Consider the following 88,433-nt stretch of genomic DNA (forward strand, 5'->3'; position numbering starts at 1 on the left):
AACGCTCTTTGATTTTTGGTTCTCTTCCCATCTTTTTATGTTTTAAAAACTGTACAGTTTTTTTAGGACGGGTCAACTGATAGGATACTGAAGTGGACTTAGTAGAAAATAGAGGGGTACAGAAGATTGTACTTTCTGACTATATAAACAGATGTTTTACTTAGTAATAAAGGATTTCAGTAAAGAAATCTATTTATAGGATAAAGATACAGTATCTTATGTTGTAATAAGAGGTGATGCAGCTAAATATTTGATTTATTGATGTATTAGTTGTTTTTGCTTTGAATAGTGAATGGTTTTATTGGATATTGTAATTTAAATTTGCTTGAGAGGTTACAATTATAGTTCACAAGTTATTTAAAGTTTTTAAAGAAGAATTGTCTTAGTTAATAGGACAATTCTTTTTTTATGTAGAGGTGGGATATTTTACTAACTGTAAAATCTAGATTATCTTTGACATTTAAAATGGATACTGCACATGCTTGATAATAAATATACTTCCTTATACTTTACCTCATTAGTAGATATTATCAATAATACTGACTTGACTACTCGTGCTAAGTATCGCTTGCTTAGAAATCTACTGGAGAAAATATGTAAGTATGTAGTGAAGGATGAGGTGATCAGTCTTTCTAATCTATTCTCTCGTCTATCCTTTATATGTAATAAGTATAATGCGAGCCGTGTCATTCACAGTTTTAGGATGATTAGTAATGACTTGACTAAGTATGATTCGGCAGAGTTAGAGCTATATCTAGCGACCTACTGGATGGATGTAAATGATTTTATCTCCTATGTATTTCAGGTGCCTGTACCTGATGTGAATAGGTCATACTACCCATTTCCTATTCAGAGATTAGCCTTGAAGCATAATGAGTTTGAGCAGATCATTGATAAGTTGAGGGTTAATGTCTTGAGTATAAAGGATAATTTACTCTTATGTGATGTAGAGAGTGCTGAAGATGGACTGCCTATACGAGTACAGATTAATGAAGAAGGAGTGAATGCTACGTTTAGCTCAATAGAGAAAATATGGAAGGGAGCTACTCTACATTTGATTAATGTAGGGGTAGATGATCAGCAGATATATCATCCGAAGATATTTATTCTAGAGCCAGATTATCTAATAGATGTGTCTGCTATAGCAGAGTGTTTTCAAGACTATGGGACTTCTTCATTGAGCTTTATAAAATCGAAGTTCGATGAGATACCTAATAATAAGTATCTACTCATCGGTAACTTTGCTAATGCTGTCATGGATGAATTAGTAGGAGCAGAGGATGCACATACAGTAGACTTTGATACAGTCTTTGTTCATCACTTTGAGAATTATCCTTTTGAGCATACGGCTTGTTCAGATATCTTAGATATAGAACAGTTTAAGCAATATCGATATGACTGTGAAACTCATTTTAATACGATCAAGAGAGTATATCTAGAAGAGTTCGTACACTATGGTATTACGAATGAGGGAGACATTAATTTAGAGCCAAGTTTTCTATGTAATATTTATGGGGTACAAGGGCGTTTAGACCTTCTTCACAGTATAAAGAAAGATAATCTAAAGACAACTATCGTAGAGCTGAAGTCTGGTGGGACGGTCTATCCTGATGATGGGGTAGGGGTGAAACCTAATCACACTGTACAGCTATATTTATATCACCTCATGCTATCTGTGGTATATGATATACCCTATCGAGAGATAGGAAACGAGAAGTATCTGAGTGGCTTTATTTTTTATAGCAAACCAAGAACTAATAATCTTCGTAAAGATCAGATCAACCTTCGTCGAGTGCAGGCGATATGTGAATTGAGAAATAGAATAGTACTGAATGAACATATCTTAAAGTCAGATGATCTCGATAAAGTAGCGCTGTTACTCCACTATGTAAAAGGGGAGAATATAGTGCGTAACCCTAATCTGAATAACAAGTTTAAGGACATGCTCCATAAGCAGATAGATGTGTTTACGTCTGTGCTAGAGAAGTGTTCAGAGTTAGAGCGTACTTATTTCTATTCTTTTGTCAGCTTTATCGCAAGAGAACAATACATTAGTAAGTTAGGAGCCAGTGACTATGAAGGGAGTCATGGGTTGGCAAGCTTATGGATAGACAGTGCTGAGGTCAAAAAAGATAAGTATAGTATCTTATATGATCTAGAGATTATAGAGAATAAAATCTTCGAAGAAGAGAAGCAGATTACCTTTAGGCGTACATTAGTAGATGACTTTGTCAACTTTAGAAAGGGAGATGTCTGTGTGTTATATCCTCGAGATCATGATACTGATACAGCTGTGAAGCATCAGATATTTAAATGTACGATACAGAGCATTACCAAAGAAGCGGTGACAGTAGTGTTTCGACATAAGCAGAGAGGGATTAACTATTTTAGTCAATATCGCTTATGGGCGCTAGAACGCGACTCTATGGATTCTTCTTTTACAAGTATGTATAAGAGTCTATTTGCGTTTATGAACGCACCTAAGAATAAGAGAGAAGTAATCCTCAATGTGCTACCTCCTAGACAAGGGATAAATTACGGATACTATAAGCCTACTCTTTCTGTAGAACAGAATAGGATATTAAACAATGCGTTGTCAGTAGAAGATTACTTTGTACTAAATGGACCTCCTGGTACCGGTAAGACTTCTCATATTATTAAGGAGCTTGTAGAAGAATTATATACCAATACCAATCAAAATATACTACTTCTAGCCTATACTAATAAGGCTGTGGATGAGCTATGTGGTGCGGTGACGGATGCGCTGGAGCATGTATCTGCCATAGATAAGTTTGTGCGTATAGGTAGCCCGTTATCTAGTAGTCAGAAATATGCTGATCATCTAGTCAGCACGATTATTAAACGTGAGAGTGAGGCGTTAGAGAAATCGGGTAGGCGATTTACTAGAAATGTTCTGTCTAATATTATACGTAATAATAGAGTGTTTCTGTCTACAGTAGCTACTATGTCTAGTAAGAATGATGTGTTCAAGTTAAAGAAATTCGATACAGTTATCATAGATGAGGCTTCTCAGATATTAGAACCTCAGATTATAGGGTTATTGCCTAAGTGTAAAAGGTTTATTATGATCGGTGATCACAAACAGCTTCCGGCGATAGTGGTACAGAGTGATACATTGTCTAAGACTAATAATCCTCTGCTAGAACAGATCGGGTTAGCAGATAGGCGCAATTCATTATTCGAACGGTTATATAACTTCTGTGAGCTGAATAAATTAGATTATGCACATGATACATTGACATATCAAGGGCGTATGCATAGAGAGATAGCAGCATTTCCTAATATAGCATTCTATGAAGGCAAACTAAAAGAGGCTTATACATTAGAGAACTTAACTACAGTAGCTAAAAGTAATCTAGAGAGACAAGTAGCTCCGTTAGACTTAAAGCCTGTAGCTAGTGATCCACTAAGTGCAATATTGGCACAGAGGAGAGTGATCTTTGTCAATGTGGAAGAACACCATGCAGGACAACAGAAGAAAACGAGTGAGAAAGAAGCTGATTTTGTTGTCTGTCTATTACAGAAGATTGAGCAACTTAATCTACTAAACGGTGATAGTACAGACTTGACAAAACGCGTGGGAATTATAGCTCCGTTTAAGAATCAGATAGCACTGATTAAAAATAAGCTAGAAGGAAGTGATATACTAAATGCAGGAGATATAGTAGTAGATACGGTAGAGCGCTTTCAGGGAGGGCAGAGAGATATTATTATTTATTCGTTTACGATTAATGAAGTACTTCAGTTAGACGGGGTAGTGAGTCTTAATGATGATCAGTCAGTAGACCGTAAGTTAAATGTGGCTCTGACTCGTGCAAAAGAGCAAATGATTATTTTAGGCAATGCTGAGGTGCTTAGTTATAATAGTATATATAAAGAGCTGATCACTCATATTAAAGAACAAGGCGGTTACTTCGAATACGATAGTTTATAGTTAACAACATTGTTAGTAACTATGTTGATAACCCTGTTAATAAGAGTTGTTTAGTTATTGAAAATGTTGATAACTATAGAAGATGATTATTCTTTATAATTACTATTTGTTTTATAACTTATTGTATTAGTGCGGTTTGTTTGTTTTTTAAAGTTAAGATTATCACTGTATATAATGTGGATAAGATGAATTATAGTTATTAACAATATTGTTGATAACTATAGAAGTACGACATAGTAACTTGGGTCAAAAAGGACATAGTAGAGCATAAAAAAACGCCATCGTAATGATGGCGTTTTCTGTATAGATAAATCAGTTAAGATTAGTTCTCCATATAAACTTCGATAGGAGCACAAGAACAAATTAAGTTTCTGTCACCGTAAGCATCGTCAATACGACGTACAGTAGGCCATAATTTGTTTTCAGCTACATAAGGAAGTGGGTAAGCCGCTTTCTGTCTTGAGTATGGAAGATCCCAGTTATCAGCAGTTAATAATGCTAATGTGTGAGGAGCATTCTTAAGCTCGTTCACAGGATTTTCGATAGTTGCATTCTCAATTTCTTGACGGATAGAAGCCATAGCATCACAGAATCTATCAAGTTCTTCTTTGCTCTCACTTTCTGTTGGTTCGATCATTAATGTACCAGCTACTGGGAAAGAAACTGTAGGAGCGTGGAAACCGTAGTCGATAAGACGTTTAGCGATATCTGTTACCTCGATACCTTTTTCTTTAAACTCACGTACGTCTACGATCATCTCGTGTGCAGCACGTCCTTTCTCACCTGTATAAAGGATAGCGTAGTGCTCCTCTAAACGAGATTTCATGTAGTTAGCATTTAAGATCGCTTGTTGTGTTACTTTCTTAAGACCCTCAGTTCCTAACATAGCGATGTAACCGTAAGAGATTAGACATACTAATGCAGACCCGTAAGGAGCAGCAGAGATAGCAGTGATTCCTTTCTCTCCACCTACCTTAACGATAGGGTTAGTAGGTAAGAATGGTACTAAGTGCTCAGCCACACAGATAGGTCCTACACCAGGCCCACCACCTCCGTGAGGAATAGCGAAAGTCTTGTGTAAGTTTAAGTGACATACATCAGCCCCGATATTAGCAGGGTTAGTGATAGCTACCTGTGCATTCATATTAGCACCATCCATATATACTTGTCCTCCGTTATCGTGGATGATTTGAGTAATCTCCATGATAGCAGACTCATATACACCATGTGTAGATGGGTAAGTCACCATAAGACAAGATAAGTTATCTTTATATTGTTCAGCTTTAGCTTTTAAGTCAGCCACGTCGATATTCCCTTCAGGTGTAGTTTTAGTTACGACTACTTTCATACCAGCCATAGCAGCAGAAGCAGGGTTAGTACCGTGTGCAGAAGCAGGAATAAGTGCGATATCACGTTGGAAGTCACCTCTAGAGTGGTGGTATGCACGGATAGCCATAAGACCAGCGTACTCTCCTTGAGCTCCAGAGTTTGGTTGTAATGTAGTACCAGCAAAACCAGTAATCACATTTAACTTCTCTTCTAATCCGTGTAGCATCTCTAAGTATCCTTGTGCTTGATCAGCAGGTACGAATGGGTGAACGTTGTTCCACTGTGCATTACTCAATGGTAACATCTCAGCAGCAGCATTCAATTTCATTGTACAAGACCCCAAAGAGATCATAGAGTGGTTAAGAGCTAAGTCTTTACGCTCTAATTTTTTGATATAACGCATTAATTCAGTCTCAGAGTGGTAGCTGTTAAATGCAGCGTGCTCTAAGAACTTAGAAGTACGTTTTAGTTTATCTTGGTATTTAATTTCAGTGCTTAATGCAGTTACTTCTGTAGCTGTCTTACCAGTAGCTTGAGCGAATACATTAACAATAGCATTGATGTCAGCTAATTCTACAGTCTCGTTTAATGAAATAGAGATAGTGTTAGCATCGATATAGTTAAAGTTAATAGAATTAGCTTCAGCGATAGGTTTCACTTTAGCAGCATCCGCTTTCACTAAGATTGTATCAAAGAAGTTAGCATTAAGTTGTTCAATACCTAATTTACCTAATTCAGTAGCTACAGTTACTGCTTTTGCATGGATTAAAGAAGCGATGTTAGTCAATCCTTTAGGTCCGTGGTAAACAGCGTAGAAACTAGCCATAACAGCTAATAATACTTGAGCAGTACAGATATTAGAAGTAGCCTTCTCACGTTTGATGTGTTGCTCACGAGTTTGTAGAGCCATACGTAGAGCGAAGTTACCATCAGCATCTTTAGATACTCCGATGATACGACCTGGCATACTACGCTTATATTCTTCTTTAGTAGCGAAGAAGGCAGCGTGAGGACCTCCGAATCCTAATGGAATACCAAAACGTTGAGTAGTACCTACTACTACGTCAGCACCCATTTCTCCTGGAGGTGTTAATAATACTAGAGACATGATATCAGCAGCTACAGCTACTTTAATGTCTTTTGCTTTTGCTTGGTTGATAAAGTCAGCATAGTCAGCTACGATACCGTGTTTACCAGGGTATTGTAAGATAGCACCGAAGAATTCTTCTGAGAAGTCAAAATCTTCGTGGTTACCTACTACTAACTCTACACCAAATGGAGTAGCACGAGTCTGTAATACTGATAAAGTCTGTGGTAAGATTTCTTCAGAAACGAAGAATTTTACTACGTTATTTTTCTTTTGATCTCTTGTTCTTACGTCGAATAATAAGATCATAGCTTCAGCAGCTGCAGTTGATTCATCTAATAGAGAAGCATTTGCAATCTCCATACCAGAAAGCTCGATAACAGTAGTTTGGAAGTTTAATAAAGCTTCTAAACGACCTTGAGCTACTTCAGCTTGGTAAGGAGTATAAGCTGTATACCATCCTGGGTTTTCAAATACGTTACGGATAATAGCAGCAGGAACTACTGCCTCATTATATCCTAAACCAATGAAAGAACGGAATATTTTATTTTTGTTTCCTAATGCTTGAATGTGAGATAAGTACTCATACTCAGTCATTGCAGGAGCAAGGTTTAAGTCTTCTTTAAGACGGATTGCGTCTGGAAAAGTTTCGTTGATTAATTGTTCAATGCTATCAGCTTTCACTGTTTTAAGCATCTCTGCCATATCCTCAGGACGAGGACCAATGTGTCTTAATGCAAATGCGTTTGTTTTCATTTGGACAATAAATAAAAGTTGTGTTTAATCACACAAAAATAACCATTAATCTGACAATTGTATCTTTATATCGATTAATTTTGAAAAGTGATTACGCATTGCGCTTGTTAGATTGATAATTAATATGGATTTGTTAAAAAACAGAATAGTTGCTCTTTATTTAAACGGAAGTGTTCACGTTTCCTTAGCAGTATTTGCTTTGGTACAAATGACATTTTATTTCTGTCACCTTCCATTTGATGCAGCTGTGTCTGTTTTGGCTTTTACAGGAACACTTTTTTCTTATAATTTCATTAAGTATGCAGAGGTAGTCTATAGACATAAAACTCCATTTACGCTTCGGTTAAAGGTCATTATAGGGATAAGTATTATCGCGTTGCTTATAGGTACTATGGCTTTCTTTATGTTGAATTGGAAGGCACAGTTGGTCACTTTGAGCTTATTGGTGTTGTCAGTTTTATACGCCATACCTATTAGTAGCAATAGAAGTAATCTGCGCAACCTGGCAGGGCTTAAAGTGTATATTGTCTGTCTGTGTTGGGCTACTGTAACGCTTATAGTACCGGTGATGAATGCTGATATACCAGTCAGTTGGGATATTGTAATCAAGTTTATACAGCGTTTTATTTTAGTGTTTATTCTAATCGGGATATTCGAAGTTGTTGATTTACAATACGACGACAAGTATTTAAAGACCTTACCTCAAATGCTTGGAATAGCTAATACCAAGTGGTTGTTGGGATTGTTACTAATTCCTTTTTATGTAATCGAATTTTTTAAGGTGGGCTATCAGCCTATACAAGCGTGGAATAACTTATTGATCGTTCTTCTTACGCTGTTCTTTATTTATTATGCATCTCCTAAACGCACCAAATTCTTTACGCTATTTTGGGTAGAGAGTGTGCCTATTGTTTGGTGGTTAATTGTTGTGGTTCAGGGAAATGCTAGTTTATAAGAATAAAAAAGACCAAGCAGTGCTCAGTCTTCATTTACATATTCTAGTATATCAGCTGGTTGACAATCTAACTCTTTACAGATTGCCTCCAATGTACTAAAGCGTATGGCTTTCGCCTTATTGGTCTTGAGTATGGATAGATTACTCACAGTGATACCTACACGCTCAGCCAACTCATTAAGCGATATCTTTCGCTTAGCCATCATGACATCAAGGTTTACTATTATTGGCATATCGTGGGGTTATATGGTTAGATCTGCATCTTCTTTTAGACGCAAATGTTGTTTCAATACTTCTACAATCATCAGCAAAATTAAGGGAATAAAGAATAAGGAAAAATTATATTCTTGCTTACTAAGTGTAAGATTATAGTATGCAGCAATTTTCTGATCGTATAGATTACTACACCATATAAGAATATTTTCGATTATTGCATAAGCTAGATGCGCATAACCTAAAAAGCGCAAACGCTTTATTTGATTGTTGTTTACTATACTCCCTTTGTATAAATCCTTAAAGAACTTATACAGAATAATAAACATTATAGGTATTAGTAATGTGAATACAAACATTAGAATGCCTATAGGAATACTTAAATAATTGGGGTGTTTATCTGTGGTTTCTATCTTTACTTTTTCAGTAGATTCTCCTTTTGTAATAAAGGTATTGGCATTAGGTTTTATTACAACCTCACCTTCTTTATTCGGTATCTCTACTTTAAGACTATATATTTTAGTTCCATGTAAAGCAGAGTTATTTCCATCTTTAAAGCCTTCATTAAAGTCCTTTATATGGGAAGTAAATGATAGGGCATAAATAATTAGAAATAGAATAGTTAATAACCTTAGTTTCATAATCTAGGTTTAGAATAATACATTTATTAATCGTTCGCATAACGCTACTAAAAGCATAGCCCAATGGATTAGTAATTTTATCATCGTTAGTAATTTAGTTGGTTAATAGTGATTCAAAAGTATATTTTATTTTTTATAAAACAAAGAATATTTGTTGTTATTCGATAAATACTTGTCTCAAAACGTCAAAAATATCTTTTTTGGATACATGGAGATTATAGCAGAGTTTTAAGAAAAGCTCTTTTTTAGTTGTGTCTAAAAATGTTATATTTGCAGTAATATAAAAAGACAAAGATGATACAACTAGTAAATAACATGAAAGAAAACGGGAACGTTGTTTTCGTTTTAAGTAGTGAGAACAAAGGAATTATTGAGGTTCCTGCATTCTTAAATGATTTCGTAAAAGCATTTGAAGAAGGAAAAAAAGAAGAGGACTTTGCTAAAGTAGGAAGTCAGTATTTCTTTTTCGTAAAAGAGAATGAGAACTTAGAAAAAATGCGTTTGGCAGGTAATAGCGTTCGCAAACAATTAGATAAAAAAGCTGACAACCTTACTATCGTTGGTAATGGTGCTTCTACATTAGCTTTAGTAGAAGGATTTATGTTGTCAAATTACCAATTCTTAAAGTACTTCAAAGAAGCAGAAGAAATGAAGTACGCTTTAGTAGGTGTTGAGGTAAAAGGAGATTTCACAGCTAAACAAATCAGTGATTTAAACAACACTGTAAAAGCTGTGTATTGGGCTCGTACAATGGTAAACGAACCTGTAAACTTCTTAAATGCTACTCAACTAGCAAATGAAATAGAAGCTTTAGGTAAAGAGGCTAACTTCTCAGTGAAAGTATTAGGTCGCAAAGAGATTGAAGACTTAAAGATGGGTGGTTTATTAGCTGTTAATAAAGGATCTATCGATCAACCTACTTTTACTATTATGGAGTACAAACCAGCTAATCCAATCAATAAAAAGCCTATCGTATTAGTAGGTAAAGGAGTAGTGTATGATACAGGAGGTTTAAGCTTAAAACCAACTGCAGGTTCTATGGACTCTATGAAGAGTGATATGGGAGGTGCAGCATGTATGGCAGGTACTATTTATGCCGCAGCTTTAAATGAAGTGAATGTTCACGTTATCGGATTAGTTCCTGCTACAGATAACCGTCCTGGAGGAAATGCTTATGCTCCTGGTGATGTGATCACTATGTATGATGGTACGACTATCGAGGTGCTAAACACAGATGCTGAAGGACGTATGATCTTAGCAGATGCTATTGCTTATGCTACTCAGTATGACCCAGAGGTTATTATTGATGCAGCTACACTTACAGGTGCAGCTTTAGTAGTAGCTGGAGATATGGCATCTTGTATTATGGGGAATGATGAGCAGACTATCGATGCTATCATCAAATCAGGATACAACGTACACGAGCGTTTAGCTAAGTTACCTTTCTGGGATGACTATAAAGACTTGTTGAAATCTAACGTAGCAGATATGAAGAATATCGGAGGGCGTTTTGCAGGTACTATCACAGCAGGTAAGTTCTTAGAGCACTTCGCTAAAGCACCTTATGTACACATGGATATCGCAGGTCCAGCTTGGATGGATGCTCCTAGAGATTATAAAGGGAATGGTGGTACAGGAAGTGGAGTACGTACTTTAGTTGACTTCTTGACTAACTACAAAGGATAATATCTAATCAGGATATAAAGTAAAAGGCGTTCGAAAGAACGCCTTTTACTTTATAACTTAAATCACAGTATTATTTTAATCGTTGATATGTTTCAAATGCATTAACATGCATCTTTGTATCAACAACGTATAAGATAAGGGTGTTCTCGGAAAACTCTTTAATTTTAACTGTTCTGTTTGGATGGTAATGCTGTGATCCACTTCCATCATATGTTATTTTGATATATCCTCCAGAATTCACTAAATACTTTCCTCTATAAGTTTCATATGTACATTTATTTACTTCATCGTCATTTGAATTTTGTTTATTCTGTTCTAGACAATAAATGTATACTTGTTTATCGTATTGCAATTGAAAAACAAGAAGACTTGAACCTGTAAAATGAAGAGTAGAATAGAACTCTTCTGATTCATTAACATAAGGCGTTTCTGTGTCAGTAAGTGTAATATTTTCTCCTGTTTCGACATCAGTAAGTTTTATGAGTTCCCATTTTCCAGTTATCTTTTTATGTATTTTATCTGGAGACATTAGTGATATTTCTTCTTCAGTTATTGTTTTATTTGTAATTGAATTGTCATCAGAGGAACAGCTTACTGCAAACATACCTACTAAGCATAGTGCTATTATTCTTAAATTATTTTTCATAGTTAAGTTTTTTTAACAAAATTACTTAAAATATTGTTATTGTCAAGTGATTGATAATTATTGTATGGAAAGCTTGAATTCAGTGCATTTATCATATTTTTGTTGCCTTATAAAAAATTATAACAATGAATAACTTAGCAGAAACAACCACTTTTATACCAGTAGATAAAAGTAATATACACTTAATTCTTCCTTTGGCAGAGAAGATATGGGAGGATACTTATCTTCATATTATCGGACAAGAACAGATAGACTATATGCTACCAATGATGTATAGTGATGAGCGTATATTAGGTGAACTAAAAGATGGGTATCAATGGGAACTGTTAATGCAAGGAGATGAACTGTTAGGATATACAGATTATAAACTAATGCCTGATAATAGAGTATTCCTTTCTAAACTATATTCTAATGTATATAAGCAGGTAAAGGGATTAGGGGTATTTATGTTTGAGCATGTAGTAGAGTATGCTAAACGAGAGGGAGCTACTGCGGTATATCTTACTGTGAATAAAAATAACCAACGTGCTATAGACTTCTATATCCGCAATAATATGAAGTGTATAGAGTCTAAGACTTTTGATATCGGACAGGGATATGTAATGGATGATTATATCTATCAGTTAGATTTATAATAACAAAAAAGGTTAGCCATTGGCTAACCTTTTTTGTTATAACATCAGTTCTATTACTCTATAAGTGAATTCATATTCATAAATACTAGGTTGCTCGTTAGGCATAGACTTGACTACTGTTTTTACCTTAGCAGTCAGTGGTAGGTCTTGAGCATTATAAGTGTACTCTATCGTAGTTAGAAGATCGCTATTCTCTATTTTAACGACATTGTTTTGTTGGCTATAATTAGTATACATCAGTTCATTAGCACTAAGGTAGTTTGACACATTATAAGCATAAGGCAAATAAGCAAATGGGTAGTTTTTTTGGTCATAAGTATAGATTGTCTTATAGCTATCTAGGTTGATTAACTTTAGATTGTTATTAGGATCATAGATAAAGTCGGTTACTTCAGGATCAGAATACTGTGGCTTAGAAGATATCTCTATAGAACCAGGCAAGTCTAGTCTATTATAGACTATCTTACTTACTCTAGACTCGTCATAGTATAAATCCTTAAACTCTGTGTACTGCAGTATCTTGTTGTCATATACTAGGTCTAAGCTCATTTTATTCTCTCCATAGATGACCTTGCGCAGTAGATTATTCTCATCTAACTCCATTGTAGCATTGAAGGAACTAGTAGGTGCTCCATTCTCTACTAAGTAAGATTCTACGGAAGTCAGTTGACCTAAATCATTATAATTAAAGTCATATTTAGTGATAGATACCTCTGTACTAGAAGTTATTCCATCTACTACATTCACATTATCGATAAGGGTTGAGCTATCTACTGGGACATAGTTCTTCTCAACAACTTGGCTCACTACAGTCAGCTTCTTTATTTGTGCGTTTGGACTTACCTTTTCTGTAGAGTAACTATTCATACTTCCAAGAAGGAATAATAATGACATTAATAGTAGATTTCTTCTCATTTCTTTTCAGGGTTATTAATTACTGAGATATAGGGTTTAAGTATACTCTTCTAGAAGAACCCAAAATCAAAAAGCCAAGCACTATCGTATAAACCTCTTTATAGTACTAATCGTTTTGGACTAGTAGAGGCCACTCTTTTTGGTTGAGTATATCTATCTATACTTTTAGATAAAGTTAATGTTTTAACATATAACTACATCAATTTTCTAATTCTAATTTTAGTATAGCTAGTTTTATCGCGTTATAATATGGTTAGATAGCTAGTATTAATAAGCTATTAGTCTATTTTCTTTTCTTGTTTTTTAGACGGGTTACCTCTAGTTCTTTATAATAAAATTCATACTCACATGTCACTCTACTATCTTGAGCATTTGTTTTGGATGTTTTTTTAACTCTAGCTGTGATCGGTAGGTTCTCTGTGTTATACGTATAATCTATCGTAGTGATGTGTTCATCATCTTCGAACTCCACAATGTTGTTTTTAGGAGCATATGTAGTAAAGGTCAGCCAGTCTATAGACATATAGTAGAATGGATTATAGTAATATGGTTGCCCTTCTAGCATATATCGCTTATCATCATACCTAAAAGAGAATACTTCTAGAGGATTCTTATAGGTACGCACATTTTGATTAAGGTCATACGTGAAGTCAAGATTGATGACTTCATTAGGTTTGCTTTCATTACCTAATCGAGCATGTACAGGCAACTGATGCTTATCATATGTAAATGTATTAACGACTAGCTCTTTAAACTCTGGTTCATAATGTGTGATTTGATGAAGGATATTGTCTTTATAAACAGTTTTTAACTTATCAGTATCTTCATCTAGTGATATGGTTGTCAATTGTTTTTTATCATTTAGTACTACTCCTAAGTTAGAGGGGTTAGTCGTTTTTCCATTGATGATATTACTAGAATACGTATTGACTAGTTGACCATATTCATCATAGGTAAATAAGAAGTTGCGTACTTCTGTCTCTGTATTCTCTTTATCTTTATTTAAGGTATTTGATTTTCCATCTGCATAAGTTTCTGTGATTAGTAAGTAACTTTTTTCTACAGCATGGTCTAATACTGTTGTTTTAAATGTTTTCCCTTTTCGCTTTGTAGTAGAATTAAAACTACCACAATTCATTAATAGTAATAATAGTGGTGCTATTAAAAGTGTTCTTTTCATTGTTGTCTTGACTAGGCGATAAAAATACAATTATTTTTATACACACGCTTCTATGGGATTTATTTAAACCTAGTACGGATAGTTGGTGTATTTATTTGTGTCTTTATGGTATAATGTTGTTAAAGCTACTTTCTTATTCTTATTTAGTTTAAATAATTTATTATCTTCGCTTCATTAAAATTTATAAGAGATGAGTACAGATACAATAAACCCAAATTTCGATCAGCATAAAGTAAAGCCTAAAGCTCCTAAAATCGAAGAATTAATCAATGAGTGTAAGTCAGTAATGATGGCTACTATCAGCGAGGACGGAACACCATTAGTAAGTACAGCTCCTTATTCTAGAGTAGGAAATGAGTTTCAGATATTAGTTTCTTTTATGGCAAAACATACAAAGAACTTACGTGACCGCAAGCAAGTATCATTCATGTTTGTAGAAGATGAGAGCGTATCTAAACAATTATATGCTAGACACCGTTTAACTTTAGATACTCAAGCAGAGTTAATCGAGAAAGAAAATCCATTATACGAGAAAGCAATCGCTGACTTAAGAGAAAGACATGGTAAGGTAGTAGAAGTATTAGATAACTTAGAAGACTTCATCATGTTTAACTTTAAGCCAGTTAAAGGTTCTTATGTGAACGGATTCGGTAGTGCATACTTCGTAGATGAGAATCTAGAAGTGATGGAACACAGAAGAGGTGCTCATGGACAACATAACGTAGATCAAAAGTAATAACTATATTTTTATTAACGGAAGAAGCCTTTATTTCCTTATTGGAGTAAAGGCTTTTTTTATTGTACTATAAAATAGTAGTTTTGAAGACAGAAGATTATTTTGATTTATGACTAAAGGACAAGTACATATTCGCTGTTCTAAATGCGGAACATTTAATGTAGATACAGATAACTGTATATCATGTGGACATGCATTGAATATGGTACAGCAACGTGAAGAAGAACGCAAGCACCTAGAACGCGAACGCATCGCTAAGGCATTAGCCGAAGAGCCTTCTGCTATAGAGAAGTTTTTACTCCGTATGACGAAGCATCCGTGGCTGCTAGTACGTTTGTTTTTTAAGCTAGTCTATGGCGTTTGGTTTACTGTGATGGCAGTGACTATGTTTATAGCTTGGCTAATCGGGATGATAGTAGCATGAGTGTATTGAAGCATTGGACTTTTATCACTATGCTAGTAGTGGGGGGAGCTATCTATACAGCACAGCGGCTGGAGGTAGCGTTACCATCCTTTATTAATAATTATGTCAACGATATCCTATCTATTCCGCTTACGATGGCAGTAATATTAATTATTCTACGCCTGTGGAAAGGGTGTACCTATCAGTTATCTCCTCTGATGATCGCTAGTGTAGTTTTGTATTATGCTTTTTACTTTGAATATTACCTTCCTCAGCACACCTCTCGTTATACAGCAGATCTATATGATATAGGCTGTTATATCATAGGAGGTATCCTCTTTTATCTCTTACAACAGTATGTGTGGAGCGCGCATAACTCCCTTAAGAAGAAAGTATCAGGTAAATAAATAGCTGTACTTTTTTTGTTTTTATCTATTTAAGAGCTGTTTTTTCTCTCTTTTTAGCAGTTTTGAACTGGTTTTTTTTAAGCACATCCCTTTTTTTGACGTTTTTAGGTAGTTAATAGAAAAAAGCTGTATATATTTTTTGATTAGTGTTTTTTTGTTAATAGATTGATATTTAGCTATTTATTTGTTTTAAGTATGAGTTTGCTATTGTTCTATATCTAGCTTAAAGCCAGTATTCATGGAGTTTTATCGCAAATTGTTCGACAATAGTGGGACAATACACCGAGAATGGTGGAGCTAAGAGATTGTTTGTCGAAGGAATATCCTTTTATACTCCACGTATTCTTCATGTATTGGCTCTTTACACGGTGATGAGTTATTTTGAAGATTTGAGTTTTAATTACAGAGAAGATTCAGGAGGATAAGGCAAAAAATGAAAAAAACGATACCTTTGTACTTCCACTGAGATAGCGTTGTCTAGAAGGTGTTATAACAATTAAAGCGCAGTATGATTACAGTATTTTATACAGATTATTATGAGAATCTATCTGAAGAGAATCTAGAGCTAACACTAGAAGAATGTATCGAGATATTCTCAGAGACGATAGATTTAGTGGATAACTTCGTCGGTATTACAGTAGGTGCACACACGATGCAGTTTCACTGTGATGAAGACCGTATCTTAGTAGAGGTGTTAAATCCTCCTACATTAGTCAATCCGCAGATGTATGCTGATAAAGCACAATGCTTAGCCATCATTAAAGATATTTATGCAAAACAGCAACTGTTCGTCTATCCGCAGATGAAGCTAGTAGATGTACGCAAAGAGAGTCTTGATGATGTATTAGAAAGAGAAGCTTAATAGACAAGAATAGAAAAGCCTGCTAGACAACCTAGCAGGCTTTTTTTGTGAAATCTTTTTTTGTGAAGGTGTGAAATTGTTTAGTTTATTATATCAATACATAGTTTGTCACATCATCTAAGTACCTTATGCCCATAGGGCAAGACTGTTAACCGTTAACTGATAACTGTAAACCAATTACTATTTCTTCTGATTAGCGATAATAACTAAGGTTACAGCACCCAATACGAATAGTAGACCTATAGCAGACATCCAATCGAAGTGCTCTGCAAAGAATAAGGTACCTACTAGTACTGCTACTACTGGCTCCATAGACCCTAAGATAGAGGTGACAGTACTACCTGCGTGCTTCACTGCTAGTACTAGACATAGGTCAGAAATGAAGGTAGCGAATACTCCCAATAATATAAGATTAATCCAGTCACTCGTAAGGGTTACCGTCTGTATTCCTGTGGTGAAAAGACAGTAGAATAAGAAGATTAAACACCCCATTAATAATACATAGAAGGTCAATGAATCAAAGTTCATCTCTGATATTCTAGATTTATTTAAGCCTACGATATACAGTCCATAGGTGAATATCGTCAGAGCAGAGAGTACTAATCCTGTGATCAGTGAAGGTGAAGCCTCACCGTGTATACACATCATACCCACTCCCACTAGTGATAGTATAGACGCTACTAAGAGTGCGATAGACTTCTTCTCTTTATAGAACATAATCATGACGATACTGACGAATATAGGGTATAAGAAGTGTACAGTAGTGGCTAGACCACTATCTATATACTCATACGCATCGACTAAGAATTTGGCTGTTGCGGCATACAATAACGCCAAGAAAAAGACGACTGCTAGATCTTTAATAGAAATTTTTAAGCTTGTTTTTTTGTACAAACATACTGCGCCCATAGTCACAGATGAAAATAAGAATCGATAAAATAGAATGGTCGGTATGCCTATAGCAGCCACTCCTTCTGGTCGCAAGTTCGGCAGTATCAATGGTAAGGAGAACAAAGGCACCAAACCAAATGTACCCGAAGAAATCAATGCGAATAGAATTCCTTTAAGGTTTTTCATTGTTTTAAAAATTTTTTAATTAAAAATCTGCGCAAAGGTACATTTTCAAGATGGGGTATAGAAGTAGGAGGTATATTATTGTTAATCTCTTGTTTTACCTAGGTTAGGACTGCTTATTTTGATAAGAGATTTGGTAGAGAAAAATTAAGATGATAACGTTTTTCGTAATAATTTTAGAATAAGATAATGAAGGAATAGCGTATCTTTAACATAAAATTCGATATGAAAAGATGTGTGCTATTGATTTTGATACTATTGTTTTTACAGGCGTGTGATAAGGGGGTGGACGTTACCCCACCTACGGATTGGCGATTAGAGAATCTAAATGGACAAGTTAAATCTCGTACTATTTCGAGGTATAAACTAGGCTCTGATGAGGTAGAGGTAACAGTAATTACTTATAGTAAGGAAGGGTATTGTTTAGAGAGTGTGAATCGTACTTTTACTTCTAATGATAATAAAGTTAATTCTATATCAACTCAAGAGAATATAATAGTATATAAGGAATATATAGGAAATAAAAGAGAAGTTAATAAGCTTAATAAAGATCGTAAGTACATCTTTAAAGGTAGTATAACATGGGAGGCAGAAGATAGGTATATACATGAACGAACTTATCTTGGATACACCCCTATCTATGGAACACTAATAGTTAAACTTAATAAGGAAGGCAAAGTAGAATCTTTAAAATATAAGAGTCATAAGGAAGGTGAGTTTAGTCCTCATAGTAACTATAATGTAGTGTATAGCTATGGTGATAAGAATGAGCCTATTAGTTATGTGTTTAATGATATTGCCAATTCAGAAAAAAAAGAATTTTATTTAGTAGAAACAGGTTATGATGACAAAGGGAATATCTTAAAGTTAGAGTGTATTGACCGATCTGGGGAGTTAAATAATTATAAGGTCTATACGTATGAATATTACGATTAATAAAAAATAGCGAAAGGAAAAAGAAATGATGAAGCAGTTAATGTTGGTGCTAGCAGTGATGCTAGTAGGGTGTAAGTCAGAGGGGAGTACTACACCATATAGTGATGCCAAGTTAGAGGGAATTAGAGGAAGGGTAAAGACTGTAACAGAGGTCATACGTCTGTCTGATTCTAATGTTGTGTCACAGAGAATAAGTCTGTATGATGAGAACGGATATAAGATATCGATGGAGTCTCTAGACAATGAGTTAGATACTGAGTTGTTAGAATTTAGTAGTAATGGTATCCTTAAATACGAACCATATAATGGACAACAGCGCGTATTAAAAGGATATGACTACGAAGGAGCTGTGATAAGTGAAGCGATACAGAAGTGGTCTTCTCCTGCAGCCTATACCGTAGTTACATCTTATACTAATACTCCTTCTATGAGTAATACTATAAAAGGGGCAGTAGATAAAGAAGGAAAGGTAAGCTCTATGCAGATGATAGCAAAGAATGGAGAAAGTGTACAGATAAACTCATTGACAAAGTTTATGTATGATAATAGTGGATATCAGAATGGGTATATACAGAAAGACGTATTAACCTCTACGGATGCTAAATATATTGTAATGAATAAGGGATACGATAGTTATGGGAATATTACGAAGCAGGAAGTGTATGTAGAACGGGATGCGCTAGTAAGTGAGAAGGAGATTACGTATGAATATTATGATTAGCGTAGCTCTAATTATGTAAAGAAAAGTGATTAAAATTATGTGATGAGTATTTATAGAAACTAATTATTGTGAATTTTATTGTATAATCTAGTGTTTATGGTGAAATAGGCGATTATTAGTCTTAGAAGTATGGTTAAAATGTGTAATTTGCCCATCTTAAACTAAACACTAACCAATATGAAAATCACAAACGTAATCAGTAAGACGATTGCACATAGTGTACTAGGGGTGACCTTACTGTCTAGTGCGCTAGTATTAGCACAAAAACAAGATCCTATAGTAGAGGCTATCGTAAAAGAAGGAACTACTAATTCTCAGTTAAAGAAGTATGCATTTGAACTAATGGATGTCATCGGACCTCGCTTAGTAGGGACACCACAGATGATGCAAGCACATAATTGGGTGAAGGATCAGTACACTTCTATGGGCTTTGAGGCGCGTAATGAAGAGTATGGAACATGGAAGGCATGGGAGCGTGGTACTACACAGATCACGATGACTTCACCTCGTACTAAGTCATTAGAGGGAATGCAACTGGCATGGAGTCCTGCTTCTAAAAAAGGAGGAGTAGACGGAGAAGTAGTGATATTAGCTGATGTGGCTTCTCAGGCTGACTTTAATGCATGGTTACCTTCTGTAAAAGGGAAGTATGTCATGATCTCTATGCACCAACCTACAGGAAGACCAGACTACCAATGGCAAACTTTTGCTACTGAAGAGTCTTATACTAAAATGAAAGAAGAGAAAGCTGCAGCTGAGAAAGCGTGGGCTACTCGTATCAAAAATACAGGATATACAGCTAAGGAATTGCCTAAAGTATTAGAAGATGCAGGAGCTGCTGGTGTGCTAATGTCATACTGGACAGGTATTATGGGGTCTAATAGAATCTTTGGGGCAGAGACTAAAAAAGTACCTACTATAGATATCGCATTAGAAGATTATGGTATGCTATATCGATTAGCAGAGAATGGTAAGAAACCTCATATCCATGTGAATGCACAGTCAAAAGACCTTGGTACTACGAAGACATATAACACAATAGCTGAGCTTAAAGGTGGAGAGAAAGGAGATGAGTATGTAATCTTATCTGCACACTTAGATAGCTGGGATGGTGGTACAGGTGCTACGGATAACGGTACAGGTATCATCACGATGATGGAGGCTGCTCGTATCTTAAAAGCGGTATTGCCTAATCCTAAACGTACTATCCTAATCGGTAACTGGGGAAGTGAAGAGCAAGGATTAAATGGGTCTCGTGCTTTCGTAGCAGATCACCCAGAACTACACAATAAGATACAAGTAGTATTCAACCAAGATAACGGTACAGGACGTGTAGCTAATATCTCTGGACAAGGGTTCTTAAACTCTTATCAATATATTACAGACTGGTTATACGCAGTGCCTGAGAAATATAAGAAAGAGATTAAGACTCACTTCCCTGGATCGCCTTCAGGAGGTGGTTCAGATCACGTTTCATTTGTAAGTAAAGATATACCTGGATTTATGATGAGCTCATTGAGCTGGGGATATGGTAACTATACTTGGCATACAAACAGAGATACAGCTGACAAGATCGTTTATGACGATGTACAGAACAACGCTATTCTGATCGCTATCATGGCTTATAAAGCAAGTGAGGAGAAAGAGTTGGTATCTAGAGAAAAGATTGTTCTTCCATTAGACAGTAAAGGAGAACGTCAAGAGTGGCCAGAGTCAAAAGGACCTAAACGCACAAGTAACTAGATGATATAAAAAAAGAGCATTGCTGAGGTAATGCTCTTTTTTTGTTGTTAAAAGTTGCATAGAGTTGTTTAATTTTGGAGATATAAATATATAGATATGATCAAGTTGTTTTACTATGACGCTCTTACTGATCAAGGTCAAGAAGGAGAAGAGTCTAAGGTGGCTACAGAGCTAGAGGTAATCACGTGTTTTAAAAAGTTGTCGACAGAAGAAGGTACTTTTATTGGAATATTTAAGGGAGAGGACGATACTTTACAGTTCGGTTGGTTACGAGATGATATATGGATTATAGATATTCCGATAGTGAGTAAACAGGGATCTTATCAGAAGGAAGGGACTAGAGAAGAGTGTATAGAATTAATCAAGGAGCAATATAAGAACTTTGATTTGAGCTTCAGTCATAGTTATACATTTGAAGAATGGTAGTGAGTTTTATAGTAGTGTAAACTAGTTTTTATATTTAGTTTCTTGTATTGGTATCTGCTTTTTAATGACTATTTTAATAAACTATATTTTTTAATCTTAATTTTAGTGTTTTCTGTTTTGTATTTACGTTAAATAATATTTTTTTGATATAAACTTTTGTTGTTTTTATTTTACTTTGACGCCCTAAAATAATAATAACATGAAAAATATAAGTTTGGTTATCATGATGTTAGTCATGGTTTTTGTTACTGGATGTTCAAAAGAAGATTTAGAAGTAAACAATAAAGATGTCAGTATTCAATACAAGGGGACATCTATAGAAACTAGGAAAGCCAAGCAGTACACTAACTTTTACTTTACTATTAGGTCTACAGTGCGTACACCTATGCAAGGGTATGTAGAAGTAGTTACTATAAATAATGAGAAGATAAAGTCGGATAGATTTTCTCTTAATATGGGAGAACACAGAGAAGTTCTAGTGAAGAAAGAAGGAGTAGTAGTTGAAAGAGATTATGTAAAGGGCTATAAAGTGTATGCTACCCCAATCAACTTTGATGCATTTCCAAATCGCGGGATGCCTACAAGAGATTTCTTAACCCCACCGATGTATAAATTTCCAAAGGCAGGATAGATTGTCTCCATACTCTATACTGATGTGATACTTTTTGGGTTAATTATGTTAAAAATAGATTATTATATTTATTTTTTCATATAATATGTTTTTACTTTGCAGTAAAAATTATGGTTATGAGAAGTATAGGTTTGTTTTTAACATTGGCAATGTCTGTGTTTTTATTTAGTTGTTCATCAAGTGATGATGGTATGAAAAGCAACGAAAGAGATGTAATAGTAGAACTTGTAAATACGAATGTAGTTGTCAGGTCTTCAGTAGAATATACTAGCTTTAATTATAATGTTAAGTCTAGTGCAAATATTCCATTAGATGGACGAGTAGAAGTGACAACTATAAAAGATGAAAAGTATCAATCGGATTATTTTACTATATCTCCTAATGGTACTGTAAAAACTTCTGTATTAGTAAAAGGGAAAGTAGAGGTTAATTATGTGAAATCACATAAAGCATATACTAGAACTGCTAAAGGCAATGTGAATCCTGCATTTTAAAAATTATAGATTACAAATGTAAAAGAGGGGTGTCTTCATGAAGATACCCCTCTTTATGTGTTAAGTCACATGTTTTATTTAAATATGTCTTTTATCACTTTACCTTTACTGTAGTCTAATTTTATTCCTAGTAGTTCAGCCATTGTATTTGCTACATCTATTTGTTCATAACTACCTGTGCTTATTGTTGTATTTTGTTTGAAGTCTGGTCCCATAGCGAAGAATTCGATATGACGACATCCTAGACAATTATCTCCATGGTTGACAAAAGAATCTTTGACTCCATCTAAGTGACGTCCATGGTCATTTGATACCATTAGGGTTGTTTTGTCTTTATAATCTGGTTGAGATTGTAAGAAGTCCCAAATATCTTTAATGCTTTGATCAGTTGTTTTGATAGCTTGGATGTATTCATTCCATTTGTTAGCATGTCCATAGCTATCTACATCTTTTAAGTTAATAACAACTACATTAGGTTTGTCAGTTGTGATTACTTTTTTAAAGTTTTCGATAGTTACTTTATCTGCTCTATACCCTGTCCCATTACCAGCTACTCCTGCATCTGCTTTAGGCATATACTTATTATTCCAATCAGGGTTTTTAGTGTTATTTAGTACTTCTAATTTATCTTTAGATACTACCACCCAAGCTTTGCTGTTATCTTTCTTCGTTTGTTTTAACCACTGTTGTAATACAGAAGGATTAGTAGGAAGTTCTTTACCGTTATTCTTAATGCTGTCATATACACCTGTGATAAGGGCAGTGTGTCCTGCATTTGTATTGGTTAGTCCATTGTTTCTAAAATTGCTGATAAAAACTCCTTCTTTTAATAGAGCGATGCGGTTAGGGATATGTGCTTGTGTAGTCTCTTGCCAAGTCTCTGTCATTCTAGGTCCGTCGATAACTAGTAAAACGACATTTTCTGTTTGATACTTTTTGCTTTCTGGTTGTGCTGCTTTATTGTCATCACTAGAACATGATACTAGTGACACACATAAGATAAGGCTTAGAATAATTCTTTTCATAATGATGTTTTTGTATGTTACAAAGTAACTTCGATTAAGCTGTATTATACAAGTTATTCGCATTATGCATTTGTGAAGTATAAGTTACATAAACGTTCATGAAAAGGTGAACTCTAGGTGTTATTTAATGAAAGGATAATGACTATTTTACATCATTTACTGTACAAGTTTTTAGAAGTAATTTATAAAAACTCTATCTTTAAGGATTCAATTATAAAACTATGAAGAAGTTAGGTTTGTATCTTATGATTCTTGCTCCGATAATCGGCTTTGGACAAAGTTCGAATGGGAGAATACAGGAGTTGTGGAACATTATTCAGAAACAAGAAGAGAATGCTGAGGTAAAGAGCATGTTGCCCAATATACAAGAAGTAAAGAAGTTGTCTAAAAGGCATAATGATTATCCTAGTATGATAAAAGCGATGTTCTATGAGGCAAGAGTAAACATCTTAGTAAGTGAAGATGATAAGTATGATATCAATATCATTATTAAGCAATTCGCTGAAGAAAGAAGAAATGCTAAAGGTGCTACAAAGGCTATTATAGATACCTATATAGCTGAGATATTTAAGCTGTATTACTCTGCTAATAGATATAAACTTAGGAATAGAACAACATTAGAACAAAGTACTGCTTCTGGTATAGCCTACTGGACAGCTGATGAGTTTAAAAAAGAAATAGAAAAGTATTATCAAAGTGGTCTTTCTCTAGCTGCTAAAGAGCAAGGAGAGTCTATCGATAACTGGGGAGATATGTTTAGCTCTAATGCTTCTAAGTTAGGTGCTAGTAGAGCTAAACTTACAGTTTATGATGCATTGCGTTTAAATTACTTAGATAATCTACAGTATAATTCATTTGATTTGTCAGATGAAGAACGTAGAGCGTTAGAACAAAAAAAGCAAGAGTTAAAAGCAGCTATCCTAAAAGATATAAAAGCTAAGAATGATGCTACGCTCTATGTGTATATAGAGATGTATCTAGCGGCTACTATAGAATCTAGTGAGCATCGCAAAGAGAAGTTTGAAAACCTATTAGCAGCGTATCCTAATGAGCCTCTTGTGTATGAGGGGTATGCTAATTATCTAAATGGAGTAGAACTAGTAGCTCTAATAGATAAGGCTTTAAAGTTATTTCCTAATACAAAGACGGCAGAGAACCTAAGTGCACTGAAGAAGTATACAGAACGCAAACAATACACTTATAATATCAATAAGTATGTATTAGATAATCAGGCTATACCTCTGAGTATAGGTCATCAGAATGGCGACAAGATCTATGTACGTGTGTATAAGAACAATAGTTCTAAGAGAAGTAACAATATACCTTTCCACAATGGAGTAGAAGGATACAATAGATTAAATAAAGAATATACTGCTATAGATACTTATACAGTTCAGTTGAGCACATTTAATGATTATGAAATGCACAAAACTGTGGTAGCGTTAAATGCGTTAGATACAGGTAGGTATTTTATAGCATTCTCTAATGTTCCTTTTGATGAGATTAAAGAAGGGGAGTCTGATGTACAAGTAACCCTTGTCAATGTGACTCCTAATATTATAGAAATTAACGAAGGAAAATTACGCGCTTATAATAGAAGAACAGGTAAGCCATTAAGCAATATCAGTATTCACATCGCTAATGAAGATGAGAAGAGAGTAAATAGTAATTATTGGGAAACGGTGATAACGACAGACTCTAATGGAGAGGCTAATCTTGATTTTGCTAAATCTGATAGATATCTCTATGCTAATATAAAGGGAGAAGAGGTATATTATTCTTCTTATGTGTATAGTCGTTATAAACAAGAAGAAAAAGAAGATAATGTACAGTATAAAGCGACTGTACTAACAGATAGAGGTATCTATAGACCAGGACAAGTCCTGTATTTTAAATCTATAGTTTCTAAAAAGAGTAAGCTGAGTGAACAGGTAGTTGCTAAGGCACAAGTATCTATAAAGCTATATGACCCTAATGGGAAGGAATTGACCACACAACAATTAGTTACAAATGAGTTTGGTTCTGTCAATGGACAGTTTGTATTACCATCATTAGGTAGATTAGGTAACTATAGTGTGGAGGTTATACTAGGAGAGGAGACTGTAGGATGGAGTCATCTGTCAGTAGAAGAGTATAAACGTCCGAAATTTGAAGTAGAGTTCGAAAAACCTAAAGAGATCTATAAACTAAATGAGAATGTAACTGTAGAAGGAAGTGCAAAGGCTTTCTTAGGAGCTAATATAGATAAGGCAAAAGTAGTTTATAGAGTAGAGAGACAAGAGATATGGCCTTATTGGATATGTGGGCCTTATTATCCAAGTAGATATCTGAATCCTGAGACAATGATTCAGGGAGAGACAATAACGGATGAGAAAGGAAAGTTTACTATCAGCTTTAAGGCGTTGCCTAAAGAAGAAAAAGAAAGTACCCTGCCTCGTACATTTACTTATTATATCTATGCGGATGTAATAGACCAGAATGGAGAAACACATAGCAGTAGTGTAGATGTAGTAGTAGGAGAGAAGAATATAGAGCTAGCTGTTAATCTTCCTTTTATTTCTACAGTAAAGGATTTGAGTAAGTTTACGATTAGTACGAAGAACCTAAATGGGATAGACTATGCTTCTCAAGGAGAGTTAAGCATATTCCCTCTATTAGCTCCTAATCCTGAGCGTATTTCTGATAATTTTGGTTTAGATAAAGGAGATTATAAGTTGTATGATTACAATGAGTTTATCTCTCTATTCCCTCATTTAGATTACGGAGATGAGAAAGATACAGCGCAGTGGGGAATAGGTAATTCTGTGTTTAGTACATCATTTAATACAGCAGATACAAAAGAGGTAGTATTTAAGGGGGCTAAACAATTATCTTCAGGTACTTATATTGTCAAAGGATATGTATATGAGAATGGTGAGAAGAATGAGATAGAGAAACGCTTTACATTAAGAAATGAGGAGTCAAAAGAGTATTCAAAGGTCTTAGTAGAATTAAAAGCAGAGGACAAAGTATACAGAGTAGGAGAGAAAGCTAGTGTAGAGATACGCAGTGCTGAGAATAATACGTATGCATTCGTAGAAGTAAAAGCAAATGGTAAACAGGTTTATCAAAAAGTGATGAAGATCAATAAGAGAGGTTCGTCAATAGATATTCCTATTAAACAGGATTATAAGGTAGTAGATGTTTATGCATTAGCATTAAAGCATAATATAGCAGCACAAGACGCGGCTAGCATTACTCTAAAAGGAGAAGAGAGTAAGCTGTCTTTAGTTATAGAGTCTTTTAGAGACAAGGTAGAGCCTGGGGCTAAAGAAAAATGGTCTTTAAAAGTAAAAGGGAAAGAGAAGGAGCAAGTGGTATCTGAAATATTAGCTACTATGTATGATGCTTCTTTAGATCAGTTCGTATCACATAGTCTAAATACGACTCTTAAAGTTCCTGTACATTATTACAACAGACCTTCGTTTAGTATGTATGATTTTAGTAATATCAAGGGAATAAGTTACTTTAATTCATTAGCAAGTGAGACAGTAGATTATACTGATTTTATAATAGATAGACCAATCGTATTTAATACTTACGGATTAAACTTCCAACCTAAAGTAAGAATTGGTTCTGGGACGATGCGAGTGAGAGGGATGAGTATGGTGAGTGCTACGAGTGGAGATGCAATGGCTAAAAATATAGTAGCTCCTACTGTTGCATTTAAGGAAGAGTTAAAAGAAAATGCTATTATAAATGAGTATAAGGATGTAAGTACTGGTGGAAGCAGTGTAGAAAAAACAGATGCTCCTGCACCGACTATTCGTAAAAACTTACAAGAGACAGCTTTCTTTTACCCTACGCTAAAGACAGATGAGAATGGTGATGTGAAGTTCGAGTTCACAATGCCTGAAGCTTTGACTAAATGGAAGTTTATGGCTTTTGCTCATACTAAGGATTTGCGTAGTGACTATGCAGAAAAAGAAGTAGTAACTCAAAAAGAGTTAATGGTAGTTCCTAACTTACCTCGTTTCTTACGACAAGGAGATAAATTAACTTTATCTACAAAAGTAGTTAATCTATCTGATGCTAATAGAAAAGGTAAAGCTACTCTTCAACTGTTTAATGCTTATACGAATGAGTTGTTAGTAGAGAAAACAGGAGAGTTCTCTGTCAATAAAGAAGAGTCAAGTGCTGTAAGTTGGGATATAGAAGTTCCGAATAGCGTAGATGTAGTCTCTTGTAGAATAATAGCTGTGTCAGATAATTATAGTGATGGAGAAGAGTCTGTGCTACCGGTATTGACTAATAGAATGCTAGTAACAGAGACGATGCCTATCTATATCAAAGAAGGACAGAATAAGATATTCAAGTTTAAGGAGTATGAAGCGAATAGAAGTAATACTCTACAGAATCATAAATTGACATTAGAGTTAACGACTAATCCAATTTGGAATGCTGTGTTTGCTTTACCATATTTACAAGAATATCCTTATGATAGTTCTGAGCAAGTGTTTAGTAAAGTGTTTGCTAATGCTGTTGCAACGAAAATATTAAATGACAATCCTAAGATTAAGACTGTTTTTGATCAATGGAATGTAAAAGGAGAAATGTCTTCTAAGTTAGAACAGAATCAAGAGCTGAAGAGCGTGCTGTTAGCTGAGTCGCCATGGGTGAGAGAAGCAACAAGTGAGGCTGAGCAAATGAAGCGTATGGCAGTCTTGTTTGATTTGAATAAAATGCAATATGACCTTCAGTCGGATATCGATAAGTTAATCGAGCAACAAAACGAGGATGGAGGATTCTCTTGGTTTAAAGGAGGGAAATCAGATAACTATATTACACAAACTATTGTAGAAGGTTTTGGTAATCTGAAACGCATAGGTGCAATGAATGCTCCTTGGGCAAGTGATGTGAATTATATTTCGATGCTAAAGAGAGCAATAGAGTATATGGATCAAGCGCAATATAGAGAGTATGAAGAGCAAGTGAAGTTTGGTGTAAAAGGTAAAGTACCAAGTTTAGGTACGCACTATTTATACGCACGTAGTTATTTTATAGGGGATTTCGGTATCAATGAGAAATACTCTCCTATGATAACTGCTATTCGTCAAAGTATCGAGAGTGAGAAACCTGCTAATAATCTTTATCAAGAGGCTATACGAGCTGTGATAGCAAAGAGATTTGGTTCTGATAAAAAGGCAGAGAGTATTGTTAAGGGGATTATGGAGACAGCAGTAGAGTCTGATGAGATGGGAATGTATTGGAAGAATAATATTGCAGGATGGTTATGGTATCAGGCTCCTATCGAAACTCAAGTGGCAATTTTAGAAGCTACCAACGAGGTAAATAAAGAGAAATACGCTAATGCAATAGAACAGATGAAAGTTTGGTTACTAAAGAATAAACAAACTACTGGATGGAGATCTACTAAAGCAACTACAAAGGCTGTATATGCCTTATTAAATACGGGTAGGTCTTGGCTAGATGCAGAGCAAGGTATTGAAGTAAAAGTAGGAGGATATCCTATAGACACAGAAGCAAATGCTCAGGCGGGTAGTGGTTATATCAAACAGAGTTGGTCTAAAGCAGAGTTGACAGCTAAAAAAGGTATTGTAGAAGTAAGTAAGACCTCTCCTGGTATTGCTTATGGTGCGATGTACTGGCAGTACTTCGAAGATTTAGATGCTATTAATACAGCAGAGACAGGTATTAAGCTAACTAAAAAGCTTTATATAAAAGCGAATACAGAGCAAGGTCAAGTACTGCGTGAGATCACTAAAGAGTCTCCGATTAAAGTAGGTGATGTAGTGACAGTACGTTTAGAGATAAGTGCAGATAGGGATATGGATTATGTTCACTTAAAAGATATGCGTGCTAGTGGCTTTGAACCTACGAATGTTCTATCAGGGTATAGATGGAAAGGAGAGTTCGGATATTATGAAGAGACAAGAGATGCTTCTACGAACTTCTTTATATCGAGATTGAGAAAAGGAAGCTATGTATTCGAGTATGAGTTAAGAGCTAATGTAAGTGGTCAATTCTCTAATGGTATTACAACTATGCAGAGTATGTACGCACCAGAAATGAGTGCTCATAGCGAAGGCATCAGAGTAGAGATTAAGAACTAGTGTAACTAGATAAATAAACAGAAGGAGGTTTGCTGAGGTAAACCTCCTTTTTTATGAGGTATACTTCTTGTTGTAGGTTAAGTGTTTAAAGGTTGATGAGGTTGTAAATTTGTAATACAAAAAACAAAGAGATATGAAAACAAGAAATATTAAACAAGTAGTAAAACCACAACCAGCACACTTTGTAGGAGATGGTTTTAGAGTGCACAACTTTATTCCAAGTATGCCTAATATGAATATGCAACAGATGGATCCGTTTATCATGTTTGACTATAATTCTAAATACACATTTGGGCCTTCAGAAATCCCAAGAGGTGTAGGAGTACACCCACATAAAGGATTTGAGACTGTTACGATAGCATATAAAGGACGTGTAGAGCATGGAGATAGCAGTGGTGGTGGAGGTATCATAGGAGAAGGTGATGTACAATGGATGACTGCAGCGTCAGGAGTTTTACACAAAGAGTTTCATGAAACAGAATGGAGTAAAACAGGAGGTGAGTTTCAAATGGTACAGTTATGGGTAAACTTAAAGAGAGAGGATAAAAAAGGGCCTGCTAAATATCAAGCAATAGAACATGATAAAATGGCCAAATATACATTGCCTAATGGAGAAGGAGTAATTGAAGTAATAGCAGGAGACTATAATGGAACTAAAGGAACAGCTTCTACATTCTCACCAATTCACATGTACAATTTAAAAGCTAAAGCAGGTACAAATACTAGCTTTAGTTTTCCTTCAGGGTATACTACTTTATTGTTAGTATTAGAGGGTGAAGTAAAAGTAAATGGAACAGTAGTAGCTACAGATCATGTGGCTCATATGGAGAGAGAAGGAGAAGAGTTTACAGTAGAAGTTACTAAAGATGCTGTAGCCTTAGTAATCTCTGGAGAGCCTTTAAATGAACCAATAGCACATTATGGACCATTCGTAATGAATACAACAGATGAGTTAGTACAAGCAGTAGATGACTTTAACTCTGGGAAGTTTGGAGATCTAGTATAATAATAAATTTCATAATAAGTAAGGAGACTATATTTTTATAGTGGTTTTGTTTTGGTGAAAGGAGAGGTATTGATTATCTCTCCTTTCTTTTTTGGAGTGTAAAATAGCTGTTTATAGCTATTGCATATTTACTAGGTATATTTTTACATTTGTCGTATTAATCGGTAGGTATGAAAAAAGTAGGAATTACATTATTTGCACTAACACTTTTAACAGTTAGTTGCAAGGATAAAGAGGGGCAAACAGAAGTAGTAGAAGAGACTCAAATCGTGATTCCTCAAGTACAGCCAGAGACAGCTGACTTAAAGTTAGCCGCAGACAATATGGATGTCTATATGGAGTCAGAAGATAAGATGATGGTAACTTTAGGAGATGCAGATCAATTGCGTCTTCAAAAAGCAATACAAATCATCGGAAATATGAATGTCATTTATACTGATGATGATGGAATAGATCATGATAAGACTGATGCAGCTTTCTTAAAAAAGGTAGGGGGTAAAACTTTTAAAGAAGTATGTAAAGTAGCAGAAGGATATCTTAAAGCTGATCAACAACGCGAGTTAGACCGTATCAATAGAATATTAGGGAGTATAAAGGATCCTAAAGCAGATGCTGATGTAGAGCGTTATAATGAGGCACAACACGATCTTAAAGAAGCTAATAAAATACCTATTACACTAGATGCTTATACCTATAGCGAAGAGTGTTTTTTGTAGAGACGGCAATAAATTGCGTCTACCACATACTAACCACAATATTGATAATCTTCTATATTAAACAACTAAGCCCATTGCATTGCAATGGGCTTAGTTGTTTAATGGTCTACAGCTGTTAACTGTAAACCGTTGACCATTAACCTATAACAATCCCGCTCTTTTTAATAAAGCATCAGGAGTAGGTTCTTGACCTCTGAATTTTTTGTACAATGTCATTGGGTGATCAGTTCCCCCTTGAGATAAAACATAATCTTTAAACTTAGTAGCTACTTCTTTATTGAAGATGCCATTAGCCTTAAAGTATGCGAATGCGTCAGCATCCAATACCTCCGCCCATTTATAGCTGTAGTATCCAGATGAGTAACCACCTTGGAAGATATGAGAGAATGAAGTACTCATTGCATTCTCTTTTACATCAGGATATTGTTGTGTAGAAGCAAATTGTTTTGTTTCGAAGTCTTTTAGACTTGTGATAGCCGTAGGGTCTTGACCATGCCATCCCATATCTAATAGACCGAAGCTCAACTGACGTACTGTAGCTATCCCCTCTAAGAAGCTCGCACTCTCTTTGATCTTTGCTACTAATTCCATAGGGATAGTCTCTCCTGTTTGGTAATGTTTAGCGAATAGCTCTAAAGCTTCTTTTTCGTAACACCAGTTCTCCATCACTTGACTTGGCAACTCTACGAAGTCCCAATATACATTAGTTCCAGATAACGATGGGTAAGTCGTGTTTGCTAACATACCGTGTAATGCATGCCCAAACTCGTGGAATAGCGTTGTTACTTCGTTAAATGTAAGCAATGAAGGCTTAGTAGCAGTTGGCTTAGTGAAGTTACACACGATAGAGATATGCGGTCTTTCATTGATACCGTCTTTGATATATTGGTTTTTGAATGAAGTCATCCAAGCGCCGTTTCTCTTTCCTTTGCGTGGGAAGAAGTCTGTGTAGAATACAGCTATGAAATCTCCTTGCTCATTCGTTACCTCGAATGTACGCACATCTGCGTGGTACTTCTCTATAGTCTGTACTTCTGTAAACACTAATCCGTATAACTTATTGGCTACTTGGTAAGCACCGTCTAATACATTCTCTAATTGGAAGTATGGTTTAAGTAATTCGTCATCTAAGCTAAAGCGCTCTTGTTTTAACTTCTCAGAGTAGTATGAACCATCCCATTTTTGCAATACATCAATGTTGTCTATCTTCTTTGCAAAAGCAGTTAATTCTGCAAACTCTTTATCAGCAGCAGGCTTAGCCTTTGCTAATAACTCTTCTAAGAAAGCATTTACCTTATCAGGGCTCTGTGCCATACGCTCTTCTAATACGAAGTGAGCATGTGTAGCATATCCCAGTAGATTAGCTCTCTCATGACGTAGGTTTACAATCTTTAAGACATTAGCTTCATTGTTATGCTCATTATCTTGAAAGGCTTTTTTACCTGAAGCGATAGCCATCTCTTTACGCAACTCACGATTATCAGCATAGGTCATAAAAGGGATATAACTAGGATAATCTAATGTGAATACCCATCCTTCTTTACCTTCTTGTTCAGCTAAAGCTCTTGCTTCTTCTACAGCACCTTCAGGAAGACCAGCTAAGTCTTTTTCCTCTGTGATGTGCAGTTGGAATTTATGTGTTTCTGCTAATACGTTTTCTCCAAACTTCAACGCAGTTGTAGATAACTCTGCATCTATTGCTCTTAATCTTTCTTTTTTATCTTCTGATAACAATGCACCATTGCGGACAAAGCTTTTATAATTCTTTGTCAATAAGGTTTCTTGTTCTATAGTAAGGTTCAGTGTCTCTTTTTGTTCATAAACTGCTTTTACGCGTTTAAATAACTCTTCGTTTAAGGAGATGTCATTGCTTAGTGCTGATAGCATTGGAGCTACCTCTTGTGCTATTTTCTGCATCTCATCATTTGTCTCAGCTGAGTTCAGGTTAAAGAAGATATTAGACAATACATCTAATTCCATCCCTGAGTAAGCTAATGCTTCTAGTGTATTCTCAAAGGTAGGTGTTGTAGCGTTAGCAGTAATAGCGTCTATCTCTGCTTTTGTATCTTGTATTGCTTTTTGGAAAGCAGGTATATAGTCTTCCGTTTTAATTTGAGTAAATGGTGCTGTACCATGTACGGTGTTAAATGGATTGTTCAATGCCGACATATTTTCTAATTTATTTTTATACTATAAAAGTAAGTTTTTTTTTAAATAATGGCTTGTTAATAATATTGGAATGTTTTTTGCACTAGGTGTGAATAATCACATATTAATCAATTTTTAAATTAATATGTTTGTTGTAATAGATAATTAATCAATATGTTATGATGGAAATATCAGCAAAGGATTTAGATATTCTTAGAAGTGAAGTAAATGAAGCTATTAGATTAGGTACATTAACGGATAAGCAATTAAAAGTTATCTATGATAATAAGTTGTTTAATATGTTTGTGCCTGCATATTTAGGTGGGTTAGGAGTAAGTCTGATTGAAGCTTTGCAAGTAGAGGAGCAGTTGGCTAGAATAGATGGAAGTCTCGGATGGACTGTGACGATGTGCGCTGGAGCCAATATGTTTGTTGGTTATTTAGAGGGCTTTCTTGCTAAAATGATTTTCCAAGATCCAAAAGTATGTTTTGGAGGCAGTGGGCAGATAGATGGTGTTGCTAGGGTATATAGAGATGGTTACATCGTAAATGGAACGTGGGATTATATCGTAGGATTACCTCACTGTACTGTATTAACCTTGAACTGTCATATAGAAGAAAAGGGAGAATTGCTTTATAAGGAAGATGGGTCACCTTATTTTAAAACGTTTTTCTTCTTCCCGAAAGAGGTGACTATTATTGAAGATTGGCAGTCTATTGGACTTAAGGCTACTGCTAGTCATAGTGTTAGTATTAAGGAGTTTAGGGTGAATGTAAATAGAGCCTTTGAGATAGATAGTAATCATCCTATAATTAATGAACAGACCTATCACTATCCTTTTATGTCCTTTGCATTGTTAACTTTGACAGCAAATCATTTGGGAATGCAAGAGCATTTTATGGATGAATTAAAGAAGTATTTTACAGGAGAATTGTATAATAAATATTTCGAGTTTAAAGATGAATTGTTCTATCAGTATGAAGAGAAATTCCTTGAGAGAAGAGCAGCCTTTTATCGCTTAGCTAAGTTATCTAGTGACGAAATAGCACTAAATGGCAAGTTAACAGAGCAGACTACTACTGATATTGAGAAAATGTGTAAAGGTCTTGTCTATAAAGGACGTAATGCTGTTTTGAAGGTTGTACCTTATTTAGGAATGGGAGCGATGGACTATACTACAGAGATGAACCGTATTATAGGAGATATTCTTACTGCGAGTCAGTTTAGTTTATTGTTACCTGATAGTTTAGAATAGAGAAAAATAGGCCAATAGAAGAGATCTCATCAGTATTACTGATGAGGTCTTTTTTTGTTTAAAGTGTTTTAATGCGGTAGCTTTGTTGTAGACAAAACAACATATTATGAAACAGTATCTAAGTGATGCCGATGTGCAAATACTTAAAGACAATATAACTACAGCAGAACAATTAGGTCATCTAACAGAAGAACAACTAGAAGTGCTGTATAGAAACAATTTATTCAACCTATTTGTGCCTAAGCAATATAAAGGCTTAGAAGTAGACTTTATCGATGCGTTAAGAGTAGAAGAGCAGTTAGCAGCTATAGATGGGAGTTTAGGATGGACCGTGACACTATGTGCAGGAGCTAATATGTTTGTAGGATTTTTAGATGCTAATGAAAGTAACAAAGTTTTTCAAGATACAAAAGTGTGTTTTGGAGGTAGTGGTAAGGTTAGTGGAGTAGCAAGAGAAGAAGGAGAGTATTATCTTATCAATGGGACTTGGGATATTGTAACAGGATTACACCATTGCACAGTTTTTACAGCGAATTGCCATCTCGAAGTTAATGGGGAATTGCAGTATGATGTAGAGGGTAGACCTGTATATAAGTCATTTTTCTTTTTGCCTTCTGAAGTAACAACTAAGAACAGTTGGGATACCTTAGGACTAATAGCTACAGGGAGTCATTCTATTGTAGTAAAAGAATTACGCGTACCTAAATCACGCAGTTTTAGTATCACAAGTGAGGCGTGTACTATTGACACCCCACTTTATAAGTTTCCATTTTATCCATTTGCAAAGTTTACATTAGCTGTGAATCAGTTGGGAATGCAATACCACTTTCTACAAGAGGTAGAGGTGTATTTTAATAAACTCAAAGGAGGTGCTTATGAGCAGTTCCAAACAGAATTGTTAGAAAAACTACAGACAGCCTATCACACGCGTAGAGAGGCTTTTTATGATTTAGCATCTACTACATGGCAGAAAGTACAAGAAGGTGCTGAACTGACAGAAGAAGAGTGTAATGCTATAGATAAACTGTGTAAAGAAGTGGTGTATCAAGGGAGAGATGAGGTGATACAGAACTTACCCTATCTAGGGATGTACGGAGTGAATAATAGCTCTCCTATAAGTAGAATCATCAGAGATATATTAACCGCATGTCAGCATAGCCTGTTTCTTTAATTACGATTTTCAAATTACGAATTAAAAATTAAGAAAGTTTAAATACCTATTTATTCTGTGTAACTCTTTCTTTATTTTGTATAGTAATTCTGATACTACCAATGATTTTTAGAATCTCATCTAAATCCTGAAGTAAGCTGTTTTTCTCACGAATAGTCAAAAAGTCTGTGTCTGCTAATAATCTAATCCAATAATGAGTTTCACGAGCTTCTTTATAAGCAATAGATAATTTAGCGTAGAAGTCTTTTTCTGTCTGTCCACCAAGGGCTTCTTCAACATTAGCACCTATAGAAGTGCCAGAGCGAAGAAGTTGTTTACTTAGTACATATTCTTTTTTAGTCGCAGATAGATGTTTATATAGGCGGATGGTTCTTACAGCAAAATCATAGGTTTTAGTTTGTATTATATTTTCTTGCTTCATAAAGTAACAAGGTAGTTATAGGTTTTAAAGTAATAATAACCGAAATATGAAGTAATATACTTACTCCATATTTCGGTTATATTTAAGTTGCTGAGTCATCCCTCACCCGTAGGGTGATGATTCTTAATTTTTAATTTATAATTCTTAATTTAAATAAAAGGTCTAAAGACCTTTTATTTCGGTTGCTGCTTTAAGCACTGCTTCTCTTAATCCATTTTTATAGTCTACCATCTTATTGCGAAGGTCTTCATTTTGACTACCTAATATCTGTATCGCTAGAAGACCTGCATTTTTTGCACCATTAAGGGCTACTGTAGCTACAGGTACACCACCAGGCATCTGTAAGATAGATAGTACACTATCCCATCCATCGATAGAGTTGCTAGATTTAACAGGTACTCCGATCACTGGAAGTGGAGACATAGAAGCTACCATACCAGGTAGGTGTGCTGCACCTCCTGCTCCTGCGATGATCACATGGATACCACGCTTATGAGCATTAGAAGAGAAGTCTACTAGTTTTTCAGGTGTTCTGTGAGCAGATACGATATCCACTTCTACTTCTACACCGAATTCTTTAATAATATTGATTGCATCTTGCATGACAGGCATATCCGATACGCTGCCCATTACTACTGCTATTTTCATAAGATTTATTTGCTGATTACTTTAATAGTTTCTTTTACTTGCTGCGCTATTTCTCTCGCTTTAATCATATCGCTATTCACGATCGTTACATGTCCCATTTTTCTAAAAGGACGAGTCTCGCGTTTGCCATAGATATGAGGAGTCACACCCTCTATCGCTAAGATATCTTCCATTCCTTCATAGTACACTTGTCCAGTATAGCCTTCAGCGCCTACTAAGTTTACCATGATACCAGCCACTTTACTATCTGTATTCCCTAAAGGTAAATCTAGAATAGCACGGATGTGTTGTTCGAACTGAGAAGTATAGCTCGCCTCTATAGAGTAGTGTCCAGAGTTATGAGGACGAGGAGCTACTTCATTTACTAATACATCGTCATCTTGCGTTTGGAACATCTCCACAGCTAATAAACCTACATGATTAAATTTCTCAGAAACTTGTAGCGCAATAGCTCTTGCCTTATCCGCTACAGCGCTATCGATACGCGCAGGACAGATCACATATTCTACTTGGTTAGCCTCTGGATGGAACTCCATTTCTACTACAGGGTATGTTTTGATTTCTCCAGAAGCAGAACGGGCTACGATCACAGCTAATTCGTTTTTAAAAGGAACCATCACTTCTGCGATACACTCTACATTAGGTAGTGCATCTAAGTCAGTAATCGTACGAACTACTTTTACTCCATTACCATCATACCCAAACTGAGCTGACTTCCATACGAATGGCATCGTTACTTCATTAGCTGTAGCTGCTGTTTTTAGAGCTTCTATATCAGAGAATCTCTTATAAGGAGCAGTTGGGATATTATGAGTAGTATAGAAATCTTTTTGATTTCCTTTGTTTTGGATTAATCGAAGTGTCTTAGGAGAAGGGAATACTTTAAGCCCTTCTTCTTCTAACTTATCAAGTGCGTCTAAGTTGACATTTTCTATTTCGATCGTTAAGACATCCACTGTTTTACCAAAGCGATAAACAGTTTCAAAATCCATTAAATCCCCTTGGAAGAACTGATGTGCTCCATACTGAGAAGGGGCATCTTTACTAGGATCTAGTACATTGGTAGCGATGTCAAATTTACGAGTGTCATATAGGAGCATTTTACCTAATTGACCTCCTCCTAATATTCCCAAACGGAAATCAGTAGAAAAGTAATTCATTGTGTAGTTGTATTGTTATTAAGGCAAAGATAATTTAAAAATATCTAAAATGAAGCATATTGCTATCTGTCTTGTGCTGCTTAATGTATTTATAATTTCTTTGACAAGAGACATAAATTAAGAGTAGATGATTTTTGAGATAAGTAAAATACAAATAGGTTGTGTTTGTTAAAAAAAGAGTATTTATTTTTAATAAATAAAAAAGTATATTTAGGTATTAATGTGTTGTATAGTAGGTTTTTGTGTTGTTTTTTGTGATAGGAGTGCTATTCTTGAGTATATGTTGTAGTTCCAGTATATATAACCCTTTTGAGTGAATGCTTCAACACTCCTTCAACATTGCCCCAAGAATGCTCTACTAGAGAGGGTGTTTGTTGAAGGAATGTTGAGGGGATATTGAGGAGGTGTTGAAGAAGAAAGAAAGTAGTGTAGTGATAAATAAGTCTATATTCTCATTCTGTTTGGGATTGATTGACTTATTATTAGAAGTAAAAAAGATGGTTTGTACTCAAGATAACGGTGTGATAAGAAGTTTTTTTTAGGAGAAATTACACCTCGATTATGTTATAATAAATGAAAGTCTGTATTGTTTATCTTATTGATTATATGAATTAACTAATTTAATATGATAATTAAATGATTTTATTATTGAATTTTGCTTATTATTAAATTATAACGTTTTATTAAATAAATATTTTTTAGTTAAAAAAATTAACTTATATTTGGTAGGTTATGAGTTGTGAATTGGCTCATTAAAATTGAAATTACGTTTTAAGTAGTGAAAATAATCTCAACGATAGAACTATAAACTTTGGTTTTAGAGTTAGATTGAATTAGTTTGTTTTAGACGTAGCGTGTAATAGCGCTACGTTTTTTGTTTTTAAAAACAAAAGGCTAAAAAGTAAATTATTGGGGTTTATTTTTTGGTTATTTAGGTTAAATCCTTTGCATAGAAACGAATAAACCTGTATTCTTTTTGTATATTTGCAAATTACGAACAACTTCGACACAATGGAAATACAAGTATTGGATAAAGTGTTTGTTCCTTTTATTTCAAGGGAGCAGATTGATACTAGATTGCGTGAAATCGCAGAACAAATAGAAAAGGATATGAACGGAGACGTTCCTGTATTTATAGGGGTTCTTAACGGTTCGTTTATGGTTATTTCTGATTTGGTGAAGCATTATAAAGGCTCATGTGAAATGAGTTTCGTTAAAATGGCTTCATATATAGGAACTCAATCAACTAATCAGGTTAATCAATTATTAGGACTTGATATAGATGTTACTGATAGAAGAGTAGTTATTATAGAAGACATTGTAGATACTGGGAATACACTAGTAGCGTTAAAGAAATTATTTGATCAACATAAACCTAGTGAAGTACGTATATGTACGCTATGTTTAAAACCAGAGGCTTATACGAAAGATATTCATTTAGATTATGTAGCTTTTGAGATTGAGAATAAGTTTATCGTAGGATATGGAATGGACTATGATAAATACGGTAGAAATATACCAGAGATATACCAAATTAAAGAATAAAGATTAGACTAACAGAATAAACAATAAATAATGATTGCAATAGTTTTATTTGGAAAACCAGGTGCTGGGAAAGGTACACAGGCTGAGTTTTTAAAAGAAAAGTATAATTTAACACATATCTCTACAGGGGATGTATTTCGTTTTAACTTGAAAAATGATACTGAGCTAGGTAAACAAGCTAAAGTATATATGGATCAAGGAGAACTAGTTCCGGACAGTGTTACAATTAATATGTTGGCAGAAGAGGTGAGTAAAAATATGGATAAATCAGGATTCTTATTCGATGGTTTTCCTCGTACGATCGCTCAAGCTGAAGCACTAGAAAAACTATTGAATGAGAAAGGAATCACTTTTGCAGGAACTGTAGGTTTAGAGGCAGATGATGATGTATTAGTAGCGCGTATCCTAGAGAGAGGTAAGACTAGTGGTAGAGCTGATGACCAAGATGAGGCTAAGATTCGTACACGTTATACAGAGTATAATGAGAAGACAGCTCCTCTTATCGCGTTCTACGAAGCAAAAAATAAATTCTACGCTGTAGATGGAATAGGTTCTATCGAAGAAATTACAGGACGTTTAAGCAAAGTTATAGATACTTTAATATAAGGTACTTTATAACATTCACTAAAAAATATTACCTTTGCCGCCCAATTCCTATTGTATGGTGCAATAAGGACGAAAAAAAATAAAGGAAATGACTGAAGGGAATTTTGTCGATTACGTAAAGATATATGTAGCTTCTGGTAAGGGAGGTAGAGGATCTACACACTTACACAGAGAAAAATTTATTGAAAAAGGTGGGCCTGATGGTGGAGACGGAGGTCGCGGAGGACACGTATACATAGTCGGAAATGAAGGTTTATGGACTTTATTTCACCTTAAATTTGCACGTCATATTAAAGCAGGTCATGGGGGTGATGGAGGAAGTTCTAGAAGTACAGGGTCAGATGGTGAAGATAGAATTATCGAGGTGCCATTAGGAACTGTAGTGAAGGACAAAGAGACAGGTGAAGTATTATTCGAAATTACTGAACACGGCGAAAAGAGAATCGTAGCTGAGGGAGGTAAAGGAGGATTAGGTAACTGGCATTTTAGATCATCTACTAACCAGACTCCTAGATATGCACAACCTGGAATGCCTAGTGAAGAGCTAGATATTATATTAGAATTAAAAGTATTAGCTGATGTCGGATTAGTAGGATTCCCGAATGCGGGTAAATCTACATTACTGTCTGTACTTACTTCGGCTAAACCAAAGATTGCGGATTATCCGTTTACGACACTGAAGCCTAATTTAGGTATTGTGTCATATAGAGATTTTAAATCTTTTGTGATTGCAGATATTCCGGGTATTATCGAAGGAGCTGCAGAAGGTAAAGGTTTAGGTCATTACTTCTTAAGACATATAGAGAGAAACTCTACTTTATTATTCATGGTGCCTGCGGATGCTGATGATATTAAAAAAGAGTATGATATCTTAATAGATGAGCTAAGAAGATATAATCCAGAAATGCTGGATAAAGATCGTCTTTTAGTAGTTACTAAGTGTGATATGCTAGATGATGAGCTACAATCAGAGTTAAAAGAACAGCTAGATGCTGAACTAGACGGAGTACCATACATGTTTATTTCTTCAGTGGCTCAACAAGGGCTAATGGAGTTGAAAGATAAATTATGGGAAATGTTGAATAAATAAGATTAAATTAAGGGAATTACCTTTAATCCCCTATTGGTAAGATAAAGGTGAGGAAAATGTTTGTGTTATTTGTTGTTATACGGCAAGTTATAAGTTAAAATTTATTTTTTTTGTATATATTTACATCAAACTGAAAATATATATTTAGAGAATTAAACAAAATATGCTAACATTAATTTTTCTCACTTTTGTACTTGCTTTTGGAGTATTATTTCTAAAAAAGTTTGTACAGACTAAATTTGTAGCATTAATATCCCTACTTCCATTTTCAATTTTTTTATATCTATTATCTTTTTTACGTTCTGTAAAAGACGGATTTAATAGTGTCCTATTTAGCACTGAATGGATTCCTACGTTAGGTATCAATTTAGACTTTAAAATAGACGGTCTATCACTTTTGTTTGGATTATTGATTTCTGGAATTGGAACATTGGTATATTTATATGCTTCTTCTTATTTAAGAGGGCATCCTCTGTTACACCGTTTTATTTGCTACCTGACTGTTTTTATGGGAGCAATGTTAGGAGTGGTTACTTCTGACAATTTAATCACCTTGTTTATTTTTTGGGAGCTAACGAGCATAAGTTCATTCTTCTTGATTGGTTTTAATAATGAAGAAGAAGAATCTAGAGCGAGTGCGTTGTGGGCCTTAGCCATTACAGGATTAGGAGGGTTCTTTTTACTGTCCTTTGGTGTAATCGTAGGAACTATATCCGGAACATATTCTATCCACGAGTTATTGGGACAGAGTGATGTGTTAAAGGAGAGTCCTTTCTACTTATTAATTATTATTTTCTTATTCATAGCAGCTTTTACTAAGTCTGCACAGTTTCCTTTTCACTTTTGGTTACCAGGAGCGATGAAAGCTCCTACACCAGTATCAGCTTATCTACACTCTGCTACTATGGTGAAGGCTGGGGTATACTTAGTAGCTAGATTCACTCCGATACTCGGTGGTAAGATGGAGTGGAACACGATCTTACTGGTAGTAGGTGGCGTGACCATGTTATTCGGTGCTTTTCACAGTGTATTTAGAAAAGATATGAAAGGGATATTAGCTTACTCTACTATATCTGCCTTAGGACTATTAATGTTCTTGTTAGGAATAGGTACTCAGATAGCACTGTATGCTATGGCAGTATTCGTATTAGCACATGCATTGTATAAAGCAGCTTTTTTCTTGATAACAGGTATTATAGATCATGCATTACATACTCGTGATATTAATGAGTTAGGAGGGCTACGTAAGTACTTTCCACTGTTAAGTGTGGCAGCCGTTGTTGCCGCATTATCATGTGCGGGTATTCCTTTGACTTTCGGATTTATTGGAAAAGAGTTAATCTATGAAAGTGGACTTCATTATATGAATGAGACTTTAGCAATTATATTAGTAGGCGCTTTATTCTTCACTAATGTATTTTTGACTGGATCAGGTTTCTTAATAGGTATAAAACCATTCTTTGGCAAAGCAACTAAGAACGTTTGTATATCTCATCAACCTGATTGGGCACTAATAGCTCCACCTGTAGTATTAGGGTTCTTCACCTTATTACTTGGAGTGTTACCCGCTATTGCTTATCATGAAATTATCTTGGCGACCTTTAGTGCTATTTATGGCTCTGTAGTAGAGATGCCTCTAGCGATATGGCATGGTGTGAATACTAGTCTATTATTAAGTGGATGCACGATAGTGCTAGGTACGATAGTGTACATTATCTTTAAGAGATGGAAGAACCCACTATGTGTGGTGGAGAACTTCGAGAAAGTATCACCTAAGAATATATTCTCTATCATCGTAGAGTTCTTTAGAGTACTAGCATATCGTTATACTTGGATCTTCCATAATGGATATCTGAGATCTTATCTAGCAGTAATTATTGTTTTCTTTGTAGGCTTAGTTGGGTATAAGTTATTTGCAGATGTTCCACTGCGTGTGAACACTACGGGACTGTCTGAGTTTAGAGCTTATGAGTTAGTTGTATTCTTAATTGCAGTTGTGGCAATTGTCTTTGCGATTAATACATCATCTAGATTAACGGCAATCGCTGCGACAGGTGTGGTAGGGTATTGTATCTGTTTAATATTTGTATTCTATGGAGCACCAGATTTAGGAATGACTCAGTTCGCTATTGATACATTGACTACAGTTTTATTTATTTTAGTGTTGTTTAAATTACCTCCATTCTTAAAGTTAGGAAATAGAAAGATACAGTTTAGGGACGCAGTGATTTCTATAGCGTTCGGTGTTCTGATTTCTATTATTACTCTACAGGCTCTAGTCTCTCCTGCAGATAAAGATATCAGTAGATATTATGCAGAGAACGTATATGTACTTGCTAAAGGTAAGAATGTGGTGAATGTTATTTTAGTTGACTTTAGAGGATTTGATACCATGATAGAGACTATAGTGTTATCTATTGCGGCATTAGGAGTATTCAGTATGTTAAAATATAGAGAAGATGAAGAATAAGACTAAGTACGATATAAAGAAGATGGACTCAACGATATTGAGGACAGCGACTAATTATTTATTACCTCTACTGCTATTATTCTCTCTTTTCGTATTGTTAAGAGGACATTATTTATCAGGAGGAGGTTTTGTAGGAGGGTTGATAGCATCTATAGCATTTGTATTGCATGCTTTTGCATATACAACTAGAAGAACATTGAGACTGTTCCAGATTCCCCCACGTATGTTGATACCTATAGGATTGACAATTTCTTTTATAAGTGGTTTTTTGCCAGTGTTATTAGGTAGACCATTTATGACTGGGGTATGGTTTGCAGATAATGTAGCGGTTATAGGTTCTGTGGGAACTGCTTTATTTTTTGATATTGGAGTTTATTTAGTGGTAGTTGGTGTTGTGCTAACTATATTATTAACTATTTCAGAAAGTGAATAAAAGAGATAAGTATGGAATTACTATTAGTATTATTAGTTGGAATTTTATATTCTGCAGGGATATACTTGATCTTGCGTAGAAGTATGGTTAAGTTACTTTTAGGGTTTATGATGCTAGGTAATGGCGCCAATATATTAATCTTCTTGATGGGGGAATTAACCAAAGGGAAAGCACCTATTATTAATGGAGAGAGTAAACATTTTACAGATGTATATGCAGATCCAGTGCCTCAAGCATTAATCTTGACAGCCATAGTTATCAGTTTTGGATTGACAGCTTTTGCAATTATTTTATTGAAAAAAGTACATGAAACAACAGGAACTGATGATTTAGATTCACTTAATATCCAAGATTTAGATATATGATTTCGAACTTTATATTAGCTCCTATATTAGCACATATGTTGACGGCTATTGTCCTGTTGTTCTTCTGGAAGAATGTACAGGCACAGAAGACCGTAAGTGTGATAGGTAATATAATCGGCTTCTTTGTAAGCTTAAGATTGTTTACCTTAATATGGGAAAATGGAAATATGACCTTACAGATGGGAGGCTGGGAAGCACCATTTGGAATTACTTTCGTAGGTGACATGTTGAGCGCTACGATGGTGATGCTTACTGCTATTGTTTCATTAGCTGTAGGTATATACTCAACAGCTGCGACTAACATTAGTCGCATACGATATGGGCACTTCTTTATCTATCACTTCCTAATCATGGGATTGATGGGAGCCTTTTTGACAGGAGATATATTTAATCTTTATGTGTGGTTTGAAGTAGTGATTATTTCTTCTTTTGTTTTATTGACATTAGGAGGAAAAAAGAGACAAATGGAAGGTGCTGTGAAGTATGTAACCATGAATATGCTAGCATCCGTAATCTTCTTAACAGCCATCGGGATTCTATATGGGATAACAGGTAGTTTGAATATTGCAGACCTACCTGAACATGTAGCAGCAGTGGAGAATAGAGGATTAGTAACAGTGACCGCATTGTTGTTCTTTGTTGGTTTTGGTATTAAGTCAGCAGTATTCCCAATGTACTTTTGGTTGCCATCATCTTACCATACACCGCCATCGGCTATCGGTGCTGTGTTTGGTGGATTGTTGACTAAGATGGGAGTGTATTCTATGATAAGAGTGTTCACAGTAGTGTTCGAACCTGATGATTTCGTATTACAAGTATTTATAGTTATTGCTATTCTTACGATGATAAGTGGCGCATTAGGAGTAATCAATAAAAGAAATATTAGAAGAATATTATCTTACTTTATTGTTTGTCATATAGGATATCTGATAGCGGGTATTGGTATTTATACAGAGCTAGCTTTTGTAGGGGTAGTGTTTTATCTAATCCACGATGTCATTGTGAAGAGTAACTTCTTTATGATGAGTGGTCTGATACAAAAGATACGTGTAACGCAAGATATTTATCGACTAGGAGGATTCTATAAGGACTATCCAAAGCTGTCGATTGTCTTTGCGATTATCTTATTCTCTCTAGCAGGTATACCACCGTTGTCTGGGTTCTGGCCAAAGATACTTTTGTTCCAGGAGGCCTTTAAGCAGGAGAGTTATGTGTTATTAGGGACCTTGATATTTGCGAGCTTTATTACTTTATTTATTGTAGCTCGTATTTGGTCAGAAGTGTTTTGGAAAGATTTGCCAAAGCCAAATGCGGAAGAGGTAGACTATTTTGCACCGTTCCATACTAGAGGTAAAGTAGCTTTAGTATTACCAGTTATAGGATTAGCTGTAGTGTCACTGTTGATAGGGTTTAATGCTTCTTTTGTATTTAAAGTAGCAGAACGAGTAGCATACGAATTAATGAACCCATCAATTTATATAGAATCAGTAATGCATCATTTAAAATAAACAGATTATGTTGAAGTACTTTTTACTTAATTTATTATTGACATTTGTCTGGGTTGCTTTAACAGGACAGTTAAATTATTCTAACTTCATCTTTGGAGGTGCGGCAGGATTCTTTATTTTATGGATGCTAACGAGAAGATCTAAGCAAGCAGATAAGGAATATTTCTATCGTGTACCGAAGATTATGATTTTTATTCTCTATTTTCTTTATGATATGATGGAGGCTAACTTACGTGTAGCGATAGATGTAATGACACCTAATTATCATACAACACCTGGTATCATTAAGTATAACCTAGATGCTAAGACAGATTTTGAGATTACGATGTTGACCAATATTATCGCTTTGACTCCAGGTACTATGGTGATTGATATTGCAGAAGATAAAAGTTATGTTTATATACATACTATGTATTTAAGAGATAAACACAAGTTTATTAAGAATATGAAAGAGAGAACAGAAACTAAATTATTAGAGATATTGCGATGACAGTAGAAGATTATTTAATATATGTAATTATGCCTATCATCAGCTTGTCTTTAATCTTCATATTTATAAGATTTCTAAAGGGGCCAAGCGTATCAGATAGAGTAGTTGCTCTAGACTTACTGATTACAGTAGGAGTAGGGGTTATTGGAGTGTTTAGCTTGATTGCTAATGACCCGATATTCCTAGACGTGGCAATGATATTAGCATTAATAGCATTCTTGAGTACAGTGGCTTTTGCCTATTATTTATTAAAAAGGAATAGAGATGATTGATATTGTGATAATGATATTAAGTACTGTAGGAGCGGTTTTTGTATTGATAGCTTCTATTGGGATAGTGCGTATGCCTGATTTCTATACAAGACTGTCTATTACTATTAAGGCAGCGACTTTAGGTATTGGCTGTATTCTTACAGCAGCAGCTATCCATTTTGCGGAGTTTTCGACAACGACAAAGGTGTTAGCAATTATATTTTTCTTGTTTATCACTTCACCTGTGGCAGCATTTTTGATTGCAAGAACGGCTTATATTACAGGGATAAAGCTATGGGATAAGTCTGTGGTAGATGAACTACAGAATCGATATGACAACCATAATAACATTCCTTTAGATGCCTGTAGTGATGAAAAAGTAACCACTAAGGAGCAATCAGATAAAGAATAATTACTAGAATTGAGGATGATTTATAGAATTAAATTTATCTTCGCATTTCTAACATACTAATTAATATGAAAAAAATCGTTTTATTTTTAACTGCATTCATATTAGCGATACCTACTACGGTAAAAGCTGATGAAGGGATGTGGTTCTTAATGTTCATAGAGCGTTTAAACCAACGCGATATGGAGAAGATGGGACTACAGTTGACATCTGAAGAGATATATAGTATCAATAATCATTCGTTGAAAGATGCTATTATACAGTTTGATGGTGGATGTACAGCAGAGATTATATCTAACCAAGGTTTGGTATTGACTAACCACCACTGTGGATATGATAAAATAGCTAAATTATCTACACCAGAAGATGATATCTTAACGAATGGATTCTGGGCAAAAGACAAAGCTAGTGAGAGAGCAGCTAAAGGTCTTTCTGTTCGTTTCTTTGTGAGAATGGACAATGTAACAAAGCGTATCTTAAGTGTTGTTAATGATAAGATGTCTGAGGTTGAAAGAGAGAAAGCAATCAACCAAGAGATCGCTAAGGTTCAAAAAGAAAATGATGGAGATGGTAAATACACTGTTTCTGTAAAATCATTTTTTCAAGGTAATGAATTCTATTACTTCGTATACCAAGATTACAATGATGTTCGTTTAGTAGGAACTCCTCCTAATAGTATTGGTAAATATGGAGGGGATACTGATAACTGGGAATGGCCACGTCATACAGGTGACTTCTCTTTATTCCGTGTGTATACTGATAAAGATGGTAACCCTGCAGAGTACTCTGCTGATAATGTACCAATGGTTCCTAAACACCATTTACCAGTATCTATCACAGGTATTAAAGAAGGTGATTTCTCTATGATATTAGGATATCCAGGACGTACAAATAGATGGATGCCTGCACAAGGAGTAGAGCAAAATATTAAGTTCGCTTATCCAGCTTGGGTTGAAGGATCTAAGTTAGGGATGGATGTAATGAAGAAATACATGGCTACAAACGATGCAGTACGTCTTAACTATGCCTCTAAATATGCAGGTGTAGCAAACTACTGGAAGAACCGTCAAGGTATGATTGATGCATTGACTCAACATCAGACTGTAGCAACTAAAACAAAAGCGGAAAAAGATTTCCATAAATGGGCGTCTAAAAAAGAGAACGCTGCTAAATACGGAAATGTAATAGCTGATATTAACGCATGGTACAAAGCGACTAATGAGAAGTCTCGTCATGATAATTACTTAATGACAATGTTGCGTACTTCTAATTTAGTAGCTGCGCCATATCGTTTAGCTGGTGGTATGGAAGCGTATGCTGCTGGTGATGATAAGAAACGTGCTGAGATGTTACCTGAGTTTAAAGAGTACATTAAGAGTATCTATGGTAGTACTTATGAGCCATTAGAAAGAGAAATGTTAGCTAAGCAATTAGCTCTTTATGCAACTAAATCTACAGGATATGCAATTGCTCCTTATGTAGCAGAAATCAACAAAGAGTACAATGGTGATTTTGAAAAGTATGTAGATGAAATCTTTGAAAAAAGTGTATTTGCTAATCAAGAAGCTATCGATGCGTTCTTAGCAGATCCTAAAGGAGTTACTATTTCTCGTGATCCAATGTTGAAGTTATCTGTAGCTATTATGGATTACTATAGAGCTATGCCTGATAATGTAAGTGCATTAGAAGATAAGTTCCAAAAGGCATATAGATTATTTGTAGATGGAGTACAAAAAAGTAATCCTACAGGTAAATACTATCCAGATGCAAACTCTACTTTGCGTTTAACTTATGGTACTGTAAAAGATCTACCAAGAGGAAATAAAGTAAATGATGCTGCAGAGAACTGGTTTACTACTTTAAAAGGTACAGTTGCTAAACATAAAGTAGGTGACGAAGAGTTCGAAGCACCACAAAAACTAATCGACTTATATAATAAGAAAGATTATGGGGTGTATGCTGATAAAGCTGGACACATGCCTGTAAACTTCTTGACTAATCATGATATCACAGGAGGTAACTCAGGTTCTCCAGTATTAAATGGAAAAGGAGAGTTGATTGGACTTGCTTTTGATGGTAACATCGAAGCGATGGCAGGAGACGTTATTTATGACCCTAAATTACAACGTACAATTAACGTAGATATTCGTTACGTACTATTCATTATAGATAAGTTCGCTGACGCTAAACATATTGTAGACGAGATGACTATTGTAAAATAGTTCATTTAGTTAAAGTTCACAAAACGCCTAAATTATTTAGGCGTTTTTTTTGTGCATAAATGTTTCGTGAATTAAGTTTACATCATGAAAAAGTATGTGTTATTTATCTGTTTAATATTATTGGTCGGCTGTGGCTCTAAGGGAGATAAGGACTTGCAGACGAAGTTGTCTTTTTACTATTGGAGAACTAACTTTCAGTTAGACTCACTAGAAAGAACTACGCTTAAAGAGTTAGAAGTGGACAAGCTTTATATTCGCTATTTTGATATTGGACTACAAGGTAATTCTCCTATACCTATACGACCTATACTGTTTAAAGATTCTATTCCTAATCTAGAGATTGTTCCAGTTGTATATATAAAGAATGAAGTCTTAGTGAATACTAAGGTAGATAGAGAATTGTCAAAAAAGATAATAGACTATATCAATCAAATTAATAAACACAACCATATACAGATAAGTGAGATACAGCTAGACTGTGATTGGAGCTTGAAGAGTAAGGATTCTTTTTTTGAGTTAATAGAGTCGATTAAGAAAGAAAGCCAGTGGAAGGTGTCATCTACGATTAGACTGCACCAAGTGAAATACGCTGCTAAGACAGGAATCCCAAAGGTGGACTATGGCGTACTGATGTATTATAATATGGGGACTATCTCAGCAGATTCGTTGAACTCTATTTATGACCGTAATATAGGAAGCAAATATATAGGGGCGTTAGCTGATTACCCTTTAGAGCTGAAGTATGCTTTTCCTATCTATTCATGGGTAGTACATACTAGAGCTAATAAAGTTGTTCGCTTAATCAGTAGAGTTCGTACAGATGAAGTGGATAAAATAAGTGCTTTTAAAAGAATAGATGAGACTAGATATAGTGTGACAAAAGAAGGAATGTATTTTGGACAGTTGTTTTTAGTCGGCGATCAGATAAAAGTAGAAACGACTACTAGCGAGCAGTTGTTAGAAATGAAAAAAGACTTAGAGAAGGCAAGTGGGAAGTGCCCCTCTGAAATTATACTATATGATTTAAATTCAAGAAATATCCCTTATTATGAAAAAGAAGTTTGGAAAAAGATTGTTGTATGCGAGTAGCTTATCACTGCTGTTAGGAGCAGGTGTGTACTCATACGGATGTGCTGATGGGTGGTGGAGTTATTCCTCTGTTTCAAGTTTTACACCAGAAGCATTTGTAGATAACTCATACAAGCCTTTGTTTTTTGCACCTTATGAGAAGTTCTATGATGGTGCATATATGTATAACGCTGGTATGTATAATGAGGATATTGTTAAAGAATGGACACAATATTTAGGCAATGCTGTACCAGCTGATGTGGTGAAGGAGTGTTTAGTGTCTAATGAGTTTGAGATGGACACGATGTATACTATACATAGCGAACTGAGAAAAGGGAAAAAAAGAAGTAGTATCTATGACTTAGACTTAAAGAATAAGAAAGTAGAGAACTTTATTAACTTTCTAAACTTTGCGAAAACAGTAGAACAATATTCAGCTCAAGAGTTTGAGTATTGGAACTATGAACAGCAAGTAAAAGAACAATTGCCAACAGAGTACGCTAATAAAGTGCAGAGCTTCTATGAGAAGATGGATAAGAAGGATACTTTTTTTGCGAATAGAATGTGGTTTCAAGTGATGAAAGCTAAGTTCTACTCAGCAGATAAGAGTAGTGTGATTGCTTATTTTGAATCTACAGCGAGTAGTCAACCTCAGAATACACTGTATTATAGAGCGATGTCTTATGTAGCAGGAGCATATTATGAACAAGCTAATTTTGCGAAGTCAAACCTTTTATACGCTACTGTTTTTGATAGAGAACCTTCTATGCGTCAAGTAGCTTTGTATAACTTTAAGCCTCTTGATAAAGCTTCTATTACAAAAATAGTAGAGAATACAGACGACAGAGATGTGAAAGCAGCTATATGGTCTATCATGGGATACTATGATGATCTAGGTGAATCCATGAAACGCGCTTATGAGGTCAACTCTAAGAGCCCTCATATAGACTATATTTTGACGAGATGGGTGAATATGCAAGAACAAGAAGTCAATGTATTTGCAGAAAGTAGTTTTAAGTCTCGTGATGAGTATTTCAAGGCGATTAAGAAGAAGATAGATCAGAATACACTGAAGTGGATAAAGTCTGTAGCAGATAAACCACAAGAAGTAGCTAATCCTGTACTGTGGAAGTTAGCTGCAGGATATATGGATATCTTCCAAGGAGAATATAAGAACGCCACTAAACAGATAGAAGAAGCTAGTAGTTACTCTAAAAAGGAAGACAAATTATTGGCAGAACAAATCAGATTGTTTGCTTTGATTAATACAGTATCTCAAGTCAAAAAGTTAGATAAGAATACAGAAGAAAAACTATTGCCAGAACTAAAATGGGTATATACAGAGCTAGTGAAGAATGACTATAGTGATCCTTTTAGATATGAGTATGCGGCAAGTTGGATTAGACAGTTTTTATCAGCTACTTATAAAGAGCAAGGCAATGCTATCATGGCAGAGATATTAAACTCTCAAGGTGTAGCTTTTTATAAAGAAAAGAAACAGTCTAATGCTATGGAGAGCTTCTTGCTAAAAACGAATCATTCAGAGATAGAGCAGCTATTCACTTCTTTGTATCAATATAATCTAAGTGATATCTATGAGAGTAGAGCGATTCATTTATTCTATGAAGATAAGATAGATGAGGCTATTGTAGAAATGAAGAAGGCTGTGCCTATCAAGAAGAAGAACACTTATAACGATGAGTACACCGTGTTGATGTATAATACAGCTACACTTTTAGGTAATCCATTTAACGGAAAGATCAAGGACTGTAACGATTGTGATCATGCAGCTAAGCAGACTACCATTTATACGAAGCTATCCTTCTTAGAGAAGCTAAGAGATATGAAATCAAATATTGCTAATGGTACAGATGTATTTAGCAATGCACTCTTAGTGGGTAACGCTTATTATAATGCTACATATTTTGGTAATGCACGTGTATTGTATTATAATAGTATTTGGGATGAGTATGGAAGTAATAGTATTGGCATGGAGAATAAATCTAGTATCTTGAATATGAACAACGCTAGAAAATACTATACCATAGCTAAGCAACATGCGACTACAAAAGAAGAAAAAGCAAAGTTAGCTTATTTCGATGCTAAGCTTGAGCGAAATGAATTCTATGTACAGACTTATCATAACAAGGATTATTATATGGGAGCATGGGGAGATGATATCATGTTTAAGAAGTGGAATGGCTTCTCAGAGTTAGCTGCTAACTATAGTGATACGAAATATTATCAGGAAGTGATTAAAGAATGTGGTTACTTTAGAAAGTATTTAGGACTGAATTATTAAGAATGAAAAAAGCTCAAGGACACTTGAGCTTTTTATATTTATAGAGTATCTATTTATTGATATAGATGAGTAGTACAGATGTAATACCTATAGAAATTACCAGCGGAAATAATGATATAATAATAGAAACTAAGGGCATAGTAGTACTGACAAAAGCCTTTTTAGCTCTTCGATAGGATGCGATGCCAAAGGCAAGACCTATAAGACTAAAAAAGCTAGAGATAAAATTGATAAAAGGAATCCAACAAATAATGAATGCAATAACAGAGCATACAAAAGAGATAATGTAATAAACAAGACTCGTATCTCTGTGGTTATTTATTTCATAATAGGATTTATCAGGTTGCATGACTTATTAGCTAAAAATTGAATGTAATATAAAGAAAAAGAATTTCATATTGTTATTTAAATTGTAATTTTACAACTAATAGAATTGATAGAAAAAAACTTATATAATGCGTATACATTTTATCGCAATCGGAGGAAGTGCAATGCACAATTTGGCATTAGCCTTACATGCAAAAGGAGATATTGTAACAGGTAGTGATGACACTATATTTGAACCTTCTAAATCTAGATTAGAAGCTAAGGGATTATTACCAAAAGAAGAAGGGTGGTTCCCAGAGAAGATAACAGAAGAGATAGACGTTATTATTCTAGGGATGCATGCTAAGGGGGATAACCCAGAATTGCTAAAAGCAAAAGAATTAGGACTGACTATTTATTCTTACCCTGAGTTTATCTACGAACATTCTAAGAATAAAACACGTGTTGTAATAGGTGGGTCTCACGGTAAGACTACTATTACTTCTATGATATTACACGTGATGCATTATCATAACGTAGAAGTAGATTATCTAGTAGGAGCACAGTTAGAAGGTTTCGATAGAATGGTGAACCTAACTTCTGATAATGAATTTATGCTAATAGAAGGAGATGAGTACCTATCATCAGCATTAGATCTTCGTCCTAAATTTCATATCTATCAGCCGAATATCGCTTTGTTAAGTGGTATAGCATGGGATCATATTAATGTATTCCCAACTTTCGAAAACTATGTAGAGCAGTTTAAGATTTTTATAGGCAAGTTAGTCAATGGTGGAATCTTAGTATATAACGAAGAAGACGCTGTGGTAAACCAACTAGTAGAAGAAGCTACTAATCCGATTAGAAAGATACCTTATACTACACCATCATATACTATCGAGAATGAGCAGACTTATTTAGATACGAATGACGGGCCTATGCCATTAGAAGTATTTGGTAAGCATAACCTTAGTAATATAAGTGGAGCGAAGTGGATCTGTCAGAATATGGGGATAGATGAAGAAGATTTCTACGAAGCTATCGCATCATTTAAAGGAGCTTCTAAGAGATTAGAGAAGTTAGTAGAGACAGACCAGACAGTAATCTATAAAGACTTTGCACATTCGCCGAGTAAAGTGATCGCTACAACAGAAGCAGTGAAGGCACAGTATCCTAATAAGAAAGTAATTGCTTGTCTAGAATTACATACCTATAGTAGTCTTAACTCTGCCTTCTTATCACAGTATGAAGGCGCGTTAGCTAAGGCAGACGAAGCAGTGGTATTCTACTCTTTAGATGCCCTAAAGATTAAGAATATGCCAGAGATCTCTCAAGAGCAAATGCAGACTGCATTTAATAGACCTGGGTTAGCTACTTATACTAACGCTACTGATTTTAAACAATATCTAGAGCAGTTAGACTTAAATAATGCGGTATTGTTATTCATGAGTTCTGGTAACTATGGAGGTTTGGACATGCAAGCGTTTAGTGAAAAAGTGAAGAATAAATAGAGCATATACACTATCCTTATTATACTATTAAAGAGGTTATCAAATACAACAGTACTTGATAACCTCTTTTTATTTGAATATTGATCGCATTTTAATATACACTTAATATAGAAGATATCTCTTAGGTTTAGTTTTTGTGAGATAGATAAGTATAAATCAATGACTATGGAACACCAGAAAATAACGATCAAACAATGGGCAGAAGATGATAGACCTAGAGAAAAATTAATGTTGAAAGGCAAGTCCTCTTTAAGTGATGCCGAACTATTAGCTATACTCATAGGATCAGGACATAGAGAGGAGTCTGCTGTAGAGCTGTGTAAGCGTATATTGGCTATGTATAATAATAACCTAAGTGTATTAGCTAGACAGAGCATTGCAAGACTTACTGCATTTAAGGGAATAGGAGAAGCGAAGGCTATTGCGATTATTGCAGCTTTAGAGATAGGGCAGAGAAGGAGGCTAAGTGAGCGTGTAGAAGACCCTATTATAAGTTCTAGCAGTGATGTCTTTGAATTGATTAATCCAATTATAGGCGATCTAGAGCATGAAGAGTTTTGGGTGCTTTACCTGAATAATTCTAATAAAGTAAAGTTTAAATCCCCGTTGAGCAAAGGTGGGATGACAGGCACTGTAGTAGATGTGAGACTTTTATTTCAGATAGCGTTAGAGCAGAAGGCAGTCGGGATAATCTTGACTCATAACCATCCTAGCGGTAAAGTCAAGCCAAGTGATGCGGATATTCAGATTACTAAAAAGATTAAAGAAGCAGGACGTATTATGGACATCCAGTTACTAGATCATTTGATCATTACAGAGTATAGTTACTACAGCTTTGCAGATGAAGGAATTTTATAAGTAGTTTTAGTTCTAAAATACCTACTTTTGTAAGTCAAACAAAAGATTATAAAAAATGGGAGTAAAAAGCTTAACGAGTAAGACAGATATCTTTTTTGATCTAGACCATACCTTATGGGACTTTGAGAAGAACTCTGCTTTAGCTTTTAATGATGTTATTGAAGAATTAAAATTACCTTTTAGTACAGAGGCTTTTCTAAACCATTATGTCGCGATTAACAACGAGTATTGGGATAAGTATAGTTTAAATCAGGTAACTAAAGAGGAGCTTAGAATTGGGAGAATCAGAGATACCTTTGCTAAGCTAGGATATCAGTCTACTACAGAAGAGATGTTGCTATTAGGAGATAATTATCTAAAGGCTATGCCTAATCATAACTATCTATTCGATGGTGCTATAGAAGTATTAGATTACTTACAAGACAAATATAAGCTTCATATTATCACCAACGGTTTTAATGAAGTACAAGGCAAAAAGTTAGACCGATCAGGGATATCAGGCTACTTTCAGACAGTCACTAACTCTGAGATGGCTGGGGTGAGTAAGCCTAATCCAGAGATATTTAATTATGCATTAGATAAAGCTAAGGTAGGAGTGAAAGACTCTGTGATGATAGGAGATAACTTCTTAGCTGATATAGAAGGAGCGCTAGGAGTAGGAATGGATGCGATATATTACAGTCAATCAAAAGAAAGAGTAACACCTCAGATCTATCACGTACAGAAATTAATAGAACTAAAAGACCTGCTATAAGCAGGTCTTTCTATTTAGTAGTTGTATTTAAATTTCCATCTGTTTCGCAAGAATTCTCGAGTACTATTCTCTCTATTGTTCACACCAGGTTCATAGAGTACAGTGCCTTCTAGTTCATCTGGTAGAAACTCTTGTTCTACGAAGTTATTTGTATAGTCATGAGAGTATAAATACTCTTGGCCATACCCTAATTCTTTCATTAGTTTAGTAGGTGCATTTCTTAAGTGTATAGGTACAGATAAGTCACCAGTTTGTTTGACGAGTTGCTGTGCTTTACCTATTGCTAGATAGGTAGAGTTGCTCTTAGGCGAGGTAGCTAGATAGATAGCGCACTGGCTAAGTAGTATTCTACTCTCAGGATACCCTATGACAGACACAGCCTGGAAGGTATTGTTAGCCATAATGAGCGCAGTCGGATTAGCATTACCGATATCTTCCGATGCAGCTATAAGTAATCTTCGCGCGATGAACTTCACATCTTCACCCCCCTCTATCATTCTCGCCAGCCAATATACAGCCCCATTAGGGTCGCTACCTCTGATAGATTTGATAAAAGCAGATACGATATCATAGTGCTGCTCACCAGTCTTATCATATAGTACAGTGTTCTTTTGTACTATTTGCATTACGCGTTCATTGGTGATCTCGATCTCGTCATCATGAGTAGCGTTGATGATAAGCTCAAAGGTGTTTAATAGCTTACGACCATCTCCACCTGATATTCTAAAGAGAGCTTCTGTCTCTGTCAGGGTTATCTTTTTCTTTTTTAAGAAGAGATCTTTACTCATAGCGCGCTCTAAGAGGTGTTGTAAGTCTTCTTTTGTAAACGCATTAAGGGTGTAGACCTGACATCTAGAGAGCAGAGCAGGGATAACTTCGAAGCTCGGATTCTCTGTTGTAGCCCCGATAAGAGTAACCCAGCCACGCTCTACAGCTGCTAATAGAGAGTCTTGTTGAGATTTACTAAAGCGGTGTATCTCATCGATGAATAGAATAGGGTTCCTAGCAGTGAATAGACCACTGTTAGACTTGGCCTTTTCGATTACTTCTCTGATATCTTTAACCCCTGAGTTAATTGCGCTCAATACATAGAATGGTCTTTCGCTCTCTTTTGCGATAATTTCTGCCAGGGTAGTTTTGCCTGTGCCTGGAGGTCCCCAAAAGATTAAGGATGGGATAAACCCAACTTTTAACTGATTCGTTAAGATACCATTCTCTCCCACGAGGTGTTCTTGACTGACATAGTCACTCAGTGTATGTGGGCGTACTCGTTCTGCTAAAGGTGCTTCCATTATCGTAATTAAATCTCTTATCACAAAAATACAATCTCTTTTTTAGATAACGATGTTTTTCCATAATGGAATATGCAAGGTCTAGTAGTTATAGGTTAGAGTGTGAATATTTGGACATAAGCTAATGTTAATGTAAATTCTTACTTAAAGGAGAATACGTGGAGTATAAAAGAAGTATTCATGGACAGAGCACTTCTCTTTCCCAGTATTTATTGCCTATTGTCCTACTATTGTCGAAGGAGTTTGCATCAATGCCCTATTTTACTAGGGTAATGGTATATTTTAAATATTATGTTTTTTAAGGTTTTTTGTGTAATTGATTGATATTTAAGTTGTTATTTGTTATGTTGAATAAAAAAAATGATTACTTTTTTCTTTGATTTAGGGATTATTGGCTTGTTTTGGACACTTTTTTCAAAAAAAACAGGTAGTGATATCGTTCATTGCTCTCTTTTAGACCAATATAAGGCAGTATAAATTAAAAAGTGACTTGCTTTTTTTTGAAGAAGGTTACAGTATAGAGATACTTTTAAAGAGGATGATAGTCGTCTCTATGCTAAAATGATGTGAAGGAAAAAACAATCCGTTATAAAATGAGTTATATTTAACCTATATAAAATTTGAGTGCATTGTATAATAGCCTTTCATAACAAGAGGTGTTTTTGAATAGGACTTGTATAGGGAGTAAATATGAACCTTATATAATAAGATGCACTTAGGGAGAAAGGAAATAATATATGAGTAAAGAGAAATTACCTCCATTATCTATTAATCTAATTTTACTCCCCTTATTCGTCGTTGTACTGATATGGGGAGTGTATTGGATGGATTGGAATAATTTTTATGAGTTACACGAGTATGGCGTATTGCCCAGAACGGTAGTGGGGTTGAGGGGAATTGTGTTTAGCCCTTTTATACACGGTGGGATAAAGCATTTGTATAATAATTCTATAGCCCTCTTCGTACTGCTATTAATGTTGCAGTATTTTTATAAGAGACAAGCCTTGATAGTTCTGGTTTTAGGTATTCTGCTATCAGGTTTCGGTACCTGGCTGATAGGTAGAGATAGTTATCATATCGGGGCTAGTGGATTAGTCTATGTGTTAGTGAGTTTTATGTTCTTTAAGGGGGTACAGACACGATATTATAGGCTGATGGCATTATCACTGGTGATCGTAGTGCTATATGGTGGGATGGTCTGGTATATGTTTCCTCATGTAGAGAATGGTATTTCGTGGGAAGGTCATCTGAGTGGCTTTTTGACAGGATTAGTACTTAGTTTTTTAGTTTCTTCTCCTGAGCATATAGAGCAGGGGTATAAGTATGAGTGGCAAGACCCTAACTTTGATCCTCAGTCAGATCCTTTTATGAGGTGCTTCGATGAGCAAGGTAACTTTATTATTATACCGAAGCAGAAGGTAAGTAAGGATCCTTATAGGAAGACACTACCAGTGCTGATCTCTCAGTACAGAATCAGTGAACAGTATAAACTATAAAAGCACCTTAGAAGGTGCTTTTATAGTTTTTGACTACGAAGTCTATTGCTGTTTCGAGTATCTCTCCCATATTGTTACAATATTTAAAAGACTTCTCGTGAGTTAGTTTGTGTAAGGACATTTTTAACTCTTCTACATTCTCTGGAGTAGAGACGGTATCTTGTATCATCACGTGTATCAGTTCGTCTAATCTCTCCTTATTGCTAAGTACTCTTCTTACGATCACAGATCTCACTTCTCGTCTATACTGCTCTATCGAGGTATGTTTTAGTTTTTCTAATACCATCTTCACGATAGTGTAGTTCTCTTTAAAGAACTGGGGAAGGTAGAACTTGAGGTTGCCTTCATAGTTCTGCTGATCGAAGTCGATAGCTCTGATTCTATAGACCACCTGATCGAAGTCATGAGTAGGTATGATGACGAAGTTATAGGATCTCATATCACCTAGTAGACCGATCATACAGCGTTCATTAAATTTGACAAACTCTTTAGCGATCTGAGATTTTTCACTTTCAGTACATTTCGGCAAGTGATCTGTGATGAATACATCAGCAGGTATACCTAATATGTGTTCTTCGATTAAGGTATCATTGTGTACGAGATAGTTCATCGTATTCGGTGATAGCATCTCTTCTAGTTCTAGCCCATATATACGAGAGGCGTCGGCTCTCTTTACATAGAAGTTGGTGATATTGTCATTAAGTATATTACGTACTTTCACTCTGAATGGCTTAGAATTTCCAAACGAACAAAAGTCAATATGATCAATAGTTAGATACTGTAGTGTCTCGATGTCACCATCAGAGTGAAGTAAGGTATATATCTTAGTAAGGCTAGCTTCTATCTCTTTATACTCGAACTCTGGATAATATACACGTAACCACAGTGTATCGTTACCGTTGCTGTCCTCGATATTGATATAACCACTGAAGCGCAATAAGTCATCATAGATCACACTAGTCTTAGTAGTGCGTTTATACTTGGTCAAGTATTCCATGAACTCATCGCTAACAGGGTAGTTAGGCTTCTTTAATAATACCTTTACGTCTTTCAAATCTTATCTTCTTTGTCTAATTGTTTCGTATAAAAATGCTCCACACGCTACAGATACGTTTAGTGAATCTATTGTGCTAAACATTGGTAATTTTGCTTTCTCATCTATGATTTTAAGTACAGATGGGTTGATACCTTTATCTTCACTTCCCATAATGATCGCTACAGGTACATTTAGATCTACATCATAGATTTCTTTTTCTGCTTTCTCTGTTGCGCCTAGTGTTACTACACCAGATCCTTGTAGATAGAATACTGCATCCTTAATGTGGTCTACTTTACAGATAGGAATATTAAATACAGCACCAGCAGATGTTTTTACTGTATCTCCGTTTACTGGAGCAGCTCCATTCTTAGATATGATGATACCATCTGCACCACAGCATACAGCAGTACGTATAATAGCACCGAAGTTACGAGCATCTGATATCTGATCTAGGATGACGAAAAGAGGTTTCTCTTTTTTCTCTAATACACCTTCTACTAATGTTTCTAGTGAAGTAAAAGAGATAGGAGAGATGTTAGCTACAGCTCCTTGATGATTTTTATTAGTTAGTTTATTTAGTTTTTCGATAGGTACATAAGAGAAGTTTACGTTATTCTTCTTTAAAGTCTTAAGAAGAGAACTCATTAACTCTCCAGAAGCTTCTTTCTGAATGAATACCTTATCTATATCTTTTCCTGCTTCTATGGCTTCGATGATTGCACGAATACCAAATATCTGATTGTCCTGTTCCATGGGGCAAAGTTACTTATAATATAATTTAAAAAACGTGCAAAGATAGATTTTAAGTATTTGACTTTAGTGCTATTTATAAAAATATTAGATAGTATATACTATAATATATAGTAGAGGGTATAATATGGTATCCTAATGAAATAAAACAGAATATTTTTTGTGAGAGATAAGAGGAGAGAAGAGAGAGCGGGTTTGTTTTTAGAATACTCTTAGGAGATAAAAGAGAGGTTTTTAAACAAATGCTAGATTACTAAAAAGAAAGCGGAATAGTGTTGATAACTTTTGAATAAGTATTGCATAAAGAGAAAAAAAGAGGTAAAAGGCGAATTGTTGATAAAAAAAATTAATTATGTTGAAAATTAATGCTTTGAGGTTTGAATAAATAAAAAATAGTTATACATTTGCAACCCCGTATATAGTGCGGAATAATATATTGTAGAAATTATTAATAAACATTATGCCAACAATTCAACAATTAGTAAGAACAGGGAGAACCCAATTGACTAAGAAGAGTAAATCGGTTGCTTTGGATTCTTGTCCTCAAAGAAGAGGAGTTTGTACGCGTGTTTATACTACTACACCTAAAAAACCAAACTCTGCAATGCGTAAAGTTGCAAGGGTACGTTTAACAAATGGTAATGAAGTAAACGCATACATCCCAGGAGAAGGACACAATTTACAAGAGCACTCGATAGTATTAGTTAGAGGTGGAAGGGTAAAAGATTTGCCAGGTGTTAGATACCACATCGTACGTGGAGCTTTGGATACTGCTGGAGTAAACGGTAGAACACAAAGAAGATCTAAATACGGAGCAAAACGTCCTAAAGACAAAAAATAATCGTTTAAACGTTTAAGAAGAAGACATGAGAAAAAGACAGGCGAAAAAGAGACCTCTTTTACCAGATCCAAAATTTAATGATCAATTAGTTACGCGTTTTGTAAACAACTTAATGTGGGACGGTAAGAAATCAACAGCTTTTAAAGTATTCTATGATGCTTTAGAGATCGTTGAGGAGAAAAAACAAGATGAAGAAAAATCTTCATTAGAAATTTGGAAAGATGCGTTAACTAACGTTATGCCACACGTAGAAGTTCGTTCTCGTCGTGTAGGTGGAGCTACATTCCAAATTCCAATGCAAATTCGTCCAGATAGAAAAATTTCTATGGCGATGAAATGGATGATTTTGTATGCGAGAAAAAGAAATGAGAAATCTATGGCTGGAAAATTAGCATCTGAAATCTTAGCTGCTGCTAAAGAAGAAGGAGCTGCTGTTAAAAAGAGAATGGATACTCATAAAATGGCTGAAGCTAATAAAGCATTCTCTCACTTTAGATTTTAATCCATACAGAAACTATATACAATGGCAAGAGATTTAAAATATACAAGAAACATTGGTATCGCTGCACACATCGATGCTGGTAAGACAACAACTACAGAGCGTATTTTGTTCTATACAGGTAAAAACCACAAAATGGGAGAGACTCACGAAGGATCTTCTACAATGGACTGGATGGAGCAAGAGGCTGAAAGAGGTATTACTATTACATCGGCAGCTACTACATGTACTTGGAATTTCCCAACAGTTCAAGGTGCTAAAATACCTGAATCTATGGAGTACCACTTCAATATTATTGATACTCCTGGACACGTTGACTTTACTGTAGAGGTAAACCGTTCTTTACGTGTATTAGATGGATTAGTATTCTTGTTTAGTGCAGTTGATGGTGTTGAGCCTCAGTCTGAAACTAACTGGAGATTAGCTGATAATTATAAAGTTCCACGTATGGGGTTCGTTAATAAAATGGACCGTCAAGGAGCTAACTTCTTAGCAGTATGTCAACAAGTTAAAGATATGTTGAAATCTAACGCTGTGCCAATCGTTTTACCTATTGGTGATGAGGCTGATTTCAAAGGTATCGTTGACTTAGTTAAAAACCGTGCAATTGTATGGCATGATGAGAATCATGGTTCTACTTTTGACGTTGTTGATATCCCTGCGGATATGGTTGATGATGTAAAACAATACAGAGGTCAATTAATCGAGGAGATTGCTGCTTATGATGAAAATCTTCTTGAGAAATTTATGGAAGATGAGAACTCAATCACAGAGGACGAAATCCACGTAGCTTTACGTGCTGCTACTCTTGATATGAGTATCATCCCTATGACTTGTGGATCTTCATTCAAAAATAAAGGTGTTCAGTTCATGTTAGATGCTGTATGTCGTTACTTACCTTCTCCAATGGATAAGGAAGCTATCGAAGGTACAGATCCTGATACTGAAGAGCCAATCGTACGTAAGCCATCGGTTACTGAGCCGTTCGCTGCATTAGCATTTAAAATTGCTACTGACCCATTCGTAGGTCGTTTAGCATTCTTTAGAGCTTATTCAGGACACTTAGACGCTGGATCTTATGTATTGAATACTCGTTCTGGAAACAAAGAGCGTATTTCTCGTATCTACCAAATGCACGCTAACAAACAAAACCCAGTTGAATATATTGAGGCTGGAGATATTGGAGCTGCTGTAGGATTTAAAGATATCAAAACTGGAGATACTTTATGTGATGAGAAAAAACCTATCGTATTAGAAAGTATGATATTCCCAGACCCTGTAATCGGTATCGCTATTGAACCAAAAACAAAAGCGGATATGGATAAAATGGGTACTGCTTTAGCTAAATTAGCTGAGGAAGATCCAACTTTTACAGTTAAAACTGACCAAGCGTCTGGACAAACTGTAATCTCTGGTATGGGTGAGTTACACTTAGACGTATTGATCGACCGTATGAGACGTGAGTTCAAAGTTGAAGTTAATCAAGGAGAGCCACAAGTTGAGTACAAAGAAGCTCTTACACGTGAAGCACAACATAGAGAAGCTTATAAAAAGCAATCTGGTGGACGTGGTAAGTTTGCTGATATCGTATTCAAAATGGGACCTGCTGATGACGTTGATGGAAAACCATTCGTTGGATTACAGTTCGTGAATGAAGTTAAAGGTGGTAACGTTCCTAAAGAATATATCCCTTCTGTAGAGAAAGGATTTAGAGAGGCGATGAAACAAGGACCTTTAGCTGGATTCGAAATGGATTCTATGAAAGTAACTTTAACTGACGGTTCTTACCACGCGGTTGACTCGGATGCATTATCGTTCGAATTAGCTGCTAAAATGGGATACAAAGCTGCTGCTAAAGCTGCAGGTGCGATCATCTTAGAGCCTATCATGAAGTTAGAAGTATTGACTCCTGAAGAAAACATGGGTGATATCGTTGGAGATTTGAACCGTCGTCGTGGACAAATCAACAGCATGGATGATAGAGCTGGATCAAAAGTTGTTAAAGCTTCTGTTCCATTATCAGAAATGTTCGGATATGTAACTACATTAAGAACATTATCATCTGGTAGAGCAACTTCTACAATGGAGTTCTCTCACTACTCTGAAACACCATCAAACATTTCAGAGGCAGTAATCACTAAAGCAAAAGGTAACGCTTAATTTTAGAGTAAAATGAGTCAAAAAATCAGAATAAAATTAAAATCTTACGATCATATGTTGGTTGATAAATCAGCAGAGAAAATCGTAAAAACTGTAAAAAGTACAGGAGCAGTAGTAACTGGACCTATTCCATTACCTACTCATAAAAAAATCTTTACTGTTCTTCGTTCTCCTCACGTGAACAAAAAAGCAAGAGAGCAGTTTGAGTTAAGTTCATACAAAAGATTGTTAGATATCTATTCTTCATCTTCTAAAACGATTGATGCTTTAATGAAATTAGAGTTACCAAGCGGTGTTGAAGTTGAAATCAAAGTGTGATAAATAACAAGATTCAATAAGAATATCAGAGGCTAAGTATTGGTGTTATAGTCACCAATACTTAGTTCTTTTAGAAAATAAAATAAAATTTTATAATTAATAATTAATATTTATGTCTGGGTTAATTGGTAAAAAAATCGGCATGACTAGTATTTTCGATGAGAATGGAAAAAACATTCCATGTACAGTAATCGAAATGGGTCCTAATGTCGTTACCCAAGTCAGAACCATTGAGGTTGACGGGTATGAAGCGTTACAACTTGGTTTCGATGACAAGACAGATAAACATGCTACTAAAGCTGAGTTAGGTCACTTTAAAAAAGCTGGAACATCTGCTAAGAGAAAAGTCGTTGAGATCAAAGATTTTGCTGGAGAGTATAAATTAGGTGATGTAATCACTGCAGATTTATTCTTAGAAGGAGAATTCGTAGATGTACAAGGTGTATCTAAAGGAAAAGGATTCCAAGGGGTTGTAAAACGTCATGGTTTTGGTGGAGTTGGTCAGGTAACTCACGGTCAAAAGAACCGTTTAAGAGCGCCAGGATCTATTGGAGCTTCTTCTTACCCATCAAGAGTATTCAAAGGAATGCGTATGGCAGGAAGAACTGGAGGAGTAAATGTAACAGTACAAAACCTTAGAGTTTTAAAAGTAGTAGCTGATAAAAATCTACTTGTGGTTAAGGGAGCAATTCCAGGACACAAAAACTCTTATGTAATCGTTCAGAAGTAATGGAAGTAAAAGTTTTAGATATCACAGGAAAAGATACTGGTAGAAAAGTTGAGCTTTTAGATTCAGTATTCGGTATAGAACCAAATAATCACGCAGTATATCTTGATGTTAAACAATATTTAGCAAATCAAAGACAAGGTACTCACAAAGCTAAAGAAAGAGCTGAGATCTCTGGAAGTACGCGTAAGATTAAGAAGCAAAAAGGAACTGGTACTGCAAGAGCAGGAAGTATTAAATCACCAGTTTTCCGTGGAGGAGGAAGAATCTTCGGGCCAAGACCAAGAAGCTACTCTTTCAAATTAAACAAAAGTTTAAAACGTTTAGCGAGAAAATCTGCTTTCTCTATCAAAGTGAAAGAATCAAATTTAATCGTAGTTGAGAACTTTAATTTCGAGGCTCCAAGTACTAAAAATTTCATCAACGTATTGAAAGGTTTAGGGTTGGAAAATAAAAAATCTCTATTTGTGTTTGGTGAATCAAATAAAAATGTATATTTGTCATCACGCAATTTAGGGAAGGCTGCTGTTGTAACTAACTCTGAATTAAGCACTTACAGTATTTTAAATGCTGGAAGTTTAGTGTTAACTGAGGGTTCTGTAGCAGGAATTGTAGAAAATTTAAGTAAATAATAGGAACATGAGTGTTTTAATTAAGCCTATAATTACAGAAAAAATAACTAAAGACGGCGAAACTTTTGGCCGTTTTGGGTTTGTTGTTGATAGAAAAGCGAACAAAATTGAAATTAAAAAAGCAGTTGAGGCTGCTTATGGAGTTTCTGTTGTTAACGTGAATACTATGAACTATGCTGCAAAGCGTTCTGTTAAGTACACGAAAAGTGGAATGATCAACGCTAAAACTAATGCATACAAGAAAGCAATAGTTGAATTGAAAGAAGGAGATAGTATAGACTTTTATTCAAATATCTAATAAATAATGTCAGTTAGAAAATTAAAACCTATTACCCCAGGTCAGCGTTTTAGAGTTGTAAATAGTTTTGACGCTATAACAACTGATAAGCCGGAGCGTAGTTTACTAGCACCGAAAAAAAAATCTGGAGGTAGAAATAGTCAAGGAAAAATGACCATGCGCTACATGGGTGGTGGTCATAAACAAAGATACCGTATAGTTGATTTTAAAAGAACTAAAGTTGGTATCCCAGCTACTGTTAAGTCAATTGAGTATGATCCAAACCGTACAGCATTCATCGCTTTGATTGCTTATGTAGATGGAGCTAAATCATACGTTATTGCACAAAGCGGTATGAAAGTTGGACAAACTGTAGTTTCAGGAGCAGAAGCATCACCAGAAGTTGGTAATGCAATGCCTTTAAGCAAAATTCCTTTAGGAACTGTTATATCTTGTATCGAATTACGTCCTGGACAAGGAGCAGTTATCGCTCGTTCAGCAGGTACTTTCGCTCAGTTAGTTGCTAGAGATGGTAAATATGCTACTATTAAAATGCCTTCTGGAGAGATCCGTTTGATTTTATTAGAATGTATGGCTACTATCGGAGCAGTGTCTAACCACGATCACCAATTAATCGTTTCTGGTAAAGCAGGTAGATCAAGATGGTTAGGTAGAAGACCTAGAACTAGACCAGTAGCAATGAACCCAGTAGATCACCCAATGGGAGGTGGAGAAGGTCGTTCGTCAGGAGGACACCCACGTTCTAGAAACGGGATGCCTGCTAAAGGGTACAGAACTCGTTCTAAAGTTAAGTCGAGTAATAAGTATATCGTTGAACGTAGAAAGAAATAAAAGATTAAGACATGGCACGTTCGTTAAAAAAAGGACCTTATGTTCACTATAAATTAGAGAAGAAAGTTCAAGTAAACATAGAAAGTGGAAAAAATGGAGTTATCAAGACTTGGTCAAGAGCTTCAATGATTACACCTGATTTTGTTGGACAAACTATCGCAGTACATAATGGTCGTCAGTTTGTTCCTGTTTATGTAACAGAGAACATGGTAGGACATAAATTAGGGGAATTTTCACCAACAAGATCGTTTAGAGGTCACGCTGGTGCAAAGAATAAAGGTAAAAAATAATAAGAAGCTATGGGAGTTCGTAAAAGAGAAAGAGCTGAGCAAATTAAAGAAGCTAACAAGCAAGTTGCTTTTGCAAAGCTAAACAATTGCCCTACTTCTCCTAGAAAAATGCGTTTAGTAGCGGATTTAGTAAGAGGACAGAAAGTAGAAAAAGCTCTAAATATATTAAAATTCAGTTCAAAAGATGCTTCTCGTAATTTAGAGAAATTACTTTTGTCTGCAATTGCTAACTGGCAAGCGAAAAACAGCGACGCTAATATAGAAGAAGCTGGATTGATCGTTAAAGAAATCAGAGTAGATGGAGGAATGATGTTAAAAAGACTTCGTCCTGCACCTCAAGGTAGAGCACACAGAATCAGAAAACGTTCTAATCACGTAACAATCGTATTAGGATCTAATAATAACACACAAAGCAATTAATAAGCAGTATGGGACAAAAGACTAATCCAATCGGGAATCGCCTTGGTATTATCAGAGGATGGGACTCAAACTGGTATGGTGGAAATGACTACGGTGACAAAATCGCTGAAGATCACAAGATCAGAAAGTATATCCATGCTCGTTTATCAAAAGCTAGTGTATCTAAAGTAATCATCGAAAGAACTTTAAAACTTGTAACCGTTACTATCACTACTGCTAGACCTGGTATCATTATCGGAAAAGGTGGACAAGAGGTAGACAAGTTAAAAGAGGAATTGAAAAAGATTACTGATAAGGAAGTTCAAATCAATATCTTTGAAATCAAACGTCCTGAATTAGACGGATACTTAGTGGCTGCTAGTATCGCTCGTCAAATCGAAAGCAGAATTTCTTACCGTAGAGCTATCCGTATGGCTATGGCTGCAGCGATGAGAATGAATGCTGAAGGAATCAAAGTAATGATTTCTGGTCGTTTAAACGGTGCTGAAATGGCTCGTTCTGAGACTTTCAAAGAAGGAAGAATTCCGTTGTCAACTTTCAGAGCAGACATCGATTATGCACTTGCTGAAGCTCACACTACTTATGGTAGAATGGGAATTAAAGTGTGGATCATGAAAGGTGAGGTTTACGGTAAGAGAGATCTTTCTCCGTTAGCTGGAATGGATAAAAAACAATCTAAATCAGCAGGATCTCCAAAAGGTAAATCTAACCCACGCAAAAGAAAGTAATTTTTAAACTGAAGAAAAATGTTACAGCCTAAAAGAACAAAATACCGTAAGGTACAGAAAGGTAAAATGAAAGGGATTTCTCAAAGAGGGCATGAACTTTCAAATGGTATGTTTGGAATCAAATCTATGGACTCTGCATTTATCACTTCACGTCAAATCGAGGCAGCGCGTATCGCTGCTACTCGTTTCATGAAACGTGAAGGGCAGTTATGGATTAAAATTTTCCCAGACAAACCTATTACTAAAAAGCCTCTAGAGGTACGTATGGGTAAAGGAAAAGGTGCAGTAGAATACTGGGTTGCTGTGGTAAAACCAGGAAAAATTATGTTCGAAGTTGGTGGAGTGCCAATTTCAGTAGCAAAAGAAGCATTACGCTTAGCTGCTCAAAAACTTCCTGTAAAAACTAAATTTGTAATTGCTAGAGATTTCGAAGCATAATAAAATTTTTATCATGAAACAATCAGAAATAGTAAATCTATCTGTAGCTGAATTACAAGAGCAACTGGTACAGTTGACTAGCACATATAATAACTTAAGATCTGCTCACGCAATCTCTCCAATCGAGAATCCATTACAGTTGAGAAACGTAAGAAGAAGTATTGCAAGAGTGAATACAGAGTTAAGTAAAAGAGAGTTACAATAATTGTATTCTGCCGAAAGATGGAAAATAGAAAATTAAGAAAAGAGAGAATAGGTGTTGTTACTAGCAATAAAATGGAGAAATCTATTGTTGTGTCTGAAGTAAAGAGAGTAAAACACCCATTATATGGTAAGTTCGTGTTGAAAACGAAAAAATACGTTGCACACGACGAAACAAATGATTGCAACATTGGTGATACTGTAAAGATTATGGAGACACGTCCATTATCTAAGTCAAAATGTTGGAGATTAGTTGAAATCATTGAAAGAGCGAAATAATTATGGTACAACAAGAATCTAGACTTAAAGTAGCAGATAATACGGGTGCAAAAGAAGTTTTGACTATCCGTGTTTTAGGAGGAACGAAACGTCGTTATGCCTCTGTAGGTGATAAAATTGTAGTTTCAATTAAAGAAGCAACTCCAAACGGAAGCGTGAAAAAAGGTAGCGTTTCAACTGCAGTTGTAGTTCGTACTAAAAAAGAGGTGAGAAGAGCTGACGGATCTTACATCAGATTTGACGATAACGCATGTGTATTGTTAAATGCTGCTGGAGAGATGAAAGGAACTCGTGTTTTTGGTCCGGTTGCGAGAGAACTTCGTGAAAAACAATTCATGAAAATTGTATCATTAGCACCAGAGGTGTTATAATTCGTTCTAAACATGATTAAGCTAAAGATAAAAACAGGAGATACTGTACGCGTTATCGCTGGTGACCATAAAGGTACTGAAGGTAAAGTTGTACGTGTATTACGTGAAAAGAACAAAGCTATTGTTGAAGGGGTGAATATTATTTCAAAACACGTGAAGCCAAGTGCTTCTAACCCTCAAGGTGGAATTGTTAAAAAAGAGGCTCCAATCCAAATCTCAAACTTAGCGATCGTAGATCCTAAGACGAACGAAGTTACAAAAGTAGCTATCGTGAAAAACGAGAACGGAAAAAATGTAAGAGTTTCTAAAAAATCAAATCAAGTATTATAGTTATGGCTTATATACCAAGACTTAAAGAAGAATATAAAAGCAGAGTTATCTCTGCTCTTACTGAGGAATTCGGTTATAAAAACGTAATGCAAGTTCCAAAACTTGAGAAAATCGTTGTTAGCCGTGGAGTTGGTGCTGCTGTTTCTGATAAAAAATTAGTTGATTACGCTGTTGAGGAGTTAACTAAAATTACAGGACAAAAAGCAGTAGCTACTATCTCTAAGAAAGACGTTGCTACTTTTAAATTAAGAAAAGGAATGCCAATCGGGGCAAAAGTAACGTTACGTGGAGAGAGAATGTATGAATTTTTAGATCGTTTAGTAACTTCAGCTTTACCACGTGTAAGAGACTTTTCAGGTATTAAATCTGATGGTTTTGACGGAAGAGGAAATTATAACTTAGGTGTTACTGAGCAAATCATTTTCCCTGAAATCAATATCGATAAAGTTAACAAAATCGCTGGTTTTGATATCACTTTCGTTACATCTGCTCAAACAGATAAAGAAGCGAAATCTTTACTTGCTGAATTAGGATTACCTTTTAAAAAGAATTAAGTATGGCTAAAGAATCAATGAAAGCCCGTGAGGTTAAAAGACAAGCATTAGTAGATAAATATGCTGCTAAGAGAACAGCTCTTTTAGAAGCTGGTGACTATGAAGGATTACAAAAGTTACCTAAAAATGCTTCTCCAGTTCGTTTACACAACAGATGTAAGTTAACAGGAAGACCAAGAGGGTATATGCGTCAATTCGGTATTTCTCGTGTTACATTCCGTGAAATGGCAAATAATGGATTGATACCTGGAGTAAAAAAGGCAAGTTGGTAATTAAGATTTAAAGGTAAAAACATGTATACAGATCCAATAGCAGATTTCCTTACAAGAGTTAGAAACGCTGTGAGAGCTAACCACAAAGTGGTTGAAATTCCAGCTTCAAACTTCAAAAAAGAAATCACGAAAATATTATTCGATCAAGGATATATCTTAAGCTATAAATTTGATGATAGTTCAGTTCAAGGAACAATCAAAATAGCTTTGAAATATGATAAAGACACAAAAGAGTCTGTAATTAGAGATATCCAAAGAATTAGTAAACCAGGTTTGCGTAAATACGCTTCTGCAGCAGATCTTCCTAGAATCCTTAATGGATTAGGAATCGCTATCGTTTCAACATCAAAAGGATTGATGACTGGAAAGCAAGCGAAACAATTGAATGTTGGTGGAGAAGTTGTTTGTTACGTATACTAATTTAAAAAGACTAAGAGATGTCAAGAATAGGTAAAAGTCCAATAGCGATCCCTGCTGGAGTAACGGTTGACGTTAAAGAAGGAGAGATTGTTGTAAAAGGTAAATTAGGAGAGCTTTCTCAAAAGTTTGATACAGTTAGTATTAAAGTTGAAGAAGACCAAGTAATCGTTGAGCGTTCTTCTGATGATAAGATTGAAAGAGCTAAACACGGATTATACCGTAGTTTAATCAACAATATGGTTAAAGGAGTTTCAGAAGGATTTACTATCAGTTTGGAATTGGTTGGGGTAGGATACCGTGCTGCTAATCAAGGACAAAAGTTAGATTTAGCTTTAGGTTTCTCTCATAATATCGTAATGGATATTGCAAAAGAAGTTACAGTGGAAACTATATCTGAAAAAGGTAAAAATCCAATCGTTAAATTAACTTCATTTGACAAACAACTAGTTGGTCAAGTAGCAGCAAAAATCCGTTCATTCCGTAAACCAGAACCTTACAAAGGAAAAGGTATCAAGTTTGTGGGTGAAGAGTTAAGAAGAAAAGCAGGTAAATCAGCTTAAAAATTAAGACTATGTCATTAACAAAATCTGAAAGAAGACAACGTATTAAATTCAGAATTAGAAAGATTGTTAGCGGTACTGCTGCTAAGCCAAGACTTTCTGTATTCAGAAGTAATAAAGAAATCTATGCGCAAATCATAGATGACGTGAATGGAGTAACTCTAGCTGCAGCATCTTCAAGAGAAGCTGGGATAACAAGAGGAACCAATATTGAAACTGCTGCATCGGTTGGGAAACTAATTGCAGAGAAAGCTTTGAAAGCTGGTGTAGAAACTGTATCTTTCGATAGAGGAGGTTATTTATACCACGGTCGTGTTAAATCATTAGCTGAAGGCGCTAGAGAAGCTGGATTAAAATTCTAATTAGTTATGTATCAAAATTATAAAAACGTAGAATTTGTAAAACCAACAGGTCTTGATCTTAAAGATCGTTTGGTTAGTGTAAACCGTGTTACTAAAGTTACTAAAGGGGGAAGAGCTTTTGGATTCTCAGCTGTAGTAGTAGTAGGTGACGAGAACGGTGTAGTGGGTCATGGTTTGGGTAAATCAAAAGACGTTTCTGAAGCAATCGCTAAAGCAGTAGAGGATGCAAAGAAAAACTTAGTTAGAGTTCCTTTAAATGGTCATACTATTCCTCACGAACAAAAAGGAAAATTCAGTGGAGCTAGAGTATTATTGATGCCTGCATCTTTGGGTACTGGAGTTATCGCTGGAGGTTCTGTGAGATCGGTTGTAGAGTCTGTAGGGATTAAAGATTTATTATCTAAATCTCAAGGATCTTCAAATCCTCACAACGTGGTGAAGGCTACTTTTGACGCTTTATTACGTTTAAGAAGTGCTTCTACAGTTGCAAAACAAAGAGGAATTTCTTTAGAAAAAGTATTTAAAGGTTAATTTGAGAGAGTTATGTCAAAAATTAAAGTAAAACAAGTAAGAAGCCAAATTAATTGTCCTCTTGTACAAAAGAGAACATTAGAGGCTTTAGGACTTCGTAAGATTGGTCAAGTTGTAGAACATGATGCTACATCTGCAATCTTAGGAATGGTAAGTAAAGTTCAACACTTAGTTTCTGTAGAGGAGGCTAAATAATATTGTAGAGTATGAATTTAAGTAATTTACAACCAGCAAAAGGTTCAGTACACAACCAAAACAAACGTGTTGGTCGTGGTGAAGGGTCTGGTAAAGGAGGAACTTCTACAAAAGGACACAAAGGTGCTAAATCACGTTCAGGATATTCAAGAAAGATCGGATTTGAAGGAGGACAAATGCCACTTCAAAGACGTGTTCCTAAATTTGGTTTTAAAAACATCAATAGAGTAGAGTATGATGTTATTAACTTAGAAAAATTACAATCTTTAGTTGATAGCGGAGTAGTAAAAGACACTGTTGATTTTGCTCTTTTAGTTGAGTTAGGATTAACTTCTAAAAATAGTTTAGTTAAGGTTTTAGGGCGTGGAGAGATAAAAGCAAAATTAAAAGTTTCTGCACACAAGTTTTCAGCATCTGCTAAAGAGGCAATCGAGGCAGCTGGTGGAGAAATTGTAACGTTATAAAATCTTAATAAACAAGATGAAGAAGTTTTTTGAAACATTAGCCAGTATTTGGAAAATTGAAGAGTTAAAGAACAAAATCTTGATAACTTTAGGGTTATTGCTTGTGTACCGTTTTGGTACACAAGTTACCCTTCCAGGTATTGACGCAACGAAATTGCAAGCTTTAACTGATCAAACTGATCAAGGTATCGGTTGGTTAATAAATGTTTTTACAGGTGGTGCATTTGCGCAAGCATCTGTATTTGCATTAGGTATTATGCCTTATATTTCTGCTTCCATAGTAGTTCAGTTAATGGGAATCGCGGTTCCTTATCTACAAAAACTACAAAATGATGGAGAAAGCGGTAGAAAGAAGATGAACCAAATAACAAGATGGTTGACAATCGGTATTACTTTATTACAAGGGCCTAGTTACATCTATAACTTGTATGTGCAATTACCACCAGATGCATTTTTGTTAGGTTTCAATTCTTTCTCATTCTTGTTTTCTTCAGTAATTATACTAGTGACCGGAACTGTTTTTGCAATGTGGTTAGGTGAAAAAATTACTGATAAAGGTATTGGAAATGGGATTTCATTATTGATTATGGTTGGTATTATTGCGAGACTTCCAATGTCTTTCATCCAAGAATTCCAATCGAGAATTACTGAAAATAATGGAGGACCTATGTTGGTGGTTATAGAAGTAATTTTATGGTTGTTAATCATTGTTGCTTGTATCTATTTAACTCTTGCTGTGAGACGTATACCGGTTCAATATGCAAGAAGAAGTGCTTCAGGAACTTATGATCAATCTATGTTAGGCGGTAATCGTCAGTGGATTCCATTAAAGTTAAATGCATCAGGAGTTATGCCAATCATTTTTGCTCAGGCGATCATGTTTGTGCCAGCTGCAGTAGCAGGTTTGTCAACTTCAGATACTGCTAAATCAATCAGTACAACATTTCATAATGTGTTTGGTTGGGAGTATAATGCACTTTTTGCTTTATTAATCATAATTTTTACGTACTTTTACACCGCAATTACAGTACCAACAAATAAGATGGCTGATGATCTAAAGAGAAGTGGTGGTTTTATACCAGGTGTTAAGCCAGGTAGTGAGACAGGCGATTTCTTAGATAGAATCATGTCTTTAATAACATTCCCAGGTTCTCTTTACTTAGCATTAATCGCAGTTTTCCCTGCTATTGTGGTAAGTTTATTAGGAGTTCAACAAGGTTGGGCTATGTTTTATGGAGGAACATCGTTATTGATTATGGTAAGTGTTGTAATCGATACAATTCAACAAGTCAATGCTTATTTACTGAACAAACAGTATGATAGCATGATGACAAGTGGTAAAAATAGAAGAGCAACAGCTTAGTTTTTATGGCAAAACAATCAGCAATAGAACAAGACGGAGCAATTATTGAAGCATTATCAAATGCTATGTTCCGTGTGGAATTAGAAAATGGACACGTAGTAATCGCCCATATCTCAGGTAAGATGCGTATGCATTATATCAAATTATTACCTGGTGACAGAGTAAAATTAGAGATGAGCCCTTACGATTTGACCAAAGCAAGAATTACTTATAGATATTAAAGAGGCTATTAAAATGAAAGTAAGAGCATCAGTTAAAAAAAGAAGTGCCGAGTGCATTATAGTACGTAGAAAAGGTAGACTTTACGTTATTAATAAAAAGAATCCTAGATTTAAACAAAGACAAGGATAATTATGGCAAGAATCGCAGGGGTAGATATACCTAAACACAAAAGAGGAATCATTGCTTTAACTTATATTTTTGGAATTGGTTCAAGTAGAGCTAAAGAAATTCTAGAAAGAGCTAAAGTTGACGAAAATAAAAAAGTTCAAGATTGGAATGACGATGAGATCGGAGCTATCCGTGAAGCAGTAGGTCAATTCACAATTGAAGGAGAATTACGTTCAGAGATTTCATTAAACATCAAACGTTTAATGGATATCGGATGCTACAGAGGTATCCGTCATAGAGCTGGTCTTCCATTAAGAGGACAAAGAACTAAGAATAACTCTAGAACAAGAAAAGGTAAAAGAAAAACTGTTGCTAACAAGAAAAAAGCAACTAAATAATAAGTAGTAATATGGCTAAAGCGAATACAAAAAAACGTAAAGTACTTGTTGAGTCAACAGGTGAAGCTCATATTAATGCGACGTTTAACAATATCATCATTTCATTAACTAACAAAAAAGGTGAAGTGATTTCTTGGTCATCAGCAGGTAAAATGGGATTCAGAGGTTCTAAAAAGAACACTCCTTACGCTGCTCAAATGGCTGCAGAAGATTGCGGTAAAGTTGCACTTGAGGCAGGATTGAAAAAAGTAAAAGTTTATGTAAAAGGACCTGGAAACGGAAGAGAATCTGCAATCAGATCTTTACATAATGGTGGAATCGAAGTAACAGAGATTATCGATATTACTCCAATGCCACACAACGGATGTCGTCCTCCAAAGAGAAGAAGAGTTTAATTTATAGTATAACCAAAGGTAGGAATAGATTATCGGAGGAAAGTGACCTGAATTCATAATCCCTACCTTTTTTCAATTTTATTAAGAAATGGCAAGATATACTGGTCCACAAACAAAAATCGCACGTAGGTTCGGTGAAGCAATTTTCGGAGATGATAAATCTTTAGAAAAAAGAAATTACCCTCCAGGACAACATGGTTTAGCAAGAAAAAGAGGTAAGAAATCTGAATATGCTATCCAGTTATTGGAAAAACAAAAAGCTAAATATACTTACGGTATTTTAGAAAAACAATTCAGAAACTTATACAAAAAAGCTGCTGCAGCTCGTGGAGTTACTGGTGAGGTATTAATTCAATTATGTGAATCAAGATTAGATAACGTAGTTTACAGAATGGGAATTGCTCCATCTCGTAGAGCTGCACGTCAAATCGTTTCTCATAGACATATTACTGTAAATGGGGAGTTAGTAAATATTCCTTCATACCAATTGAAACCTGGTGATAAAGTTGCTGTTCGTGAAAAATCAAGATCTCTAGAGACTATCGAACGTTCATTATCTAATTCTAGCGCTGTTTACGAATGGATTACTTGGAATCCTGAAACGTTAGAAGGAACATTTGTTTCTGTACCTCAAAGACTTCAAGTTCCTGAAAACATCAAAGAACAGTTAATCGTAGAGTTGTACAACAAATAATAATTGACATTCAGTCGAAACAAATATGGCAATATTTAATTTTCAAAAGCCCGATAAAGTTATCATGATTGATTCGACCGATTTTAAAGGCAAATTCGAATTTAGACCTTTAGAACCGGGATATGGATTGACAATAGGTAATGCATTAAGGAGAGTTCTTCTTTCTTCTCTTGAAGGATATGCAATTACTTCAGTTCGTATTGAAGGAGTAGATCATGAGTTTTCTACTATCGCTGGTGTAGTTGAGGATGTTACTGAAATCATTCTTAACCTAAAACAAGTTCGTTTTAAACGTCAAATTGAAGATGTTGATAATGAAACTGTTAGTATCTCTTTCTCTGGTAAAGAACAGTTGACTGCAGGTGATTTCCAGAAATTCATTTCTAGTTTCCAGATTCTGAATCCAGAATTAGTTATCTGTAATATGGATAGTAATGTAACTATTAATATGGATCTTACTATTGAGAAGGGAAGAGGTTATGTACCAGCTGAAGAGAATAGAAAACCTAATGCTCCTATTGGTACTATCTTTACTGACTCAATTTATACTCCAGTTAAGAACGTTAAGTATGCTATCGAAAACTATCGTGTTGAGCAAAAAACTGACTATGAGAAGTTAGTTTTTGATATCATTACCGATGGTTCTATTCATCCAAAAGATGCGTTAACTGAAGCTGCAAAAACATTAATACACCACTTTATGTTATTCTCAGATGAGAGAATTACATTAGAGGCAGATGAGATTGCACAAACTGAATCTTATGATGAGGAATCTCTTCATATGAGACAGCTTCTAAAAACTAAACTAGTTGATTTAGATCTTTCAGTTAGAGCATTGAATTGTTTGAAAGCGGCTGAAGTAGATACATTAGGAGACTTAGTGTCATTTAACAAAAACGACTTGATGAAATTTAGAAACTTCGGTAAGAAGTCTTTATCTGAATTAGAAGAGTTAGTGGCTGTTAAGGGACTTAATTTCGGGATGGATCTATCAAAATACAAATTAGATAAAGAATAAACTAGACTGTAAAGTCTAAATTCTAGTAAGAAATGAGACACGGAAAGAAAATAAATCACTTAGGTAGAAAAGCAGGACATAGAAATTCTATGCTTGCTAATATGGCTTGTTCTTTAATTGAGCACAAGCGTATCAATACTACTGTTGCTAAAGCTAAAGCTTTAAAGCAGTTTATTGAGCCATTAGTAACTAAAGCTAAAACTGACGATACTCATAACCGTCGTGTTGTTTTCTCTTATTTGAGAGACAAAGACGCAGTTACTGAACTATTTAGAGAAGTAGCTCAAAAAGTAGGAGATCGTCCAGGTGGATATACTCGTATTATTAAATTAGGTAATCGTTTAGGAGATAATGCTGATATGGCTATGATTGAGTTCGTTGATTTCAATGAATTATACAATGTTGCTAAAAAAGAGGCTAAAAAATCTTCAACTCGTAGAGGTAAAAAGAAAGCTGCTGAAGCTCCTGCGACTGAGGCAACTTCTAATGAAGCTGAAACTAATGAATAGTATCAACAAAATTTATTTTTGTTATTTATAATATTAAGGACATTCTTTATAAGGATGTCCTTTTTTTTTTATTTTTGCTAAAAATTAATACAACACAACAATACAATGGAATATTCAGAAAGAAAGAAGGCAGTTTTGGTTCTAAAAGATGGAACTGTTTTTTTTGGTAAGTCGGTTGGTGTAGAAGGTACAGCATACGGAGAGATTTGTTTTAACACTGGAATGACAGGTTATCAAGAAATCTTTACAGATCCTTCTTACTTTGGTCAAATCATGTTGTCAACAACAGCTCATATTGGTAATTATGGGGTTAATGTTGATGAAGTTGATTCTGATGGAATTAAGATTTCTGGTTTAGTTTGTAAAAACTTTAGTTATTATCATTCGCGTCCAAATTCAGAATCAGATTTATTGACTTATTTAGAAAAGGCTAACCTTATAGCTATTTCTGATGTTGATACACGTGCTCTTACTGCTCATATTAGAGATAATGGTGCTATGAATGCTATTATTTCAACAGACGGTAAATCAATTGAGGAGTTAAAAGTGATATTAGAGAGTGTTCCTTCTATGGAAGGACTTGAGTTGTCTTCTAAAGTATCTACTAAAGAGGCTTACTACTTTGGTAATCCTAATGCATCTCATAAGATTGCGGCAATTGATTTTGGTATTAAAACTAATATATTACGTTGTTTCGAGGAGAGAGATTGTTATGTTAAGGTATTTCCATACAATGTTTCTTATGATGAGTTAGTAGCTTTTAGCGCTGATGGATATTTTCTATCTAACGGACCTGGTGATCCACAAGCTTTAGCAAAATTAGGAGTTCTTGACACAGTTAATAAAGTTATAGATTCTGGACTTCCAGTTTTTGGTATTTGTTTAGGACATCAGTTGATTGGATTATCTCAAGGTGTAAGTACTTTCAAGATGTTTAGTGGACATCGTGGCGTGAATCATCCTGTTATGAATTTGAAATCTACTCAAGGTGAGATTACTTCACAGAATCATGGATTTGCAATTAATAAAGAAGAGTTGAGTAAACATCCTAATCTTGAACTGACACATTTACATTTAAATGATGGTACGGTAGCTGGTATGAAGATGAAAAATAAGAATGTTTTTTCTGTACAATACCATCCTGAATCTAGTCCTGGACCTCATGATTCAAGATATTTATTTGATGAATTTGTTGAAAATATAAAAAATAATAAAGGAGCTACTGTGTAGTTCCTTTCGTTATATATAAACTTTATTTCTTATCTGTATTAAGTAAGTTCAATTAAAGTTGTAAATTTGTTTATACTAAATTTTAAGACACAATTTATGAGTACAATTATTAGTGTGCATGCACGTCAGATATTAGATTCTAGAGGGAATCCTACAGTAGAAGTAGATGTTATTACTGAAAGTGGTATGTTAGGTCGCGCTGCAGTTCCATCTGGAGCTTCTACAGGTGAGCACGAAGCAGTAGAATTACGCGATGGCGGTAAAGCTTTCTTAGGAAAAGGGGTATTAAAAGCTGTTGATAACGTAAATAACATAATTGCTGAGCACATCGTAGGTGTTAGTGTTTTCGAACAAAATACTATTGACCAATTGATGATTGAATTAGATGGTACTAGTAATAAAGGAAATTTAGGAGCCAATGCTATTTTAGGTGTTTCTTTAGCTGTGGCTAAAGCGGCAGCAAATGAGTTAAGAATGCCATTATATCGTTATGTAGGTGGTGTTTCTGCAAATACGCTACCTGTTCCAATGATGAATATTATTAATGGGGGGTCTCACTCTGATGCTCCTATTGCATTTCAAGAGTTTATGATCATGCCTGTAAAAGCAATAACTTTTACGCATGCTATGCAAATGGGAACTGAGATATTCCATCATTTGAAAAAAGTTTTACATGAGAGAGGATTAAGTACGGCTGTAGGTGATGAAGGTGGATTTGCTCCTACATTAAAAGGTACTGAAGATGCTCTTGATTCTATTAAGTTAGCAGTTGAGAATGCAGGTTATAGATTTGGTGATGAGATTATGATTGCTTTAGACTGTGCTGCTTCTGAGTTTTATGTAGATGGCAAATATGATTACACTAAGTTCGAAGGAGAATTAGGTAAAGTACGTAGCTCTCAAGAGCAAGCGGATTACTTAGCTGAGTTAGTGGAGAAATACCCAATAATTTCTATTGAAGATGGTATGTATGAAGATGATTGGGATGGTTGGAAGTATTTAACTGATAAGATAGGTGATAAAGTTCAGTTAGTAGGTGATGATTTATTTGTTACTAATGTAGCTAGACTAGAGCGTGGTGTTAATGAAGGTATAGGTAACTCTATTTTGATTAAAGTAAATCAAATAGGAACACTTACAGAGACAATAGCTGCTGTTAATATGGCTAAAAATGCTGGATTTACGTCTGTTATGTCTCACCGTTCTGGTGAAACTGAAGATAGTACAATTGCTGATTTAGCTGTAGCATTGAATTGTGGACAAATTAAAACTGGTTCTGCATCAAGATCTGATCGTATGGCTAAGTATAATCAGTTGTTAAGAATAGAGGAAGAATTAGGTGATATAGCTTACTACCCTCAAGGGAATGCTTTTAAAGTTAAAAGATAGTTCTTTTATAAGTAAAAAAGCGGTAGATATACTTACATATCTACCGCTTTTTTGTTTTTTGGTATAGTTATAGTGGAGTTGAACAATATTCTTAAATTAATGTATTGTGAATAATTCTTTTTTTTAACTATTATGATGTGTTTATGGTTATTTAGAGTATCTTATTTTTTCATTCGTTTTGATAGTCTCTAAAATGAGGTTTTTTGTTCATTTTTAATGATTAGTTTATGAATATGACTTGTATGTATGCATAATAATTCCTATCTTTCCTACTGAAAAATTACTAGAATATGTATGCTAGTAGTGAGTAAAACTTGTAAAAAAAATAAAATAATAACAATATGTCTAAAACAGCTTATATAGAGGTTGACGGTAAAAGACATGAGTTTCCTGTATTAGTTGGTACTGAGAATGAAGTAGCAATTGATGTGTTGAAATTACGTGCTTTAACTGGAGCTATTACTTATGACCCAGGTTATAAAAATTCTGGTGCATGCAAGAGTGCAATTACATTCTTAGATGGAGAAGAAGGAATCTTGAGATATAGAGGATATTCTATTGAAGAATTAGCAGAATATTCTAACTTCTTAGAAGTTTCTTATTTGATTATCTTCGGAGAACTACCAACTCAAGAGCAAATAGAGAAATTCGAGAATGATATTAGAAAGTATTCATTAGTAAATGAAGAAATGAAAAATATCATTGACGGTTTTCCTAAGACTGCACACCCTATGGGAGTGTTAGCTTCTTTGACTAGTGCTTTAACTGCATTTAATCCAAAAGTAGTAGATGCTGATTGTTCAAAGTCATTGTATGAGGCTGTATGTAAGACAATGAGTAAGTTCTTAGTAATAGCAACTTGGACATATAGAAAAGCTAAGGGATATCCTTTAAATTATTACGATAACACTAAGAGTTATGTGGATAACTTCTTAAGATTAATGTTTGCTTTGCCAACTGAACCTTATGAAATCGATCCAATCATTAAAAATGCAATTGATAAGTTATTTATTTTACATGCTGATCATGAACAAAACTGTTCTACATCTACAGTACGTATGGTAGGTTCTTCTCATGCTGGATTGTTTGCATCTGTTTCTGCTGGTGTTTCTGCTTTGTGGGGGCCACTTCATGGTGGAGCTAATCAAGCTGTATTAGAAATGCTTGAAGCAATTCAAAATGACGGTGGTGATGTAGAGAAATATCTAAATAAAGCTAAAGATAAAGATGACTCATTCCGTCTAATGGGATTCGGACATAGAGTTTATAAAAACTTTGACCCAAGAGCTAGAATCATTAAAAAAGCAGCTGATGAAGTATTAGGAAAACTAGGTGTTGATGATCCTGTTTTAGATATTGCTAAAAAATTAGAAGAAGCAGCGCTTAAAGATCCTTATTTCGTAGAAAGACATTTGTATCCTAATGTTGATTTCTACTCAGGAATTATTTACAGAGCTTTAGGTATTCCTACAGAAATGTTTACAGTGATGTTTGCTATTGGACGTCTGCCAGGATGGATTGCACAGTGGAAAGAAATGAGAATTAATAAAGAACCAATCGGAAGACCTAGACAGTTATATGTTGGTGAAGCTTTAAGAACATTTGTTCCTATGAAAGATAGAAAATAATATTTTTTTATATGTTTAAAAGGCACCCTTAATTAGGGTGCCTTTTTTGTTTTCTAAAGAATTAAGTAGAGAGTATTTTGTTATATTTGTGGAAAATCAATATTTATGCTTAAGTTAAACGTTAAGAATGAAACCTCGAGATTGCGGGCCGTGGTCCTAGGTACTGCTAATAGTATCGGACCCACACCTACAGTAGAAGAAGCTTACGATCCTAAGTCGTTAGAACATATAAAAGCAGGTACTTACCCTGTAGAATCAGATATGATTCAAGAGATGGATGCTTTTAATAAAGTATTCGAGAAGTATGATGTTAAGGTCTATAGACCTGAAATCATAGAAGATTACAATCAAATTTTTACTCGTGATATTGGATTTGTTATTGAAGATAAATTCATTAAAGCGAATATCCTTCCAGATAGAGATCGTGAATTACATGCAATACAGTATGTGTTAGATCAGATTGATCCTGCATCTATAATCTCTGCTCCAGAAGAAGTACACTTTGAAGGAGGAGATGTAATGCCTTGGAATGATTATATTTTTATAGGTAGCTATAAGCGTCCAGATTATAAAAATTATATTACCGCAAGAACAAATCAACTAGGAGTTGATTTTATAAAAGAATTATTCCCAAATAAAACAGTTTTATCTTTTGATTTGGTTAAGTCTAAGACTGAGCCACGTGATAATGCATTACATTTAGATTGTTGTTTTCAACCAATCGGAAATGATAAAGGGATAATTTATAAAGGTGGTTTTTATGATGAAAAAGAGTACTATCAATTAGTAGAAATTTTCGGTAAAGACAACTTATTTCACATAGAAAGAGAAGAAATGTATCATATGTTTTCGAATGTATTTTCGATTAGTCCTGAAGTTATTGTCTCTGAACGTAATTTTACAAGATTAAATAATTGGTTAAGAGAAAATAACTTTGTTGTAGAAGAAATACCTTATGCAGAGATTGCTAAACAAGAGGGATTATTAAGATGTTCTACACTACCTTTGATACGTGATTAATATATTAGATATGAACCAAACTACGAATATAATTTTGATGATTCGCCCTGTGGCGTTTCGCATGAATGAACAAACGGCTGTAAACAATTACTACCAAAAAGTTCTTGATAATACCACTCCTGAGACGGTTAATGCTAAAGCACAACAAGAGTTCGAGGCCTTTGTGGAAAAGCTAAGAGCTGTTGGAGTTGATGTTATTGTAGTAGAAGATACTGTAGATCCGGATACTCCTGATAGTATTTTTCCAAATAACTGGATTTCTTTTCACGAAAGTGGAGAAGTTGTTCTTTATCCGATGTTTGCGGAGAATCGCAGATTAGAAAGAAGAGAAGATATTTTAGATTTATTAGAAGATAAAGGGTTTGAAATTACTGATATCTGGGATTATACTTCAGCAGAAGAAGACGAGTTATTTTTAGAAGGTACAGGTAGTTTGTTACTTGATAGAACTAATGAAAAAACATATTGTGCTTTATCGCCTCGTGCCGATGAAGGACTAGTTATTGAGTTTTGTGAAGAATTTGAAAATGATCCTGTTATATTTGAAGCTTTTCAGACTGTAGATGGAGAGAGAAAGCATATTTATCATACTAATGTAATGATGTGTTTAGCTGAAACTTTTGCTGTTATTTGTGCTGATTGTATCGATGATAAACAAGAGAAAAAAAGTGTACTTAATAGTTTGAAAAGTTCTGGAAAAGAGGTGATTACTATTACGGAAGAACAAGTCAATAACTTTGCTGGTAATATGCTTCAAGTAAAAGGAAAAGATGATCAGCGTTATTTAGTGATGTCAACGCAAGCTTATAATAGTTTAGATGCTAATCAAATAAAAGCAATAGAAAAGCATTGTCCAATCCTACACAGTAGTTTAGATACTATTGAAGCTTGTGGTGGAGGAAGTGCTCGCTGTATGATGGCAGAGGTATTTTTACCTAAGAAGTAGACAGATGTTTATTGTGATATACTGAAAACGAAGCAATAGCTTCGTTTTTTTATTTATAAAATAATTATTTAAAATGAATTTAAATAAGATATTTTTCTATCTTTGCAATCAAGAAATCATCTAAATAAAAAATAAAACGAATAAATGAAGCGTAATACCATATTTGTACTGAGTGCTTTTTGTGCGATTCCAGCATTTACTTTTGCTCAAGTACAAGATACTATAACGCCACCCAATGCTAATCTTGGAGAAATTGTTATCTCTGGACAATATAGTCCACAATCTATAAATAAAGCTGTTAATAATGTAACAGTTCTGAATAGACAACGTTTAGAAAATTTAGGGGCAGTAACTTTAGCTGACGCATTAAATCAAGTAATGAATATATCTATATTACCCAATGCAGGTACAGGTAGATCTACTGTGAAGATGTTTGGTTTAGATGCTCAGTATTTTACAATATTAATCGATAATGTACCTATGATTTCTGATGAGGGGTTTGGTAATAATACCGATCTAACTCAGATTAACTTAGATGATATTGAACAAGTAGAAATTGTAGAGGGAGCGATGGGGGTTGACTATGGTGCCAATGCAGTAACAGGAATTATAAATATCATTACTAAGAAAAATAATATTCATGATTGGAATGTGAATTTCTTTACACAAGAAGAGACTGTTGGTGATGAATATAATTTAAAGAATAAAGGAAAGCATATTCAAGGGTTAACGATAGGACATAATATAAATGACAATTTATATGCAAGTGTTAGTTATACTCATAATGATTTTAAAGGATGGTTTAATAAGAGAGAAGGTTTTACTTATTATGGTGATGAAGATAAGAGAGGACATGAATGGCTACCAAAGAATCAAAATAATGTAAAGGCTCTTTTAAACTATCATCATAAGTCTTATCGTGTATTTTATAAGTTTGAATACTTTGATGAGAGAATGAAGGATTACAATAAGACTTTTGAAATAAATGAGGATCCTGTTTTCGAAACGATTGATCCTATTGCAAAAGATCGTATTACAAATACAAAAAGATGGTCTAACGTTCTAAATACTTCAGGGAATTTTCAGAATCTTTTTCGTTTCGATTTGTCATTTACTTATCAAAAACAGGAAAGGGAGATTGATTTCTATAGATATAGAATAAAGTATGATGAGAAGTTTGATAGAAATTCCTACAAAAGCGAGAGTAGAGAGGTTTTCTTTTCTAGAGGAACTTTTAGTGATTTTATTAAATGGGAGAGAGCTCGATTCCAAGTTGGATATGAAGTAGCTAATAGCAAGGGATATTCATTAATGAGTGAATCGTTAGGTGAATCTCCTCAAAGTAAATCTTTAGGAAGTTATGATTTTTATGCGTCATCAGAGATTGATGTTTTGTCTAACTTCATGATTCGTCCTGGATATCGCTTAATGACATCAAATACTTTTGATAGTCAACATGCTATGAGTTTAATGCTTAAATATGTATTACCAAATGATTATGAAATTCGTGCGACTGTTGGGACGTCGCCTCGTTTGCCTAATTATGAAGAGTTGTATACATATTTTGTAGATGTGAATCATGACTTACAAGGTAATCCAAATTTGAACCCTGAGAAAGGGAAGACGTTCTTTCTGAATATAAAAAAAACAGCTGAGTTTAGTGATGATATTGAATTTAGTAGTAGTTTGACTGGACGTTTTTTGAATGTACAAGATAAAATTGATGTTATACAGATTGTTGATCCATCAGGTCTTAAATATAAGTATCACAATGTTAATCGTTATAGAAATATAGGGGTAACATTCTTGAATCAATTGCGTTGGAAAACATTAGATGTAGGTCTTGGTTTTACCTATTCAGGAGCCGCCCAGCAGATATATGGTGCGCCTAGTGATACGGATAAGTTCTTATATACTCCTGAAGTGACAGCTAATGTTAGTTATAAGTTGCCAACTACAGGAACGATGTTTTCTTTATACTATAAATTTAATGGAGAAGAGTATCGTTATAAGATGGAGTCAGATCTTTTTGGGGAGTATTATATAAAAGGAAAACAAGAAAGTTATTCTTGGATGGATTTCAGTGTGCGCCAGCCTTTCTTTAAGAATATGTTATTTGCTACATTAGGAGTGAGAAATATATTTGACGTTAAAGATTTAACATCAACTACTAGTTCTGGTACTGCACATAGCTCTTCTTCTCCTTCACAACCGTTAGGGTATGGAAGAAGTTTCTTTGTGAAATTACAATATAAATTAGGTTTTTAATGATGATGAGACGTTTATTACATATTAGCATATTTATTGTATCTTTTTTTATGATGATTTCATGTGAAAAGGATTCTAAGAATGGTAATAATGACACAAGAGATTTTATTGTAGCTTATGAAGAACAATCAATTAGTTACGGAGAGATTATAGATAAAAAAGAACTTAGTGTGGTTTTTTCAGAACCTGCAGCTGAACCGGGTAGTATAGAAATGAGGGTTTCTGAAGTAAATGCTAGATATGATATAGATTACAACACCATTCCAAGCGCTAAAGCTGGTGTGTTAACTATTCCTTTTGCTAAAGGTGATCGAAAAGTAAATTTTGTATTCAATAATCTAATCTATCCTTATGATCGATCTGACAAAACAGTTCAATTTGATATCATAAAGGTTAATTATTCAGTTAAAGAACCTAAGATACAAGGATATAATGTAATGGTGGTTAGTTTTGATACTGCGATAGGAGGACTTTTAATGCCTGCTATTGGTGGACCTAGTCAACCAAAACAAGTATATGTAGATTTAGGGGGAAAAGCAATGTATCCAGTGCAACGTGATTCTTGGGATTTAGCTTTTTATTCTGATAAAGAATTTAGAGTAAAGTTAAATGGTTCGATATATATGGCTACAAGTGCTTTATCAAGTATAGATATTGATAAGGTGAGAGAAAGTGATGTAACGAGCCTAAAAACTCAAGTACAGATTGGGACATTTGATCCAGCGAATGTAGCTTATATTGATGCTCCTATAGGGGATTTAAATGCTACTGCAATAAAGGAAATTAAGCTTAATGCTGATGAAAATAAAGTTTATTTAGTAAATTTAGGTTTTAAGCCTGGTACTACTAATGTGGCTGCGGGTTCTGTAAATGTGACAGGTGATAGTAGAGGGTGGAAAAAGATTAGAATCTTAAGAAAAGAGCAAGGGTATCTATTACAATATGCAGATTTAAACGATAGTACGCATAGGGAGGTTTATATAGAAAAGAACTTAGCTTATAACTTTGTTTTCTTTAGTTTTGACACTAATAAGATTGTTAATGTTGAACCGACTAAACAAAAGTGGGATTTAAACTTCACTGTATTTACAAATACGGTTGATCAAAACGGAGATCCTAAAGGTTCTTATGGTTATTCTGATTTTATTGTGAATAACAGATATGCTGGTGTTACTGCTTATAAAGTTACAATACCTGAGAAAGATAAAACAATGTATAAGAATTTCTCTTTAGCTGATGTAGATAAAGGAGCACTGTCTTTAGACTTGCGTACTATAGGTGGTACGTGGAGAGATGTAGCGAATGATAAAAAATTATTCACTAATATCTTTTACGTAATTAAAGATTCAAAAGGCAACTATTATAAGATGCGTGTATTGAGCTTTATGAACGAAAAAGGAGAACGTGGATACCCAAGATTTGAATATAGCCTATTAAGGTAATTTAAAATATTACATAACTATTTGTTGTCGCAGGTTATGTATGTGATTCAATGTAATCATACAGTACTTCAAGTATTTGTTGTTTATTGAGTTGTTAGTTTATTTTTGTTAGAAAACCCCAAGATTGTCGCTCTTGGGGTTTTTTTATGTGTGCCCAGCATGGGTGATAACTCTAGGGTGTAAGTCCCGAACACGCCATTACAGCAGGAAGTGTTAACCGAC

91 protein-coding genes are annotated in these 88,433 nt (G+C 35.0%); 76 read left to right on the forward strand and 15 right to left on the reverse strand.

Annotation, left to right across the window (positions count from 1 at the left end):
- Positions 1–478 precede the first annotated feature (478 nt).
- The gene (locus HX049_RS10610) at positions 479–3,955 is read left to right on the forward strand and encodes an AAA domain-containing protein (protein ID WP_286415780.1); all 3,477 of its coding nucleotides are present in this window, start codon (positions 479–481) and stop codon (positions 3,953–3,955) included.
- A 322-nt stretch (positions 3,956–4,277) separates the two neighbouring features.
- On the opposite strand, the gene gcvP is transcribed toward HX049_RS10610, so the two are convergent.
- The gene (gene gcvP / locus HX049_RS10615) at positions 4,278–7,127 is read right to left on the reverse strand and encodes an aminomethyl-transferring glycine dehydrogenase (RefSeq protein ID WP_283840422.1); all 2,850 of its coding nucleotides are present in this window, start codon (positions 7,125–7,127) and stop codon (positions 4,278–4,280) included.
- Between the two features lie 124 nt (positions 7,128–7,251).
- On the opposite strand from gcvP, the gene HX049_RS10620 reads away from it, so the two are divergent.
- Positions 7,252–8,082 carry a hypothetical protein gene (locus HX049_RS10620; RefSeq protein WP_286415781.1) on the forward strand — a complete coding sequence of 277 codons (831 nt, stop codon included), beginning with the start codon at positions 7,252–7,254 and terminating at the stop codon, positions 8,080–8,082.
- A 23-nt stretch (positions 8,083–8,105) separates the two neighbouring features.
- Here HX049_RS10620 and HX049_RS10625 read toward each other — a convergent pair whose 3' ends face one another.
- Together HX049_RS10625 and HX049_RS10630 are read right to left on the reverse strand one after the other, a co-directional pair.
- Positions 8,106–8,315 carry a helix-turn-helix domain-containing protein gene (locus HX049_RS10625; RefSeq protein WP_006259555.1) on the reverse strand — a complete coding sequence of 70 codons (210 nt, stop codon included), beginning with the start codon at positions 8,313–8,315 and terminating at the stop codon, positions 8,106–8,108.
- Positions 8,316–8,324: 9 nt separating this feature from the next.
- Entirely contained in the window at positions 8,325–8,936 is a 612-nt protein-coding gene (locus tag HX049_RS10630) for a DUF2975 domain-containing protein (RefSeq protein WP_286415782.1), read from the reverse strand.
- Between the two features lie 294 nt (positions 8,937–9,230).
- Here HX049_RS10630 and HX049_RS10635 point away from each other — a divergent pair, with 294 nt between their 5' ends.
- Entirely contained in the window at positions 9,231–10,622 is a 1,392-nt protein-coding gene (locus HX049_RS10635; RefSeq protein WP_286415783.1) for a leucyl aminopeptidase family protein, read from the forward strand.
- 70 nt (positions 10,623–10,692) lie between these two features.
- Here the strand turns inward: HX049_RS10635 and HX049_RS10640 are convergent, their stop codons facing one another.
- Positions 10,693–11,268, reverse strand: a complete 576-nt coding sequence (locus HX049_RS10640) for a hypothetical protein (RefSeq protein ID WP_286415784.1) — start codon at positions 11,266–11,268, stop codon at positions 10,693–10,695.
- 125 nt (positions 11,269–11,393) lie between these two features.
- Here HX049_RS10640 and HX049_RS10645 point away from each other — a divergent pair, with 125 nt between their 5' ends.
- Entirely contained in the window at positions 11,394–11,903 is a 510-nt protein-coding gene (locus tag HX049_RS10645) for a GNAT family N-acetyltransferase (protein WP_286415785.1), read from the forward strand.
- Between the two features lie 36 nt (positions 11,904–11,939).
- Here HX049_RS10645 and HX049_RS10650 read toward each other — a convergent pair whose 3' ends face one another.
- A complete protein-coding gene (locus HX049_RS10650; protein ID WP_286415786.1) occupies positions 11,940–12,818 on the reverse strand; it encodes a hypothetical protein in 879 nt (292 codons plus the stop codon).
- 283 nt (positions 12,819–13,101) lie between these two features.
- Positions 13,102–13,998 carry a hypothetical protein gene (locus tag HX049_RS10655; RefSeq protein ID WP_286415787.1) on the reverse strand — a complete coding sequence of 299 codons (897 nt, stop codon included), beginning with the start codon at positions 13,996–13,998 and terminating at the stop codon, positions 13,102–13,104.
- A 190-nt stretch (positions 13,999–14,188) separates the two neighbouring features.
- Between HX049_RS10655 and HX049_RS10660 the strand changes: the two genes are divergently transcribed.
- The 5 genes from HX049_RS10660 to HX049_RS10680 all read left to right on the forward strand — a co-directional run bounded on the left by HX049_RS10660 (position 14,189) and on the right by HX049_RS10680 (position 16,406).
- Positions 14,189–14,734: a HugZ family protein gene (locus tag HX049_RS10660; protein ID WP_006259546.1), complete on the forward strand. Its 546-nt coding sequence runs from the start codon at positions 14,189–14,191 to the stop codon at positions 14,732–14,734.
- Positions 14,735–14,843: 109 nt separating this feature from the next.
- The gene (locus HX049_RS10665) at positions 14,844–15,158 is read left to right on the forward strand and encodes a hypothetical protein (RefSeq protein ID WP_006259545.1); all 315 of its coding nucleotides are present in this window, start codon (positions 14,844–14,846) and stop codon (positions 15,156–15,158) included.
- Positions 15,155–15,544: a hypothetical protein gene (locus tag HX049_RS10670; RefSeq protein ID WP_286415788.1), complete on the forward strand. Its 390-nt coding sequence runs from the start codon at positions 15,155–15,157 to the stop codon at positions 15,542–15,544. Before HX049_RS10665 ends, HX049_RS10670 begins: the two co-directional genes overlap by 4 nt.
- Positions 15,545–15,813: 269 nt before the next feature.
- Positions 15,814–15,969 carry a hypothetical protein gene (locus tag HX049_RS10675; protein WP_165868438.1) on the forward strand — a complete coding sequence of 52 codons (156 nt, stop codon included), beginning with the start codon at positions 15,814–15,816 and terminating at the stop codon, positions 15,967–15,969.
- Between the two features lie 83 nt (positions 15,970–16,052).
- Entirely contained in the window at positions 16,053–16,406 is a 354-nt protein-coding gene (locus tag HX049_RS10680; RefSeq protein ID WP_041894120.1) for a hypothetical protein, read from the forward strand.
- Positions 16,407–16,586: 180 nt separating this feature from the next.
- On the opposite strand, the gene HX049_RS10685 is transcribed toward HX049_RS10680, so the two are convergent.
- Positions 16,587–17,483, reverse strand: a complete 897-nt coding sequence (locus tag HX049_RS10685; protein WP_286415789.1) for a DMT family transporter — start codon at positions 17,481–17,483, stop codon at positions 16,587–16,589.
- A 222-nt stretch (positions 17,484–17,705) separates the two neighbouring features.
- Between HX049_RS10685 and HX049_RS10690 the strand changes: the two genes are divergently transcribed.
- From HX049_RS10690 to HX049_RS10715, 6 genes are all read left to right on the forward strand, one after another.
- Positions 17,706–18,416 carry a hypothetical protein gene (locus tag HX049_RS10690; protein ID WP_286415790.1) on the forward strand — a complete coding sequence of 237 codons (711 nt, stop codon included), beginning with the start codon at positions 17,706–17,708 and terminating at the stop codon, positions 18,414–18,416.
- Between the two features lie 25 nt (positions 18,417–18,441).
- Positions 18,442–19,137 carry a hypothetical protein gene (locus HX049_RS10695; protein WP_286415791.1) on the forward strand — a complete coding sequence of 232 codons (696 nt, stop codon included), beginning with the start codon at positions 18,442–18,444 and terminating at the stop codon, positions 19,135–19,137.
- 177 nt (positions 19,138–19,314) lie between these two features.
- Entirely contained in the window at positions 19,315–20,880 is a 1,566-nt protein-coding gene (locus HX049_RS10700; protein ID WP_286415792.1) for a M20/M25/M40 family metallo-hydrolase, read from the forward strand.
- Positions 20,881–20,976: 96 nt separating this feature from the next.
- Positions 20,977–21,306: a hypothetical protein gene (locus tag HX049_RS10705; RefSeq protein WP_286415793.1), complete on the forward strand. Its 330-nt coding sequence runs from the start codon at positions 20,977–20,979 to the stop codon at positions 21,304–21,306.
- A 199-nt stretch (positions 21,307–21,505) separates the two neighbouring features.
- On the forward strand, positions 21,506–21,937 hold the full coding sequence (locus HX049_RS10710; RefSeq protein ID WP_286415794.1) for a hypothetical protein: 432 nt from the start codon (positions 21,506–21,508) through the stop codon (positions 21,935–21,937).
- Positions 21,938–22,053: 116 nt separating this feature from the next.
- Positions 22,054–22,431 (forward strand): hypothetical protein, encoded by a 378-nt coding sequence (locus HX049_RS10715; RefSeq protein WP_131540195.1) that lies wholly within the window; start codon positions 22,054–22,056, stop codon positions 22,429–22,431.
- Positions 22,432–22,505: 74 nt separating this feature from the next.
- Here HX049_RS10715 and HX049_RS10720 read toward each other — a convergent pair whose 3' ends face one another.
- A complete protein-coding gene (locus tag HX049_RS10720; protein ID WP_131540194.1) occupies positions 22,506–23,456 on the reverse strand; it encodes an alkaline phosphatase family protein in 951 nt (316 codons plus the stop codon).
- Positions 23,457–23,677: 221 nt separating this feature from the next.
- On the opposite strand from HX049_RS10720, the gene HX049_RS10725 reads away from it, so the two are divergent.
- The 3 genes from HX049_RS10725 (at position 23,678) to HX049_RS10735 (ending at position 31,291) form a co-directional block, all read left to right on the forward strand.
- Positions 23,678–29,569 carry an alpha-2-macroglobulin family protein gene (locus tag HX049_RS10725; RefSeq protein WP_286415795.1) on the forward strand — a complete coding sequence of 1,964 codons (5,892 nt, stop codon included), beginning with the start codon at positions 23,678–23,680 and terminating at the stop codon, positions 29,567–29,569.
- A 133-nt stretch (positions 29,570–29,702) separates the two neighbouring features.
- A complete protein-coding gene (locus HX049_RS10730; RefSeq protein WP_286415796.1) occupies positions 29,703–30,575 on the forward strand; it encodes a pirin family protein in 873 nt (290 codons plus the stop codon).
- 170 nt (positions 30,576–30,745) lie between these two features.
- The gene (locus tag HX049_RS10735) at positions 30,746–31,291 is read left to right on the forward strand and encodes a hypothetical protein (RefSeq protein ID WP_286415797.1); all 546 of its coding nucleotides are present in this window, start codon (positions 30,746–30,748) and stop codon (positions 31,289–31,291) included.
- Positions 31,292–31,432: 141 nt separating this feature from the next.
- On the opposite strand, the gene HX049_RS10740 is transcribed toward HX049_RS10735, so the two are convergent.
- The gene (locus HX049_RS10740; RefSeq protein ID WP_286415798.1) at positions 31,433–33,460 is read right to left on the reverse strand and encodes a M3 family metallopeptidase; all 2,028 of its coding nucleotides are present in this window, start codon (positions 33,458–33,460) and stop codon (positions 31,433–31,435) included.
- A gap of 158 nt (positions 33,461–33,618) precedes the next feature.
- Between HX049_RS10740 and HX049_RS10745 the strand changes: the two genes are divergently transcribed.
- Together HX049_RS10745 and HX049_RS10750 are read left to right on the forward strand one after the other, a co-directional pair.
- A complete protein-coding gene (locus tag HX049_RS10745; protein ID WP_286415799.1) occupies positions 33,619–34,695 on the forward strand; it encodes a hydroxylase in 1,077 nt (358 codons plus the stop codon).
- A 106-nt stretch (positions 34,696–34,801) separates the two neighbouring features.
- Positions 34,802–35,866 (forward strand): hydroxylase, encoded by a 1,065-nt coding sequence (locus HX049_RS10750; protein WP_286415800.1) that lies wholly within the window; start codon positions 34,802–34,804, stop codon positions 35,864–35,866.
- Positions 35,867–35,912: 46 nt separating this feature from the next.
- Here HX049_RS10750 and HX049_RS10755 read toward each other — a convergent pair whose 3' ends face one another.
- The 3 genes from HX049_RS10755 to HX049_RS10765 form a co-directional block, all read right to left on the reverse strand.
- On the reverse strand, positions 35,913–36,287 hold the full coding sequence (locus tag HX049_RS10755) for a four helix bundle protein (protein ID WP_286415801.1): 375 nt from the start codon (positions 36,285–36,287) through the stop codon (positions 35,913–35,915).
- Positions 36,288–36,449: 162 nt separating this feature from the next.
- Positions 36,450–36,935: a 5-(carboxyamino)imidazole ribonucleotide mutase gene (purE, locus tag HX049_RS10760; protein WP_286415802.1), complete on the reverse strand. Its 486-nt coding sequence runs from the start codon at positions 36,933–36,935 to the stop codon at positions 36,450–36,452.
- Positions 36,936–36,940: 5 nt separating this feature from the next.
- Positions 36,941–38,095: a 5-(carboxyamino)imidazole ribonucleotide synthase gene (locus HX049_RS10765; RefSeq protein ID WP_286415803.1), complete on the reverse strand. Its 1,155-nt coding sequence runs from the start codon at positions 38,093–38,095 to the stop codon at positions 36,941–36,943.
- Positions 38,096–39,106: 1,011 nt separating this feature from the next.
- Here HX049_RS10765 and hpt point away from each other — a divergent pair.
- From hpt to HX049_RS10845, 16 genes are all read left to right on the forward strand, one after another.
- The gene (gene hpt, locus HX049_RS10770; protein ID WP_286415804.1) at positions 39,107–39,640 is read left to right on the forward strand and encodes a hypoxanthine phosphoribosyltransferase; all 534 of its coding nucleotides are present in this window, start codon (positions 39,107–39,109) and stop codon (positions 39,638–39,640) included.
- Positions 39,641–39,670: 30 nt separating this feature from the next.
- On the forward strand, positions 39,671–40,246 hold the full coding sequence (locus HX049_RS10775; protein ID WP_006259519.1) for an adenylate kinase: 576 nt from the start codon (positions 39,671–39,673) through the stop codon (positions 40,244–40,246).
- Positions 40,247–40,334: 88 nt separating this feature from the next.
- Complete coding sequence (gene obgE, locus HX049_RS10780; RefSeq protein ID WP_286415806.1) at positions 40,335–41,336, forward strand: GTPase ObgE; 1,002 nt, start codon at positions 40,335–40,337, stop codon at positions 41,334–41,336.
- Between the two features lie 163 nt (positions 41,337–41,499).
- Positions 41,500–43,806, forward strand: a complete 2,307-nt coding sequence (gene mbhE, locus HX049_RS10785; protein ID WP_286415807.1) for a hydrogen gas-evolving membrane-bound hydrogenase subunit E — start codon at positions 41,500–41,502, stop codon at positions 43,804–43,806.
- Complete coding sequence (locus tag HX049_RS10790; protein WP_286415808.1) at positions 43,796–44,239, forward strand: Na+/H+ antiporter subunit B; 444 nt, start codon at positions 43,796–43,798, stop codon at positions 44,237–44,239. The genes mbhE and HX049_RS10790 overlap by 11 nt, the downstream gene beginning before the upstream one ends.
- A gap of 11 nt (positions 44,240–44,250) precedes the next feature.
- On the forward strand, positions 44,251–44,604 hold the full coding sequence (locus HX049_RS10795; protein WP_006259515.1) for a Na+/H+ antiporter subunit C: 354 nt from the start codon (positions 44,251–44,253) through the stop codon (positions 44,602–44,604).
- Complete coding sequence (locus HX049_RS10800) at positions 44,601–46,112, forward strand: proton-conducting transporter transmembrane domain-containing protein (protein ID WP_286415809.1); 1,512 nt, start codon at positions 44,601–44,603, stop codon at positions 46,110–46,112. Before HX049_RS10795 ends, HX049_RS10800 begins: the two co-directional genes overlap by 4 nt.
- Positions 46,113–46,119: 7 nt before the next feature.
- Positions 46,120–46,602, forward strand: a complete 483-nt coding sequence (locus HX049_RS10805) for a Na+/H+ antiporter subunit E (RefSeq protein WP_006259513.1) — start codon at positions 46,120–46,122, stop codon at positions 46,600–46,602.
- Positions 46,599–46,874, forward strand: a complete 276-nt coding sequence (locus HX049_RS10810) for a cation:proton antiporter (protein ID WP_006259512.1) — start codon at positions 46,599–46,601, stop codon at positions 46,872–46,874. Before HX049_RS10805 ends, HX049_RS10810 begins: the two co-directional genes overlap by 4 nt.
- On the forward strand, positions 46,867–47,265 hold the full coding sequence (gene mnhG / locus HX049_RS10815; protein WP_286415810.1) for a monovalent cation/H(+) antiporter subunit G: 399 nt from the start codon (positions 46,867–46,869) through the stop codon (positions 47,263–47,265). Before HX049_RS10810 ends, mnhG begins: the two co-directional genes overlap by 8 nt.
- A 65-nt stretch (positions 47,266–47,330) precedes the next feature.
- Positions 47,331–49,484, forward strand: a complete 2,154-nt coding sequence (locus HX049_RS10820) for a S46 family peptidase (protein ID WP_286415811.1) — start codon at positions 47,331–47,333, stop codon at positions 49,482–49,484.
- 84 nt (positions 49,485–49,568) lie between these two features.
- On the forward strand, positions 49,569–50,573 hold the full coding sequence (locus HX049_RS10825; RefSeq protein WP_286415812.1) for a hypothetical protein: 1,005 nt from the start codon (positions 49,569–49,571) through the stop codon (positions 50,571–50,573).
- Positions 50,533–52,854: a hypothetical protein gene (locus tag HX049_RS10830; protein WP_286415813.1), complete on the forward strand. Its 2,322-nt coding sequence runs from the start codon at positions 50,533–50,535 to the stop codon at positions 52,852–52,854. Before HX049_RS10825 ends, HX049_RS10830 begins: the two co-directional genes overlap by 41 nt.
- Before the next feature lie 455 nt (positions 52,855–53,309).
- Entirely contained in the window at positions 53,310–54,671 is a 1,362-nt protein-coding gene (locus tag HX049_RS10835) for a UDP-N-acetylmuramate--L-alanine ligase (RefSeq protein WP_286415814.1), read from the forward strand.
- 165 nt (positions 54,672–54,836) lie between these two features.
- The gene (radC, locus tag HX049_RS10840; RefSeq protein WP_286415815.1) at positions 54,837–55,529 is read left to right on the forward strand and encodes a RadC family protein; all 693 of its coding nucleotides are present in this window, start codon (positions 54,837–54,839) and stop codon (positions 55,527–55,529) included.
- Between the two features lie 55 nt (positions 55,530–55,584).
- Positions 55,585–56,283, forward strand: a complete 699-nt coding sequence (locus tag HX049_RS10845; protein ID WP_286415816.1) for a YjjG family noncanonical pyrimidine nucleotidase — start codon at positions 55,585–55,587, stop codon at positions 56,281–56,283.
- A 14-nt stretch (positions 56,284–56,297) separates the two neighbouring features.
- On the opposite strand, the gene HX049_RS10850 is transcribed toward HX049_RS10845, so the two are convergent.
- Complete coding sequence (locus tag HX049_RS10850) at positions 56,298–57,575, reverse strand: replication-associated recombination protein A (protein WP_286415832.1); 1,278 nt, start codon at positions 57,573–57,575, stop codon at positions 56,298–56,300.
- Between the two features lie 737 nt (positions 57,576–58,312).
- Between HX049_RS10850 and HX049_RS10855 the strand changes: the two genes are divergently transcribed.
- The gene (locus HX049_RS10855) at positions 58,313–59,071 is read left to right on the forward strand and encodes a rhomboid family intramembrane serine protease (RefSeq protein WP_286415817.1); all 759 of its coding nucleotides are present in this window, start codon (positions 58,313–58,315) and stop codon (positions 59,069–59,071) included.
- Positions 59,072–59,078: 7 nt separating this feature from the next.
- Here HX049_RS10855 and HX049_RS10860 read toward each other — a convergent pair whose 3' ends face one another.
- The gene (locus HX049_RS10860; protein ID WP_041894044.1) at positions 59,079–60,125 is read right to left on the reverse strand and encodes a hypothetical protein; all 1,047 of its coding nucleotides are present in this window, start codon (positions 60,123–60,125) and stop codon (positions 59,079–59,081) included.
- Positions 60,126–60,128: 3 nt separating this feature from the next.
- On the reverse strand, positions 60,129–60,863 hold the full coding sequence (gene rlmB, locus HX049_RS10865) for a 23S rRNA (guanosine(2251)-2'-O)-methyltransferase RlmB (protein ID WP_286415819.1): 735 nt from the start codon (positions 60,861–60,863) through the stop codon (positions 60,129–60,131).
- A gap of 457 nt (positions 60,864–61,320) precedes the next feature.
- On the opposite strand from rlmB, the gene rpsL reads away from it, so the two are divergent.
- The 39 genes from rpsL (at position 61,321) to HX049_RS11060 (ending at position 88,211) form a co-directional block, all read left to right on the forward strand.
- Positions 61,321–61,701, forward strand: a complete 381-nt coding sequence (gene rpsL / locus HX049_RS10870; protein WP_002987523.1) for a 30S ribosomal protein S12 — start codon at positions 61,321–61,323, stop codon at positions 61,699–61,701.
- Between the two features lie 25 nt (positions 61,702–61,726).
- On the forward strand, positions 61,727–62,203 hold the full coding sequence (gene rpsG / locus HX049_RS10875; RefSeq protein WP_006259499.1) for a 30S ribosomal protein S7: 477 nt from the start codon (positions 61,727–61,729) through the stop codon (positions 62,201–62,203).
- 21 nt (positions 62,204–62,224) lie between these two features.
- Positions 62,225–64,360, forward strand: a complete 2,136-nt coding sequence (gene fusA / locus HX049_RS10880) for an elongation factor G (protein WP_286415820.1) — start codon at positions 62,225–62,227, stop codon at positions 64,358–64,360.
- A gap of 12 nt (positions 64,361–64,372) precedes the next feature.
- Positions 64,373–64,678 carry a 30S ribosomal protein S10 gene (gene rpsJ / locus HX049_RS10885; RefSeq protein WP_006259497.1) on the forward strand — a complete coding sequence of 102 codons (306 nt, stop codon included), beginning with the start codon at positions 64,373–64,375 and terminating at the stop codon, positions 64,676–64,678.
- A 112-nt stretch (positions 64,679–64,790) separates the two neighbouring features.
- Positions 64,791–65,408: a 50S ribosomal protein L3 gene (gene rplC, locus HX049_RS10890; RefSeq protein WP_286415821.1), complete on the forward strand. Its 618-nt coding sequence runs from the start codon at positions 64,791–64,793 to the stop codon at positions 65,406–65,408.
- Positions 65,408–66,037 carry a 50S ribosomal protein L4 gene (gene rplD / locus HX049_RS10895; RefSeq protein WP_006259495.1) on the forward strand — a complete coding sequence of 210 codons (630 nt, stop codon included), beginning with the start codon at positions 65,408–65,410 and terminating at the stop codon, positions 66,035–66,037. Before rplC ends, rplD begins: the two co-directional genes overlap by 1 nt.
- Before the next feature lie 7 nt (positions 66,038–66,044).
- Positions 66,045–66,335: a 50S ribosomal protein L23 gene (rplW, locus tag HX049_RS10900; protein ID WP_006259494.1), complete on the forward strand. Its 291-nt coding sequence runs from the start codon at positions 66,045–66,047 to the stop codon at positions 66,333–66,335.
- A 6-nt stretch (positions 66,336–66,341) separates the two neighbouring features.
- Positions 66,342–67,166 carry a 50S ribosomal protein L2 gene (rplB, locus tag HX049_RS10905; RefSeq protein WP_286415822.1) on the forward strand — a complete coding sequence of 275 codons (825 nt, stop codon included), beginning with the start codon at positions 66,342–66,344 and terminating at the stop codon, positions 67,164–67,166.
- Between the two features lie 11 nt (positions 67,167–67,177).
- Positions 67,178–67,456, forward strand: a complete 279-nt coding sequence (gene rpsS, locus HX049_RS10910) for a 30S ribosomal protein S19 (protein WP_286415823.1) — start codon at positions 67,178–67,180, stop codon at positions 67,454–67,456.
- Between the two features lie 9 nt (positions 67,457–67,465).
- A complete protein-coding gene (gene rplV / locus HX049_RS10915; RefSeq protein ID WP_006259491.1) occupies positions 67,466–67,876 on the forward strand; it encodes a 50S ribosomal protein L22 in 411 nt (136 codons plus the stop codon).
- Between the two features lie 8 nt (positions 67,877–67,884).
- Positions 67,885–68,604 carry a 30S ribosomal protein S3 gene (rpsC, locus tag HX049_RS10920; protein WP_006259490.1) on the forward strand — a complete coding sequence of 240 codons (720 nt, stop codon included), beginning with the start codon at positions 67,885–67,887 and terminating at the stop codon, positions 68,602–68,604.
- 18 nt (positions 68,605–68,622) lie between these two features.
- Complete coding sequence (gene rplP / locus HX049_RS10925; protein WP_006259489.1) at positions 68,623–69,042, forward strand: 50S ribosomal protein L16; 420 nt, start codon at positions 68,623–68,625, stop codon at positions 69,040–69,042.
- 13 nt (positions 69,043–69,055) lie between these two features.
- Positions 69,056–69,247, forward strand: a complete 192-nt coding sequence (gene rpmC, locus HX049_RS10930) for a 50S ribosomal protein L29 (protein ID WP_006259488.1) — start codon at positions 69,056–69,058, stop codon at positions 69,245–69,247.
- A gap of 17 nt (positions 69,248–69,264) precedes the next feature.
- Positions 69,265–69,522: a 30S ribosomal protein S17 gene (rpsQ, locus tag HX049_RS10935; RefSeq protein ID WP_006259487.1), complete on the forward strand. Its 258-nt coding sequence runs from the start codon at positions 69,265–69,267 to the stop codon at positions 69,520–69,522.
- Positions 69,523–69,524: 2 nt separating this feature from the next.
- Complete coding sequence (rplN, locus tag HX049_RS10940; RefSeq protein ID WP_006259486.1) at positions 69,525–69,893, forward strand: 50S ribosomal protein L14; 369 nt, start codon at positions 69,525–69,527, stop codon at positions 69,891–69,893.
- Positions 69,894–69,905: 12 nt separating this feature from the next.
- Positions 69,906–70,223: a 50S ribosomal protein L24 gene (gene rplX / locus HX049_RS10945; RefSeq protein WP_286415824.1), complete on the forward strand. Its 318-nt coding sequence runs from the start codon at positions 69,906–69,908 to the stop codon at positions 70,221–70,223.
- Between the two features lie 2 nt (positions 70,224–70,225).
- On the forward strand, positions 70,226–70,777 hold the full coding sequence (rplE, locus tag HX049_RS10950; RefSeq protein WP_006259484.1) for a 50S ribosomal protein L5: 552 nt from the start codon (positions 70,226–70,228) through the stop codon (positions 70,775–70,777).
- A gap of 2 nt (positions 70,778–70,779) precedes the next feature.
- Positions 70,780–71,049, forward strand: a complete 270-nt coding sequence (gene rpsN, locus HX049_RS10955; RefSeq protein WP_006259483.1) for a 30S ribosomal protein S14 — start codon at positions 70,780–70,782, stop codon at positions 71,047–71,049.
- 21 nt (positions 71,050–71,070) lie between these two features.
- On the forward strand, positions 71,071–71,469 hold the full coding sequence (gene rpsH / locus HX049_RS10960; protein WP_006259482.1) for a 30S ribosomal protein S8: 399 nt from the start codon (positions 71,071–71,073) through the stop codon (positions 71,467–71,469).
- A 17-nt stretch (positions 71,470–71,486) separates the two neighbouring features.
- On the forward strand, positions 71,487–72,029 hold the full coding sequence (rplF, locus tag HX049_RS10965) for a 50S ribosomal protein L6 (protein ID WP_006259481.1): 543 nt from the start codon (positions 71,487–71,489) through the stop codon (positions 72,027–72,029).
- Positions 72,030–72,040: 11 nt separating this feature from the next.
- Positions 72,041–72,391, forward strand: a complete 351-nt coding sequence (gene rplR / locus HX049_RS10970; RefSeq protein WP_006259480.1) for a 50S ribosomal protein L18 — start codon at positions 72,041–72,043, stop codon at positions 72,389–72,391.
- A gap of 6 nt (positions 72,392–72,397) precedes the next feature.
- Positions 72,398–72,922 (forward strand): 30S ribosomal protein S5, encoded by a 525-nt coding sequence (rpsE, locus tag HX049_RS10975; protein WP_006259479.1) that lies wholly within the window; start codon positions 72,398–72,400, stop codon positions 72,920–72,922.
- A 12-nt stretch (positions 72,923–72,934) separates the two neighbouring features.
- Positions 72,935–73,117: a 50S ribosomal protein L30 gene (rpmD, locus tag HX049_RS10980; RefSeq protein WP_006259478.1), complete on the forward strand. Its 183-nt coding sequence runs from the start codon at positions 72,935–72,937 to the stop codon at positions 73,115–73,117.
- A gap of 11 nt (positions 73,118–73,128) precedes the next feature.
- Positions 73,129–73,581, forward strand: coding sequence for a 50S ribosomal protein L15 (rplO, locus tag HX049_RS10985; RefSeq protein ID WP_041894027.1), 453 nt, complete (start codon positions 73,129–73,131; stop codon positions 73,579–73,581).
- A gap of 16 nt (positions 73,582–73,597) precedes the next feature.
- Positions 73,598–74,944, forward strand: coding sequence for a preprotein translocase subunit SecY (gene secY, locus HX049_RS10990; protein ID WP_006259476.1), 1,347 nt, complete (start codon positions 73,598–73,600; stop codon positions 74,942–74,944).
- A 5-nt stretch (positions 74,945–74,949) separates the two neighbouring features.
- Positions 74,950–75,165 (forward strand): translation initiation factor IF-1, encoded by a 216-nt coding sequence (gene infA, locus HX049_RS10995; RefSeq protein ID WP_002987492.1) that lies wholly within the window; start codon positions 74,950–74,952, stop codon positions 75,163–75,165.
- Between the two features lie 13 nt (positions 75,166–75,178).
- A complete protein-coding gene (ykgO, locus tag HX049_RS11000; RefSeq protein ID WP_002987490.1) occupies positions 75,179–75,295 on the forward strand; it encodes a type B 50S ribosomal protein L36 in 117 nt (38 codons plus the stop codon).
- Positions 75,296–75,297: 2 nt separating this feature from the next.
- Positions 75,298–75,672: a 30S ribosomal protein S13 gene (rpsM, locus tag HX049_RS11005; RefSeq protein ID WP_006259474.1), complete on the forward strand. Its 375-nt coding sequence runs from the start codon at positions 75,298–75,300 to the stop codon at positions 75,670–75,672.
- Positions 75,673–75,683: 11 nt separating this feature from the next.
- Positions 75,684–76,067 carry a 30S ribosomal protein S11 gene (rpsK, locus tag HX049_RS11010; RefSeq protein ID WP_006259473.1) on the forward strand — a complete coding sequence of 128 codons (384 nt, stop codon included), beginning with the start codon at positions 75,684–75,686 and terminating at the stop codon, positions 76,065–76,067.
- A gap of 88 nt (positions 76,068–76,155) precedes the next feature.
- A complete protein-coding gene (gene rpsD / locus HX049_RS11015; RefSeq protein WP_253113371.1) occupies positions 76,156–76,761 on the forward strand; it encodes a 30S ribosomal protein S4 in 606 nt (201 codons plus the stop codon).
- 25 nt (positions 76,762–76,786) lie between these two features.
- Positions 76,787–77,779, forward strand: coding sequence for a DNA-directed RNA polymerase subunit alpha (locus HX049_RS11020; RefSeq protein WP_006259471.1), 993 nt, complete (start codon positions 76,787–76,789; stop codon positions 77,777–77,779).
- 32 nt (positions 77,780–77,811) lie between these two features.
- Positions 77,812–78,288 (forward strand): 50S ribosomal protein L17, encoded by a 477-nt coding sequence (gene rplQ / locus HX049_RS11025; protein ID WP_006259470.1) that lies wholly within the window; start codon positions 77,812–77,814, stop codon positions 78,286–78,288.
- 105 nt (positions 78,289–78,393) lie between these two features.
- Positions 78,394–79,518, forward strand: coding sequence for a glutamine-hydrolyzing carbamoyl-phosphate synthase small subunit (gene carA, locus HX049_RS11030; RefSeq protein WP_286415825.1), 1,125 nt, complete (start codon positions 78,394–78,396; stop codon positions 79,516–79,518).
- A 96-nt stretch (positions 79,519–79,614) separates the two neighbouring features.
- Positions 79,615–80,907, forward strand: coding sequence for a phosphopyruvate hydratase (gene eno, locus HX049_RS11035; RefSeq protein WP_286415826.1), 1,293 nt, complete (start codon positions 79,615–79,617; stop codon positions 80,905–80,907).
- A gap of 341 nt (positions 80,908–81,248) precedes the next feature.
- On the forward strand, positions 81,249–82,535 hold the full coding sequence (locus tag HX049_RS11040) for a citrate synthase (RefSeq protein WP_006259467.1): 1,287 nt from the start codon (positions 81,249–81,251) through the stop codon (positions 82,533–82,535).
- Between the two features lie 105 nt (positions 82,536–82,640).
- Positions 82,641–83,555: a dimethylarginine dimethylaminohydrolase family protein gene (locus HX049_RS11045; protein ID WP_286415828.1), complete on the forward strand. Its 915-nt coding sequence runs from the start codon at positions 82,641–82,643 to the stop codon at positions 83,553–83,555.
- Between the two features lie 10 nt (positions 83,556–83,565).
- Positions 83,566–84,501 carry a citrulline utilization hydrolase CtlX gene (ctlX, locus tag HX049_RS11050; protein WP_286415829.1) on the forward strand — a complete coding sequence of 312 codons (936 nt, stop codon included), beginning with the start codon at positions 83,566–83,568 and terminating at the stop codon, positions 84,499–84,501.
- Positions 84,502–84,645: 144 nt separating this feature from the next.
- Entirely contained in the window at positions 84,646–86,769 is a 2,124-nt protein-coding gene (locus tag HX049_RS11055) for a TonB-dependent receptor plug domain-containing protein (RefSeq protein ID WP_286415830.1), read from the forward strand.
- Between the two features lie 50 nt (positions 86,770–86,819).
- Positions 86,820–88,211, forward strand: a complete 1,392-nt coding sequence (locus tag HX049_RS11060) for an HmuY family protein (protein WP_286415831.1) — start codon at positions 86,820–86,822, stop codon at positions 88,209–88,211.
- The last annotated feature ends 222 nt before the right edge of the window (positions 88,212–88,433 follow it).

Origin of the sequence: Myroides odoratimimus, assembly GCF_030326305.1 — a bacterium.
Classification (GTDB): domain Bacteria; phylum Bacteroidota; class Bacteroidia; order Flavobacteriales; family Flavobacteriaceae; genus Flavobacterium; species Flavobacterium odoratimimum_A.

What these genes read in the sequence shown, in the direction of transcription:
- HX049_RS10765 (WP_286415803.1), bottom strand. Translation starts at nt 38,095, where the DNA reads ATGAATTACTTTTCTACTGATTTCCGTTTGGGAATATTAGGAGGAGGT.
- HX049_RS11060 (WP_286415831.1), top strand. Translation starts at nt 86,820, where the DNA reads ATGATGATTTCATGTGAAAAGGATTCTAAGAATGGTAATAATGACACA.
- HX049_RS11040 (WP_006259467.1), top strand. Translation starts at nt 81,249, where the DNA reads ATGTCTAAAACAGCTTATATAGAGGTTGACGGTAAAAGACATGAGTTT.
- HX049_RS10665 (WP_006259545.1), top strand. Translation starts at nt 14,844, where the DNA reads ATGACTAAAGGACAAGTACATATTCGCTGTTCTAAATGCGGAACATTT.
- HX049_RS10740 (WP_286415798.1), bottom strand. Translation starts at nt 33,460, where the DNA reads ATGTCGGCATTGAACAATCCATTTAACACCGTACATGGTACAGCACCA.
- rplV (WP_006259491.1), top strand. Translation starts at nt 67,466, where the DNA reads ATGGGAGTTCGTAAAAGAGAAAGAGCTGAGCAAATTAAAGAAGCTAAC.
- rplW (WP_006259494.1), top strand. Translation starts at nt 66,045, where the DNA reads ATGAGTGTTTTAATTAAGCCTATAATTACAGAAAAAATAACTAAAGAC.
- HX049_RS10745 (WP_286415799.1), top strand. Translation starts at nt 33,619, where the DNA reads ATGATGGAAATATCAGCAAAGGATTTAGATATTCTTAGAAGTGAAGTA.
- HX049_RS10820 (WP_286415811.1), top strand. Translation starts at nt 47,331, where the DNA reads ATGAAAAAAATCGTTTTATTTTTAACTGCATTCATATTAGCGATACCT.
- fusA (WP_286415820.1), top strand. Translation starts at nt 62,225, where the DNA reads ATGGCAAGAGATTTAAAATATACAAGAAACATTGGTATCGCTGCACAC.
- HX049_RS10850 (WP_286415832.1), bottom strand. Translation starts at nt 57,575, where the DNA reads ATGGAAGCACCTTTAGCAGAACGAGTACGCCCACATACACTGAGTGAC.
- HX049_RS10645 (WP_286415785.1), top strand. Translation starts at nt 11,394, where the DNA reads ATGAATAACTTAGCAGAAACAACCACTTTTATACCAGTAGATAAAAGT.
- HX049_RS10650 (WP_286415786.1), bottom strand. Translation starts at nt 12,818, where the DNA reads ATGAGAAGAAATCTACTATTAATGTCATTATTATTCCTTCTTGGAAGT.
- HX049_RS10710 (WP_286415794.1), top strand. Translation starts at nt 21,506, where the DNA reads ATGAAAAATATAAGTTTGGTTATCATGATGTTAGTCATGGTTTTTGTT.
- HX049_RS10790 (WP_286415808.1), top strand. Translation starts at nt 43,796, where the DNA reads ATGAAGAATAAGACTAAGTACGATATAAAGAAGATGGACTCAACGATA.
- rpmD (WP_006259478.1), top strand. Translation starts at nt 72,935, where the DNA reads ATGTCAAAAATTAAAGTAAAACAAGTAAGAAGCCAAATTAATTGTCCT.
- rpsH (WP_006259482.1), top strand. Translation starts at nt 71,071, where the DNA reads ATGTATACAGATCCAATAGCAGATTTCCTTACAAGAGTTAGAAACGCT.
- HX049_RS10670 (WP_286415788.1), top strand. Translation starts at nt 15,155, where the DNA reads ATGAGTGTATTGAAGCATTGGACTTTTATCACTATGCTAGTAGTGGGG.
- HX049_RS10630 (WP_286415782.1), bottom strand. Translation starts at nt 8,936, where the DNA reads ATGAAACTAAGGTTATTAACTATTCTATTTCTAATTATTTATGCCCTA.
- HX049_RS10730 (WP_286415796.1), top strand. Translation starts at nt 29,703, where the DNA reads ATGAAAACAAGAAATATTAAACAAGTAGTAAAACCACAACCAGCACAC.
- rplE (WP_006259484.1), top strand. Translation starts at nt 70,226, where the DNA reads ATGGCTTATATACCAAGACTTAAAGAAGAATATAAAAGCAGAGTTATC.
- HX049_RS10725 (WP_286415795.1), top strand. Translation starts at nt 23,678, where the DNA reads ATGAAGAAGTTAGGTTTGTATCTTATGATTCTTGCTCCGATAATCGGC.
- mbhE (WP_286415807.1), top strand. Translation starts at nt 41,500, where the DNA reads ATGCTAACATTAATTTTTCTCACTTTTGTACTTGCTTTTGGAGTATTA.
- rpsD (WP_253113371.1), top strand. Translation starts at nt 76,156, where the DNA reads ATGGCAAGATATACTGGTCCACAAACAAAAATCGCACGTAGGTTCGGT.
- HX049_RS10620 (WP_286415781.1), top strand. Translation starts at nt 7,252, where the DNA reads ATGGATTTGTTAAAAAACAGAATAGTTGCTCTTTATTTAAACGGAAGT.
- rpsC (WP_006259490.1), top strand. Translation starts at nt 67,885, where the DNA reads ATGGGACAAAAGACTAATCCAATCGGGAATCGCCTTGGTATTATCAGA.
- HX049_RS10660 (WP_006259546.1), top strand. Translation starts at nt 14,189, where the DNA reads ATGAGTACAGATACAATAAACCCAAATTTCGATCAGCATAAAGTAAAG.
- rplC (WP_286415821.1), top strand. Translation starts at nt 64,791, where the DNA reads ATGTCTGGGTTAATTGGTAAAAAAATCGGCATGACTAGTATTTTCGAT.
- obgE (WP_286415806.1), top strand. Translation starts at nt 40,335, where the DNA reads ATGACTGAAGGGAATTTTGTCGATTACGTAAAGATATATGTAGCTTCT.
- ykgO (WP_002987490.1), top strand. Translation starts at nt 75,179, where the DNA reads ATGAAAGTAAGAGCATCAGTTAAAAAAAGAAGTGCCGAGTGCATTATA.
- eno (WP_286415826.1), top strand. Translation starts at nt 79,615, where the DNA reads ATGAGTACAATTATTAGTGTGCATGCACGTCAGATATTAGATTCTAGA.
- HX049_RS10625 (WP_006259555.1), bottom strand. Translation starts at nt 8,315, where the DNA reads ATGCCAATAATAGTAAACCTTGATGTCATGATGGCTAAGCGAAAGATA.
- HX049_RS10655 (WP_286415787.1), bottom strand. Translation starts at nt 13,998, where the DNA reads ATGAAAAGAACACTTTTAATAGCACCACTATTATTACTATTAATGAAT.
- HX049_RS10750 (WP_286415800.1), top strand. Translation starts at nt 34,802, where the DNA reads ATGAAACAGTATCTAAGTGATGCCGATGTGCAAATACTTAAAGACAAT.
- HX049_RS10690 (WP_286415790.1), top strand. Translation starts at nt 17,706, where the DNA reads ATGAAAAGATGTGTGCTATTGATTTTGATACTATTGTTTTTACAGGCG.
- HX049_RS10855 (WP_286415817.1), top strand. Translation starts at nt 58,313, where the DNA reads ATGAGTAAAGAGAAATTACCTCCATTATCTATTAATCTAATTTTACTC.
- rpsL (WP_002987523.1), top strand. Translation starts at nt 61,321, where the DNA reads ATGCCAACAATTCAACAATTAGTAAGAACAGGGAGAACCCAATTGACT.
- rlmB (WP_286415819.1), bottom strand. Translation starts at nt 60,863, where the DNA reads ATGGAACAGGACAATCAGATATTTGGTATTCGTGCAATCATCGAAGCC.
- secY (WP_006259476.1), top strand. Translation starts at nt 73,598, where the DNA reads ATGAAGAAGTTTTTTGAAACATTAGCCAGTATTTGGAAAATTGAAGAG.
- rpsG (WP_006259499.1), top strand. Translation starts at nt 61,727, where the DNA reads ATGAGAAAAAGACAGGCGAAAAAGAGACCTCTTTTACCAGATCCAAAA.
- rplP (WP_006259489.1), top strand. Translation starts at nt 68,623, where the DNA reads ATGTTACAGCCTAAAAGAACAAAATACCGTAAGGTACAGAAAGGTAAA.
- rpsQ (WP_006259487.1), top strand. Translation starts at nt 69,265, where the DNA reads ATGGAAAATAGAAAATTAAGAAAAGAGAGAATAGGTGTTGTTACTAGC.
- HX049_RS10735 (WP_286415797.1), top strand. Translation starts at nt 30,746, where the DNA reads ATGAAAAAAGTAGGAATTACATTATTTGCACTAACACTTTTAACAGTT.
- HX049_RS10825 (WP_286415812.1), top strand. Translation starts at nt 49,569, where the DNA reads ATGAAAAAGTATGTGTTATTTATCTGTTTAATATTATTGGTCGGCTGT.
- rplQ (WP_006259470.1), top strand. Translation starts at nt 77,812, where the DNA reads ATGAGACACGGAAAGAAAATAAATCACTTAGGTAGAAAAGCAGGACAT.
- rpsS (WP_286415823.1), top strand. Translation starts at nt 67,178, where the DNA reads ATGGCACGTTCGTTAAAAAAAGGACCTTATGTTCACTATAAATTAGAG.
- rplX (WP_286415824.1), top strand. Translation starts at nt 69,906, where the DNA reads ATGATTAAGCTAAAGATAAAAACAGGAGATACTGTACGCGTTATCGCT.
- rplD (WP_006259495.1), top strand. Translation starts at nt 65,408, where the DNA reads ATGGAAGTAAAAGTTTTAGATATCACAGGAAAAGATACTGGTAGAAAA.
- rpsK (WP_006259473.1), top strand. Translation starts at nt 75,684, where the DNA reads ATGGCTAAAGCGAATACAAAAAAACGTAAAGTACTTGTTGAGTCAACA.
- gcvP (WP_283840422.1), bottom strand. Translation starts at nt 7,127, where the DNA reads ATGAAAACAAACGCATTTGCATTAAGACACATTGGTCCTCGTCCTGAG.
- radC (WP_286415815.1), top strand. Translation starts at nt 54,837, where the DNA reads ATGGAACACCAGAAAATAACGATCAAACAATGGGCAGAAGATGATAGA.
- HX049_RS10685 (WP_286415789.1), bottom strand. Translation starts at nt 17,483, where the DNA reads ATGAAAAACCTTAAAGGAATTCTATTCGCATTGATTTCTTCGGGTACA.
- HX049_RS10835 (WP_286415814.1), top strand. Translation starts at nt 53,310, where the DNA reads ATGCGTATACATTTTATCGCAATCGGAGGAAGTGCAATGCACAATTTG.
- HX049_RS10610 (WP_286415780.1), top strand. Translation starts at nt 479, where the DNA reads ATGCTTGATAATAAATATACTTCCTTATACTTTACCTCATTAGTAGAT.
- HX049_RS10640 (WP_286415784.1), bottom strand. Translation starts at nt 11,268, where the DNA reads ATGAAAAATAATTTAAGAATAATAGCACTATGCTTAGTAGGTATGTTT.
- HX049_RS10715 (WP_131540195.1), top strand. Translation starts at nt 22,054, where the DNA reads ATGAGAAGTATAGGTTTGTTTTTAACATTGGCAATGTCTGTGTTTTTA.
- HX049_RS10700 (WP_286415792.1), top strand. Translation starts at nt 19,315, where the DNA reads ATGAAAATCACAAACGTAATCAGTAAGACGATTGCACATAGTGTACTA.
- infA (WP_002987492.1), top strand. Translation starts at nt 74,950, where the DNA reads ATGGCAAAACAATCAGCAATAGAACAAGACGGAGCAATTATTGAAGCA.
- HX049_RS10805 (WP_006259513.1), top strand. Translation starts at nt 46,120, where the DNA reads ATGTTGAAGTACTTTTTACTTAATTTATTATTGACATTTGTCTGGGTT.
- rpsE (WP_006259479.1), top strand. Translation starts at nt 72,398, where the DNA reads ATGTATCAAAATTATAAAAACGTAGAATTTGTAAAACCAACAGGTCTT.
- rplO (WP_041894027.1), top strand. Translation starts at nt 73,129, where the DNA reads ATGAATTTAAGTAATTTACAACCAGCAAAAGGTTCAGTACACAACCAA.
- HX049_RS10720 (WP_131540194.1), bottom strand. Translation starts at nt 23,456, where the DNA reads ATGAAAAGAATTATTCTAAGCCTTATCTTATGTGTGTCACTAGTATCA.
- HX049_RS10705 (WP_286415793.1), top strand. Translation starts at nt 20,977, where the DNA reads ATGATCAAGTTGTTTTACTATGACGCTCTTACTGATCAAGGTCAAGAA.
- HX049_RS10680 (WP_041894120.1), top strand. Translation starts at nt 16,053, where the DNA reads ATGATTACAGTATTTTATACAGATTATTATGAGAATCTATCTGAAGAG.
- rpsN (WP_006259483.1), top strand. Translation starts at nt 70,780, where the DNA reads ATGGCTAAAGAATCAATGAAAGCCCGTGAGGTTAAAAGACAAGCATTA.
- carA (WP_286415825.1), top strand. Translation starts at nt 78,394, where the DNA reads ATGGAATATTCAGAAAGAAAGAAGGCAGTTTTGGTTCTAAAAGATGGA.
- HX049_RS10635 (WP_286415783.1), top strand. Translation starts at nt 9,231, where the DNA reads ATGATACAACTAGTAAATAACATGAAAGAAAACGGGAACGTTGTTTTC.
- ctlX (WP_286415829.1), top strand. Translation starts at nt 83,566, where the DNA reads ATGAACCAAACTACGAATATAATTTTGATGATTCGCCCTGTGGCGTTT.
- HX049_RS10775 (WP_006259519.1), top strand. Translation starts at nt 39,671, where the DNA reads ATGATTGCAATAGTTTTATTTGGAAAACCAGGTGCTGGGAAAGGTACA.
- hpt (WP_286415804.1), top strand. Translation starts at nt 39,107, where the DNA reads ATGGAAATACAAGTATTGGATAAAGTGTTTGTTCCTTTTATTTCAAGG.
- HX049_RS10755 (WP_286415801.1), bottom strand. Translation starts at nt 36,287, where the DNA reads ATGAAGCAAGAAAATATAATACAAACTAAAACCTATGATTTTGCTGTA.
- rpmC (WP_006259488.1), top strand. Translation starts at nt 69,056, where the DNA reads ATGAAACAATCAGAAATAGTAAATCTATCTGTAGCTGAATTACAAGAG.
- HX049_RS10810 (WP_006259512.1), top strand. Translation starts at nt 46,599, where the DNA reads ATGACAGTAGAAGATTATTTAATATATGTAATTATGCCTATCATCAGC.
- HX049_RS10830 (WP_286415813.1), top strand. Translation starts at nt 50,533, where the DNA reads ATGAAAAAGAAGTTTGGAAAAAGATTGTTGTATGCGAGTAGCTTATCA.
- mnhG (WP_286415810.1), top strand. Translation starts at nt 46,867, where the DNA reads ATGATTGATATTGTGATAATGATATTAAGTACTGTAGGAGCGGTTTTT.
- HX049_RS10695 (WP_286415791.1), top strand. Translation starts at nt 18,442, where the DNA reads ATGATGAAGCAGTTAATGTTGGTGCTAGCAGTGATGCTAGTAGGGTGT.
- HX049_RS10800 (WP_286415809.1), top strand. Translation starts at nt 44,601, where the DNA reads ATGATTTCGAACTTTATATTAGCTCCTATATTAGCACATATGTTGACG.
- HX049_RS11020 (WP_006259471.1), top strand. Translation starts at nt 76,787, where the DNA reads ATGGCAATATTTAATTTTCAAAAGCCCGATAAAGTTATCATGATTGAT.
- rpsJ (WP_006259497.1), top strand. Translation starts at nt 64,373, where the DNA reads ATGAGTCAAAAAATCAGAATAAAATTAAAATCTTACGATCATATGTTG.
- rplF (WP_006259481.1), top strand. Translation starts at nt 71,487, where the DNA reads ATGTCAAGAATAGGTAAAAGTCCAATAGCGATCCCTGCTGGAGTAACG.
- HX049_RS10795 (WP_006259515.1), top strand. Translation starts at nt 44,251, where the DNA reads ATGGAATTACTATTAGTATTATTAGTTGGAATTTTATATTCTGCAGGG.
- HX049_RS11045 (WP_286415828.1), top strand. Translation starts at nt 82,641, where the DNA reads ATGCTTAAGTTAAACGTTAAGAATGAAACCTCGAGATTGCGGGCCGTG.
- HX049_RS10845 (WP_286415816.1), top strand. Translation starts at nt 55,585, where the DNA reads ATGGGAGTAAAAAGCTTAACGAGTAAGACAGATATCTTTTTTGATCTA.
- HX049_RS11055 (WP_286415830.1), top strand. Translation starts at nt 84,646, where the DNA reads ATGAAGCGTAATACCATATTTGTACTGAGTGCTTTTTGTGCGATTCCA.
- purE (WP_286415802.1), bottom strand. Translation starts at nt 36,935, where the DNA reads ATGAAAATAGCAGTAGTAATGGGCAGCGTATCGGATATGCCTGTCATG.
- rplN (WP_006259486.1), top strand. Translation starts at nt 69,525, where the DNA reads ATGGTACAACAAGAATCTAGACTTAAAGTAGCAGATAATACGGGTGCA.
- rplR (WP_006259480.1), top strand. Translation starts at nt 72,041, where the DNA reads ATGTCATTAACAAAATCTGAAAGAAGACAACGTATTAAATTCAGAATT.
- rpsM (WP_006259474.1), top strand. Translation starts at nt 75,298, where the DNA reads ATGGCAAGAATCGCAGGGGTAGATATACCTAAACACAAAAGAGGAATC.
- rplB (WP_286415822.1), top strand. Translation starts at nt 66,342, where the DNA reads ATGTCAGTTAGAAAATTAAAACCTATTACCCCAGGTCAGCGTTTTAGA.